Below are 115,343 nucleotides of genomic sequence, written 5' to 3'. Positions count from 1 at the left end.
CACACCTTACGTCAGCAACCAGAGCATAAATGTCCCTGAATGGCAACAGAAAGCTGGCGTGTTTTCGGTTTACGCTAATAATACCGCTTTCCTTAACCATGGATAATTAATGGCAGCCTATAACACACAAAAAGTATTGTCTGTACACCACTGGACAGACGCATATTTCACATTTACCTGCACACGGGACGAATCATTACGTTTTCAGAATGGTCAGTTTGTGATGATTGGTCTGATGGTAGACGGTAAACCCCTGATGAGAGCCTACAGTATTGCCAGTGCCAATTGGGAAGAAGAGCTGGCTTTTTTCAGTATTAAAGTACAGGATGGTCCGTTAACCAGCCGCTTGCAGCATCTGAAACCGGGTGACGAAGTACTGGTGAGTAAAAAGCCTACCGGTACCCTGATTGTCGGTGACCTTAACCCCGGCAAACATCTGTATCTGCTGTCTACCGGTACCGGTCTGGCACCATTTCTCAGCGTAACCAAAGACCCGGACATCTATGAACAGTTTGAAAAAATCATTCTGATTCACGGCGTGCGCTATAAAAAAGATCTGGCCTATTATGATCATTTCACCACAGAGTTACCCAATCATGAATATCTGGGTGAATTAGTACGTGAAAAACTGATTTACTATCCGGTGGTTTCCCGGGAAGATTTCATCCATCACGGACGCCTGACTGATTTAATGAAATCGGGTAAACTGTTTACCGACATTGGCTTGCCGCCGATTAATCCTGCTGACGACCGGGCGATGATTTGCGGCAGCCCCGAAATGCTCAGAGACAGCTGTGAAACACTTAACAGTTTTGGTTTGACTATTTCCCCGAAAATGGGGCAGCGTGGTGACTACGTTATCGAACGCGCTTTCGTTGACCAGTAAAACCTGAACGTATATTTCACAGGCAGCCATTGTCACACAATGTGCTGCCTGTTTTGTACCAGCCTGTAGCCAAACCGTTTATTATCCCAATTTTGCCGTACACAATTATCCATGCAACATTTAATCTCCCTGCTAATCATCCTGATTCCCTTGTTTATCGGATTTTGCATACCCACACCGGTACGGGTTGTAAACTGGCTGAATTACGGGCTGGCATGGCTGGTATATCTGATTTTATTTCTAATAGGATTATCACTGGCGCAAGAGCCCGATCTGGGCGCACAACTGGCTAATATCAGCTTAACTGTAGCGGTATTATTCATCTGCCTGATCGCAGCCAATCTACTGATATTTATCTGGTTTGACCGCCGTTATCCGTGGCGGCTGAACCGGCAGCAGCAAACAGGCCAGTCCGGCAGTACCAGTATTATGGGCAGTCTCAAGCAGGTTGGTTGTCTGCTTGCCGGGCTAATCGCCGGCAATTATCTCTCTTTTGACTGGCTGGGCAGCCCGCTGGCTGCTGTTAATAAAGCGCTGATAATTTTACTTTTACTGGTGGGCATGCAGTTGCGCAGCAGCGGCATTACCCTGCATCAGGTATTTCTCAATCGCCGCGGCGTTATCTGTGCCGGATTATTCACACTGGCCAGCCTGCTTGGCGGTTTGCTATTTGCCCTGATTATGCCTGATGTGTCTGTAAGTAAAGGGCTGGCACTTAGCAGCGGTTATGGCTGGTATTCACTTTCCAGCATTATCATGAGTCAGGCTTACGGGGCTGTCTGGGGCAGTATTGCCATGTTTAATGATCTGGCACGCGAATTCTTTGCGCTTATTTTTATTCCCGTACTGATGCGTCGTTATCCTACTACAGCCGTCAGCGTAGGTGGTGCAACCAGTCTGGATTTTACTTTGCCGGTAATACAGTCTTCCGGCGGCATTACTGCCGTACCGGTAGCAATCAGCTTTGGTTTTATTGTTAATATTACTTCGCCAGTATTGATGGTGTTTTTTTCATCACTACAGTTTTAAAAGATAATATTAATTATGACAATTATTCCCTAAATATCCTTCACAAAATCGGCATCCAAAAACATAACTATCTTTTTCATCTAATGTATCTTTACCCGTAAATGAGTGATTACAGTATTGGCATTTAGAAATACCTGATGCAAAAGCAAAGCAGTTTAAACAAAAATAATAATCTTTTTCTAATTCGACACAAGAACCTTCTTTTTCACAGTACCAACAAGTTACCCATTTTTGGTCTAAATTATCATAATCAGTAGCATATATAGTTTTTTGATTATTAGCTAAATAGGTATGAATATCATCAGCTACAATTTCATCATCACATTTCGTGCAAATTAGTGTGTTTAATTTTTGGGGTTCTAATTTTATTAAGAATGGAATTTTTAAGAGTATATCTGTTTTGCAATTATGACAATTATATTTGATTTGAAATTGCATTGTTTCACATACTTTACAGGTAAATTCTGTAATCAATTTATGGTATATATTTGTTTTAACTGATGATTTAAAGCTGCAAACATTACATTTTTCTTTAGTCTCATAACTTTTTAATTCATCCTGTAAGTTGTCATATTTAAGTTGCAGATATGGTTTATGCTCTAATAGCATTTTTGTAATAATCTTAAGTTTTCTATCGAAATCCTTAAAGAATTCTTTCCATTGATTTTGTAATAATTTATCTAAACAATAAAGAGCTTTATATCGGTTTATGATAATCCTATCTTTGTCCTCATTTTGAGTATCTTCTGAAAAAAAATGAATAATATTATTTCTAAGGTCTTTTAATTCTTCAAAAACTTTATGATTAATTAAATATAAACTATCTTTATCAAATTTTTAAAGAATTTTTTTAGCTTCGTCAGGATTAATAGAAGTAAATTCTTTGTTAATAAAATTTTCTATCGTTGCATTTTTTTGCTTTTTAAAAATTAGTTTCCAGTCAATTTTAATTATTCGAGCTTTGAGAAAAAGTTCAAAAGCAGAGCACAAGCAAATAATAGAAACCTTCAAATCATTTTCAAAATAATTGACTGATTTTTCTAAAAAATCTATTGCATTATGCACTAGTAATTTAAAATGCTCATTTACTACTTGTTGTTCCTCAGTGTTAAGTGATTCAGTTGTTTTGTCTGAATCAGTTTTAATTTGTTTAATATCCATTTAAATATAATTTCTTTTTTAAAATACCAACAATTTTATTAATATAACTTATATTGTAAAGAAAAATATTACATAACTTAATAAAAAATCCTCAAAATATCAGTTTTAATTAGTACCTGTATTTTTTGAGGTTGAAATAATCAATTTTAAAAAGATAAGCAGTGGTTATTAAAAATTTATGTGAGAGAAATCGAATGAAGTAAGAGAAATTTAATGTTAAAATTAAATTTTTTATGTAAAAATTAATTTGATTAGATATATTGTTTAAAAATATAATCTGATATATGGGTTTGTTTTAATTTAATCAAAGTTTAAACTCAGGGAGAATAAGATGGATGATAAATAAACATCAAGACAAAGATATATATAATTTTTTATAAAAATAAAATAAAAATATATATTGTCTGACCATAAAATGGTTCATTCACCATAATAATCATTTAATATTATTTGCATAAATTGTATGCCAAATAAAATGAATGTTTTAACGCTTGTCAGGGACAACTACGGATAGATATTGGATATTTATTGGTATTTATTTTTAAAAAAATATTATTATTAAAATAATATTTTTTATTAAGAATAAATTTTCATAATTTGTTGCTAAAACAAATGTAATAGAAAAAAAGGTGCACAAAATGTACCAATTTTATTAGAATTAAAATAATTTATTAATTAATAACCTTTGTGTGCAATAAAGACTTAAAGATTTGCTTAAAATCAAAACTTTATTGTATATAATTGTAGTTAAATGGAAAAAGACTAATATACTAGTGTATATATCTGGAAAGATAAATCTTGTATATCTTAATGTTTAATAGATTGATTATCAAAAAAAGGGTTATTAATGAAAAATTTCATCTGTTTTATTTTGTTTTGAATAACATTATGTTTTTTTATTGGCTTTAAATGCTATTAAGTGTAAATTAAAGACATAAAGTTTTAAAAATTAAGTTCTATCTCTGCTGCAAGCACAACAAATTGATCTTCTCTAAATTAGATAAAGAAAGAGAAACTTTATGTTTACGTGGTACCGAGCAGTATCAGGAAATGAAAGAAAAACCTTTTGGGCATGCTTTAGTGGCTGGGCACTCGATGCTCTGGAAACACAGATGTTTGGTTTGGTGATTCCGTCACTAATTGTATATTTTGCTATCAGTAGAGGGGAGGCCGGCTTATTCAGTAGTGCCACACTTGTCACTTCAGCACTGGGTGGCTGGTTTGCAGGAGCTCTTTCAGACCGGTACGGACGCGTTAAAACATTGCAAATTATGATTATATGGTTTGCAATTTTTACATTTCTGGCGGCATTTGTTACCGAATATCACTGGTTGCTGGTGCTGAAAGCTTTACAGGGATTTGGTATTGGCGGTGAATGGGCAGCCGGAGCTGTACTGATGGCAGAAACCATTTCCAGCCAGTATCGCGGCAAAGTGATGGCAACAGTACAAAGTGCATGGGCAGTGGGATGGGGACTGGCTGTTATACTATTTTCCATTGTATTCAGTCTGGCTCCGGAAACTTTCGCCTGGCGCATCATGTTTGCAGTTGGTTTATTGCCGGCATTACTGATTTTCTATGTACGCCGGCATGTACAGGAGCCGGTAAAACAAGCTAGCGTAGTTTCGAAAAACGAAAACAGCATGCCTATTAAAGAAGCATTGTTCGGTATCTTTTCTCCTTCACTGATTCGTATTACTTTACTAGGCGGTTTACTGGGTTTGGGCGCACATGGCGGTTATCATGCAATCATGTCATGGCTGCCTACGTATCTGAAAGAAGAACGCCACCTTTCTGTGCTCAATTCCAGTGCCTATCTGGCAGTAATCATCGTTGCCTTCTGGTGTGGCTGTATGGCCAGTTCAGTTTTACTCGATAAAATCGGCAGACGTTTTAATGTTGCCTGCTTTGCTATATGTTGTGTGATTACTGTACGTATTTATCTGTTTGTCCCCTTAACCAATACCCAGATGCTGTTTCTGGGTTTTCCGCTGGGATTCTTTGCTGCCGGCATCCCCTCCAGTCTTGGGGCATTATTTAATGAATTGTATCCGCAGAAATACAGAGGTGCAGGAGTAGGCTTCTGTTATAACTTCGGCCGTATTCTTTCCTCTGCATTTCCGTCTCTGGTCGGGCATATGAGCGCTTCAATGTCGCTGGGTTCAGCCATCGGTATAGATGCCAGCTGGGCTTATTCAATCGTGGTCATTAGCGTATTGCTGTTACCGGAAACCAAAGGGCGCGACTTAAGCGAAATTGATCAGGACGGTCAGATATCAGACAAATAGCAGATTGAGAAAGAGAAATAACATGAATCAGGAGTCAGTGGGTATTATAGACAGCCACGCCCATGTTTTTATGCTGGATTTACCGATGGTGTCCGGCCGCCGCTACACACCGGCACAAAATGCGCCGCTCGCTGATTATCTGGCACATCTGGATGCTCATGGCTGCACACATGGCGTATTGATTCAGCCCAGTTTTCTGGGTTATGACAATAGCTTTATGCTTCAGGCTATTGCACAGACTAAACCCCGTCTCAGAGGCGTTGCCTGTGTTGAGCCCTCTATCACAATGCCTGAACTTGCAGCACTGGATAAAGGCGGTATTGTCGGTATACGCCTGAATATTATTGATGGTGTCCAGCCGGATTTACAAACCGATTCATGGCAAAATCTGCTTGATAAAGTAAAAAAGCTTAACTGGCATGTAGAAGTACATTGCCGCAGTAACAAACTCAGTGACATGATTGCAACACTGCTCAAACAGGATGTGAAAGTGGTGATTGATCATTTCGGCCGGCCTTTGGATTGTCTGCCTGCCCGAGATTATGGTTTTCAGCAGTTACTCGAGTGGGGGCGTAGCGGAATGATATGGTGTAAACTGTCCGGAGCATACCGGATTAGTGCTGCCGCAGCAGAAGGTCACAAATTCTTTGCTTCTGCCATCCCTTTATTAGTAGAAAATCTGGGCAGCCACCGGCTGATGTGGGGCAGTGACTGGCCGCATACCCAATTTGAACAGCAGATTACCCCTGATTATCTGTCTGCACAGCTGAATATGCTGTTGCAGGATAAACAGCTGACACACAATATACTCTGGGATACACCGGCAAAGCTGTTCAGATTTATCTAAAAAATGCTATCCGTCCAACTGAAATCACTTAGGTAAGTAATCAACTCAGTATGCGGAGAAAATGACTTCGGCAGACAAAAAAATATAAAACTTATTTACCATATAAACTATATCTTTAAACATTAATCATTCATTGATATCTTTAATTGTGAAGTTATCATGGATTAAGAGAAACAGAATTTAAGCTTTATTGTCCGCTGTTGGCATGGAAGCTTTGGCTTTATCTGACTTGATATATAAAGTTAAAGCAATATCTGATTAACCAGGAAAACCGTATGAACAAACTGCTGCTTACCTCTGTCTTATTGTTTTGTATATCGGCAGGCGCTGCTGCCAAAGAATACAATTATGAAACCAGCGATGTGAATGATCTACCGCCGCAGTGCATTACATTAAAAGCTTTTGTATCCACAGCCAACAATCAGTATGACATGGCTTATAAAGGGCAGAAATCTTTATCTGCTGCCGATAATGTTGTTTCCACCGAAATCAGAGCAGCGTTTCTGAAAGGCACGCCGGAAGAATATCTGAATAATGGCATGCTGCAATATTATAATCTGATAAAAAGAAACGGTCTTGAAAAGGAAATTGCAGAGAACCGGATTTATAATCTGACCGGTTTTATGTCACGTGAGGATTTAATCAATATCGCTAAAAAAATCAAAAATCAGGCCTTAAGCGGTAAACTGGACAGTAAACAGTTCAGACTGAATGATGAAACAGTGATTAATGCCTGTCTTAAAAAGGCAGCCAAACCGCCGGCAGGCAGTGGTGCAGATTATTACAAAGCCATTGATTATTCTAAACGTACACCGAAAAAATAAATATTTAAACCGCCTGTATGGCGGTTTTTTTATTCAAATTTTATTTTTGCCAGCAGGTTTCAATATTTCAGATATTAATTCTTTATTCGTAAAAAAGATAAAAAATGTAGATAAGTACCTATCCGGAAAATTAATTAAATTTGAATGAATTAGAAATTTCAATGGCTTTTTTTATGTTTAACACCATTTGTAAATTTATGCTAGGTTTTTCGTATTCATATTCAATTTCAATGTCAATTAGTCTTTCTATTTTATTTTCATCAAAATTAAATTTTCTTACATTTTGCTCAATTTCATCTTCTGATGAATATAAATCATAAATATATGGTGATGTTCTTAACAATAAAAATTCTAATAATTCCAAATAATAATTAGAATTTTTATCATCTGAAGCACAATGTGAATCAATATTTTTTATTGTTTCATCAAGAAAATCACTAAAATTTTTATTACCCAAATTTTTATAAATATCCGGAAATTTTAATTTTAATATAATTAAAAAGATAAATATAATAAGTGTCCAATTTTTTAAACGAATATTAATTTTCGTTCTAATAACGACATTAAAAATATTACAAAGAGCTTCTTGTTCTCTTAAGCTTAATGTGTATTTGTGAACAATATCTACTAAAAATTCACTAGCCGGAACGTTTGTATCTTTTGTTTGAAAATACTTTCCAAGTGAAAATTTATTTATTAAATGAGTAATATATTTTCGATTTGATAGCGGAAGCTGATAATCAAAATCAATAAACCGGCGCAGATAGCCGTTAACATCCAGCCCTTGACCGTACACAGCCCTAATAGAATGACCGAGCTGAGTTTTATCCGTCGCCAGTACAAAAATAATATTATCGACATTAAACAAATGTTTGGCTTTTTCCAGCACCTCAATCGCAAAATCAGGGCGACAGCGATCCAGTTCATCAATAAAAATTACCAACGGCTTTTGTTTATCGCCGCCCGTATAACATTGTGCTAGCTTACTTAATTCTTCTTTAAATTTGCTTAAAGTTCTCCGAGATTCTTCGTATTTTTTAATCTGTTCTTTCACTAGGGATTCACCTAATGCACCTAAGGTTTTGGCTAGTTCATCAGCATTGGTTAAACCACCTGAAATAGCTTTAATACTTAGATTGGCAGCAGAAGGTGCAACAGCTTTAGCAAATTTGGCTGCATATTTATAGATAGGCGCAATGATTTTTTCGGCCTTAGTTTTATCCTGAACTTTTAATTTTTCTATAGATAAACTAATTTCCCCAATCAGCGCAATTAAGGCATCCTCAGTATAATCACTTTCCCATGCGTTAAAATAAATAGTAGTTATATTCCGTTTCTTCAGATACTGCTGCCACATTTTGATAAAGGTGGTTTTACCTTGTCCCCAGCCACCATCAATACATAGTACAATAGACTGTTCAAAGCTGGTAATAAATTGGGTTAGATTCTCGATATTCTCTTTTCTGCCCAGTGCATCGTTTTTAAACGGATTATTGGCATCAATTTCGATAGGCTGGCATTTGCCCAGGCTGAGTTTACCCATAAAACTTTTTCCCCTGTATAACAATATTCTGCCGGTACTCACCGGTTATTCTGGTTGGTGTAATCAATGATTTCATTATAATATTTCTGAATGGTTGTAATACAGAAATCAATCCGGAAAGGCGCATAAAAATATCCCCGTTAGCGGGTTTTACAACACAGCCAGACAGGGCGCAGTATGATTACACCAACCATCTATTGCCTGCTGTCGGCTAACGCAAAACCACCGGCCGGCAGGGCAGGCTCGGCATAATATGCATAATTGGCTGCTGTGGAATATTAACTTTCTGATTAAATAAGTGATTTGTTAGAAAACCACCATAAAAAGTAAAGTCTGGCAGAAGCCGGTATTTCAGCAAGCAGAAGTAATATAAAGCATTATGTTCAAACTTGCTTTTTACCTGTAATGGCCTTATTTATAAGCCAAAACCGCTGCCGGCGGTTTTGGCTGTTTCAGCCGTGATTTTTTGCTGAGTTGAATTTTATTTAGGTTACAAACTTATGGATGTTATTCAGTATCCGGGTAGTGTGTTTAAACTGCACCAGCCATTTCCCCCTGCCGGTGATCAGCCGGCTGCAATCAAAGGATTGCTGGAGGGGCTGGAAGACGGTTTGTCCGGCCAGACTCTGCTCGGCGTTACCGGCTCCGGTAAAACATTCACCATGGCCAATGTGATTGCGCAAAGCGGCCGGCCGGCGATTATCATGGCGCATAACAAAACGCTTGCCGCCCAGTTATATGCGGAAATGCGTGAGTTTTTTCCGGAAAACGCAGTCGAGTATTTTGTTTCCTATTATGATTACTATCAGCCGGAAGCCTATGTGCCCAGCCGTGACCTGTTTATTGAAAAAGATTCGGCCATTAATGAGCATATCGAGCAGATGCGTCTGAGTGCCACCAAAAGCCTGATGCAGCGTCAGGATGTAGTGATTGTGGCAACTGTATCGGCCATTTATGGTATTGGTGATCCTAATGAGTATCACCAGATGATTCTGCACCTGAAAGAAGGGCAGAAAATCGACCAGCGCGATATCATCGCGCGTCTGGTAGCTATGCAGTATGAGCGTGGTGATATCGACTTTGCCCGCGGTTCTTTCCGCGTGCGCGGTGATGTGATTGATATTTTCCCTGCGGAAAGCTCTGAGCTGGCTTTGCGTGTCAGTCTGTTTGACGACGAAGTAGACCGTATGCAGCTGTTCGACCCCATATCCGGCAGCCTGCAACAGCGTGTCGGGCGCTATACCGTATTCCCGTCCAGCCACTATGTTACCCCGCGCGAAACCGTATTGCGGGCATGCGAAAACATCAAACAGGAGCTGGGCGACCGGATTAAATGGTTTACCCATGAAGGACGACTGGTCGAAGCGCAGCGCATTGAACAGCGCACCCGCTTTGATCTGGAAATGCTCTATGAAATGGGTTTTTGCAAAGGTATTGAAAACTACTCACGCCACTTTTCCGGCAAACCGGAAGGAGAGCCGCCGCCTACATTAATGGATTATCTGCCCAAAAATGCACTGATGTTTATCGATGAGAGCCATGTGACCGTCAGCCAGATTGGCGGTATGTACAAGGGCGATGCTTCACGTAAGCAGAATCTGGTGGATTATGGCTTTCGCCTGCCGTCTGCGCGGGATAACCGGCCGTTAAAATTCAATGAATTTGAGCGGGTGATGCCGCAAACCATATTTGTGTCGGCTACACCGGCGAAATATGAAGAAGAACATGCCGGTCAGGTAGTCGAGCAGGTGGTGCGACCCACCGGTCTGGTGGATCCGGAAATCATTATCCGTCCTGTGGCCACACAGGTAGACGACTTACTCTCGGAAATCAATATCCGCCGCGAGCTGGGCGAGCGCGTGCTGGTCACCACGCTAACCAAACGCATGGCCGAACAGCTTACCGATTACTACGCCGAGCTGGGTGTAAAAGTGCGCTATCTGCACAGTGACATTGATACCGTCGAACGGGTAGAAATCATTCGTGACCTGCGTCTGGGATTGTTTGATGTACTGGTAGGCATTAACCTGCTGCGTGAAGGGCTGGATATTCCCGAAGTTTCACTGGTGGCAATTCTGGATGCGGATAAAGAAGGTTTTCTGCGCAGTCACCGCAGCCTGATTCAGACCATAGGTCGCGCTGCACGCAATGTTAACGGTAAAGCTATACTGTATGCCGATAAAATTACCGATTCCATGAAAGCCGCCATAGACGAAACCGAGCGCCGCCGTGCCCGCCAGATATCTTTTAATGCAGAACACGGTATCGTGCCTCAGCAAATTAAAAAACAGGTACGCGACCTGATAGATGGCGTTTACCACGATGAAAACGGCAGCAAAGGGCGAGGTCGCAGCAAACTCAAAGTCGGAGAAATCCATAACGAAGATGATGCTGTTAAAGAAATCGCCAAACTGGAAAAAGCCATGCAGGCTGCTGCACGTGATTTACAGTTTGAAGAGGCAGCACAGATTCGGGACAAAATCCGTGCGATTAAAGAAAATCTGTTATTTGGTGCCAGCGAAGCTTAATCACTGGCTTTTTCTGCGCCGGCTGCGGTAAAGTATCTAGTATCATGCCGGAGTAGTCAGAGATACTTAACACCAGACAGCATACTTGCATACGGCATTGTCAGGTACACTGAATAACACAAGCCGGCTCCTGTTAGCCGGCCGGTCAGAACGGGACAGCATCATGCAGCACAGGCAGATCCATACCCATCATCCATCAGCTTTGGCCAGACTGCCCGCAATTATGCTGCAAACGCTAAGCAGTGTAATCATCACCGCTTTATTCTGTACTATATTATTTTACTGGCGCGCCAATAGTGAACTGCCCTTGATGCAGATCAGCTTACTTAATTTCAATGATATCAAGCTTATTCTTGTACTTATCTGTGGCTGCATGCTTTTTGCGTTAGTCCCTTCACTATTGGCGGCCGTATTCTGCTCTTATTTTGTCTGGCGTCTGCCGCGCTTTCTGCTCAGCGCAGCCGCAGCCGCAGCCATTATTGCCTTTTCAGTCGCACTCCTGCAAAACTGGCTATTTAGCTGGCCGCTGGACTGGATACCGATACTGTTTAATGCACTGGCCGCCGCCATCAGTGCGCTGTGTGTAAGCCGTTTGCAACAATAGGCACAGAAAAAAATAGCCATAACCGCAGCGGTCATAGCCGGCATAGTTATAATACCCTTGTCATTGATTTGTAAAAATTTGTATAAAAATATATAAAAATTAATTTAAAACAATAAAGATATAATCATTTGCTGTTACTATAAAATAGCATTGTCATGCTAATAAAAAACAATTTTCTTAATAAACAATAAAATAGTTAATAAAAAGCCATAGAGTCTGGTACATACCGTATTTTGCTATTGCTGCCTGTTAGTAAAAGTGCTTAAATTAACCACTTGTTATTGTCAATGATTTAAGTCAAAAACAAGTAAATCACACCAATATTGATTACTCCGTGTGCGAACTTCCAGATAAACATTTAATCAGAGTAGCCTGAAGAGAAGAGAAAAGAGTTTGCGTTATGAAAAACACCAATAGCGATAGCTCAGCAGACGTAGTATTAATCGGCGCCGGCATAATGAGCGCGACACTGGGAACCTTTCTTAAGGGGTTACAGCCAGACTGGCAGATTAATATCTACGAACGTCTCGCTGGAGTGGCTACAGAAAGCTCAGATGCATGGAATAATGCCGGTACCGGTCATTCAGCCCTATGCGAACTCAACTACACCCCTGAGCTGAAAGACGGCACAATCGAAGTATCCAAAGCAATTAAAATTATCGAACAGTTTGAATTGTCCAAACAATTCTGGGCATCACTTGTCGATGCCGGCATGATTGCCAATCCCAGTGAATTTATCCGCAGTGTGCCGCATATGAGCCTTGTACGCGGTGAAACTGATGTTGCTTTTCTGCGTAAACGTTTTGCCGCCTTACAGCAATACCGCCTGTTTCAGGATATGGTTTATACCGAAGATAAAGAGCAGATTAGCCAGTGGGTGCCGCTCATGATGCAGGGGCGGGATAACAGTGAGCCAATAGCCGTTACCTGGTCGGATCTGGGTACCGATGTCAATTACGGCGCCTTAAGCCGCATCCTGATTAACAACCTCACCAGTCACGGCTGTCAACTGCATCTGCAACACGAAATTATCGACTTGAAACAGCAAGATGGCCGCTGGCACCTGAAAATCAAAGATTTAATTAATCAAACCTGCCAACAAGTATCTGCCCGCTTTGTATTTATTGGCGCAGGTGGCGGTTCCCTCAGACTGCTGCAGAAAAGCCAGATTGAAGCCAGCAAAGGCTACGGCGGCTTTCCCGTATCCGGTCAGTGGCTGGTATGTAAAAATCCCGAAATTGTCAGACAGCATAATGCCAAAGTATATGGCAAAGCATCAGTCGGCGCCCCGCCGATGAGTGTGCCGCATCTTGATAAACGGGTTATCGATGGCGAAGATGCATTGCTTTTTGGTCCTTTTGCCGGCTTTACCACCAAATTTCTCAAATGCGGTTCATTTAAAGATCTGTTCCAGACTCTGAATTTTGCCAATATTTGCCCCATGCTCACCGTCGGCGTACATAACTTCGCCCTTGAGCATTACCTGATACAGCAGGTACGATTAAGCTTTACCGACCGCATGCAGGAATTACGTACCTTTTATCCCGAAGCCCGCGATGAAGACTGGCATCTGGCCGTTGCCGGCAATCGCGTACAGGTAATCAAAAAAGATCCGCAAAAAGGTGGCGTGCTACAGTTTGGTACTGAGCTGGTAAAATCTACCGATGGTACACTGGCTGCCCTGTTAGGCGCATCTCCGGGTGCTTCTACTTCCGTATCCATTATGCTTGAATTACTCGAACACTGCTTTGCCGATAAAGTCAGCGGCGAATGGAAGCAAAAACTGCATGAATGGATACCGAGCTATGGTCAGAAACTGGAACAAAACCCCGAGCTGGTACAGCGTATTCGCGACTGGACAATTAAATCGCTTAACTTACATACTCCGCAACAACAAACCATAAACAACTGAACACACACATACTAAAAACCATTATTGCCATAAACTTCCTTACCAAATTCTTGCTGAATTTGGTTTTTTTTTGTGTTATTGCCGCAATTCAGAGCATACACGTACCGGTATACAGTGATAGTTTCGTCCGTAATTATTACTGTACTGGTTATACTGTAGTTACTTTCCAACACTATAATTTTAAAATCGCAACTAAAGCATAAAACTGAAAAAAAACACTTGCTGTACGGATTAAATTTATTTAGTATAAGTTAAAAGGAAATAACATAGACATACAAAAATATATAATTATAACTAACACTTATAACTATATAGTGCAGTAATAAGCGCCACTTCATTTTTCAAAAATGCGGTGGCGTTTTTTTTTGTATCAGCCCAGTCGCAACAGGTATGATTTATACCGCCGGATAAAATTTTTCCTGATAGCAGGGCAGAGCCTGCATTCACCGTCAATCCGGCATCTTCAAGCAATATTCCGTTTATAATAATACCGCTTAATCCAGCGGATATAGGACACTGTTTTTTTCCGTGTATCACTATCAGACACAGCAGAAATCTTATTTTCTGAACAATAGCCGCATCCGTGCTTATCGCTAAAACTTATATAGAAAATCCATACACCTAAAAATACCGCTATATCGATAACACAATAAACTCAAGATAAACAAACAAACTGATTATGCAAGAATTCCGTATAACTGCATCGACATCAGCTATCACATTGATACTAAAGCTTAAATATAGTCTGATATATTGATTTATATATCTTTACTGCGTATTGTAATCAGCAGAGGAATAAAGATCAGGCAAAGAAATACCATAAATAGAATTTGATAATTTAAAGCTTCCAGGATTACCAATCCCTCCGCCACCAAATTCTGCCTTTAGTCATATAAATACGCCGACAATGTCGGCGGATAAAGTTTTTTCAGATTATGATAATGAGTCATTTTTATGATTATTTCCCCATTGGCAAAGCATATCTAAAATAGGAACTAAAGATTTACCTCGTTCTAATAACCCATATTCCACTTTAGGTGGAATTTGCGGATATTCTTTTCTAAAAATTAATTTATCTTTTTCCATCTCTTTTAGGGTATTACTCAGTGTCTTAAAAGAAATATGATTAATGCTTCGTTTAAGTTCATTGAATCGCATTGAGGGTTGATTTTCGTTTAACCAATAAAGAATAACAATTTTATACTTACCTCGAATCATTGAGAGAGTGTAATTAAATCCACTATCCTCAAAATGATCTTCGGCACAATGATGATTTTCCATGTAGATACTTTCCATAAAGATAGTACATAACAGTAATTACCGTACTTCAAAAATAATCGTATTAATATTAGTATGACTTAATTATTGATAAAAATATAGAAGGAATATTTAACAATGAAACGCACTTTAGTGATTGTTGCTCATCCTCACTTAGCCTCTTCAAGTGTTAACCGATGCTGGGTTAATAGATTAAATCAGTATCATGAACAAGTAACCATACATGATTTATATTCTTACTATCCCTCTTATAAAATAGACTCTGGTTTCGAACAAAACTTAATTGAAAATCATCAAAATTTGGTAATTCAATTTCCGATATATTGGTTTAATTGTCCACCATTATTAAAACAATGGTTAGATGACGTTTTCACTTACGGATGGGCATTTGGTGCCTTAGGCGATAAATTAAAAAGTAAAAAAGTAGGTTTAGCTGTTTCGGCAGGTATAAAGAAAGCGGACTATTCTCAAACAGGACATTATAAATATACACTTGAGCAAATTCTCAGCCCCTTTGAATTAACAATAAATTACGTTAAGGCTGATTATCAGCCCGTTTTTGCAATTTATGGCGCAAATAATGAGCCAGACTATCCGGATAAAATTACACAAAAAGATATAGATAAAAGTGCAGATGATTATGTGAATTGGATGAAAAAATTAGGAATGCTAATTTAAAACAGATCATTAAAGTTTATCCAAGCTTATTACTAAATAAAATCTGCTGTGGACAAAAAATAAGAAATATACAGCATATTTCTTATTTTTCTAAAGTAATGGGTATTTAATGATTTTATTCTGAATAAAAAATGAAACGGTACAGACTCCTGAATATTTTTACAAAATCTGTAAATTTCAGGCTCAATGAGCTTTTCTTGCGAAACTTTAATACTAATTGAAACATCAGCAAACTAGCCGATAATGTCGGCATATTCTTCTATACTTGGAACGTGGCAAAATCAGTTGCGATTTCAGTATGGATAAAAATGCTCTTAGCCTCATTAACTAATTTAGCATTGTCATTGAGAGAATATCGAGGGCTTATATGCGTTATAATCAATCTTTTAACATTGGCTTGTTTAGCAATCGTGGCTGCATGAACAGTGGTAGAATGACCATGCTCAATTGCTTTTTGTCCTAATGCACTTTCATGCGTTGCTTCATGCACAAGTACGTCAACATCTTTAGCTAATTCAATTGAAGCATCACAAGGTACTGTATCACCTAAAATAGCCAGTTTTTTCCCTTGTTTAAAATCACCAAGATAATTACGACCATCAATGACACGGCCATCAGCTAGTGTTACTGTTTTACCTTCTTTTAAATAGGCATAATGTGGACCAGGATTAATATTATCTTGCTGTAATTTGTCGATATCTAAGACAGGTGATGAATCCTTTTCAATAACACGATAACCAAAACAAGGTACCCGATGCGCTAATAATTTGGCTTCAACCCGCAATTTAGTATCTTCAAATACCAAACCATCTTGATCAAGTTCAATAATGTTTAAAGGATAAGTTATCCAGGAATAACTAATATCAATCACAGTTTGAATAAATTGTTTGATACCTTTAGGGCCAATCAAAGTTAGTTCCGATTGATTTTGAGTTAATGAACGTGTAGTTAAAACACCCGGTAAACCAAACAGATGATCACCATGCAAATGTGTTATAAATATCATCTCTAATTTGGCTAAGCTGAATTTTGCTTTCTGCATTTGCATTTGAGTTGCCTCACCACAATCAAAAAGCCATAATCGCCCTCTTTCTTGTCGGAGATCGAGCATAATACTACTGACATTGCGCTCAGCGGTTGGTGAGCCTGAGCTTGTTCCTAAAAAAGTGAGTTTCATAACTATATCAATCTTTTATTGAATGTCTTATTACATACTAAGAATAACAATACATAACTTTATTTTGATGCAATAACAATAAGTAGAAAAAAATTTATAGCAGTTACAAACAATCAGACCAATAAAGATCAAGTTGTTTTGCTCGTTGAAAATTTAGTTCAGCTAAACATGTGTATTTTAACATATTTAGAGCATTACCAATTGCTCCACCCCCTAACGAATAAGCAAAGTCACACTGTAAATCACGATATTTAATAAATTCTTTATCAGATTTTTTAAGTTTATTTTTTGCAATTACCGATGTACACTTTTTCTTCATAATAATTTGAAAATACATTAAAAAATTTCTGCGGCGATCTATTTAACTCAGCCTGACTGATATAAAATTTTTTCTAAACATTTAATTAATTCTGCTTCTGAAGAGGAGTAATAAAATCTTCTTACAGCCATACCAATCACTATAAAAACCATAAAACGGTTGCAGCACACCATACGGAAAGAGATATGCAGTTAAAATAATACTTGCCTGAGAAATAGGGCTGCCAAAATCCACTGAAATATCGGGTAAAAAAGTGAAGCCACCCAATTATCTGCGGCTGAAATAAACCCAGTAAATCCGAGTAAGATAAGAACAAAATAAATTTTTTATAAAATTCATCATTAATTCAGCTTAATATTCTGAGTTATACATTTTGTTACATATTGAAAAAATTTTAACAATCAGGTCACTATTATAGTCCTGAATATTTTCATTTATATATCAAATGATTAACAGATACATTTTAATTATATATTAATGATTACAGAGAGCCGGCGCGTCTTTCAACGATCCTCATTAATTATTTATAATCAACTTTATCGAAATTATTTCAACAACCAATCCTAAAGAAGAAATATCAATTCCATCAATCTTAATAAATTGATTCATATACAAATTTTCAACATAAATCAAACCTTCATCAGCAAAAATTAAATATAATATTCAATCTGTTGAGAGTGAATTAGCATTGCTCAATATAATTAATCCATTGCTATACTGTTTGTTTAATTCAATAACAAACAGATTTAGTGCAGATAAAATACAGTAAGCGCATTTATCGGATGATAGTCCGCTATCTATTATTGATTAAATCTGTAAGCCACAGAAACTAATATTGTCTTTTGTATCTATAAAGTGAGCATTAAATGACTGGAAGAAAAATATTCACCGCAAACCGCCTTATCCGGCTAAGCTTATTACTGCTGTCGGCTACCGCTATTACCTCCTGCGGCGGCAGGTTTGAACCTTTTGTCGGCGTTACTTCCGGTAAAAACAAAGCCTATGCCGCGCCGGTCGAGGCGCTTGTATACAATTATGAAAATATCTCTGGTGGTTCAATTAATGGAGGCTGTATTCCTAAAACACCGGGTGTAGATGATTATGAGGTAGGTAAAAAACGTTATGGTGGTGGTTCTTGTGGCGCTGCCTATCTGCCGGCAAAATGGAAACCGGGTATGACCGCACGTATAAACTGGCGGGTTTTGCCTTATCCGGGTTGGCATGCCAGAGTATTAAATCTGCCTGGATTAAATTTTGACGAAAAAGAACGGGCAACAATTCAGCAATACAGTGAAAACTATTCAACCGTAATACCATTACCACCACCGCCAGCATTTGCTGGTGATGATTTTGGCAAGGTAAGAAATATCACAGTGCATTTTCTGGCATGTAATCAGATATTTATTGATTACGGTACCCGACAGGAAAATGCGCCGGAAGTGGTAACAAAACAGTTTGAACTATTTAGGAAAAGCCAGAAACTATGCACACCACGCCCGTCAATCAAATCCATGGCAGATTACCGGCGCAATAAGGCTAAGCTGGACGCAATCAAGCAGGAACGGGCAAATATTAAGCAGGTGATTCTGCCGGAGTACATTAAAGAACTGGAGCAGCAGGGCAAGCTGCCGGTTACTGGTAAATAGACTGGCGGTTTTTGCTGCTTAGTGCGCCGGTTGATTTGGCAACAGTGACAGCCATCGCCGGCGCTGCAACCGGCACTTTCACCACAACGGAATTAATCCCGCATAGCCATAAAAACAAATAAAAACCAGAATATCGCAATATTATGCTGTAAAAAATTAATATATACATAAATAATGTCTTAGTCCGGAAAATTAATTATATTCAGCATATTAATGTAAACAATATCCTGCGCCGGTAGTGGTAATTGTGTAAAATATTGATATGTAATAAAAGCTGGAAGCGATACCATCAATTAAAACCGGCATAAAGCAGAAAAAACAGACACGGCTGCTAATACAAAGTTAACACCGAATTTTGCATAAAAATACCGTATCAATTCAAGAATAGTGAGCATTAAATGACTGGAAGAAAAATATTCACCGCAAACCGTCTTATCCGGCTAAGTTTATTGCTGCTGTCGGCTACTGCCATCACCTCTTGTGGCGGAGGCTTCGAACCTTTTGTCGGCGTTACGTCCGGTAAAAACAAAGCTTATGCCGCGCCGGTCGAGGCACTTGTATACAATTATGAAAATATCTCTGGTGGTTCAATTAATGGAGGCTGTATTCCTAAAACACCCGGCGTAAATGATTATCAAGTTGGCAAAAAGCGTTACGGAGGTGGTTCAACCTGTGGAGCCGCCTATCTGCCGGCGAAATGGAAACCGGGTATGACTGCACGTATTAACTGGCGAGTTTTGCCATATCCAGCTTGGCATGCAAGAGTATTAGATTTACCTGGAGTTAACTTTGATCAGAACGAAAGTAGAATAATAGACGAATATGCTGAAAACTATTCAGCAGTAATCCCATTACCACCCCCACCACCATCTGCCGGTGATGATTTTGGCAAGGTGGCAAATATCACAGTGCATTTTCTGGCTTGTAATCAATTGTATATTACTTACGGTACAGTCGAGGAAGGCAGAAATACGCCAATGCATTACAAATTGTTTGCGAAAAGCCAGAAACTATGTACGCCACGTCCGTCAATTAAATCTATGGCAGATTACCGGCGCAATAAAGCCAAGCTGGATGCAATCAAGCAGGAACGGGCAAATATTAAGCAGGTAATCCTGCCGGAATATATTAAAGAACTGGAGCAGCAGGGTAAATTACCTACGCCGAGTAAATAAAATATCATTTAATTTTTCGCAGCCATACCGCAGCTTGCCGGTATGGCTGCGTTTTTTATATTGTGTTTTTATTTATAATTATGTAAACAAAACTACATAAAATGTATTAAATATGTTAAAATAAATGGTTACGGAAATGGTGCATTCAGATAGCGCTTATATCGGCATAAATGCACAGACCAGGGAGCAGCGTCGGCATCCGGGCAAACAGAATCAGCCTGCCTCACAATACGAAGTACTACCGGCCACCGGCACTCAGCTTATTTGTATTTCTTAGTTAAAGAGGGAAACCAGTTATGGCGAGTAACGACGATAATAAAAAACAGCCGAATGCACCTGCCGGTGCTCCGCAGCCGGGAGGGAGCGGTGGCGGTAAACCGGGTGCAGGTGATAAACCGGCTGCTGGCGCAGGAGCGGGCAAGCCGGGTGGCGGCAAAGCGCCGCTGCCAACGCCGAATAATCCGCACAATAAAGGAATCAGTATAGACAGCATCACTGCCGGCCACTCGCCAGAGCAGAATGATTTCGGAATTTATAAGGATGGTGACGCTGCCGATGCTGCCAATCATCCGCCTCCTGCCAACCCGAAAAAACCGCAGTCCGGGCAAAACCAGCCGAACAAGCCGCAGTCTGGGCAAAACCAGCAGAATAAGCCGCAGTCTGGACAAAACCAGCAGAATAAGCCGCAGTCTGGACAAAACCAGTCGAACAAGCCGCAGTCTGGACAAAACCAGTCGAACAAGCCGCAGTCCGGGCAAAACCAGCCGAATAAGCCGGCAGCTTCGCAGCAAGGTCAAAAACCGGGCGCTAAAACACCGGCAAATACAACAGCGAATGGTAACAAGCCCGACGACAAATTTCTGCCGCAAACCGGGCCGGGAGTACCCCCTCTGGACAAACCGCCGAGTATCGGAAAAAAGATCGGCGATAAGCTTAAGCCGTATTTGCCGACGATTAAGCCGATTGAATTTCAGTGGCCGGGCGTGCTTAAACCGGATGAGTTTCCCACTGCCGCCGGTGGCCGCCTGCCGGCTTCCATCAGCAGCATCCAGGAAAACCGCAAAGACAATAATTTTGTCGACCGCACTAAAGCCAAGCCGTGCCAGAAAGTGCTTAAAATCAACTTCTTTTTTGATGGCACCAATAATCATGAAAAAGCCGATAAAGTAGTTTCCGGTGCCACGCCACCAACCCCAGAGCAGCTCGATCCGCTTAAAGATGCCGCAGCTCAGCAGGCAAAGCTGATTAAGCCGTATACTTATCCGCGTACTTCCAATGCCGCGCGCCTGTTTCATGCCTGTATGGGTGCCGGCGGTACACCGGGAGAAAGTAACCGTGATAAGGAAATGATTAAATACGGCTGGTTTAAGCATTATATTCAGGGCGTCGGTACCCGCTTTGAGGAAATCGGCGATGATGATCCGGGCATGCTCGGCGAGGCCCTGGCTAAATTCGGCCAGGCGCGGATTAACTGGGGCTTAACCCGTATCTGCGATAGCTTAGGTATCAGTGAAATATTTAATATAAAAGAGCTGCCACTGGAAACCGCACAGAAAATGGTAAAAGGCATGGATTCGCGTGCCGGGCGCAAAAGCCAGCTCGACAGCTTTCTGGATACCTTGCAGCGCCCGGATTCCAAACCATTACCCGATGCAATTAAGCTGTATGTGGTCGGCTTTTCCCGCGGTGCCGCCGAGGCGCGCACCTTTATGAACTGGCTGCTCGACTACCTGCTCGACCGTGATGAAAATGCTGATGCACGCGAGCAGCTGGAAAAGCTGATGGCGGAGCAGGAGAAAGAGCGCATCAAACAGCGTAAAGACGACCGTGCTGCGGCAGAGGCTAAAGCCAAAGAGGAAGCCGAGGCGAAAAACAAAGACAAATCAGACGAGCAGGACAAGGATAAAGCCAAGCAGCCGGCTCCTACCGCCGCCGCGCCGGTAAACAGCAGCGCTACCAAAGCCGCCATGCAGCGGGTGCAGGCGCAGGCTGCTACCATGAGCGCCAGTGCTCCGAAAGGCAACAAACCGGCTAAGGCCGATGATAAGAAAGCAGAAAAACCCTATGAAGGCATTGAGCTGAAACTGCTCGGTATCCCGATTTATGTGGAGATGTGCGGCTTGTTTGATACCGTTGCTACTGTCGGTATGTCGCCGCTGGTGGCCATGGTTACCGGTCACTGTTCATGGGCGCACGGCACCATGTCGCTGCAGCGTGCCGGCAGCGCCGGTTTTATTAAAAACTGTTATCACTTTGTTTCGGCGCATGAGCAGCGTAAAAGCTTCTCGGTCGACAGTATCTGTGTCGACGGCGGCTATCCGAAAGGTAATTTTAAGGAATATATCTATCCCGGTGTGCATTCCGATATCGGCGGTGGCTATCCGCCCGGTGAGCAGTTTAAGAGTAATTATGGTATGGGGCATGTGCTCTCGCAGATTGCTCTGCATGATATGTATGCGCGCTGCTGGCAGCATGGTATGCCTTTGCAAGTATTGAGAAAGCATCCTGCCTTAAAAAAAGATATGCAGAAACATCCGCGTTTTCAGCTGAAAAACTATGAATTCATGGATGAAGATACTACTATTGAATATGATACTCAGCCAGAGATGGTTGAGCGCTTTAATGCGTGGCTGAAAACACTGGAAACCTCGAATATCAGCACCGCACTGCAAAAGCAAGTCCATCATTTTACTGCCTATCGGATTTTGCGCTGGGTACGCTCCGGTATCGCCGGTTATGCGCGTTTCCTTGGTTTACAGCTTTCGAAGGATGGCAGCGTCGGAGAAAAGGAAGACAAAGACACCAAAAACGGCCGTACGGATATTATCAATAAAGGGCGTAAAGAAGCCAACGAAGCCGGTAAAGGCAATTTCCCCGATAAGCCGGTTGCCGATAATGATGAAATGTGGAAACAGGCCGGTCTGGAAGATATTCCGAAAGAGAAACGGCAGGAATTTCTCGACGGCATTATCAATAAAAATTACGTACCCGGCAACGATGGCTGGGACTTGATTGAAGGCGCCAAGGATTTTAAAGCCGATTATCTGCATGAATTTCATCTGGAGAATATGCTTTCCGCCGGTTTCCTGCTTGATACCCTGTTTGCCGGCAGCATGTATATGCTGAATAACGACGACGAGGCTGCCGAATACAAAGACATCCATGATAATGGCGATGAGCTGTATTTCGGCGCGAAAGTTGCTGATCTTAAAACGCCTGCATCGGGTAATACCAATACCCTTCCGCTGCCGCCACTGGCGAAAAATATTGTTGCCTCAGGTCCGCCGGCAGGCGGTAGTGCACCGGCAGACGGTAAAGGGCAGAAAGGCGAGAATAAAACCAAAATGCCATGGGATTATTCAACGCAGGAAATCAGCGAGATGTTCAAGAATGCCGATAAAGGCGCACTGGTTACCGGTACTCTGCTCGATGTCCTGCGCCAGCGCTATCAGAAGAATCTCCACGGCCTCGAACTGGCTACAAGTTCGGTGATGGATATCTGGCAGCGGCTGCAGAAGGCAGATTTGAGCGAGAAAACGGCGATTATCAACCGGCTGAAAACCCATGCAGAAAAATATTCCGCCAATTATCCGCAGATGGTGCAGATTTTCGACGACCAGATTCATGATTCGCGTGCCTGGTTTATGCATGATTCGCTGCTGCAAAGCCGTGAACCGTTTACCAGCTATTTTGCCCACCGTCTGGTGTTCAGCGGCGGCTTTTCGAATAAGCCGCTGTCGCCGGTGCTGCTGGCCAATCGCGTGGTCGGGATAGCCGGGATTGCCCGCAGCGCCTATATGAGCGTGAAATACGGCAATCCGGCCTATATTCTGATTGGTCTGAATAATCCCGAGCTGTTTGTTACCGATGCAGACAGAGCCGCATGGAATCTGCTTACTCAGGACTATCAGGCACTGGCTATTGATCCGGATACCGGTAAAATTCTGCCGACTGCCGACAATCTGAAAAAGCTGCGTCAGTTCACCAAGGATTTGCAAACCGCCACCCAGCAGATTAAAGCCGAATATGACAAGCAGAAGCCGTGGACCGATAAGGAATTTCTCGATAAAACCCTCGGTCAGGTTATTCAGAACAGTGATGAAACCATCAAGAATCTGAATGAAATCCGCGAGCTGCTTACCGAGCAGCAAAAGGCGCTGGATAAGATGAAAGAGTCCAATGCGCAGCTGAAGCAGCAGGCTGAGCAGGTGAAACAAATGCTGGATAAGGTTACCGAAAATCAGAAACAGCTGGAAAATGCGGTGCAGCAGGCTAAAGCCGGCACACTGGATAAGCAGCAGTTGCAGGAAGCCCTTAAACAGGGGATGACCGTTTATTCCGATCCGGTAGCGGCGCTGCCGCAGGCGAGCCTGATGCAGCCGCCCGGTCTGGAAGACATCAGCAAAGACAGTCTGGCCGAGCATTTACGCCAGCAAATCAGCCAGTACCAGCAAAACAGCCGCATCAGCGCGCAAAACAGTACTGCCTTGCTGGAGAGCGGTGCACAGGATCCGCAAACCCTTGCGCAGGCTTTTTACAACAACAGCGGCGGCGATATTTACGATCAGGCGGTAGAGCAGATGGGTAAATCCGCGCTCAACCGGCTTGGTCTCGGCGATCTGGAAATCAACCAGTATCTGCCGGAAAATATTGCCAGCCGCAGCCAGCCGGAAATCGCCAGCCTGTTGCAGCAGCTGCAAAGCGGTAATATTCCGCCGCAGATGCAGGCGATTTCGCCGCAAAAAATCGAATTGATTAAAAAAGTACTGCAAAGCTGGCTGCTGTAGCTGTAAGCGGCACGCAGCGTTGTATTCACGCTGCCTTTGTTGCAACGCCATTGCCGCCATACCGGGGCAATGGCGTTTTATTCTGCTGCTCTGCCTGTATGTGAGTAAAGCGCATAGTCAGAATTTTTATCATCGCCGCTTAATTGCTTAAGCTGTTAACAAATATACTGCGCTATTGTGTATGATTGTGTAATATATTGATATATGGAATAAATACCGGAAGTAATACGATAGCTAACAATTGAATAAAGGGAAGGCAGAGATGCAGCGATGAAATCAATTATTAAATACACAATGCAGTAATCACAGTGTTTAACCCAAGAAGAGTGAGAATCAAATGCCTGCTAAAAAAATATTCAGTGTAAACCGTCTTATCCGGCTAAGTTTATTGCTGCTGTCGGCTACCGCTGTTACCTCCTGTGGCGGAGGCTTCGAACCGTTTGTCGGCGTTACTTCCGGTAAAAACAAAGCTTATGCCGCGCCAGTAGAAGCATTGGAATACAATTATGAAGATATGTCTGGTGGTTCAATTAATGGTGGTTGTATTCCCAAAACACCTGGGGTAAATGATTATCAGGTAGGAAAAAAGCGCTATGGGGGTGGTGCTACGTGTGGTGCTGCTTATCTGCCGGCGAAATGGAAACCGGGAATGACTGCACGTATTAACTGGCGGGTTTTACCTTACCCAACTTGGCAGCCAAAGGTATTAAATAAACCCGGATTGGTTTTAGATAGTAAAGAATCAGCTATTATAGATCAGTATGATGAAAATCATTCAGCCGTAATACCATTACCACCTCCGCCACCATCTGCCGGTGATGATTTTGGCAAGGTAAGGAATATCACAGTGCATTTTCTGGCCTGTAATCAATTGTATATTACTTACGGTACAGTAGAAGAAGGCAGAAATACGCCCATGCATTATAAACTTTTTGCTAAAAGCGAAAAATTATGTACGCCACGCCCTATAGTAAAAACCATGGCAGATTACCGACGTAACAAAGCCAAAATGGATGCAATTAAAAAAGAACGTGACAATATCCAGCAGGTAATCCTGCCGGAATATATAAAGGAACTGGAGCAGCAGGGTAAGCTGCCGGTTAGCAGTAAATAAGTTTTGCAGGCTTGCTATGGTCGCCGGCTGACAACTTACCGATGCAAGTAAGCTTGCGCCGGCAAGCCTGAACTGTTCTCTTTGCAAAAAAGCCGGCTGATTTAGCCATAGCCGGAATCTTTTGAAAATAACGCCATTGTTCCCATACGGGTACAGTGGCGTTTTATTATCCGCAGTGTAAATATCGGTTCGACTAATAAAAAACTTTCGTTTCTGCGCCAGATATTGGTAATATCATTGCATAAAAACTGACAGATGTAAGCAGTACCGGCAACAGGGTGATAACAAAACCGGAATAAAGCGGAAATCAGAGATGCAGCGATGAAATCAATTATTAAATACACAATGCAGTAATCACAGTGTTTAACCCAAAAAGAGTGAGAATCAAATGTCTGGTAAAAAAATATTCACCGTAAACCGCCTTATCCGGCTAAGTTTATTGCTGCTGTCGGCTACCGCCATCACCTCCTGCGGCGGCGGTTTTGAACCATTTGTCGGTGTTACCTCCGGTAAAAACAAATCTTATGCGGCGCCAGTAGAGGCACTTGTATACGTCTATGAAAATATTTCCGGTGGCTCAATCAATGGTGGCTGCATTCCGAATACTAATGGTGTTGACGATTATGAAGTTGGTAAAAAACGCTTTGGTGGAGGATCTACTTGTGGAGCAGCCTATCTGCCGGCGAAATGGAAGCCGGGCATGATGGCGCGTATTAACTGGCGGGTTTTACCTTATCCTGCTTGGCAACCTAAAATATTGAACAAACCAGGTTTAGTTATAGATCGTAATGAATCAGCTATTATCAGCCAGTACGATGAAAATCATTCAGCGGTAATACCATTACCACCCCCACCTCCATCTATGGGTGATGATTTTGGTAAGACAAGTAATATTACTGTCCATTTCCTAGCCTGTAACCAAATATATATTGATTATGGCACCAAAGATGATGATGCTCGTGATGCAGTCAAAAAGCAGTTTGCATTATTTGCGAAAAGCCAGAAACTGTGTACCCCCCGCCCGTCAATCAAATCTATGGCAGATTACCGGCGCAATAAAGCTAAGCTGGATGCAATTAAAAAAGAACGTGACAATATTCAGCAGGTGATTCTGCCCGAATATATTAAGGAACTGGAGCAGCAGGGCAAACTGCCGGTTAGCAGTAAATAAGTTTTGCAGGCTTGCTATGGTCGCCGGCTGACAACTTACCGGTGCAAGTAAGTTTGCGCCGGCAAGCCTGAACTGTTCTCTTTGCAAAAAAGCCGGCTGATTCAGCCTTAGCCGGAATCTCCTGAAAATAACGCCATTGTTCCCATACGGGTGCAGTGGCGTTTTATTATCCGCAGTACAAATACCGGTTCGACTAATAAAAAATTTCCGTTTCTGCGCCAGATATTGGTAATATCATTGCATAAAAACTGACAGATGTAAGCAGTACCGGCAACAGGGTGATAACAAAAACCGGAATAAAGCGGAAATCAGAGATGCAGCTACCAAATCAATTATTAAATACACAATGCAGTAATCACAGCGTTTAACCCAAAAAGAGTGAGAATCAAATGTCTGGTAAAAAAATATTCACCGTAAACCGCCTTATCAGGCTAAGTTTATTACTGCTGTCGGCTACCGCCATCACCTCCTGCGGCGGAGGCTTCGAACCTTTTGTCGGCGTTACTTCCGGCAAAAATAAATCTTATGCCGCGCCGGTGGAGGCACTGGAATATAACTTTGAAAATATGTCTGGCGGTTCGATTAATGGTGGCTGTATTCCCAAAACACCGGGCGTAGATGATTATGAGGTTGGTAAAAAACGCTACGGCGGTGGTGCTACATGTGGCGCTGCTTATCTGCCGGCGAAATGGAAACCAGGTATGATGGCGCGTATTAACTGGCGGGTTTTGCCTTACCCCGGCTGGAAAGCACGTATGTTAGATATGCCGGGAGTTAATTTCGATGAAAATGAAAAAGGCATAATGAGACAATATTATGAAAACTATTCAGCAGTAATACCATTACCGCCGCCTCCACCGTCTGCCGGAGATGATTTTGGCAAAGTAAGTAATATTACTGTTCATTTTCTAGCCTGTAATCAGTTATATATTGATTATGGCACCACAGATGATGATACACGCGAAGCAGTCAAGAAACAGTTCGCGCTGTTTGCGAAAAGCCAGAAACTATGTACGCCGCGCCCGTCGATTAAATCCATGGCAGATTACCGGCGTAATAAAGCCAAAATGGATGCAATCAAGCAGGAACGGGCAAATATTAAACAGGTAATCCTGCCGGAATATATAAAGGAACTGGAGCAGCAGGGCAAGCTGCCGGTTACTGGTAAATAGACATATCACGGGCTTTGAATATTATCTGTAGTAACTTTTAAAATAAAAATAGAGTGAGCATTAAATGTCAGGAAGAAAAATATTTACGGCAAGCCGCCTTATCCGACTGAGTTTATTGTTATTGTCGGTAACCGTTGTTACCTCCTGTGGCGGAGGCTTCGAACCCTTTGTCGGCGTTACTTCAGGTAAAAATAAATCCTATGCCGCGCCGGTAGAGGCACTGGAATATAACTATGAAAATATGTCTGGTGGTTCAATCAATGGCGGTTGTATTCCTAAGACACCGGGAGTAGATGATTATGAGGTAGGTAAAAAACGTTACGGAGGTGGTGCTACCTGTGGAGCAGCTTATCTGCCGGCGAAATGGAAACCGGGTATGACTGCGCGAATTCACTGGCGAGTGCTACCATATCCTAAATGGCATCCAAAAATGTTAAATTTGCCCGGCGTGAATTTTGACGAAAAAGAATCAGCCATTATTAGTCAGTATGATGAAAACCATTCAGCCGTAATACCTTTGCCTCCTCCTCCAGCGTTTGCAGGTGATGATTTTGGCAAAGTGCGAAATATTACCGTTCATTTTTTAGCCTGTAACCAGATATTCATTGATTATGGTACCCGACAGGAAAATGCACCGGAAGTGGTAAAAAAACAGTTTGAACTATATGCGAAAAGTGAGAAACTGTGTACACCACGCCCTTCAATCAAATCTATGGCGGATTACCGGCGCAATAAAGCTAAACTGGATGCAATTAAAAAAGAACGTGACAATATCCAGCAGGTAATCCTGCCCGAATATATTAAGGAGCTGGAGCAGCAGGGCAAGCTGCCGGTTAGCAGTAAATAAGTTTTGCAGGCTTGCTATGGTCGCCGGCTGACAACTTATCGGTGCAAGTAAGCTTGCGCCGGCAATTCTGAACTGTTGTCTTTGCAAAAAAGCCGGCTGATTCAGCCTTAGCCGGAATCTCCTGAAAATAACGCCATTGTTCCCATACGGGTACAGTGGCGTTTTATTATCCGCAGTACAAATACCGGTTCGACTAATAAAAAATTTCCGTTTCTGCGCCAGATATTGGTAATATCATTGCATAAAAACTGACAGATGTAAGCAGTACCAGCAACAGGGTGATAACAAAAACCGGAATAAAGCGGAAATCAGAGATGCAGCTACCAAATCAATTATTAAATACACAATGCAGTAATCACAGTGTTTAACCCAAGAAGAGTGAGAATCAAATGTCTGCTAAAAAAATATTCACCGCTAGCCGCTTTATCCGGCTATGTTTATTACTGCTGTCGGCTACCGCCATTACCTCCTGCGGCGGAGGTTTTGAACCTTTTGTCGGCGTTACTTCCGGTAAAAACAAATCCTATGCCGCGCCGGTAGAGGCATTGGAATACAACTATGAAAATGTACATGGTGGTTCAATTAATGGTGGTTGTATTCCAAACACAGCGGGCGTAGATGATTATGAGGTTGGTAAAAAACGCTTTGGTGGTGGTTCAACTTGCGGTGCCGCCTATCTGCCGGCGAAATGGAAACCGGGTATGACTGCGCGTATTAACTGGACAGTGTTACCTTATCCGGGTTGGCATGCAAAAGTTCTTAATGTGCCTGGATTAGAATTTGACCAAAATGAAAAAAATGCAATAGCACAATATCATGAAAGTCATTCAGCAGTAATACCACTTCCACCTCCACCACCATCTATGGGTGATGATTTTGGTAAGACAAGTAATATTACTGTCCATTTCCTAGCTTGTAACCAAATATATATTGATTATGGCACCAAAGATGATGATGCTCGTGAGGCAGTAAAGAAACAGTTTGAACTATTTAAGAAAAGCCAGAAACTGTGTACGCCACGCCCGTCAATCAAATCCATGGCAGATTACCGGCGCAATAAAGCCAAGATGGATGCAATTAAACAGGAGCGGGCAAATATTAAGCAGGTAATCCTGCCGGAATATATAAAGGAACTGGAGCAGCAGGGTAAGTTGCCGGTTACAGGTAAATAGATACATAACAGGCTTTGAATTTTATCTGTAGTGCTTTTTAAAACAAGAATAGAAGAGTGAGCATTAAATGTCTGGTAAAAAAATATTCACCGCTAGCCGCCTTATCCGGCTAAGCTTACTACTGCTGTCGGCTACCGCCATTACCTCCTGCGGCGGCGGTTTTGAACCTTTTGTCGGCGTTACTTCCGGCAAAAACAAATCCTATGCCGCGCCGGTTGAAGCACTGGAATACAATTATGAAAATATGTCTGGCGGTTCGATTAATGGTGGCTGTATTCCGGGAACCAACGGTGTTGATGATTATGAAGTTGGTAAAAAACGCTTTGGTGGCGGTTCTACCTGTGGTGCAGCTTATTTACCAGCAAAATGGAAACCGGGTATGACTGCACGTATATATTGGCGCGTTTTACCTTATCCTAGGTGGAATCCTAGAGGTTTAGATTTACCCGGTGTAAATGTTGATAAAAATGAAGCAGCTATTATAGCTCAGTATGATGAAAACCATTCAGCCGTAATACCATTACCCCCTCCACCACCATCTGCCGGTGATGATTTTGGCAAGGTGGCAAATATCACAGTGCATTTTCTGGCCTGTAATCAATTGTATATTACCTATGGAACAATAGAAGAAGGCAGAAATACGCCCATGCATTATAAACTTTTTGCTAAAAGCGAAAAATTATGTACGCCGCGCCCGACTATCAAATCCATGGCAGATTACCGGCGCAATAAAGCTAAGCTGGATGCAATTAAAAAAGAACGTGACAATATCCAGCAGGTAATCCTGCCGGAATATATAAAGGAATTGGAGCAGCAGGGCAAGCTGCCGGTTAGCAGTAAGTAAGTTTTGCAGGCTTTCTGTGGTTGCCGGCTGACAATTTACCGATGCAAGTAAGCTTGCACCGGCAAGCCTGAACTGTTGTTTTTGCAAAAAAGCCGGCTGATTTAGCCATGGCCGGAATCTGGAATTTTATTAAAATAACGCCACTGTTCCTCTATTGGGGCAGTGACGTTTTATTGTCCGCAGTGAATATGGCAAATATCGTTTGAATAATAACAAATCTCCAGTTCCGTGCTGGTTATTGATAATATATTTGCATAAAATGCTGATGGATGTATTTAATTATTTTTAATAAAGCAATAAAAATAAAGAGGAATACAGACCAGTGGAAAAATAAATTAACAGCTAAATCCTGAATATAAAGATAAAACGTTCAGCTGTTAATTTGCCGGATTGGTTAAATATGCTGATGGTTTTATTTGATATTATAAATTATTTTCTCTGTTATTATTCTCTCGCTAATAATACGGTATGTGACTATTAGAAATTTATCTGGTTAATGATGTTCTTGCCGGATTTTGTGCTCTTTGTTCCGGGACTGTGTGCTGCTATTGCGGATTTTGATGGGAGCAGGTGTATTTTTGATACCGGAATTCTGTAAAGTGTGTGTGTTGGTGATGCTGGCATGTTTTAATCTGATAATATTTCTGACCGATGCAAAGATAATTAAAGCAATACATATTAATACGGAGAATCTGGCGCTTGTTTGCAGTGAGCTTATGCGGTTTTTTCTTCTTACGGTTTTATCAGGGTTGAAATAGTAATGATACAGGCGCAAAAGCAGGGAAGGGGTTGCGGTGCGTGCAGATGTCTGTGTTTCCGGGCTGATTTTGCCTTTGCTTAGGGGCTGTTTATCACTGCCTGTTTGTTGCCGGTTTATTTTTTTAAATTTATTCTGCCGGTTGAATTTGTTTACTCGTACCATGATTAATCCTTTGATATCAGTTGCTTCCTGCCGGATATTCGTGCTCTTAATGCCTGAATATCTATTTACCGGTATTAAGACCTGCACTAAGGCTGGTAACTATGCAGGCTGTATGCCGGATTGTGTCTGGCACTAAACCGGAAGAAAGCATGTGTTGATAAAAATTTCGGGTTGTTGATTGTGCGGGTAAAGATGTGTGTATTTTTATTTGAATGAATTTTCAAATTTAATTCTGATAATTGTACATAAAAACTTTGTTTTGTAGTCTGATTATTATATGAAATAAATTAATGCAGATATTAATGTATGCATGGGTTTATGGCGGCTCAGTGATTTATTATGGCTTTTTGTAACTGGCTGATGTGATGCGGTTCGTTTCCGGAAGATGTTTTGCTGAAAATATGTTTACGGAATGAATTGTGTTGAAGGCGCAATGCCATTTTAACGGATGTGGTATTACAGCTTGTGTGTTGTATTCTGTGCTTTACGGCTGGCTGGATTTTTATGCTTTGAATATTAAGCATATTTTATTTGGTACGGGCAGTGTGCGTCTGACAGGTAGGTATTGTCGCTGTTGAGTCTGCCCGATGGCAGACAAAGGCAATTTGGGTTTTTCCGGTGATGGATGCTGAATTTAATTAATCGGTAAATTATTGTTTGTATTTCATCTGATTTGGTTTAGTATTTGCTTAATTATTACTAAACTGTTTAATTGATACGTTTTTGGTTAGTATAATTGTATATTGCTTATATAAATTGGGTATATAATTATTACCTTTTAGTTGGTGTTTTCAGACGTTTTTATTCTGCAAAACACATTTGCACATATTCAGAAGAACTATGCTTAATAAAGATCAGTTTGCCGATAATCATTTTATACGCTCTATTATTGAGGAAGACCTGCAAAGCGGGAAATGCCGGCAGGTAATTACGCGTTTCCCTCCCGAACCTAATGGTTATCTGCATATCGGCCATGCTAAATCGATTTGCCTGAATTTTGGTCTGGCTTATATTTATGATGGTTTGTGTAATCTGCGCTTTGATGATACGAATCCTGAGAAAGAATCGGATGAGTATGTGCGCTCGATTAAGGAAGATGTGCAGTGGCTGGGTTTCCAGTGGCATGAGGAACGTTTTGCTTCAGATTATTTTGAACGTTTGTATGAGTATGCGCTGGAGCTGATTAAAGCAGGTAAGGCGTATGTGGATGATCTGGATGCTGAGGAAATGCGTCAGTATCGCGGTACGTTAACGGAGCCGGGTAAAAACAGCCCGTATCGTGAGCGTACGATAGAAGAAAATCTGGATTTGTTTGCCCGTATGCGCAATGGGGAGTTTCCGGATGGCAGTAAAACGCTGCGGCTGAAAATTGATATGGCTGCGGGCAATATTAATCTGCGTGATCCGGTAATCTACCGTATCCGCCGCGTGCATCATCATCGCACTGGTGATAAATGGGTTATTTATCCGATGTATGATTATACGCATGCGATTTCGGATGCGATTGAAAATATTACCCATTCGCTGTGTACGCTGGAATTTGAATCACACCGGCCGCTGTATGACTGGGTGGTGGAGAATATTACGATTGCGCATCAGCCGCATCAGTATGAGTTTTCACGGCTGGAACTGCTGTATTCGATTACTTCCAAACGCAAGCTGAATCAGCTGGTAGTGCAAGACCATGTGTCCGGCTGGGACGACCCGCGTATGCCGACTATTTCCGGTATGCGCCGCCGCGGTTATACGCCGGAAGGGCTGCGTCTGTTTGCCAAACGGGTAGGTATTTCCAAGAGCGAAAATGTGGTGGATATGAGTGTTCTGGAAGGTGCTATTCGTGAAGATCTGGAAAGTGTGGCACCTCGGATGATTGCGGTGCTCAATCCGATTAAAGTTGAGCTGATTAATTTTGATGAGGCGATAACGCAAAGCCGTGAAGCACCGTTTCATCCGCATCATCCGGAAATGGGCGAGCGTCTGATACCGCTAACGAAAACGATTTATATTGAAGCAGACGATTTTGCGCTGGAGCCGCCTAAAGGCTGGCAGCGTTTAACGCTGGGCGGTGAAGTGCGCCTGCGTTACAGCTATGTGATTAAGTGTGAGGAAGTGGTGCAGGATGCGTCCGGACGGGTGGTGTCGCTGAAATGCTCGATAGACCATGACACGCTGGCTTCTAAGCCGCAGGGACGTAAGGTGAAAGGTGTTATTCACTGGCTGTCTACTGAATATGCTGTGCCGGCTAAGGTGCGGTTGTATGACCGGCTGTTTACTGTGGAACGTCCGGATGCGGTACGCGGTGATGATGGTCAGTATCGTGATTTTACTGAGTTTCTGAATCCGGCCTCGGTAACAGAAATTGATGCACTGGTGGAGCCTGTAGCAAATACGCTGGCACCGGAAACGCGCTATCAGTTTGAGCGTCTGGGCTACTTTGTGACTGACCGCTATGACCATACTGCGGAAAATCCGGTATTTAACCGTACTGTAACTTTGCGTGATACCTGGCAGGCACAGGTTGAGAAGAAATAATTGTGTCTGTATATGGAAAACCGGCTTTTTGAAGCCGGTTTTTTTATGCTGTAAATAATCTGTCCGGTTTATCCGGCAGCTTGCTAAAATGGGGCAGGTTGTGTTTTCTGGTCATTAGAGGCGATTAGATGCGAACAATTCCGGTACGTGCAGGTTATCTGGCCAATTTACCGATGCTGCTCAGTATGATGCTGGCGGCACTGTGGGTATGGTATACGGGCAATACGGCAGAAAGTACGGCACTGTTTCTGGGAATTATTGCCGGCGGGCTGGTGGATCTGGATGATGGATTTACCGGCCGTTTACGCAATCTGTTTTTTACGCTGATACATTTTTCTCTGGCTGCTACTGCGGTGCAGTGGACATTCGGGCATCCGCTGGCGTTTTCGCTGCTGATGGTGTGGGCGGCATTCAGTATGACGATGATGGGTGCTGTTGATGTGCGATACCGCACGATTGCTTTTGGTACGCTGCTGGTGATGCTGTATACGGTGCTGACTTATTCGCCGCTTTTACCCTGGTATACCAATCCGGTTATGCTGGTTTGCGGTACCAGTTTGTTCAGTCTGTGTACGCTGGTGCTGCATCTGCTGTTTCCTAACCGGCCGGTGCAGGACAATCTGGCTGGCTCTTTTGCCAGACTGGCCGATTATATGCTGGTAAAAGCTCAGTTTTTTGACCCGGATGAGGTGGATTTGCTTGCAGAAAGGGAACTTGAGCTGGCAATGAAAAATACGGCGGTGATTAATGGTTTTAATCAGTGCCGTACTGCTTTGTTTTATCGTCTGCGCCGGCAGCACCGGCAGCGTAGTATTGGTATGCTGCTGCAATATTATCTGACTGCACAGAATATCCATGAACGTATCAGTTCGCGCCATGTTGATTATGCGGCACTGGCGCATAAGCTGGCACATTCTGATTTAATTTACCGTATTCAGCGCTTGATTGTGTTGCAGGCTCAGGCTTGCCGGCAGATGGGTGAATGCCTGCAGGAAGATAAGCCGTATGCATTTAATCTGATGCTTCAGCGTGCCGGTGAAGGTGTACAGCAGGCTGTGGCACGTTATTGTGCAGAACATGGCAGTGATGAGGATTTACCGGGTTTGCAGCAGTTAACGGCTAATATTCTGGCGATTAATGAGCAGCTGTTGTGGCTGGAACAGGTAAAAAATAACAGTAAAGAACAAAACATCGGTGATTTGCAGATTGCCGGGCTGGATGTTGACCGGATACGCGATATTCTGCCGGCGTTAAAAGCACATTTTACTTTTCAGTCGAATGTGTTGCGCCATGCTGTGCGTCTGGCCATTCTGACTGCTGTTACCTGTGTGGTGGTTGAAAGTTTCCATCTGAAAATGGGTTACTGGATTTTGCTGACCGGGGTTATTGTCTGTCAGCCGAATTATTCGGCAACAACAGCCAGGCTGAAACAAAGAATTGTGGGTACGCTGCTTGGGGTAGTAGTGGGTTCGGCATTGCCTTATTTTGTGCCTGCGCTGTCTGGCAGGCTGATAATTGTGGTGGTTAGTACGGTGCTGTTTTTTGCATTCAGGGTTCGCCGCTACAGTTTCTCCACGTTTTTTATTACGGTTCAGGTGCTGGTGGGTTTTGCGATTATCGGTATGGATACGCAGTCAGCCATGCTGTCACGCTTTACGGATACGATTCTTGGCTCTGTGCTGGCATGGTGTGCGGTATCGTATTTGTGGCCAGACTGGCGTTATCTGACGCTGGGGCGGATTGCCGGACGCGCCTTAAGCAGTGATGGTGTCTATCTGCGACAGGTAGCGCAGCAGTTGCAGAACGGGCTAAGCGACGATGTTGTTTATCGCGCGGCGCGACGCAATGCACACGAGCTGGCGGTTACGCTGAGTAATACTGTAGCTGATATGTCGATGGAGCCAAAACGTTACGGGCAACATCTGGCTGAGGGTAAAACCTTGCTGCAACTGAATTATGTATTGTTAAGCTGTATTTCTGCACTGGGTGCGATTCGTGCTCAGGTGGATCGCCTGCGTCCACAGCTGACGCCGGAACAGGTGCAATACTGGATGACGATTGCCGGCAGTCTGGCAGAATTGATGGAGCAGAAACCCCATTCTGCACTTTTTCAAACTAAGTGGGAGGCATTGGCAGAGCAGTTAAATGTGAGCAGGCCGCTGCCGGATGATGATGTGGTTGAAAAGGTATTATGGCGGCAATTGCATCAGATTCATGTACAGCTGCCACTGTACAGGCAGGCTTTGCGGGCTGATGCCGGAGCAGGCAGGATAGCGGCTCGGTAATGCGGCAAACAGGCTGTGAAAGTGAATTAATAAACTATGAAAAATCGGGGTGGAATAAAATAATTGTAGCACAAGCGCTCTTTTATCGATTATGCTGTAGATAGTTTTCTTTAAAATTCAATTACAAAGCGTTTTTCAGACGCATGTTATAATTGAAATATCATTTAAATATTAATAATGAGAGGATTATCATGACAGCTGTTAATAAACAAAATGAGGCTTCTTCTCATGTTCCACCACTGATTCCTACTCAGAACGGAACGCTGGAATTACACGATATCACTATTGTTGACCAGAATAAGCTTAAAAAGGCCATTTCTGCCGCTGCACTGGGTAATGCCATGGAGTGGTTTGATTTTGGGGTATATGGTTTTGTGGCTTATGCGCTGGGACAGGTATTTTTTCCGTCTGCTTCGCCCAGTGTGCAGATAATCGCCGCATTGGGTACCTTCTCCGTACCATTTCTGGTGCGCCCGCTTGGTGGTGTATTTTTCGGGATACTTGGCGATCGCTTCGGCCGGCAGAAAGTATTGTCGACTACCATTATTATTATGGCACTCAGTACTTTTTGTATTGGTCTGATTCCATCGTATAACAGTATTGGTATGTGGGCACCTCTGCTATTGCTGTTGTGTAAGCTGGCTCAAGGGTTTTCTGTGGGCGGTGAATATACCGGAGCGGCTATTTTTGTCGCGGAATATTCACCCGACCGGCAGCGCGGTTTTCTGGGCAGTTTTCTGGATTTTGGTTCAATCTGCGGGTTTGTGCTTGGTGCAGGGCTGGTGGTATTGCTGGAAAATATTATGGGTTCGGCACATTTTCTCTCGTGGGGCTGGCGCATTCCGTTTTTTCTGGCTGCTCCTTTAGGTCTGCTGGGCTTGTATTTGCGCCATGCTGCGGAGGAAACTCCGGCTTTTCAGCAACATCTGGATATGATGGAAAAGGCCGAGCAGGAAGATGTTGGTAACCGGCCTCAGGTTTCGTTTAAGAAAATTGTGCAGCGTTTCTGGCCGACATTGCTGGTGAGTGTCGGGCTGGTGTTAACCACAAATATCACTTACTACATGCTGCTGACTTATATGCCCAGCTATCTGTCGCATAATCTGCATTATGGTGAAGATCGCGGTGTGCTGATTATTATTGCGATTATGATTGGTATGATGTTTATGCAGCCGATTATTGGTTTTGTCAGCGATAAAATCGGACGTAAGCCATTTGTGATTGGTGGCTCAATTGCATTGCTGATTCTGGCTATTCCGTGTTTTCAGCTGATTACCAGTGGCAAAGTAGGGCTGATTTTTCTCGGGCTGTTTATTCTGGCGCTGATTCTGAATTCTTTTACCGGTGTTATGGCTTCTACGCTGCCGGCACTGTTTCCTACCCGTATCCGTTACAGTGCTCTGGCCAGTGCATTTAATATTGCGATTATTATTGCCGGTTTAACGCCGACTATTGCCGCTGCGCTGGTGGATGCTACTAATGATTTGTTTATTCCGGCTTATTATCTGATGCTGGTGGGAATTATCGGTATTGTTACTGGTATCTGCCTGAAAGAAACGGCCAACCGCCCGCTGCGCGGTGTGTCTCCTTCAGCTTCGAATAAGCAGGAAGCGCGAGAGCTGCTGGTGCAGACTTATCAGCATATTGAGCAGAGTGTGGATGATATTGATGCAGAAATTGCCCGCTTACAGGAGCAGATAGGTGAGCTGGAAAAGCGTAAGCAGCAATATATTGATTTACATCCGAAGCTGGAGTGAATAATTAATTTAAATTAAATATAATTAAACCACTATGTTAACATTTGTTTGTTAAAAAAGTGGTTTTTTAATTTCAGGGGAGTGTTAAAAAATGAATAAATATTCAGATTTGCTTAAATCAATTAATACTGGGTTAGCTACATTTGGTATTTTATGCAATGTTATGGGATTTATGATTGTAATTATTTATTGCATTCACATCAGATTTTATCCAACTGGTTTAACTATAAATGATGCTTTGTTTTTTTGGTGGATTTTGTTGATATTTGGTTTTTTATATATAAGTATCATTACGATGATATATTACGCAAGTTTATTAGTGATTAAGGTATGTAAAAAACCTATAAATAAAATTTTGAAAAAATGTAATATGAATCAAATGTATTTTCCAAAGAGCTCAAAAGTATATACTGTATTTGCTATTGTAATGCAAATTTATTTAGTTATATTTGGTTTTCTGGATCGAGACTTAATTAATATAATTGTTTCGATAGAAATTGGCATGATTTTTGTATTAATTTTTAAATATTCTATGTATGAAAGAATTAATTTAGCAGAAAATAAAAATACAAGCGAAAAAGTAAAAGTATTTGTACCAAAATATTTTGAAAACCACAAAAAATTATTTTTAAATATTACAACTTGTATTGTTATTTTACCTTTGTCATTAATGTTGTTAGTATATTTATCAGATAATTTAACTTTTAGAATGGCAGGAATTAAATATAAAAATGTAACTATATATACTGATATTAGTTATGGTAAATTTTTACAGAACAGAATTAATACATTAAAAATAGAGAATAAAGAATTAAAATCAGTTAATATAAATTGTACAAATTTGTGCAACATAGATTCAGTAGATATTTTATTTACCAATATTGGTTCCAAAACTTTACTAGCTATCCCGTCAGATGATATTAATAAGCAAGGTTTACGTTTGGAGTTGCCAACTAAAGAAATTAAAAGTATTGAAGAAAAAAAACTAAGAATTTGAGAAAAGAATCATCAGATGTAAATTGATTAATCAGAAAAAGAAAAATCTTTTTGTACTGATAGTGATGCTTATCTATTATTTAATCAATATTGATAGTAGTTTTAACAGATATTTGATCGATGCGCTGAGGTTGAGGATGATGTTATTACTTTATATCAGGAATGCTTTTATATGGTTTTATCTACGATTTATATTTGATAATCCTGCCTGAATAATAGAGTTAATTCTCAGATATATACTTTTATGTATGAATCATTCAAATTATTTACCGGCTAAAAAGTATTTTAAGCCGGTAAATTCTAAGCAGATTTTATTTGCCATTCAGAGCTTTATCCAAATCCTGCTGCCGGGATTTTACGGCATCTTCCAGACCTTTTATGCGTTCCTGATAGCGCACGTAGTTGCGTTCATTTCCCATACGAATTTTTTTACCGTCTTCCAGTGCTTTTTTAGCATCGGCAAGGTTCTTACGGGCAGCAGAAATTGCGGCCTGATCGGGCTGGTTGCTGGCGGCTGAATCTGCATCTTTGGAATTGGTATCAGGAGTAGCTACGACAGGTTTGTAGGCAGAAGTGGTTGAGAAATTCCCGCCCAGATTGCTGACAGAATGGCAGTTTTTACCTTTCGGAACTTCGCTGTAACTGTGATTCCCCCGGCTGTCGGTGCATTCATATATCTGTGCCAGTGCAGAAGTGCTTATCAGAGTACACAATGTGGCAAGTATCAGGGATTTTCTCATGATTTATCCTTTATCTGGGTTTACATACGACCAAGTTCCCGCTGTATGGCCTGAATGTTCTGCTGCCGGTCAAGTACTGCGCTTTGCAGTTCGGTAATATTACCGCCTTTTCCGGTACGGCTGCGGTTCAGTGCCTGCTGTGCCTGAGCAAGAGCATTACGTTCATTGGTCAGCTCCTGCTGCAAAATGGCACGACGGGTATTGTCGCTGCCTTTAGGAACGATATTAACTGTGGGTTGCAGGCCGCTATAGGCTGTTGCTACCTTGGTTGCAGGCCGCGGGCGGCTGCGTATTGTGGCCGAAGCACTACTGTTTCGGTAGCTGGGGCGGCTGTCGCTGTAGCTACCGATAGCCGGTAAGTTGGCTACGGCACAATTTCCCTTTAGTTTTGAGGTATAGACAACTTCGCCGTTTTCAAGACAGGTATACACTTTTGCAACGGCACTCTGTCCTATAAACAGGCCACTGGTAAATATTAGTATGGGAATGATTTTTTTGTATGTCATTATTGAGCCTTATACTGCAATAATTCAAGTAGTCTGGTTAATGTTTTCGACTTCTTGCTGCCATTCAAGCCATTTTTCTTCAGTCTGAGCTAATTTTACTTTGAGCTCGGCCAATTGGGTAAGGGTTTGTTGTAATTTTGTCTGATTTTCGTCAAGATATGCTTCTTCACTGGCAAGAAATGCTTCATGTTGTTTGCGTTGCTGCTGCCAGTTTCCCATATCCCGTTCGGCTTTTTCGATATTTTTCAATAACGGTTTAATCAGACGGGCACGCTGCTGACGTTGTTGTGCTTCAATGCGTTTCTGCTCTTTGCGGTTGTGGTTATCACGCGAATCCTGCGGCTGTTCACCGTTATGCTGATCCTGAGTTAAACGCCACTGGCGGTAATTACTCAGGTCACCATCAAAGTGTTTCAGTTCGCCATCACTGAGATAAATTAAGGCATCAGTAGTGGATTCAAGCAGACTGCGGTCGTGAGAGACTACGATCAGTGCGCCTTTAAACGTCTGTAATGCTACAGTTAATGCATGGCGCATGTCCAGATCAAGATGGTTTGTCGGTTCGTCCAGTAGCAGCAGGTTTGGTTTTTGCCAGACTATCATTGCCAGTGCCAGACGGGCTTTTTCACCGCCGGAAAAGGGGGCGATTGGTTGTAAAGCCATATCTCCGATGAAGGCAAAGCTACCGAGGAAGTTGCGGATTTCCTGTTCGCGTACGGCAGGTGACAGCTGCTGGATATGCCAGACCGGACTTTGGTCTGCACGCAGTGTTTCGAGCTGATGCTGGGCGAAATAACCGATTTTGAGTTTTTCCGCACGGATAATCTGACCGCTTAGTGGTTTCAGGCTGTCGGAAATGGCTTTGATAAGAGTGGATTTACCGCTGCCGTTTACCCCGAGCAGACCGTAACGTGCTCCGGATTCAACTGAGAGGTCGATATCGTGCAGAACGGTTTTGTCACCATAGCCGAGGTTAATGTGTTCCAGTTTCAGCAACGGATTGGGCAGATGGTCAGGCTGCGCAAACTGAAACGAAAATTCACTGTCCAGATGTGCCGGGGCAATGCGTTCAAGCCGTGCCAGTGCTTTGATTCGGCTTTGTGCCTGTACTGCTTTGGTGGCTTTGGCTTTAAAGCGGTCGATAAAGGATTGCAGGTGCTGAATATGAGCCTGCTGTTTAAGATAGGCAGCCTGCTGCTGAGTCAGCCGCTGTGCACGTTCCTGCTGATAAAAATCATAGTTGCCGCCGTAGAGGATAAGCTGCTGTTGTGTCAGTTCAACTGTCTGAGTGGTGGTGGCATTCAGAAAATCACGGTCATGCGAAATGATTATCTGGGTGGTGTCCAGACCGGCCAGATGCTGTTCCAGCCACAATACTGTTTCCAGATCCAGGTGGTTGGTAGGTTCATCCAGCAGGAGTAAATCCGTACGGCACATCAGTGCCTGAGCCAGATTCAGGCGCATACGCCAGCCGCCACTGAATGATTTTACCGGTTGCTGCTGTTCCTGCTGTGAGAAACCAAGACCGTTGAGCAGTTTGGCTGCACGTGCCGGTGCACTGTATGCGCCGATTTCATCCAGCCTTGCATGATATTCTGCCTGTTTGAAGCCGTCGTCGTCATCTTCGGCCTGTTGCAGTAGCTGTTGCAGTTGCTGCAATTCGCTGTCGCCCTGCAAAACATAGTCCAGCGCAGGTATATCCAGTGCAGGTGTTTCCTGTTTGACAGTGGCCAGTTGCCAGTGTTTGGGTAAACGGATATCACCGCTGTCATGGCTGATTTTACCTTCAATCAGAGCGAACAGACTGGATTTGCCGGTACCGTTTTTACCAATCAGGCCGATACGCTGACCCGGATAGATGGTCAGGCTGGCATTATTCAAAAGTTGTTTATTACCACGTTGTAAACTAAGGTTTTTAATTTCAATCATATTAATCTGTGCGGTTAACCGTGCTGAGGGTGCACGGTATTACTGAACAATCTGGCTGAGCGGCCAGCGCGGCTTTACATTAAAACCGGCAGCAGGCTGTGCGTTGCTCAGGTGCATGGCACCGGCAAAAGCAATCATGGCGCCATTATCTGTGCAGTAGGCCATTGGCGGAAAGAATGTTTGTATTCCCGGCAAGTTGCTGAGGCTCTGGCGTAACTGCCAGTTTGCGCCGACACCGCCGGCAACAACCAGCTGCTGATAACCGGTTTGTTTTAATGCCTGTCTGGCTTTGCTGGTGAGTACATCTACTACGGCGTTCTGAAATTCGCGGCAAATATCATTGCGAATTTGCTCCGGAAGCTGTTCTTTACAGCCTGTTTCTGTGCGGATTTTGTTTACTGCGGTCAATACTGCGGTTTTTAAACCGGAAAAACTCATGTTTAAGTCGTGTGAATGCAGCATGGGGCGGGGAAAATGCAGGCTGCCCGGTTGTCCCAGTCTGGCCAGTTCTGACAGTCTGGCACCGCCGGGATAAGGCAGGCCAAGCAGTTTGGCGGTTTTATCAAAAGCTTCTCCGGCAGCGTCATCGATGCTTTCACCCAGAAGGGTATAGTCGCCAATCCCTTTTACGGCCATAAACTGGGTATGGCCGCCGGAAACCAGTAAGGCGACGAAGGGAAAGGCAGGTTTGTCTTCGCTCAGTAATGGTGAGAGCATGTGTCCTTCAAGGTGATGTACCGGAATAACCGGTTTGTTCAGGGCGAATGCCAGAGCATTGGCAAAGCTGGCACCGGCCAAAAGTGCACCGCCCAGACCCGGTCCCTGTGTGTAGGCAATAGCGTCGATATCACTGTATGTTTTATCTGCCTCTTGCAGACAGGCCTGAGTAAGCGGTGTCAGCCGGCGGATGTGATCGCGGCTGGCCAGTTCGGGCACGACACCGCCATATTCTGCATGCATGGCAATTTGTGTATGCAGTTGATGAGCCAGCAGACCGAGCGTGCTGTCGTACAGGGCGACGCCGGTTTCATCACAAGAAGATTCTATTCCCAGTACCAACATGTTTGTGTATTTGAAATATCAGCAATAAAGCCGGTTATTTTACCTGTTTTACACGCTTTCGTGACCAAACTGTCAGTATAAGAGGGCAAATGTTTTATAATTTGTAATAAATGACTGCGTGGTTCGCAAACCTCCCACGTCAGGCGGCCGGAAAGAGGGCTTTCCGGCTGGTTCTGAAATCAAAACTAAGGAATCTGGATAATGAAACAATATTCTAAGGCTCTGGTAATTTTTTCCGGCGGTCAGGACTCAACTACCTGTCTGTTGCAGGCTATTGCTGCTTACGGGCGTGAGAATGTGCAGACGATTACGTTTCAGTATGGTCAGCGTCATGCGATTGAGCTGGAAAAAGCACGCTGGATTGCACAGGATCTGGGCGTGGCACAGACAGTGATGGATTTGTCGCTGTTGCAAAGTATTACCCATAATGCGCTGATGGATAAACAGCAGACGATTGAGGCACCGGCTGAAGGGTTGCCCAATACTTTTGTCGACGGACGGAATGCGCTGTTTTTACTTTATGCGGCCATTTTTGCTAAGGGTCAGGGTATTCATGATGTTATTGCCGGTGTTTGTGAAACGGATTTTTCCGGCTATCCTGATTGCCGTAATGTGTTTGTCCAGTCTATGAATGTAATGCTGAATCTGGCTATGGATTATGAATTCAGGCTGATAACGCCGCTGATGTATCTGGATAAGGCGCAAACCTGGGCATTGGCGGATGAGCTGGGCTATCTGGACTATGTACGGAAACACACACATACCTGTTATGATGGTATAGAGGGCGGTTGTGGTAAATGCCCGAGCTGTGTGTTGCGCGAACGGGGATTACAGGCCTATCTGGCACAAAAAACAGGTGTTTAGTCTGGCTGTACAGCTGTTCTTAGCTTTGGATTAAAAAAATTTACGTGAATAAGCCTGTTTTGCATGGGATTTACATGGTACAAACGTGAGCAGACAGGAAAGGTACAGAAATGAGTGATAATCTGAAAACCAGTATTATTGAATTTCCGCTGGATTTCCCGATTAAGGTAATGGGTGCACAGCATCCGGAATTTGAGGCTAAAGTGCTGGAGGTGGTGCAGCAGCATGCACCGGATACAGCGGCAGAAAATATTAATACCCGTCCGAGCAGTAAGGGTAATTATATTAGTGCAACGGTGGTGGTTCGTGCTGAAAATCAGGAACAGCTGGATAATATTTATCGTGCTTTAAGCAGCCATCCGATGGTGAAAGTTGTACTATGAAAGTGGTGCAGCTGGGTTTACGCTCCTATCAGCCGGTTTTTGCGGCTATGCAGGAATTTACTGCACAGCGTACGGCTGATACTGAAGATGAATTATGGGTAGTTGAACATCTGCCGGTATTTACTCAGGGTATGGCTGGTAAACCCGAACATATTCTGGTGCATGATGATATTGAAGTAGTGCAGATTGACCGGGGCGGACAGGTTACCTATCACGGTCCGGGGCAGTTGGTGGTATATACGCTGATTGATTTCAAGCGCCGGCATATTACTGTACGCGAGCTGGTCAGCCGGCTGGAAAACAGTATTATTGCTACGCTGGCTGATTATGGAATTACAGCGGTAAATGATCCGAAACGTCCCGGTGTTTATGTGAACGGTCAAAAAATTGCTTCGCTTGGTCTGCGTATTAAACAAGGGGCGGTGTATCACGGGCTGGCACTGAATGTGAATATGGATCTGACTCCGTTTACACATATTAATCCGTGCGGTTATGCCGGTTTGCATATGACCCAGATAGCGGATTTTGTTAAGCCCTGTCCTGAGCTGGCCGATGTGGCTGAGCGTTTAACCGGCTACCTGACTTTAGAATTGAATGCACCGCCGCCTGAGCGGAAATCTATACAGAAAGTTGTACTATGAATCAAGATAACAGCCAAGGGGTAAAACATAAAGGTGCGGAAAAAACTGCGCGCATTCCGATTAAGGTTGTGCCGCTGGAAGAAAAACTGAAAAAGCCGGAATGGATACGGGCACGACTGCCAAGCAGCCAGAAGTTTTTTGAAATTAAAAGCATTGTGCGTGAGCAGAAGCTGCATACTGTATGTGAAGAAGCCAGCTGTCCGAATATTGGTGAATGTTTCAGCAAGGGTACGGCAACCTTTATGATTATGGGTGATATCTGCACCCGCCGCTGTCCGTTCTGTGATGTGGGGCATGGCCGTCCTAATCCGCTTGATCCGCAGGAACCAAAGCATCTGGCTGCTTCAGTGAAAGCAATGAATTTACGTTATGTGGTGATTACTTCGGTTGACCGTGATGATTTACGCGATGGCGGGGCACAGCATTTTGCCGACTGCATTACTGCCATTCGCGAGTCTAGCCCGCATACACAGATAGAAGTGCTGGTGCCTGATTTTCGCGGCCGTCTGGATACCGCGCTGGATATTCTGGCACAGACACCGCCGGATGTACTGAATCACAATCTGGAAACCGCACCGCGCCTGTATAAGCAGGCTCGCCCCGGAGCCGATTATCAGCATTCACTGAAACTGCTGAAACAGTACAAGGCATTAAGGCCGGAAGTGGCGACCAAATCCGGTCTGATGGTAGGGCTGGGAGAAAGTGATGAGGAAATTCTGGAAGTTATGCAGGATTTACGTGCTCATGATGTGGAAATGATTACTATCGGCCAGTATTTGCAGCCAAGTAACAGCCATTTGCCGGTATTGCGTTATGTTACGCCGCAGCAGTTTAAGGAGTTTGAAAAGCGTGCTTACGAGATGGGCTTTAAGCATGGTGCCATTGGTGCCATGGTACGCTCCAGTTATCATGCTGATGTTCAGGCTGAACATGCGGGTGTCGTTAATGAATAATATTTATCGGGGAGATGCTGGCATCTCCCTTTTTTATTTATTACAGCCGAAAAGTATAAAACATGATGTGCCTGTTTTTTTATATTTAAAGCCGGAAATAATTAAATCAGATAATTTTATATTGTTGAATTAGAATAATAATTGATTATTATTCTCAATTAAAATAATTTGCCAATAGCATAATTTGTGCTTTTGGCAATTTTTTTGGCCTTTTAGACAGTTATTATTAATTATCTCTAAATTGGTGAAAAATAGCAGATATTGTACTCAATTCCATTTTTATACGCAGTAAAACGGATTATCGTAGTGATTTAATCTAAATTTAAATGAAATCACAGAGTTTTTTTTGCGGTGCTGGAGAAAAAAGGTTTTGACGCTTATAGGTAAATTTTTGTATGTTTGTTACCTTGTCTAATTAATTTGTGCTTTGCAGTTAGTGCAGCAAATGAGGTTTCCCAATGTCCAGCTTATACGACCACTCTCTGGTAAAAGAAAACTGCGGTTTTGGATTGATTGCCAATATTGAAGGCGAAGCCAGCCACAAGGTGGTGCGTACCGCAATTCTTGGGCTGTCACGCATGCAGCATCGCGGTGCGATTTTATCGGATGGCAAAACAGGTGATGGTTGTGGCCTGTTACTGCAAATGCCGAAAAAATTCTTTCAGGCTGTTGCCGAAGAAGAAGGAATTACGCTGGCCAAAAATTTTGCCGTAGGGATGATTTTCTTTCCCCGTGATGAGGCTTTGCTAGAAGAATATAAAGCAATAATTGAGGAAGAACTGACGCGTGAAACGCTGAATATTTCATTCTGGCGGCCTGTTCCCACTAATCCGAAAATGCTTGGTTCCATTGCTCTGGCGGATATGCCTTATATTCAACAGGTGTTTGTTAATGCGCCTGCCGGCTGGCTGCCGCGTGATTTGGAACGGCGACTGTTTATGACTCGCCGGCGTGTTGAAAAACGGATTAATCATCGTGATTTTTATATTTGCAGCTTATCCAATCAGACGATGATTTATAAAGGGCTGTGTATGCCCAAGGATTTACCACGGTTTTATCCTGATCTGGCTGATTTGCGCATGCAAAGTGCTATTTGTCTGTTTCACCAGCGCTTTTCCACCAATACATTGCCACGCTGGCAGCTGGCTCAGCCATTCCGTTATCTGGCACACAATGGTGAAATTAATACTATTTCAGGGAATCGTGCCTGGGCGCGCGCACGCTCGTATAAATACCATACACCACTGATTCCCGATTTGCAGACTGCTGCGCCGTTTGTCAATGAAACCGGTTCGGATTCCAGCTCTCTGGACAATATGCTGGAGCTGTTTGTGAATGGCGGTATGGATTTGTTCCGGGCTATGCGTCTGCTGGTACCGCCGGCATGGCAGCACAATCCGGATATGGATGAGGATTTGCGTGCATTTTACGATTTTAATTCCATGCATATGGAACCATGGGACGGCCCGGCCGGTATTGTACTGAGTGACGGCCGCTATGCGGCCTGTACGCTGGACAGAAATGGTTTACGGCCGGCGCGCTATGTTATTACTCAGGATAAACTGATTACGATTGCTTCTGAAGTGGGTATCTGGGATTACGCACCGGATGAAGTACTGGAAAAAGGCCGTGTCGGACCGGGTGAGTTGCTGGTGATTGATACGCGTGAAGGCCGGCTGATGCATTCAGCGGATATCAATACTGAGCTGAAAACCCGGCATCCGTATAAAGAATGGCTGGATAAAAATGTATTATCGCTGATTCCGTTTGAAAAACTGCCGGATGAAGAGGCCGGTACTTCCAGTTTGTCAGCAGACCAGTTGCTGGTTTACCAGAAACTGTTCGGTTATGACATGGAAGAGCTGGAAAATGTAGTGCGGATACTGGGAGAAAACGGACAGGAACCGGTAGGATCAATGGGTGACGATACGCCATTTGCGGTGTTGTCACAACGACCGCGGGTACTGTACGACTATTTCCGTCAGTATTTTGCTCAGGTAACCAATCCGCCGATTGACCCCTTGCGCGAAAAACATGTGATGAGCCTGAATACTTGTATCGGGCGCGAAATGAGTGTGTTTTTTGAAGCTGAGGGAATGTCACATCGGGTGAATTTTAAATCGCCGGTATTGCTGTACTCTGATATGCAGCAGTTATTGCAGTTATCAGCTGAGCATTATCAGCATCATCATCTGGATGCTGTCTATAACCCGAATGAAACCAGTTTGCAGGAAGCGCTGGTACATTTATGCGATGAAGCTGTGGCTGCTGTCAGAAACGGTGCTGTTCTGCTGGTGATATCAGACCGCAATGTCAGCCGGAATGCTATTGCTATTCCTGCTGTTTTCAGTGTCGGTGCTATTCAGCAGCGTCTGGTCGAAACCAATTTGCGCTGTGATGCCAATATTATTGTTGAAACTGCCTCGGCACGTAATCCGCACCATTTTGCGGTACTGATTGGTCTGGGTGCCACGGCAGTGTATCCGTATCTGGCGTATGAAAGTCTGGCCAGGATGGTTAGCATTGGTGCAATTACCAAACCATTACGGCAGGTAATGCTGAATTTCCGCAATGGTATTAATAAGGGGCTGTATAAAATCATCTCCAAAATGGGCATATCAACGATTTCTTCCTATCGTTGTGCATGTTTGTTCGAAGCAGTGGGCTTTCATCACGAAGTGATGCAGTTATGCTTTAAGAATATGATTAACCGGATTGAAGGTGCAACATTTGCCCAGCTGGATGATGAGCTCAGATGGCTTCACAAGCGGGCATGGCAGAAAAGCCGCGGACTGGAAATCGGCGGTTATCTGAAATACAAGCCGCAGGGTGAGTATCATGCCTATAATCCTGAGGTGGTGAATACATTGCAGGCGGCCATAAATACCGGAGACTATAGCCGTTACCGTCGTTATGCAGATGCAGTTAACCACCGTCCGCCTGCTATGTTGCGAGATTTGCTGCGTCTGAAAACTGATAATGCAACGCCGGTTAAGCTGGAACAGGTAGAAGCCGCAGAAAATCTGTATAAGCGCTTTGACAGTGCGGCAATGTCTATCGGTGCACTGAGTCCGGAAGCGCATGAAGCGCTGGCTACTGCGATGAACCGTCTGGGTGGTTTCTCCAATTCAGGAGAAGGGGGCGAAGATCCGAACCGTTATGGTACTGAACGGGTATCACGGATTAAACAGGTGGCTTCCGGCCGTTTTGGTGTAACACCGGCTTATCTGATGAGTGCTGATGTTATTCAGATTAAAGTGGCACAGGGTGCCAAGCCGGGTGAAGGTGGTCAGTTACCCGGGGATAAAGTGACTCCGTACATTGCTCAGCTGCGCTTTGCCGTGCCCGGGTCTACGCTGATTTCGCCGCCACCGCATCATGATATTTATTCAATTGAAGATTTGGCACAGCTGATTTTTGACTTGAAACAGATTAATCCACGTGCGCTGATTTCAGTTAAGCTGGTGTCTTTACCGGGTGTGGGTACGATTGCTACCGGTGTGGCTAAGGCATATGCCGATCTGATTACTATTTCCGGCTATGACGGCGGTACCGGTGCCAGTCCGATAACCAGTGTGAAATATGCCGGCAGCCCGTGGGAACTGGGTCTGGCTGAAACTCAGCAGGCTCTGGTAGAAAATAATCTGCGCCATAAAGTGCGCTTACAGGTTGATGGTGGTCTGAAAACCGGGCTGGATATTGTGAAGGCAGCTATTCTGGGGGCTGAAAGTTTTGGTTTTGGTACCGGACCGATGATTGCACTGGGCTGCCGCTATCTGCGCATTTGCCATCTGAATAACTGCGCTACCGGTGTGGCGACACAGGATGATACTTTGCGCCATGAACATTTCCACGGCCTGCCTGAAAAAGCAATGAATTATTTCAAATTCATTGCACAGGATGTCCGCGAAATTATGGCGCAGCTCGGTGTAACTCAGTTAACGGATTTAATCGGCCGTACTGAGTTACTGGAAATTGTTTCCGGAATTACGCCTAAACAAGGTACGCTGGATTTGAGCAAGCTGCTGTATTCCCCGAAAGTACCGGATGGGAGCTCACGCTACTGTACCCAGACCAATCCTCCGTTTGATCCGGGACGCCTTAACCGTACCATCATGGAGGATATTGGAGATGCGATACAAAGCGGTGAGGATGTTGAATTAAATTATGATATTAATAATACCGACCGTTCAGTAGGTGCCTCATTATCCGGCCGGATTGCAGAAACTTACGGTAATCGCGGTCACGTGCCTCAGCGTTTTGATATTTATTTGACAGGAACAGCCGGACAAAGTTTTGGCGTATGGCTGGCCGGAACAGTGAATTTATATCTCACCGGGGATGCCAACGATTATGTGGGTAAAGGTATGTCCGGCGGCAAAATTGTGATTCATCCGCACGGCGGCACAGCTTTCCGCCCTGAAGACACGACAATTATCGGCAATACTTGTCTGTATGGTGCTACCGGTGGCAAGCTTTTTGCTTCCGGTAAGGCCGGAGAGCGTTTTGCCGTGCGCAATTCCGGCGCTACGGTGGTCGTAGAAGGCATTGGTGACAATGGCTGTGAATATATGACTGGTGGTGTGGTATGCGTACTCGGTAAAACCGGAATTAATTTTGGTGCCGGTATGACCGGTGGCTTTGCCTATGTACTGGATGTAGACGGCTGCTTTAAACAGCGGATTAATCCGGAGCTGGTGGAAGGACTAGATATCAGCGAATTAACTATGCATCAGGAAAATCTGCGCGGGTTAATTGCCGAGCATGTAGAGAATACCCACAGTCCGTTAGGGGAGCGCATTCTGGCAGAATGGGATAATTATGTCAGCCGTTTTGTGCTGGTTAAACCGAAAGCCAATGATGTTGATGCGTTACTGGGACATAAGCCGCGTACAGTTACAGAACTGCGTGCAGTGACCCAGTAAACCCGCCGGATAATGCAGAAATAATTAGAAATATTGCAAGGAACACCAGATGAGTCAACGCGAAAATGTTTATCAGTTTATTGATGTGCCGCGTGTGGATCCCCCGAAAGAACCGCTGACTGTACGTCGGCATGAGTTTGCGGAAATTTATCAGCCGTTTACTACTGCACAGGCTATTGCGCAGGCAGACCGCTGTCTGGCCTGTGGTAATCCGTACTGTCAGAATAAATGTCCTTTACACAATAATATTCCCAACTGGCTGCGACTGGCCAATGAAGGAAGAATTATCGAAGCAGTTGAACTGGCACACTCTACCAACAGTCTGCCGGAAGTCTGCGGACGGGTTTGCCCGCAAGACCGCTTGTGTGAAGGTGATTGCACACTGAATGCTGAATTCGGAGCGGTTACGATTGGAGCCATTGAAAAATACATTACTGAACAGGCTTTTGCACAGGGATGGCATCCTGATATCAGTAAGGTGGAAAAAGTAGGCAAAAAAGTGGCGGTAGTCGGTGCCGGTCCGGCCGGGCTGGGCTGTGCCGATGTACTGATTCGCAATGGTGTGGATGTTACGATCTACGAACGGGCGACAGAAATCGGCGGTTTACTGACTTTCGGTATTCCGGCTTTTAAACTTGAAAAAGAAGTGATGATGCGCCGCCGTCATGTACTGACTGATATGGGTATTGAGTTCAGACTGGGGGTAACAGTAGGTCAAGATGTTACCCTGCAAGAGCTGGAACAGCAGTATGATGCGGTATTTCTGGGTGTAGGTACTTATCAGGGGCTGCGTGCAGGTATTGAAAATGAAGATGCTGCTGGTGTTTATCTGGCATTACCTTATTTAATCGGCAATACCGAACATTTGCTGAATATTCCCAGTAAAGATTATGTTTCTATGGCTGATAAGCGCGTAGTGGTTCTTGGCGGTGGTGATACTGCCATGGATTGTGTGCGTACAGCTTTACGTCAGCAGGCAAAAGAGGTTATCTGCGCCTATCGCCGCGATGCCGCCAATATGCCCGGGTCAAAAAAAGAATTCAATAATGCGCGTGAAGAAGGTGTTCAGTTCAGATTCAATGTGCAGCCACAGGCTGTAGTGACTGATGCTGATGGCACAGTAAGCGGTATTCAGGTAGTAAAAACCATAATGGGCGCGCCGGATGAACGCGGGCGCCGGCGTGCTGAAATCGTTGCCGGCAGTGAAGAAGTTATTGCCTGCGATGCGGTGATTGTGGCGTTTGGTTTTGCTCCGCACAGTATGCCTTGGTTAAACAGTGTTGGTGTTACTGTGGATGAACGCGGCCGGATTCAGACCTGTGGTGAATATAAACAGCAAACAGCCAACCCCAGAATTTTTGCCGGTGGTGATATTACCCGTGGTTCTGATCTGGTGGTTACTGCTATTGCCGAGGGTCGTGATGCGGCACAAAGTATTATGGATTATCTTGAAGTTTAGAAACTTTGTTATCTGAATCAAACAGCCTGCTGCCATATTTCTGGCAGCAGGCTGTTTGTTTGTTCTGATACCGCATATTAGTGTTGTGCCAGTATCTGAACTGCCGCACGTTTACCCCAGTAGCAGGCTTCTTCAAAAATCGAATAACCGGATAAATCACTGTGTGCAAACTGTAAGCGACCTGTATAAGTACGCAGTGACTGTAAACCCTGATTGGACAGATAGCCCGGTTGCGGTACAGCCATGGCATGGCCACGTAAACTTAAACGCGCCTGCAACATACGCCGGCGTAGTTTAACTCCATAGATTTGCTCCAGTTCTGCGGCCGCACATTGATAAATTTCATCGGTTGAGGCAGACAGCATCCAGCGGCGCACATTAGCAGGGGTATCATGATTCAGCGCAGTATAGGCGGTAAATGAGGTATAGGTCGGTGGACCCTGCCGGATTTGCTGGTGGGTTGCCACCACATAACCCAGTCCTTTCCCCTGATAGAGGATATTATCCCAGGCGAGTTTGCTGCCCTTGCGTTCTGCCGGAAAACCACGCAGCAGAAAATTTGCCACAATCCATGGTGCATATTGCGGCATATGAATATCCGGTTTGAATCCGTACTGCTGAATATCTTTAACTACATGGGCTGCAATATAAAGTGGCATGGCACATACAGCATGCTGAGCTTCAAGCCAGTAATATTGTTGCCGCTCTGTACAGATAAGCAGGCGAACACCCTGATTATGCTCCTCAATTGAAACAGCAAAGGCATTGATGCTATATGGCTGAGTGCGTGGCAAACTAATATCTGCCAGACCGGTTGCCGGATGCAGGCGGCAGAATGTGCGTATCCGTTGCGACAGTTCATTCAAACCATCAGGCCATGTCATTATTGTGCCATGCTCATTTTGCTGATTACCGCGCGCACAAAAATAGTGCAAACCTGCCCAGGCACTAATTTGTCTGATACCTTGTCCGTAATCATCACGGCAGCAATAGTCCAGATACCATAAAAATGTCGGCGAACGATAGTTTTGCTGCTCAAGCCAGTCAGCAAATGTTATTTTTTCCAGACGGCGCCATTGTCTATCCATGCTGGCTAAATCAAGCGGAATAATGAATAAACGCTTACCATCTGTACCACGTTGACTACTGAGCCTGTGTATAAACTGAAAAAAGCGTTTACTGTCGGCATCTGTATGCGGCAGTAAATCGTTCTGCCATTGCTGCTGATAAAACAGACGCTCATTGGGTACTTGAAGTAAAGCCCGCTCATCATAGACACCATGCTGATAGAGCTGTAAATCACTAAGTAGTTCGCGAATATGTTCTGATTCAGGCGAAGGCAGGGGCAGATAATGGGCTCCGGTCGGATAGTTTACGCCAAACTGCTGTTCGCCGCGGTTATTGCCATTGCGTTCAGCCCCGTCAAGTAAAATATAATCCTGCATGCCTTGTCTGGATAATTGCCACGCCGCAGCCAGAGCTGCCGCCCCGCTGCCGACAATCACAGTATTCACGCTGAATCCGGGTATCTCTGCCGGGACATTTATACGGGCATCACGAATAGCATGGCCGGTTGCCTTACCGGGAAAATCTATACTGACTGGCGGCTGCCCGGGTCTGAAATAGCGCCATGCCTCATAGCCGGTTAAACCTACCATACTGGCACCGAGCACATGGCTGAGAAAACGGCGACGACTGATTTTCATTTCTGCTATTCCTTTAGCGCATGACAGCGCGCCAGTCAGCTTCAAAATACTCTACCAGCTTTTGTGTATTCAGATGATTGGGTTCAACAGAGCGGCGTTGCATATCTTTCGGAAAAATAAACATTTCTCTTGTACTATCGGCATCCAGATAGCGTGTTGGTACCTGATAATGATCAGGAATCAGAAATTCACCGCTCTGATTTGCCATTACATAACCCCATTCACCGAATGACGGAACATAAACATGGTAAGGCAGAGTCTTTAAGCCGGCTGTTTCCAGCGTGTTCACAATACACCAGAACGCATTCGGGGCGAAATAAGGTGAAGTGGACTGCACTACGATATTGCCCTGCGGATTTAAATGCTGTGCAACCATCCGGTACATCGGAACTGAATACAGCTTGCCCAGAGAGAAATTAGACGGGTCGGGAAAATCAATAATGATTGCATCAAATTTCTGCTGATTGTGTTCCAGCCACTGTGCCGCATCCGCATTGATAATATGCATTTTCGGATTATTCAGTGAATTCTGGTTAAGCTGGCGCAAATGAGTAGAGTTACGGAATACTTTAGTCATGCTGGCATCCAGATCGACCAGAGTAACCTGCTTAACCTGAGGGTATTTCAGTACTTCACGAGCAGCCAGTCCGTCACCGCCGCCCAGTATCAGAACACTGGCAGTCTGAGGATTCTGTTCCATTACCGGCAAGACCAGTGCTTCGTGATAACGGGCTTCATCCATTGAAGAAAATTGTAAATTGCCGTTGATAAATAAACGGGTATCATTATGCCATTTTGTAATGACCAGACGCTGATAAGGAGAGGCTGTGCTGTATACGACCGGATCGCCGAAATAATGCTGTTCTGCCTTATCAGTAATTTTATTGGCATAGCAGAAAAGAAGAATCAGAATAAGCAGAACCACATTACCGCGCAGATACAGGCTGCGGTAGCGGCGTAAGTTTTTTTTAAATAACCGCGCAGTTAATAATGCAACAACCGTATTCAGAATACCGAACAGCAGAGCACTTCTGGCCATACCGAGTTTGGGTGCCAGAATCAAAGGAAAGAGCAGGGAAACAGCCAGGGCACCCAGATAATCAAAAGTCAGCACCCGGCTAACGACTTCTTTAAATTCAACTTCCCGTAAATTGAGTACCCGCATGACCAGCGGCAGTTCCATTCCGGTAACAATACCGATGGTCAGTACCATTCCGTACAGTATCGAACGAAAAGGTGTCTCAGAGAAGCCAAACAGAACAAACAGCAGCAGCGCAGAAATACCGCCAACGATGCCCACCAGAATTTCGATATCAATAAAACGGCTTAATGCATCTTTGTCCTTAATATAGCGTGTCATATGTGCACCGATACCCATCGCAAACATGTACACGCCGATAATTGAAGAAAACTGAAGTATCGAATCACCAAGCAGATAACTGGCCAGAGCAGCAATAATCAGTTCATATGCCAGACCGCAGCTGGCTACCACAAATACCGATACAATTAAAGCAGGATTCACCGTTTATCCTTTTATTCATTTTGTCTGCTTCAGGCACAGGCTGCTGTGAGGCATCCTGTCTGACTAAACTGTATATACTGATAAGGCAATAGTTATATTCAGATGTTAAATTTATGCATATTAAAGTAAATTCAATACTATACAAAATAATTATTATACGGTATGTTTAACATCAGAAATAATCGGGATAATAAATAATGACAATTCCTTTATTGCAATATCTCCAATATTTAAAATACTTTGCGGTGGCACTATCCATGCTAATCGCATTTGCTTTGTTATATATGCGTATTACTCCTGTAGCTGAGCTGAAATTAATTAAACAGGGGAATATTGCCTGTGCTGTTTCGCTGAGCGGCTCAATGATTGGTTTTTGCATCACTCTGACTTCCAGTATGCTGCAATCAGTTAATCTGGTCAGTTTTATTATCTGGGGCATAGCAGCCATGATTATTCAGATTCTGGTGTATTTGATTGCTACCCTGCTGATACCTAAAGCTAATCAGGAACTGGCAAATAATAATATTGCAGTCGGAATTCTGTTTTTTGGTTTGTCTGTGGCTATCGGTATTCTTAATGCTGCAGCATTAAGTTAATAATTAACTCTAATTTAAACTGGATACGAACAATGGTAATGAATTCAATTTTTGGCAGTAATGGTCTGGGTGGCTTCATTAAGAAACAATTTATTGACGTTATCCAGTGGGAAAATCCTGACCCGGATGTGTTAATGTGGCGGTTTCCCTTACAAGATCAGGAAATTCAGAATGGTGCCGCTCTGGTGGTGCGTGAGGCACAGTCTGCTCTTTTTGTGGATGAAGGTCAGATCGCAGATCAGTTTGGTACAGGAACATTTACCCTTAATACCCAGAATCTGCCTTTACTCACCAATCTGAAAAACTGGAGTAAATTATTTCAGTCTCCATTTAAATCGGATGTGTATTTTTTCAATCTGCGTCAGCAATTATCCAGACGCTGGGGGACTGCACAGCCGGTTACCATTCGCGACAGTGATTTTGGCGCCATCGCTGTACGCTCGTTTGGCATGTACACTTTTCGCATTGCCCAGCCGGCAGTTTTCTTTCGTGAAGTAAGCGGTGTCTGTGAAGAATACCGAACTGAAACACTGGAAGAGCAGTTGCGTAATCTGGTCATTACTCAGATGGCCACTGCTTTTGGCAATTCTTCTATTCCTTTTCTGGATATGGCTGCTAACCAGCTAATGCTGTCACAGCAAATGATCACATTACTGAAACCGGCTTTTGCAGAGCTCGGACTGGAGCTGGAAAAGTTTACTGTGGAAAGTATTACTCTGCCGGAAAATCTGCAAAAGCGTCTGGATGAGCGTATCGGCATGGGTATTGTCGGGGATATAGCACGTTATACCCAGTATCAGACTGCACAGGCCATTCCGCTGGCAGCAGAGAATGAAGGTGGTATTGCCGGAATTGGTGCCGGACTGGCTGCCGGTATGAATATAGCCACTGTGATGACTTCCGGTCTGACCGGAACGGTGGCTGCACAGACTGCACCGGCCGGTAGTACTGAAAACGGAACTTCAGATTTAACTGCCCGGCTCGCGCAACTGAAAACATTGCTGGAGCAAAACCTGATTAGTCAGAATGATTATGATACTGCCAAGGCTGAGATTATCAAAAAAATCACCGGTTAATTCGCAGTATGAATAGTTCATCCTCTTATCTTCTGCACACAAGCTGTCCCAGCTGCGGGGCTGAAATCGGAATCCGTTCAGCCACCGCAGTCACTGCGGTTTGCGGCTATTGTCATTCTGTTTTATTAGTTAATCAGAATAAACTGCTTCAGTCAGGGCGCCATTCTGCAGTATTGAATGATTTATCTCCGCTGCAAATCGGTACTACCGGTAAGTGGCAGGGTAAGTCATTTATTCTGATCGGGCGTATACAAGTACATTATGAAGCAGGTTTATGGAATGAGTGGCATGCACTGTTAGAAGATGGCAGCAGTGCATGGCTGTCTGAAACTAATGACCGTTTTGCTTTTACCCGTTTGCAGCCGGCATCTGCCGGTGAGGAAAAATTACCCGAATTCAGTAGTCTGAAAGTCGGTAAAACATTTTTTAAGTATCAGTCACGTTGGTATGCTGTAGCTGATATTCACAAAACCAGCCGGGGTCAGTATGTGGCTGAAGGTGAGTTACCTGTATCGCTGCCAAATTCTGAAACAGCACTGGTAGCTGATTGCCGTAATGGTTTGTCATTTATTACGCTGGATTACTCATCCGGTCAGCAACAGCCTGAAGTATTTGCAGGTCGGGGAGTGACCCTGAAATCACTGAAACTGCAAAACACTCGCAGAAAAGAACAGATACGCAGCCAGGCCGGTTATGTAAAAGGCAGTACTAAAAGAGGTAAATGCCCGAGTTGCGGCGGTGAAATTCTCTGGGTAAGCGGGGTAACCGATTACGTACTATGCCAGTATTGCCACGGTCAGATGGATATGAGTGAAGACGCGGCATTACAGAAAAACATCAGTGAGAAGCGTGAATGGTATGAGCGTCAGTTAACCATTAAAATTGGCAGTAAAGCACGTATCAACAATGAAGACTGGTGGGTACTGGGTGCAATGATACTGGTGGAATTGCCAGTACAGATAGCTTTTCCGGATGTACCTTTGTATGTTCAGGTTATGCGTGAAGAGACAGAGGAAGAAGACAGTCTTGGCTGGACTGAATATCTGCTTTACTCACCCAGAAAAGGCTTTTTATGGCTGCTGGAGCTGGAAAATAATCAATGGGCAATGTCTTCAACACTGGACGATTGGCCTATTTTAAACGGACCATTACAACCGCTCGATTTAAAAAGAGAAGATATTCCGTTTTTATATGATTATGCTGCCCATGTAATGTATGCTGCCGGTGCATTTTACTGGCAGGTTGCTCCGGGCGACAGAATGTATTATATCGATTATGGTTGCAAGGCGCATAAACTGTCTACAACGCTCACGGACAACGAACAATCATGGTCTGTGGTCAGCACCATCCCTGCTTCTCTGGTGGCTGCATGGTTTCAAAATGATAAAAATATCAGTATTAAAGCAAAACCCCTTGAGCGGGATAAAGCTGTTGAAATTGTGCGTGAACATCAAGGCATTAAAGCAAAAGATTTTAATGCCGACAATATCAGAAAATGGTCCCGGCAAACCTTTATAAATTCTCTGTTTAATATTTATAACCCTAATTTCTGGATAGCTTTATTTGTTGTTTTAAATTTACCGGTAATTTTTATAATATTGGTCGGCGGACCGGCTGATTATGACTATGGAATTGATGCGGTGCTAGTGTTTATATTTGCTTTTAGTTTACTGTCGACTGTGCCCAAATTAAAAACTCGTCAATTAAATAAAACCAGGAAATACAATATTTATATTGCTGCAATACTATTAATTGCATTTACATGGATAGATTATGCCGCGCATGAAACAGATACAAACTCTTCGGGCGGGCATTATTATAGTAGCAGCGGGCGATGGCACAAATAAAACAGCTTAGTCATAGTGTAGGGCAGCACTGTTTACTGGATGTTTATCAAACAAACGGTAACTGGTTGCAGGATGCTGTTGCCATCGAAGAATTATTGCGTCAGGCTGCGCAGGCAGCACAGGCGCATATTCTTACCAGTTATTTTCATACTTTCGGCGGCAACGGTGGTGTTACGGGTGTATTGTTATTGGCTGAATCACATATCAGTATCCATACATGGCCTGAATATCACTATGCTGCCATTGATATATTTATGTGCGGACAGTTACTGACTGAAGCTGCTGTGGCAAAATTACAAAAATTATTACCGGATGCACAGATGCAGATTCGCTGGTTAGCACGCGAATATTTGCCAAAAGTATAAAATTTTTTCTGAACTGAAATCAGGGTAACAATAATCAAAACATACTTTTCAATTTCAGAAACGATGCCTGCAGAAATTCCGAGCATATTGAATAAATATTTGCTGTAAAAAAGAATAAAGATTACTTTTATTTGTAAGTCCTGATTACTTCTGTGCACCATGTGCAAAAACTATACAGAGCAGAATAATCAATTGTACATATACAAAAAATCAGACCAATACCTGCGAATTGGTCTGATTAAGAAGTGTAGCTTATCTGAGACTGAGTACCGGAATATCAGCCGTAATTACTTCCAGTAACGCCACCATGGAATGGTATTGTGATCCTGCCATGGTTTCTGTAAATACGGGCTGTTCGGGAAATTCTGTGCCAGTACACGTTTGGTGTCATCACTGAGTTTCTGCTCGCCCAGATTTGCATATGCTGAAACCATTATTGCCAGAGCTTCTTCAACATTTGGCGTATTCTGAAATTGAGAAATTACAGTCTGTGCCCGTCCTACCGCAGCAAGCCATGCACCGCGCTTCATATAATAGCGTGCCACGGAGAGTTCATTACCACCCAGTGCATCCAGCAGTTTCTGCATTTTGGCACGGGCGTCGTCAGCATATTTGCTCTGTGGAAAATACTGTACGAGCAGAGCAAAAGTAGCATAAGCTTCACGGTTTGCTTTAGGATCGCGGTCAGACCAGTCCTGTTTTGCCAGTTTGCTGACAAATGATTTGTCTTCATTGAGCTGAATCAGCGCTTTCAAATATAGCGCATAATCCATATTCGGATGTTGCGGATAAAGACGCTGGAACTGTTCAATAGCAGCCAGTGCCTTATCGTTCTCATCATCCTTATAATAAGCATAAGCCGTATCCAGCTGAGCCTGTTCGGCATAAGAACCATAAGGAAAACGTGCCTGCAGAATTTCGTATAATTTCTCTGCATGAGTATAATTACGGTGCATCAGCTCATCATGTGCTTCATTGTACAGACGCTGAACTGACCAGTCCTGGGTAATCTGGGAATCTTTATCTACCGTACTTGTGCTGGCACAGGCACTCAGTAACAGGCCTAAGGCCACCGCCAAAAACAAATTTTTCATGAAAGACACTTCTTTGTTAGAGAATGATGACGATTATAACGATGATTTGCCATTTACGGCAGATGATAGTACACAAAGTTATAAAAATTGGACAGTACCTAATGAACTGGCCGGCCTGCGTCTGGATGCCGCACTGGCAAAACTGGCACCGGAATTTTCCCGCAGCCGGCTGACTGCGTGGATAAAAGACGGACATGTCACAGTCAATGGCAGCGTAGTCCCGCCCAAGTATAAACTGATTGGCGGCGAAGCCATACAGGCAGCCATCCAGCAGGATAAAAGTCAGCTGGCTTTCATACCGCAGGCTATGTCACTGGATATTATATATGAAGATGATAGTGTACTGGTACTGAATAAACCGGCCGGGCTGGTTGTACATCCTGCAGCAGGAAACTGGCAGGGCACATTACTCAATGGTCTGCTCGCGTATTGCCCGGCACTGACACAAGTACCACGAGCCGGTATCGTGCACCGTCTGGATAAAGATACCAGCGGATTAATGGTTGTTGCCAAAACCATAGTCGCACAAACTCATCTGGTTCGTCAGTTACAGGCACGGACAGTCAAACGTACCTATCGTGCTGTTGCTGACGGGGTAGTGCCGTTTGACGGTAAAATTGAAACACTGATCGGACGTGATCCGCATAATCGTACCCGTATGGCTGTTGTCCCTTTTGGCGGCAAAGAGGCCATTACGCATGTTAAAGTACTCGAACGTTATGCCGATTTCAGCTATATCGAATGTCAGCTGGAAACCGGCCGTACTCATCAGATTCGCGTGCATATGAAAGCTGCCGGACATCCGCTTGCCGGAGATGCTCTTTATGGTAATCCGCGCCATCACGCCACAACAGAAGTCAGAGACGCTATTAAAATGCTGGCACGTCAGGCACTGCATGCCTACCGGCTGAGTTTTATTCATCCGCAAACTCAGGAGAATATGCAATTTGAAGCTCCGTTACCGGCTGATATTTATCATTTACTGTCTGTACTGCGTTTACAGGCTGGCATGGACTCTTCCATTAAAACCGAAGATCAATGGCAGCAGCGGCTGAGTGCGGAAGCAGCAGAAGATGATGACTGGGACGACGATGATTATGATGTGGATGTTATTTATGTACGCGAATAGGACAGAGGAATGAATCAATGGGACATGAATCAGGCACTCGGTCTGAATCAGAATAAAAATGTCTTTTTTAATGCACAATGGCCGGCACCAGCCAGTGTGCATACCCTGTTTACAACACGTCAGGGCGGTGTGAGCCAGCCACCGTTCAATTCATTGAATGTCGGAGCACATGTCGGTGATAACGCAGATGCCGTGCAGCATAATCGTGCATTAGTACAACAACAGGTAGCAAAACCTCTGGCTTATCTGAATCAGGTGCACAGCGCAGATGTTATTAATGCTGTGTCTGCGTTAACTGCGTTGCAGTCAGGTACACCGGCCAATGCTGATGCAAGCTTTTGTCACCGCGGCGAATCGGCAGCCTGTGCGATTATGACAGCCGATTGTTTGCCGGTATTATTGTGTGACCGTGCCGGAACTGTTGTTGCTGCTGCACATGCCGGCTGGCGCGGACTGGCAAACGGAGTATTGCAGAATACTGTAGAGGCTATGCAGGTTAACCCTCTGGAAATATTAGCTTACCTTGGTCCTGCAATCGGGCCGGAAGCTTTTGAAGTAGGCGCTGAGGTATGGGAGGTGTTTTGTCTGAAACAGCCAAAGGCACAGACTGCATTTACAGATATTGGTAATAAGCACTATCTGGCTGATATTTATGCTCTGGCACGGCTGGCTCTTGCAGATGCCGGCGTGCATCAGGTATATGGTGGAACGGAATGTACTGTATTGCAGCGTGAGCGTTATTTTTCTTATCGTCGTGACGGGAAAACCGGACGTATGCTCAGTGCAATCTGGCTCGAATAAAACCGCAATGGATTAAATTGTTTACAAATCGAATTCATTTTTTAGCCAGAGCATCAATGTTTTTTAGGAAAGAATCAACTTAAAAATAAATTGTTGATGCTTCCGGCGAAAAACTTAATCTGATCATGCATGCTAATAAAGTGGTAAGTATCTAATAATAAATGCTAAATAATGTTGTAGGTATATACTTTGTTAAATTAACTATAAAAAACTGATTTAGAAGTTGATAATTATCGTGATATAATTCAAATAGTTATAACAAGCAATAAATATATAAAATAATTTTTTCTTAACCAGCATTATAAACAGGGGATAAAACATGGGTAATTTCTTAAAAAAACTTTTTGGCAGCAAAGAAAAAAATACTGATCAGCATACAACAGAGCTTTCCGAGCCAGAGCTTACCATTGCACGCGCAAATAACGAGATACAATTACGCACGCAGATAGCAATAGATACTTGGGGTCTTGATACTGCTGAATGGAGTGCAGACCTTGATACCGGTACGATTACTTTTGTCAGTCATGAAAAAAAACTGATGGTAACTGCCCCAGTACAAATAGTTGGTACATACAATACTGAAGACAATACCTGGTTATGGGGATGGGGTCATCCGTCTGTCAGTGAATCGCTCAGTGTAGCTGCACAAAAAGTACGAGATTTTGGTACAGAATATCATCTGGAAGCACTCACCACTCGCAAACTTGAGATTTCTATGGAAGATGCATGGGGATTTGCTGCACTTGCGTGTTACCTCAGCGGTGGTGAAGGCTGCTATACCGGTTCGGCAGACACAACGAAAATATTCATGGTCTATGGTACGGTAACAATAAGTAATAAAGACTAACTAGCAAACTATTATCGGAGTAATCAGTAAGATTAGATGTGCATTGCTTTGTGGATATGACATTGAAATTTACATAAATAAGCGCTTTAACAGAGGAGCACGGCTTTTATGTGCTGATAGGTATACACTAATATCTGCAAATACATTAATTTAAAATCCAAATAATAATTAACACTTAATTTAAATTTTAAATTACATTTAACCATTTACTCTTAATATTTTTAATCATTAACTATTAGTTATTTATGGCATTTAATATTGTATAATCAAATACTTTAAAATTTACCAAATATATTGAAATTAAATTGATTCAAATGACATTAACAATTAACAAAAAATCTTATTGTTTATTGTTATATATTTACATATAATGTCAAGTTTATAAGATTTTCAACAGATATATGAAATTTTCAATATCTGACTGGCATGCTGTTAGTCCTTTTCATCATACGCCGGAAGACTGGCAAAAATGGGTTGCTCAGCGCAGAAATGTAGGTGGTTTACCGGTTAAAGATGTGGATTTATCTTTTTTGCCGGCAATGAAAAGACGCCGCTTAAGCTCTGCTGCTCGTTTGATGTTTGCTGCGTCATGGCCGCTGCTGCAAGAGGATGCTTCCTGTCCGGTAGTTTTTGTTTCTCATGATGGTGAGATCAACCGCAGTTTTCAATTGTGGAAAAGCCTGATACAGCAAGAAGAGTTATCACCCACTTCGTTTGCCTTATCAGTACATAATGCCATTATCGGACAATGGTCGCTGATGCGGGGTGATATGAGCGAAAGTATTGCGCTGACTGCCAGATACAATGGTTTGGAAATCGGAGTTACTGAGGCTGTAGGTCTGCTGGAAGAGGGGGCATCACAGGTTTTGGTAGTTGTAGTAGAAGAACCTCTGGCTGAGGAATATAACGTAGCTGCTGTACGTGCTCCGTTTCCGCTGGCACTGGGGTTAATTATTACCAGAGGTGAACAGGTAAGCCTGACTTATTCAACAGCAGATACTGGCAACGAATTATTATCTGGTGAACTGAATTATTACAGTAGTGCACTGGAATGGATTACACAGCAGATTACAGCGCAACCGGTGCGTCATCAATCTGCGGAGCAAGGTATCTGGCAGTGGCAAATTGGTTAACGGATTGGTGTAACTGGCTGTGGCGCTGGTGTGCAACAGCAATGGGTTTTGTAATTTTTGGTGTATTCGGGCTGCTGTTTAAAATAATTCTGTGGCCTTATACCTTACCTGCTGCAAGAAAAAATGCAGATAGCCAGATAAAAGCGCGACGGCTGGTTGCATCTGTCTGGGCGGCATTTATCCGTTATCTGAGTATCACAGGAGTTATTGCTGTCCGCTATCATGGTTTTGAACGTTTGGGTCGCCCCGGGCAACTGATTCTGGTGAATCATCCTTCATTACTGGATGTTGTGTTTATGCTGGCCAAGGTGCCGGTGCTCAACTGTATTGTTAAGAAGGATTTGTTGCATAATCCGGTAATGAAAAACTCGATACTTGCCTGTGGATTTTTACCGAATGATGAATCCTTACAGGTTATTGAGGATGCGGATGCAATACTGCGCAGCGGGCAGAGTATGCTGATTTTTCCTGAAGGCACACGTACCGGATGGGATAATAAAATTTGTTTTAATCGTGGTGCTGTGTCTATCGGATTACGCAGTGCCAGCGTAATTACTCCGGTCGTGATTGTCATGAATCCGCCGGCACTGAAAAAAAACCAACCCTGGTATCAGATACCAAAACAGAAAATTCATTATGATTTTTATGTTGGTGATGATATCGATCCACAGCAGTGGTTACAACGCAAACCTTTGCCAATTGCGGCAAGACAACTTAACCAGCAGTTGCAGGAATATTTCCAGCAGGAATGCAGTAGAAGAAAGTAGTAAATGAGCGATTTAGTTATTCAGATTAAAGAATTAATTATTGACAGTTTAGGGCTGGAAGATATCACAACAGATGATATAGGTGATGATATGGCCTTATTCGGGGATGATGGTCTAGGACTTGATTCAGTAGATGCTCTGGAGTTAGGTCTGGCCATTCAGAAAAAATTTGGTTTGCAAATGGAAAGTGACAGCAGCCAGCTGCGCGAGTATTTTTTTAGTGTTAATACATTAGCAAATTACATCCAAAGCAAACGTTAAAGATAACCTGTTTTTATTTTAAAAGGGAAACCTGTGTATGACTGAACAGGAAATTTATGCCATTCTGGCAAATGCACTGGAAAATCTGTTTGAAATTGCTCCAGAGCGAATCAAGCCGGAAGCCGATTTATTTGCAGATTTAGAAATTGACAGTATTGATGCTATTGATCTGATTGATTATATCAAGCGCCAGACTGGACACAAATTACAGGCAGAGGATTTTCGCAATGTGCGTACGGTAGCTGATGTGATTCAGGCAGTCATGAACAAGGCCAAACAGGCCGAGAATGCCTAAATTATATCCGGTAATTAATACTGTACTCGTTCTGGTCAGTATCCTTTACCCGTTTATCTGGTATTTTGGTCAAAAATACACCGGTGTTATTCCGGTTGCAGTATTAATGGCGCTGATCTGGCTGTTACGGGCATTACTTAATCGTCAGCCATTACAAAAGCTGTTGTCATGTGCAGTAATGTTACTGTTTATCGTTTTAGCATGGCTGCATTCAGCTAAAGCCATGTACTGGTATCCGGTAATGGTAAGTGCGCTGCTTTTGCTGGTATTTGGTGCAAGTCTGTATAGCCGGCAGTCTTTAATTGAGCGTCTTGCCCGCTTACAGCGTCCTGATCTGCCTGCTTCAGGTGTACGCTATACCAGACGTATTACTCAGATATGGTGCGGTTTTTTTTGTGTGAATATCATAATTACCGCTGGTTTGATTACCGGTGAATACTGGCACGCATGGACTGTATATACAGGGCTGATTTCTTATCTGCTGATGGGAATACTGTTTGGCGGAGAGTTTCTGTATCGGCGGTTAATATTAAAAATATAAATATGATGACGTCAGAGCAATTCTGGGCAGAGCGGGCCCGAAGTCAGGCTTTATTTACTACTGGTCAGAGCAGCATGAGCTGGCAGCAGGCCATGGCACAAATAACGGCATTAAGCCAGTATTTGTCTGATCATTCTGTCAAACGTGCCGGTCTGTATTTTGATGATAGTGCTCATTTTGCTATCGCTTTACTGGCATGTGTGCAGGCCGGTACAGATGTTTATCTGCCGGCTAATCTTTCTGATGAAAATGCTCAGTGGCTGGAGCAGACTGTAGATATTTATCTGTCTGATGAAATTAATAATCAACTAAATATTCCGTCATTACCGGCATCTGCATGGATTTCACAGAGTTACAGTGAGTCTGACAGAAAGCCGATAAATAATATCGCGGTATTTTTGCAAACATCAGGTTCTACCGGTAAAGCCAAACTGATTAAAAAAGACTGGAACGTACTGTGTCTTGAGGCACAGATTCTGGCAGCGGTATTACCGGATTCAGTTATCAAAGACCGGCCGGTTGTGCTGGGCAGTGTCAGTGTACAGCATATGTATGGGCTGAGCTTTCTTATTATGCTCAGCATGTATCTGGGATTGCCGCTTTATCGCCAGCGCCTTATTTTTCCGGAGTTATTGCTGGTAACTAGTCAGGCTTTTAAAAAAGTGATCTGGATCAGCAGTCCGACTTTACTGCATACATTCCGGCAAACTCATGATATCTCTCTGGCTAAAGGGCATGTGAGTGCTGTTATTTCTGCCGGCGGAATACTGGCACAAACCAATAAAGATTTTTTGCATGAGCATATCTGCTCTGAAGTAATTGAAATTTATGGCAGTACTGAAACTGGCGCAGTAGCCAGTCGAATCAAACAGCCATACTGGCAGTTTTTTCCTGATATTAGTTATAGCGTTAGTCAGAATGGTTTATCTGTTCAGTCGCAGCGCTGTACTACTGAGCAATTACTGGCTGATGCAGTGGTGGAGCATGAGAATGGTTTTGATTTGTTAGGCAGGATAGACCGGATTATCAAACTGGCAGATAAACGTATTTCCCTTATGCAACTGGAAAATCAGCTTATGCAGCATGAATGGGTTGCTGATATTCATATTCTAAAGCATCCTGAGGGTACTCATCTTGCGGCATGGGTGGCTTTGACCGATGCCGGCATTCAGGAATGGTGCAAACAGGGACGCAAAGTTATTATTCATCAGTTAAAAAACTATCTGGCTAAAAGTCAGGAAAAAATTGCCTTGCCGCGCCATTGGCGGTTTACAACAATGTTGCCGCGCAATACACAAAGTAAACTGAATCCGGAGGATGTACAACAGGCCATTTTACAGCCAGTTATCAATCCTGTTGTTCTGGATCAAAAAATGATTTCTGCAGATGAATACTGGTTACGTATTCAGGTCCCTCTGGATCTGGAGTATTTCAAAGGTCATTTCGATGTATTTCATCTGGTACCGGGCGTTATTCAGATTAAATGGATAATAGAACTGCTACAACAATGTTCGTGGCTGGTTCAGGCACCGTTACAAATGGAAAATCTGAAATTTCAACATTTTCTTCGGCCGGCTGATGTTGTTGAACTGGTATTTAAGCGTGATTGTGTCCGCAGAAAAATTTCCTTTCAATGCACAATGCAGGATAAAAAAATTACTTCCGGCCGGTTGGTGATACCTGATAGTGAAAGTGATGCATCATGAAAGTGCTGGCATTGATTCCGCATTATAACCATTTGCATACAGTAGGTAAGGTAGCTCAGTCGATGCTGGGCTACGGGATAGATTGTCTGATTGTAGATGACGGTTCTGATGAAACAATTCGTACGCAATTACGTGAATTATTACAACCCGGTATTGAAATAATTTATCGTGCCAGTAACGGTGGCAAAGGTGCAGCGGTTAAGGATGGCATAAAGTATGCTGCCGTACATGGCTATACACATATTTTGCAGGTAGATGCTGATGCACAGCATTGTCTGGAAGATACGCAAAAACTGATAACTGCCGCTGAAGCACAGCCTCATGCAGTTATTTGCGGGCGACCGGTTTACAATGACGATACACCAAAAGCACGTCTTTATGGACGTAAAATTACTAATTTCTGGTTGGCAGTAAATACGTTATCAATGGATATTCAAGATGGAATGTGCGGATTCCGTATTTATCCGCTGGTTCCTACCTTTGATGTGATCAGAGAAAAAAAAATCGGTAATTACATGGATTTTGATGCTGAGCTTCTGGTGCACCTGCATCGGCGGGGCTGTGTCTTTATCTGGATTGATACCCCGATTACTTATGCTTCCGATGGTATTTCCCATTTTCGGGTCTGGAAGGATAATGTTCTGATTTCCAGAATGCATGCACGTTTATTTTTCAATATGTTATTGAATTTACCGGATATTTTACGAAATCGCCGGAAAAGGAAGCTCCATGGCTAATTCAATCCGCCACTGGGCTAATCAGCAGGAACGGGGAAGTAGCTTTGCCTTGCTTCTGACCCGTTATCTGGTTAAATATTGTCCTGTACTGCTTTTGTCACCGATAGTTTGTATAGTAGTGGCATATTTTTATCTGACCGCGTCATCAGCACGCCGAAATGTTGCCTGTTATCAGCATTTATTAGCAGAAAACCATACAGAGCTGTCCCGGATTCTGTCCGTAAAAGGATCTGTATTCTGGCAATTTTATGCTTTTGCTCAGGCTATAGTCGACCGCTTCGCGGTCTGGCAGGGGCGCATCAGATATGAAGATCTGATTATTCATGATCCAGATAATCTTACTCAGTATATTGATCAACCTGTTGCAGGTACTACGGGTCAGATATTTGTCTGTTCACATTTAGGAAATACAGAAATCTGCCGTGCATTAGTCAAAAAACATAAAAGTCTTATACTGAATGTGCTGATTCATAGCAGCCATGCAGTGAAATTTAATCAGGCTTTAAAAGACGCCGGTGCTTCACGGATTCGTTTAATTCAGGTGACATCTCTGGATACAAAGGTAATGATGGAGCTGAATGAAAGAGTGCAGCGTGGTGAGTGGCTGGCTATTGCTGCTGACCGTGTACCGGTAAGAGGAGAGAAAATTGTAGCCATCCCATTTCTCGGGCAGACAGCAAACTGGCCGCAGGGACCATGGTTATTAGCCGGATTATTAAAAGTACCAGTCAATACCTTGTTCTGCTTTAAACAGCAGGGTAAGTATCATTTACATATTCAGCGTTTTGCAGCAAATGTGAACTGGAAACGGCAAAAAAGGGAGCATTGTATTAAACAATATGTTCAGCAATATGCTCAATTGTTAGGTACTTATTGCTGTAAAGCACCAAGACAATGGTTTAATTTTTTTGATTTTTGGAATCAGAATGACAGAGCAATATAAGCAGTTACGGCACAGTGTGATTATTGAAGTACCTTTCTTTGATGTCGACTCAATGGATATTGTCTGGCACGGACATTATGTCAAATATCTGGAAGTAGCACGCTGTGCTTTTTTAAGTGCTATAGGTTATGATTACAACGTCATGAAAACCAACGGTTATGGCTGGCCGATTGTGCAACTGAATCTCAAGTATGTACGACCGGCTGTTTTCGGACAGAAAATCCGCGTTGAAGTTGTATTAAAAGAATATGAAAGCTGTTTGAAGTTTGATTATGTCATTAGTGACATTATCAGCGGCAAAAAGCTTACCAAGGCATCAAGTATGCAGGTTGCTGTGTGTATGCAGACACGGGAAACTCAGTTTCAGACGCCTGAAAGCTGGTTACAGGCAGTGCGAAATGCCATGCAAAATGGTTTGAAAGGGGAAGATTAATATGTTGAGAAAAATTTTATTTATTTGCTGGTGTTGCCTGTTTAGTGGATTGTTATGGGCTTTTGATTTAACTGAGCTACAAAATCAATTGCAACGGCCGCAAAATATAAAAGGTGATTTCACGCAGCAGCGTTTTTTGCGCGGTACCAATAAACCCATTATTGCACAGGGACAGTTTGTACTGGTACCAAAAGCCGGCTTATTATGGCAGATGAAAAAACCTTTTGCAGATACCATGAGGGTGCGTAAATCAGGTATTGATCAGCTAAACGCCAATAATAAATGGATTGCCAGCAAACAATCAGCCAGTGCGCAAAAAAATCAGGTAAAGCTTTTTCTGGATCTGCTTGCCGGGCAAACCAATAGCATACAAAGCCAGTTTACTATGCAGTTGCAAGGTACTGCTCAAAACTGGAAATTACAATTACAGCCGAAAAGTGTATTGATGAAACAAATTTTCACCAGAATTGATATTCAGGGTGATGAGTCGGTGAAAAAAATTGTACTGTCTGAAGTGCAGGGCGATCGTACAGAAATTACATTTTCCGCTTTGAAAATTAATACAGCCCTGAACAGGTTTGAGCAAAATGCCGTTTTACCGTAAACGCGTCTGGGCTGGTCTTTATTTACTGCTGATATTTTTTGTGGCGGCAGCGTTATTTTATAGCTTTCTGCAACAGAATCGTCTGGATACTGATTTAACCAGCCTGTTGCCTGATGACGGGCAGAATACACAGGCACAGCAAATGGCTAAAATGCGCATGAATCAGCGCATGAACCGTGATATTGTGGTTTTAGTGGGCAGTAAATCGCCTGACAAGGCGGTTGAGGCGGCACAGATGATTCAGCAAAAATGGCAGGATAGTCATATATTCCAGTCTGTTACAGGTAAACTTGAGCCAGATATTGCCGCTTTGCAGGCCAGTATGCAACGACTGAGCCTGGCTGTCGTTTCAGAACAAAGCTGGCGCAATATTATCAATCAGCCTGAAGAAGCTTTTGCCAGACAGGCGCAAACACTCGTTAATCCGTTTGCTGAGCGTAGCATATTGCCTGTTGATCAGGACTGGCTCGGACTGGGTAACATCATTATGCATCAGGCCAGTCAGGACGGACCTGTTTATTATAATTTTCAGACGGGCTGGCTGAATATAGATGATGGTGATACTACATGGGTTTTACTACGGGCGCGTTTACCGGAAAAAGCCGGACTGATTAATGTACCAGATGGTCTTCTTAAAGTAATTCATGATACTCAGGCATCTCAGGATGTGCAGGTACTGATGGCTGGTGGTGCTATTTTTGCCGCAGAAAATAAAGCCACCGGAGAGAAAGAAAGCCAGTATATGAGTATACTGGGTATGGGCTTAACTTTTCTGCTGCTGTTGTTGCTTTTCCGCAGTCTGCGTATTTTATATTTATTACTTCCTCTGGCAGTAGGCATCTTATTTGGTCTGGCAGCTACCGTAATGCTCTTCGGACATATCCATATTCTCACTCTGGTAGTGGGAACCAGTTTGATGGGTGTATTGCTGGATTTTCCTTTGCACTGGCTGGCCAGTGGCGTGATTCAGCAGCAATGGAATCGCTGGCAGGCTTTACATATTGCAGCTAAAGCCTTTTTATTAAGTTTGATTATTACTTTACTGGGTTATGCGGCTTTACTGATTACACCTTTGCCGATATTGCAGCAGACGGCGATATTTTCTGCTGCTGCGCTGATTAGTGCATTTTTATTCAGCTTACTTTGTTTACCTGCATTTTTTTCTACTACTCAGGCATATATCTATCCTCAGGCTTTGAGTGCCATGTTGTCTTTCGGTAAATTTATCGTCCGCAAGAGGCAGATTATGGTACAGAAAAAATGGCCGGTATTACTGATTCTGCTGCTTATTGGCGGAGGCTTATTGCGGCTGAACACTCAGGATGATATCCGCCAGTGGGCCAATCTGTCACCACAATGGATGGCACAGGCACAAAAAATCGGTTTACTTACTCAGACGATGCCGTCCGGACAGTATTTTGTATTACAGGCAGATAATGATGATGAATTGTTACTGAAAAGTCGTACTCTGGGCAAATCATTACAGGATTTGGTTATACAAAAACAATTATCTGGTTTTCAGTCTCTTGATCAGTGGGTTATGCCGCTTAGCATCCAAAAGCAGCGCCAGCAGGATGTAAGTCGTCTGTCAAGCAATACAGATAACTGGCGTGATTTAGTTAATTTGGGCATAGATGATCACAGTATCCGGGATTATCTGACTGGTTTACAAAAACTACCTTTGCAAACAATTTCCCAAAGTCTTGATAATGAACTGGGAACCGCATGGCAGGATTTGTATCTGGGCAAAATGAGTAACGGAAAAGTTGCGGCTATTGTCAGTTTGTCAGGAGTAAGTCAGGTTACTGCTTTACAGAAGCTGGCCGATAAAAATAACGGTATTTATTTTGTTAATAATTTACAGGCATTAAATCAGTTATTTACACATACGCGAAATCAGGCAATTGCTTTGAAGATAGCTTCTTATCTGGTGGCCATCGTATTGCTGGCTTATACTTTTGGCTGGCGTAAAGGACTTTTAATGCTGGCTGTACCTGTTCTGTCTTCATTAGCCTGTCTGGCTGTATTTGCTTATGCAGGCTGGCCATTGTCTTTATTTGCTATTTTTGGTCTGTTTCTGGTAACGGCAATAGGTATGGATTATGCAATCTATGTTTCCGTCAAACAGATGGCAGTAGCCGAACGTCTGGCCGGTGTATTGCTGGCTGCGACAACAACAATGATTTCGTTTGCTATTCTTGGTTTCAGCGCAACTCCGGCTATTGCCAGTTTTGGTCGCAGTGTTGCTCTTGGGGTATTTTTTAGCATGATACTGGCTCTGGCCTTGTTGCCCGGAGCCGATAACAGGGGGAGGTGTAATGAGTCAGTTTGATGTAGTAATAATTGGTGCAGGTCCGTCCGGAGCTATTGCCGGTGCTTTATTAAATAAAAAAGGTTATCGGGTTTGTGTACTTGAAAAACAAGTTTTTCCCCGGTTTGTGATTGGTGAAAGCCTGTTACCTCATTGCATGGAATTTATTGCAGAGGCCGGAATGCTGGAAGCAGTAAATGCAGGTGTTGACGATGGTTTCCAGTTTAAAAATGGTGCGGCATTTAGCTGGGGTAATCGCTATACCACTATAGATTTTACCGATAAATTTTCACCGGGTCCGGGTACTACCTTTCAGGTAATGCGGGGGCGTTTTGATCATATTCTTATAAGTGAAGCGCAGAAACAGGGCGTAGAAGTTCGTTTTGAGCATAGTGTTAACGGGATTGAGTTTGAGGATGCTGCTGCTGTTCTGTCAGTAACGGATACACAGGGAATGCCTTATCAGATTCGGACGCAATTTGTGCTGGATGCCAGCGGATACGGACGGGTATTGGCAAAATTGCTTGATCTGGAACAGCCGTCTTTCTTGCCTGAACGCATGGCTTATTTTACTCATATTGATGATAATGTTACAGATCCGGTATTTGACCGTAACAAAATTCTGATATGTACCCATCCTGATTTACGTGATGTGTGGTTCTGGTTTATTCCGTTCAGTAACAATCGTACCTCTATTGGTGTGGTCGGCTTGCCGGAATGTCTGAACAATCATGGAGCAGAGGGAGCGGAGGCTATTTTACAAAAATTTGTCAGTGAAGTGCCAATGCTCAAACGCATTCTGGTCAATGCACAATGGCACAACGATGTACCATTCCGGACCTTACGCAATTATTCTGCTAACGTTAAAAGTCTGTATGGAAAACGCTTTGCTTTATTAGGAAATGCTTCAGAATTTCTTGATCCGGTTTTTTCATCCGGCGTAACGATTGCCATGCATTCGGCCAAACTGGCTACAGATGTGTTGCACCGGCAGTTTTCCGGAGAAACAGTAAACTGGCAGCAGGATTTTGCTGATAAATTACAGATAGGTATTAACACCTTTAAGACTTATGTCAATGGCTGGTATAGCACAGCTTTTCAGGATGTTATATATGCTGAAAAAATTAATCCTGAAATCAGACGCATGATAAGCTCTATTCTTGCCGGCTATGCATGGGATGAAACCAACCCTTATGTTATCAATTCAGAACGTCGTCTGGCTGTTCTGGCAGAAATTTGTGGTCAAGCCAAAATATGTTAAAGAATTTTGTTATTTGGCTGATGATGTTGTTTTGTCTGAGCGCCTGTCAAAGTTTACCTGTGATTGATTCGTTACCGGTATTGAAGCAAACGCTCACTTTGCAGGTTACAGATAAAGATGGCAGTAACAGTCTGCTGTTAATTGAACCGTTGTCGGAGCAGCAATGGCGGTTTGTACAGGTTGATGGTTTAGGTGCGCCGATATCCAGACAGATTCTGCAACAGGGAAAATGGCATAATGACGGTTTTTTACCTCCTAATCCCAAAGCACGTCAGCTATTTACTGCTGCCTATGTTTATCTTGGTCATCAGTATCACTGGTCTGTACCTGCTGAACTGAATGATGTAAGAGTTTCTTCTGGTACAGATGGTATGGCTGCAGAAATAGAATGGCATAAACAGCATTGGAAAATCCGGGAGGTGACTGATGAATAAACCGGTTTTTCTAAGTCGTCCTGCTATGGTCAGTGCTCTCGGCTATGGTGTGCATGAGCATATAAGTGCTTTGCTGGGTGAAGCAGACAGCTATCTTACCCGTAGCGATTTCTGGGTAAACGGTAAATCATATTTATTCGGATCAGTCGAGACAGCATTAAGACCTTTTCCGGCCGGATTGAATCCGGATTTCTGTAGTCGTAATAATCAGTTGCTCTGGCACGCACTTTCACAGATTGAAGAAGACATTCAGGCTGCCATAACTGAATATGGGAACGATCGGGTAGCAGTTGTACTCGGTACATCGACAACTGGAAGTGATGATAACAGGGCCGCTATTGAGTATGGTTTTACGCGGCAGGACTGGGCAAACAGTGGTTATAATCAGACCTTGCAGTTAATGTCTTCACCGGCAGATTTTGTGGCTGAGATGTATCAGCTGCGTAATGTCCGCTATGGTATATCAACTGCCTGTACTTCAGGAGCACGAGCACTCATAAGTGCGGCACGGTTATTGCGTACTGGTATGTGCGACGCTGTAATTTGTGGCGGAGTAGATACTCTTTCAGCGCTGACTATTAATGGTTTTCATGCATTACAGGTATTATCTTCCGGGCAATGTCAGCCATTTACCGCCATGCGTGATGGTATCAATATTGGTGAAGCAGCAGCTGTATTTGTAATGACCCGGAATCCGTCCAGAGGTCTGCCTCTATTAGGATATGGTTCAAGCAGTGATGCCTATCATATGTCCAGTCCGCGACCTGATGCAGAAGGAGCCAGAAAAGTAATTCAGCAGGCTTTACATAAAGCACAGTTGCCGGCCAGTGCTATTGGCTGGGTTAATCTGCATGGTACTGGCACTACTCAGAATGATGCTATGGAAGCGCTGGCTATTCATAACGAATTGGGTGAGGAAGTATCCTGTGCTTCAACTAAAGCACTTACTGGTCATACACTTGGGGCAGCAGGTGCACTCGAAGCAGCTTTCTTATGGACAGTAATCAGTCGCCAAATTAATCCTGATGGTAAATTACCCCCGCATCGGGCAAAAACAAATCTTGATCCCGAATTAGCATTCATTCATCTGACACAATTTCAGGAAGCATTCAATGCTGATAGTCCGCGCATAGCATTAAGTACTTCATTTGCTTTTGGTGGTAATAATACCGCACTGATTATGGGGAGCAATAATGCAAACCCCGATTTATGATGTGGCTTCCCTGCTGCCGCATAGTGGCAAAATGGTGTTACTGGATGAAATTGTAAATTACAATGAACATAGCTTAACAGCCTATGCATACGTAAAACCAAATCAGATCCTGGTAAAGGGAGAATGTCTTCATTCATGGGCAGCAATGGAAATCATGGCGCAGGGCGTAGCGGCATGGGCCGGAGCATTAGCTCATGACGCCGGTGAACCGGTGCGACTGGGTTTTTTACTGGGAACAAGAAAGCTTCAACTTTATTTTTCAGCATTACCAGTACCCGTTATTTTGCAGATTAAAATTCATGCTTCTTTACAGGATACAAACGGCTTTGGCGTTTTTGACAGCCAGTTATGGTTGTGTGATGAAGCCAGAAATCCGAATCAGTTGCTGGCGGAAGCAGCACTTAATGTATACAGTCCTACTGAAAATGATCTAATACATGATGAATAATGATAAAACTATTCTGGTTACCGGTTCCGCACGCGGAATCGGCAGAGCAATTGCACTGACGCTGGCTCAGGCTGGCTGGGATATTGTACTGCATTGTCGCAGCCGGCGTGCTGATGCTGAAAAAGTAGCTGCTGAAATAGCGGCATTTGGCTCTCACAGCCGCATACTGACTTTTGATATCAGTGACCGGCAAGCCTGTCAGGAAGTTTTACTAAATGATATAGAACAGTATGGTGCTTATTATGGTGTGGTACTGAATGCTGGTATTACTCGTGATAACGCTTTTCCGGCACTAAGTAACGATGACTGGGATCAGGTGCTGGATACCAATCTGGATGGTTTTTTCAATGTACTGCATCCGCTGATGATGCCCATGATACGCCGGCGGAAAGCCGGGCGTATTGTTTGCGTTGCTTCTGTTTCCGGAGTAATAGGTAATCGGGGGCAGGTAAATTACAGTGCATCCAAAGCCGGTATGATTGGGGCAGCCAAGGCACTGGCAGTTGAGCTGGCCAGACGCAAAATTACTGTTAATTGCGTAGCGCCCGGGCTGATCGAAACAGAAATGATTGATGAACATGTACCTGTTGCTGAGATTCTGAAGGCTATACCTATGAATCGTATGGGACGGGCAGAGGAAGTAGCCCATGCAGTAGCTTTTCTGGTATCAGAACAGGCTGCTTACATTACCCGGCAGGTGCTGGCTGTAAACGGAGGTTTATGTTGAGACGTGTTGTGATTACAGGCATGAGCGGTGTCAGCGCGCTGGGAAATGACTGGTCTACAGTTAAAAGCGGTTTGCTGGCTTATAAAAATAAAGTAGTCCGTATGGAAAGCTGGGATCGGTATCAGGATTTAAATACCAGACTGGCTGCGCCGGTGACAGACTATTCTCCTCCTGCACACTGGACGCGCAAACAACTGCGCAGTATGGGAAAAGTAGCCCAGATGTGTACACAGGCTGCTGAAAATGCACTGGCAGATGCAGGACTGCTCGGAGATGAGTCTATTAAGGACGGGCGGATGGGCGTAGCGTGTGGTTCGTCTACAGGTAGTCCACAGGATATTCGCGACATCAGCGAACTTGTTCTTAATGGCAGCTCTGCAAATTTTAATGCCAATACCTACGTACGTATAATGCCGCATACTACGGCTGCTAATCTGTCAATTTTCTTTGGTCTAACCGGAAGGGTGATTCCTACATCCAGTGCCTGTGCTTCAGGTAATCAGGCAATTGGTTATGCTTATGAAGCAATTAAATCTGGCAAAATTGATATGATGCTGGCCGGAGGTGGTGAGGAATTATGTGTTTCTGAAGCTTTCGTGTTTGATTCGTTATATGCAACAAGTTTGCGTAATGAGACTCCGGAGCTATCACCAAGTCCTTATGATGCTGATCGTGATGGTCTGGTTATTGGTGAAGGTGCAGGTATTCTGGTGCTGGAAGAGTACGAAATGGCTAAAGCACGCGGAGCCAGAATTTATGCTGAAGTTGTGGGATTTGCCTGTACTAGTGATGGCTCGCACATCACCCGACCGGAACGTACGACAATGCGCCGTTGTATGCAGATGGCACTTGAAGATGCGCATCTGCCGGCTGCTGAGGTTGGTTATATTAATGGTCACGGTACAGCAACTGAACAGGGAGATATTGCGGAAACTCTTGCTACGGCGGATGTATTCGGATACGTGCCGATCAGTTCGCAAAAAAGTTATCTTGGACATACTCTTGGCGCCTGCGGTGCACTGGAATCATGGTTTTCAATTCACATGATGAATGAAGGCTGGTTTGCACCAACTTTGAATCTTAATCAGATTGATAGCCGGTGCGGTGAGCTGGATTATGTTGTCAACGAAGCCCGCAAAATTGATACAGAGTTTGTTATGAATAATAATTTTGCTTTCGGAGGGGTAAATTCATCTCTGATATTTAAACGGATGAGCTAACGGGCCATTGATGCCAGTTAAATTTGTAGTTATGCCAGCGACCAAATCCATAAGTACAATTTAACGGGGATGCAGAGCAGACAGCAGGATAGACTACACTGATATGCCAGCAATTATCAACAATACAGCTGTATGCCTGAACCGGATTATCCAATGCCGGAATATAAATTCCATCATATCCATCAGGTATTAAATTATATTGGTGCATATCAGATAACTGACCGTGTCTGACTTTAATCAATGCTTCTTTAAGTGTCCATAACTGGTAGAAAGAGCAAGATAGATTCTGCTGTTCAGATAGCCATTTCTGTTCGTTATCTGTACAGCAGAGCTTTGCCAGTGATATAAAATCACGTTCCTGTGCATACTCCATATCAATACCCGGAATATGCTGTATTGAAGAACAGGCGATTAAACCGGCATAACCTTTCTTATGTGTTAGAGAAAGCCGTTTATAGAAAGCTGAAAGCTGCTGTTTCAAAAACCGGCTGCTTTGCCAGTCGGTATGCTGAGCTAAATGCGGATTTTTCTGTAAACGCTGTTTGTCTGCCTGATCCAGTTTCAGGTTACTATATTGTCCGGAGACTTCGGATGATGCAAGCAAAATCAGACAATCTTGATTCATCATGTAGTACACTTCATTAATTAAAAGGAGTAAGGAATGAAAAAGTTTTCTAAAGTAATAACGCTGGCAGCATTGCTGGCTTGTGTGTCTGCTGCTTATGCACGTGATGATAAATTGCTTTTGTCTATTCAGGATGCAATTAATGCACCGGAAGCTGCACAGGTATTGAATCCGAAAATAAAAGTTTATTTTGCTCAGAGTTCCGGACGGGTAGTGCGTGCCGGTCTGGTTAGCAACCGTAAAACCAATAGTGTCGGCAAAACAGATGAAGAAGCCTGCCGTTGGGCATTTCTATCTGCTGTAAAACAGCTACAGGAACAGGCCGTTGCTCATAATGCCAGTAAAGTAACCAATATTGTCAGCTATTATAAGAAAAACAGTATGGCTAGTACAAAAGAATATGAATGTCATGCCGGCGGAGTGGTTGCAGGTGTTGCTCTGAAAGGGGATCTGGCAAATTAAAATCACAGCTGTTTGCCATACAACCGCCATTTGTCTGAATAAAAGATAAACCGGCGGTTTTTTATCACAAGTATAAACTCAAAAATAATTATCTCTCTTTTGTCTAAAATGTCTAAATAAAATTAATTCTATTAAGAAAAATAGAAATTTAACTTGCTTTAATGTCTAATTTTACGTATATTAGCTTAACGGAATATATTGTAGCACAATAAAATGAGTAAATTGGACAAAAGGTCAGTTATGCAATTGAATATAGACCGCTTAATTGCCTATTTTGGTGGCGTCAATGCTTTGGCAGAAGCACTCAAACAACATTATCCGGATAATGCTGCTTCTACAGCTGCTATTTATAAATGGCGTAAGCGTGGTTCATTACCATTAAATCAGTTACAAAAAATTATTCTAATGGCTGAGAAACAAAATAAGCCGCTGGATATCAATGCATTTATGCAACACAATAACACTACCTTGGAGAGACCAAGAATGACCAGTACCAATAATCGAGTCATTATATTTGACACCACTCTGCGCGATGGAGAACAGTCGCCGGGTGCAGCCATGACCAAAGAAGAAAAAATCCGCATCGCACGCCAGTTGGAGAAGTTAGGTGTAGATGTCATTGAGGCAGGATTTGCTGCTGCCAGTCCGGGTGATTTCGATGCTATTCACAGTATTGCCGAAATTATTCAGAATGCCACGGTATGTTCACTGTCACGGGCTAATGAACGAGATATACGTAAGGCCGGCGAAGCCATTGCACCGGCAAAGCGCAAACGCATTCATACTTTTATTGCTACCAGCCCGTTGCATATGGAACATAAACTGCGCATGAAACCGCAACAGGTTAAAGAAACCGCAGTTAAAGCAGTAAAAATTGCACGTGAATATACTGATGATGTGGAATTTTCCTGCGAAGATGCATTGCGCAGTGATATCAATTTTCTTGCCGAGATTTGTCAGGCAGTTATTGAAGCAGGTGCTACTACCATCAATATTCCGGATACAGTGGGTTATGCCATTCCTTTTCAGACTGAAGCATTTTTCCGTGAATTGATTCAGAAAACACCCGGCAGTGATAAGGTTATCTGGTCGGCACACTGTCATAATGATCTCGGGCTGGCCGTAGGAAACTCACTGGCCGCAGTAAGTGGTGGTGCACGACAGGTAGAGTGTACTATTAATGGTCTGGGTGAACGGGCAGGTAATGCCAGTCTGGAAGAAGTAGTCATGGCACTGAAGACCCGTCACGACATTTTTGGTCTGGAAACCAATATTGATACCACACAAATTGTTCCTACCTCAAAAATGGTTTCTACAGTTACCGGTTATCCTGTCCAGCCAAATAAAGCCATTGTAGGCGCAAATGCTTTCGCCCATGAGTCCGGTATTCATCAAGATGGAGTGCTGAAATGCCGCGAAACTTATGAAATTATGTCTGCTGAATCAGTTGGCTGGAGTACAAACCGGCTTACACTGGGTAAACTTTCCGGTCGTAATGCTTTCCGGACTAAATTACAGGAGCTGGGTATCGAGCTGGATAGTGAAGAAGCACTGAATGCAGCCTTTGCCCGCTTTAAAGAGCTTGCAGATAAAAAACGTGAAATTTTCGATGAAGACCTGCATGCGCTGGTTTCAGATGAACTGGTTAGCCGCGCACCGGATCGTTACAAATATGTATCTCTGAGTATTCACAGTGAAACCGGAGAAGAGCCGGTGGCAGAAATTGTTTTTAATCTGGACGGAAACGAAAAACGGGCCAGCGGTCATGGTTCAGGACCGATAGATGCGGTATTCAAAGCCATTGAGTCTAAAGTTAACAGTTCTGCCGATTTACAGCTTTATTCGGTAAATGCGATTACTGCTGGCCCTGAAAGTCAAGGTGAAGTAACCGTGCGTTTATCACGCGAAGGCTATATAGTTAATGGCCAGGGAGCTGATACCGATATTCTCGTCGCCAGTGCCAAAGCTTATTTGTCTGCTTTGAATAAGCTGGATAGTCAGCCGCGGATTAAAGCTCAGGGGGTGATTTAATCAGTGTAAAGCAAGTTAAAAGACTTAAAAATTAAATATTTTAAAATGCCTGCTTCTGTTACGGTATAAGTAATCAGAACAGGCATTTTTATATAAGGATTTACGATTTAACTGTACAAACTGTTTTATTTAAGTTTATTATGTTTTTATAACATTTGTTTAATAAATTTAAGTTTAAATAAGTATTTTGAAAGCTAATTTTTTAACTCAAATTTAATCAGATTATGAAATACATAAAACATTTTTTATGGTCAAGTGCCATATTTACTATTCCTATAACAAATGCTTTTGCGAATGTGGATGAAAATAGTACCACCTATAAAACTGGCTCCATCTTAGGAAGAATATTTTTAATTATTTTTCTAAGTCTGATCATTTATAAAATTTATCAATATTACAAAGATAGATAAATCTATCTAAGATATATAATAAAGTCATATAAAATTAATTCATCATTCCAATAATTTACAGAGAGAAACTATGCACTTAACCAGTCGTGAACAGGAAAAACTGATGCTGTTTCTGGCAGGAGAACTTGCGGCCAAACGCCGGGCGCGGGGAGTAAAACTAAACTATCCGGAAGCGATAGCTTATATCAGCAGCCAGCTACAAGAAGCTGCACGGGACGGTATGAGCGTGGCCGAACTTATGCAGTACGGAGCAACACTGCTCACTACTGCTGATGTTATGGAAGGTGTTGCCGATATGGTAGATGAAGTCCAGATTGAAGCTACTTTTCCGGACGGGACAAAGCTGGTTACCGTACACCAGCCTATCCGCTGAAATAAACGTCAGTTATTCTGAGATTAGCTGCAGGCGAATTATTATTAAACAGCAAATAATATCTGCTCAAAACAAATTCAGGAGAAACAGCATGATTCCGGGAGAATATATTCTGGCCGCAGATGACATCATGGCCAATCAGAACCGCCGTACAATGACCATTGTTGTCATCAATCGTGGTGACCGCCCGATACAAGTGGGTTCTCACTATCATTTTTATGAAACCAATCCGGCACTTGATTTTGATCGGGAGCAGACACGCGGCATGCGTCTAAATGTTCCTTCCGGTAACGCAGTCCGGTTTGAACCCGGAGAATCGAAAACGGTAGAACTGACGGAATTTGGCGGGCACAAAAAAATATTTGGTTTTCATAATGCCATAAATGGCAGCGTAAACAGTGAATAATTTATCTGACTGAGCAATAACAGATTGATGTATATATTCTGATTAATAGCAAAAATAACTTACCGAAAAATCGATACAAATTATTTAGACAGAGAAACCAGCTATGAGCCTGAAAATTTCCCGCCAGCAATATGTTGCTACTTACGGACCAACAGTAGGCGATAAAATACGTTTGGGTGATACCGAATTATTTGCAGAAGTAGAGCGTGATTTGCTTACATATGGTGACGAAGGAAAATTCGGTGGTGGTAAATCCATCCGGGACGGAATGGCACAGTCTGCTACAGCAACGCGCAGTAATGAAAATGTGCTTGATATGGTTATCACCAATGTACTGATAATCGACTATTGGGGCATTGTAAAAGCTGATATTGGTATTCGTGACGGCAAAATTGTTGCTGTAGGTCAGTCAGGTAATCCGGATACAATGGATGGAGTGCACCCCAGGATGATTATTGGTGCTGCTACCGAAGTGCATAATGGCGCCAACCTGATCGCGACCGCAGGCGGGATTGATACCCATATTCACTTTATTTCTCCGCAACAGATTACTCATGCCATCGAATCGGGTATTACTACTATGATTGGCGGTGGTACCGGTCCGGCCGATGGTACCAATGCCACCACAGTCACACCGGGCGCATGGCATATTCAGAAAATGTTACAGGCTGCTGAACAAGCGCCGGTTAACCTTGGTTTTTTCGGCAAAGGTAACTGTGGCACTCTGGAGCCGCTGCGTGAACAGATAAATGCCGGAGCACTGGGGTTAAAAATCCATGAAGACTGGGGTGCTACAGCCGCTGTCATCGATGCATCATTACGGGTGGCCGATGAGATGGATGTGCAGGTGGCAATTCATACTGATACGCTGAATGAAGGCGGTTTTCTTGAAGATACCATGCGGGCAATTAATGGCCGTGTAATCCATACCTTTCATACCGAAGGCGCAGGCGGCGGACATGCTCCGGATATTATCAGGGCTGCGATGTATCCGAATGTATTACCGGCTTCCACCAATCCTACCCGTCCGTTTACAGTTAATACCATAGACGAACATCTGGATATGCTGATGGTGTGTCATCATCTGGATAAAAGTGTAGCTGAAGATGTGGCGTTTGCTGATTCACGTATTCGTCCCGAAACCATTGCTGCCGAAGATATTTTGCATGATATGGGTGTATTTTCGATTATGAGTTCAGATTCGCAGGCTATGGGCAGAGTGGCAGAAGTCATTCTGCGAACATGGCAAACTGCCGATAAAATGAAACAGCAGCGCGGACGTCTGGCCGAAGAAACAGGTGCGAATGACAATTTCCGTATTAAGCGGTATCTGGCGAAATACACCATTAATCCGGCTATTGCTCAGGGTATTAGTGATTATGTCGGCTCAATTGAAGCAGGTAAAATTGCCGATTTGGTTCTGTGGAAACCGGCATTTTTTGGAGTTAAGCCGGAAATTATTATCAAGGGCGGCAGCATCAGTTATGCACGTATGGGTGATCCGAATGCCTCCATTCCGACACCGCAGCCAGTTATTTACCGGCCGATGTTTGGTGCGCTGGGGCGTGCTGTTCAGGATACTGCCGTGTTATTTGTCTCTCAGGCAGGCGTGGATAATGATATTCGCAAAAAATACGGTTTATATAAACAGACTCTGCCAGTGCATAATTGCCGTGCAATCGGTAAAAAAGACCTGATTCACAATAATGCTATGCCGGAAATCAGTGTAAATCCGGAAACTTATGAAGTACGGGTGAATGGCGAGCATATTACCTGTAAACCAGTAAATAAAGTGGCTTTGGCACAGCGATATTTTCTGTTTTAATATGCAATAATATTTTTTATAAAACCACAAATGAATCTAATTATCCAAACCATTATCGGTAATCTACAAATACTTAAACAGGAAAAGCAGATTACTACTCAGATGCTGGATACTGTCTGCCTGCAATGGTTTGAAGCAGACCGGCGCATTATCCGTACTACAACTGCCAGCGGGCGCGAAATTGCTTTTCGCCTGCTGAAAGAGGGGCAGCGACTGCATCATGATGATGTGGTTTATCTGGATAAACAGCTGGTCATTGCAGTGCAAATCGAGCCAAGTGAAGTCATGGTACTTGCTCCGCAAACTTTGCCGGAAATGGCACGTGCCTGCTATGAAATCGGCAATAAACACACACCATTGTTTCTGGATGGTAATGAATTACTGTTGCCGTTTGATAAACCTTTATTTGAGTGGCTGCAGGCTGCCGGATTTGCACCGACACGTCAGCAACGAAGATTAAGTGAACAGTTGCGGGCTAATTCAGCGCCGGGTATCGGTGCAGGACACAGCCATAGCCATAGCCATGATATAACCGGTCATCACCATCATTAATGAATTGCACTATATGTCCGGCTTAGACCGAAAAATTGATATTGAAACACTGACACGTGCAGGATTATTGCTGCAACTGGCCGACCCGACGCTGCCAATCGGTAGTTTTAACCATTCCGGAGGGCTGGAGACTTTTGTTCAGCAGGGCATTATTTATGATGCTGTTACACTGAAAGCATTTGCTGAAACACAGCTAAAGCAAAATTGGTTACATAATGATGGTGCTTATATGTCTCTGGCTTATACTGCTGCTACTGAACATAATCTGAATGCCTTGATATCTCTGGACAGGCAGATAGGGGCGACAAAAATTGCACGTGAATTACGGGAAAGCAGTTATAAGCTCGGCATACGTCTGCTGAAAATTTTTGCACCACATACCAGCGCAGCAATAGTGGCTTCCTATCAGGCTGCGTTAACAGCACAGCAGGTACGCGGGTTTTACCCGCTGGTATTTGGATTACTTGCTGCGTCCCTGCAACTGGATAAAGCGGCAGCATTGCAGGCATTTTATTACAATGCCGTAATAGGTTTAATTACCAACGGGGTTAAGCTGATACCGCTGAGCCAGATGGCCGGACAGGAAATGTTAATTGAATTGCATGCAGTAATAGCTCATATCGTTATTGCAAGTATGCAACCGCAACAACAGCAACTTGGCGCTACAACACTGGCAACGGACATTCGGGCAATGCAGCACGAGCGTTTGTATAGCCGTTTGTATATGAGTTAATGTCTCAACACTGGAGGAAAACATGAAAAAAATATTTGCTTTGTTATTATTAACCCCGGCATTTGCTTTTGCTCATCCCGGACACCTTACCGAAGGCTGGATGGCAGGTGTTCAGCATCCGCTCAGTGGTTGGGATCATCTGCTGGCTATGGTAGCAGTGGGTTTATGGGCGGCAACTTTTCAGGGTAAAGCACGCTGGCTGATTCCTGTTACTTTTGTCAGTGTGATGACTGCCGGATTTGTGATGGGGGCGCAGGATATCCGAATACCAATGCTGGAGCAGGGGATTGCCGCTTCTGTACTGGTATTGGGGCTGGCTGCTGCCTGGCTGAAAAAAGTACCGGCAGGTGCTGCTATGCTGCTGGTTGGTCTGTTTGCTTTGTTTCATGGTATCGCACATGGTGCCGAAATGGGCTCACATGGTGCATTCAGTTATGCCTGTGGCTTTATTATTGCAACGGCGGTTTTGCATGCCATCGGATTTGCACTGGGTACTGTAATGAGTAAACATCAGTGGGTATTACGTTTTACCGGCAGCGTGATTGGTCTGATTGGTTTCGGTATGCTGTTTGCAGGCTGATAACAATACCCGGATAAAATCAGTTCAGACAGAAATGGCTTCTGAACTGATTGTTTAATAAACAAGCTGTTCTGTCTGAATAGAAGCAGCTGAGTTAGTCGTGAAATACTGTATCAATCCGAATAAACGGAATCGATGCAGAAGGAACACCATGCGTGAATACATTAAAATCGGCGTTGCCGGTCCGGTAGGTTCCGGTAAAACTGCACTGATTGAAAAACTTACCCGTCATATGGCTCAGGAATATAGTATTGCGGTGATTACCAATGATATCTATACGCAGGAAGATGCTGAATTTCTGACCAAAAACAGCCTGTTGCCACCAGAACGAATTATGGGCGTAGAAACCGGTGGTTGTCCGCATACTGCCATTCGTGAAGATGCCAGTATGAATCTGGAAGCAGTAGATGAAATGACAGCACGCTTTCCAGATATTCAGATAGTATTTATCGAAAGTGGCGGTGATAATCTTTCTGCTACTTTCAGCCCTGATCTGGCTGATGTTACGCTGTTTGTTATTGATGTGGCGCAGGGAGAAAAAATTCCGCGCAAAGGCGGACCGGGTATTACCCGTTCTGATTTGCTGGTTATTAACAAAACTGATTTAGCGCCGTATGTGGGTGCCAGCCTTGAAGTGATGCAGCATGATGCACAGCGTATGCGTAAAGGGCAGCCATTTGTATTTACCAATCTGATGGCAGAGGAAGGTATTAACACTGTAATCAAATGGATTAAAAAATACGCCTTACTTGAGAACACAGACGAACCAGCCGGTCTGATACGTTAATGCACAGCCGTTTACATCTATCTACTCAGCTAAACCGGCACGGACAGACCACCTTTGCCAGTTGCTTTTATACACCACCGCTTAAAATTCTGCCTTTACCGCAAATGATATCACCGGTATGGTCGCAGGCTTTGCCGGCGATACAAATGAGTTCATCACCGGGATTACTGGCAGGGGATAGTATTGGAATTGATATAGAGCTGGCGGAACAAACCCAATTGTATTTGTTTACCCAGGCATTTACCCGGGTGCAATCCATGCCGGCTGCTACGGAAGCACAGCAGCATACCCGTATCTGCTTGCATGAACACAGCCGGTTATGCTATCTGCCTCATCCATTGGTATTGCATCGTGATGCAGCTTTAACACAAACCATGCACATTACTCTGGCAGATAACTGTCAGCTCATTCTAGGTGAAATCATAGCCTGCGGTCGCGTGCTTAATCAGGAAAGCTGGGATTTTCGTTATCTGTCTTCACGCATTAATATTGATTACCGGCAGCAGACATTGCTTAATGACAATATATACTGGCAGCCGCATCAGCAGCCATTGAATGTACTGGGACAGATGGAGCAATATACCCATCAGGCTTGTCTTTACTATGTCAATACCGCTGCCAGCAAAAACGAAATCCAGCAACTGGTTAACGAAATCTATTCTGCACTACATCCAGACTGGCCGTTAAAAAATAATCAATATCTGTGGGGGATTACTCAGGCGGCTGATTATGCTTTATGTATGCGTGCATTAGGGTTGAGCGCAGAAACATTACAGCAGATATTAGAACAAACAGCACATTATTTAAGTTAATACAATCTTATATTTATCCGGATAGTGATTAAAATGAACTAATGCTATTGTTAATTTTTTAATAATTTTTGTATAAATATTTTTTATTTTTGGATAATATAGTTAATAGAGAAATTTATTTTAGTAAATTGTGTATAACTCTGTATCTGAATCAGTAATTATTAAAAATAATCGTTTTATTTAGTTTTATTCAGAGCTGTCATTAATTTTTATGATTCTGATATAGACATAATAGTTATCATAATTAAATGTGGACAGGATGCGGTCTATGGCTTACTACACCGAAATTTTTACTCCGGAAACATATCAGGCTTTTACTCAATCAGATCGAACGATTGATGGTTTTTATGAACGACATAAAGAGGTTGCGAAACGGGTTAAAGCCGGAGATATTTTAGTTTGTTATGTTACCCGCATCTCTCGCTGGTGTGGTTTACTTGAAATACTTGATAACGAGCCGTTTAGGGCTATTAAACCTGATTTTGTAGAAACAGACGATCAGCATGTTTTGTGTTTTCATGTACGACCAAAAGTATGGTTATCCTTGCCTGATTCAATCCCAATTCGTGACGATAAAATCTGGCAGCATCTTTCTTTTACTCAGTCATATCCTAAAAATAGTAGTATCTGGACCGGTATTCTGCGAAACAGTTTAAATAAACTTAATGATAAAGACGGAGAGTTATTGGCAGAGATGCTATCGATGCAGGCTAATAATCCTTTTCCTTATCCTTTAGATGAAAAAGAGTTGAAAAACTTAAAAAAACATACTGTGAATCGTGTAGATAAGGTCGTTCAAGTTTCTGTGCCTGAAAATGATGAATCTATAGATGATAATGAAGGCAGTCAAAATAATGATGTTCGTGAATCAATTAAAATGCAGGCATTACTGGCTCAGATAGGAGCTTGTATGGGACATCGAATTTGGTTACCTAAGGCAGATCGCAGCAGAGTCTTAAAAGAATGGAACAAAGGTACCAAAGCTTTATTGGATAGATTACCGCTTAATTATGATGAAGCGACAATAAGTACGATTGAGCAAATAGATGTTATTTGGTTAAAAGGGCGTTCAATTGTTCGGGCGTTCGAAGTAGAGCATACGACTTCAGTTTATTCGGGTTTATTAAGAATGGCCGATTTACTTGCACTGCAACCGAATATGAATATTAAATTACATATTGTTGCACCTGATTACCGACAGGAAAAAGTTTTTCAGGAAATACTCAGACCGGTTTTTTCTCTTTTAGAGAAAGCCCCTTTATCTGAAATTTGTAGTTATATTTCTTATAGTAAACTGAAAGAACTCAGTAAACAAAAGCATTTAGACAGAATGAATGATGGGGTATTGGATGATTATGATGAGCAAGCAGAATTGTAATTTTGATTTATTTTTCAAAATTTAAATTGATGATTTTTATAATTAAAATATAGTAAAAATTTATTATTAGTAATGTTAAGATATTTATGATAAAAGTATATTAATAATAGCTGCTTACAATTAAACCATCATAAGCCGGTGCACAATTTTTGGGGCAGCGTCGTTTTAGTGCCCGGTATTCCTGATGATGAGTCATATGAATAAAGTAAGTTTGTCTGGCATTGATACGCTTAGCATAAGTAAAAGCTTGTTCAGTACTCAGATGACTTGGATATGGGGTATCCATCAAGCAATCGAGAAAGAGATAATCTAGCCCGTTTAAGTACAGAAATATAGATTCATCTATATGGTTAAGATCGGTAAACCAGGCGATATTGCCGATACGAAAGGCACTGGTTGTCCAACTACCATGCGGTACACCGAAGTGCCATACAGGTACACCTTCAATAGTCAGAACGCTATTTTTACCTTGATTCAATGGCAGTTCATATGCACGTAATACCGGCCGGTTCCAATGGTTATTCTGTTCCAGAAAGGCATAATCGAAACGGTTCTGAATATTAGACAAGGTATCATGATGTCCGTAAATAGGAATTGCTGCACGTTGTCTGTAGCAGAATGCACGCAAATCATCAATGCCGTTGAGGTGGTCTGCATGCGGATGAGTATAAAGCACCCCATCGATACGCTGCAGTTCATGTTGTAAGACCTGATGGTAAAAATCAGTACCAGTATCAATTTGCCAGTATTGTTCACCAATCTGTACATGTGCACTGCAACGGGTACGCCGGTTTTTGGGATCTGTGCTGGTACATGTAGGACAGTCACACCCAATAACCGGTGTACCGGATGAGCTGCCGCAGCCAAGTACAGTAACGGTAATCTGTGTCATGGCTAATTGCGGATTGGTGGAATTTTATTAAAAAGCCGATAGGTATTAGCCGTTGTAGCTTCTTCTATGTTGGTAATGCTGTCTCCGCGCAGTTGTGCTACAAATTCGGCAGTATAACGCACGTAAGCCGGTTCATTTTGTTTACCGCGTTTAGGCACAGGTGCCAGATAGGGAGCATCAGTTTCCACCAGTATCCGGTCTAACGGAACATAGCGACAGGCTTCCTGTATCTGTATGGCATTTTTAAAGGTTACAATTCCGGAAAAGGAAATATAAAAACCTAAATCCAGTACAGCTTTGGCAAATGCAGTATCTTCTGTAAAACAGTGAATCACACCTTGTTGTGCTTGATTTTCATGCAATAAGCGCAATGTATCGCTGGCAGCTTCCCGGGTATGGATAATCAGAGGCAAGCCGGTCTGATTAGATGCCTGAATATGCGTACTGAAACGTTGATGCTGCCATGCCAGATCTCCGCTACACCAATGATAATCGAGTCCGGTTTCTCCGATACCCACTACTTTTGGATGTCGGGCAGCGGCAACCAATTCATCCACACTCATTTCTGCTGAATTCTGATCTTCAGGATGAACACCAACGCTGGCAAACAGATTAGTATGCTGTTCGGCCAGCGCCAGTACCTCAGCAGCGCTGGTACGGTCTACGCTAATAGCAATAGCCTGACCTATGTCTGCCTGAGCCATATTTTCCAGTATTTGCGGTAATCTGACAGCCAGATCAGGCATATTTAAATGGCAGTGTGAATCGATAAGCATGATTACAAAGTATAGGTAGGGCGTTCGCTTAACAGTATTCCGGGCAAAATATCTTCAATTGACTGCTTTACTGCAATGCTATCTTCATCTTTACCAAATGCCAGCCCGATTCCCTGTGGCTGCCCGGTGGAAGTGGTAGCAGTGTTGATCCATACTACTGTGGTACGCAAATATTTGGCTTCGTTGAATTCTGGCAAGTTAACGACCAGTAATACTTCTTCACCCATATTAAATGTATCAGTGGTAGGGGCAAACAGACCGCCATGCTGCAGAAAAGCCATGTAACTGCGATACAGTTCCGGTTTGTCGGGTATCGTTAAATTGAGCATTTTGCCCGGCAGATTAACAGGAGCTTCAGCCATAGATTTCCTTTAAGATTTTGTGTTTTTTTGCTGCCAAATATTCAGATATTCAATTAATAAATCTTCCAGCTGCATTTTAACATTGAGTGTATGTTTACCGTAAGGGGTAAGTTTGTTTACTTTATCAATTAAGGCAAACAACGATAATGTATCTGCTTGCCGGCTAATCTCATTTAATGCTTTACTCCATACAGGATAATACATGGGTTGCATATTTTGCTGGGCTAGTGACAGATCAAGTAACCATTTAGCCAGCCAGTCGAGAAAAGTAGCCAATGCCAGTTTGTGTTTATCAAAAGTAGCGGCATAATCCAATAAAGCAATCAGACGCGGCTTAACCAGCAAGGCGATTAATTCGTTACGCAGCCGGGTATGGCTGTCGTTTTCATTAAACAAGGGAGCTCCGCCGTGAAAGGCTAGCAGTTCAGCTGCATTATCTCCGTGTTGCTGCTGTGCATAAGCCAGTGCTTGTGCTGGCGCAGGTATGGTTAATACCACTTGCCGGCAGCGGCTTTTAATTGTTGGTAACAGACGGTCTTTCTGATGGCTTACCAGAATAAATACCATACCTGGCGGCGGTTCTTCCAGAATTTTCAGCAGAGCGTTGGCTGCTTGCAGATTCATATTTTCTGCCGGATAAATCAGAGCTACACGCTTGCCGCCACGATGAGCACTCAGATGAGCAAAATCCAGAACGTTACGTATAGTTTCCACCTTAATCAGTGGCTGTTTACGCTCTCCGCCTTCGCCATCTGTTTCTTCGGGGGTAACCAGCAGAAAATCGGGATGGCTGTGCTGACTGTATAAATGACAGGATGTACACTCACCACATGGCTGATGATTAGTACCCGGAGACTCGCACAACAATGCTTGTGCCAGATATTCAGCAAATTCCCGTTTACCAATTCCCGGATGACCATAAAGCAGCCATGCATGCGGTTGTTGCTGCCAGTGCCGGGCTATCTGTTGCCAGACTGGTTCAAGCCATGGATAAATCATGAATCTAATCCAAACAACTGTGCTAACCCTTGGTTAATTTGCTGTGCCACATCCTGAAGATTCAAACTGCTATCAATAATGGAATAGCGTTGGGGTGTGGCCGCAGCTCGTTCCAGGTAAACAGCGCGAGTATGCTCAAAAAACACAGCATCCAGTTGTTCAAAACGGTCAGGATGGCTATTCTGGCTGAGACGTTGCTGTGCAACTGTAAGAGGTACATCCAGTAATAAAGTTAAATCGGGCTGAAAACCTTGCTGCACCCAGTTTTCCAGAATAGTGATATCTGTCAGCGGTAAACCACGACCACCTCCCTGATAGGCGAATGTAGCATCGGTAAAACGATCACTGACTACATGTATGCCTTTTTCCAGTGCCGGTTTAATAACCTCATCCAGATGCTGCTGGCGTGCAGCAAATATCATCAGAGTTTCAGTACGGGCATTAGCATGAGTAGCCGGGTTTAATAATAATTCGCGTAATGCCTCACCAATGGGCGTACCGCCGGGTTCACGGGTAAAGAGTACCGGCAGCTGATGTTTTTCAAACCAGTTACGTATGGTATTGAGGTTGGTTGATTTACCGGCACCGTCAATTCCATCCAGAGTAATAAATTTTGCTTTCATCTATAGTTAACCCGGTTAATGCTTTTTCAGAATATATTGGCGGACAGCAGCATTGTGTTCATTCAGATTGTGGCTGAACTGGCTGCGTCCTGTACCATCATTTCGCGCTACAAAGTAAAGATAATTGTTACTGGCCGGATGTGCCGCTGCTTCGAGTGCTGCTTTACCCGGCAACGCAATAGGAGTAGGCGGCAGACCGGAACGAGTATAAGTATTGTATGGTGTATCACGGCGCAAATCCGCTTTTCCAATCTTGCCTTTATAACGGGAACCCATACCATAAATGACAGTAGGATCTGTTTGTAATCTCATATGCTGATTCAGCCGGTTAACAAATACAGCTGCCACATTGTTTCTGTCTTCAGCATGGCCGGTTTCTTTTTCGATCAGGCTGGCCATAATTAGTAAATCATAGACAGACTGATAGGGTAAATCACTGCGACGCTCTTCCCATGCAGCCTGTAAATGTCGCTGCATCGTATTAAATGCCTGCTGATAAAGAGATAAATCACTACTGTCTGAACTAATATCATAAGTAGCCGGAAAAAACAGCCCCTCCGCCTGAGTGTAATTACTTTCAGCATTTAGCTGCTGTAGCAATTTGTTGTCAGGCCAGTCTTTCGTAATATGCTCAATATCCGGTGTGTTATCAATTAACCTGCGCATTTGCGCAAATGTACTGCCTTCAATAATCTGCACCGTAATACTGTCTGGTTTACCGTTGCGCAGCCTTTGTAAAATCTGCCAGCTGGAAGCTGAATGGGGAATGCGATAATTACCCCGATTGATTTTATCTCCCATACCCAGCATATAAGCAGTACCGACAAAAACCCAGCGGCTATAAATCACATCATTAGCAGATAAATTACGACTTACTCCGCTAATGCCGTAGCCAGCCGGTACTTTTAACCGATAGCCTGTATTGCTTTTAGGCAGGAATAAAAGTGTTACCCACACCAGCGCAAATACCAGTAAGCCTGTTAATATTAAAAGTATAGTCTGTCTTTTTTTGCGCTGCATAAACGCTTTCCTGTTTGAGAACAAAAAATCTGGGTTAGCATGTAAGTATAAATTTAATTATCAGATGCGACTACTTTATCAATCCATGTTTATTATGGGATAAGTGTTATATTTAAAATCATACCGGTTGAAAACCATATTTTCTCTTATTCTCAGCAAAGATTGAATCAGGGCTTGCAAAATTCGGTAGTTCAGGTAAAATGCGCAACCTGTTCAGCAGTAACTCGCTGCACACAGTGGGGGGTATAGCTCAGTTGGTAGAGCGCTTGCATGGCATGCAAGAGGTCAGCGGTTCGATCCCGCTTACCTCCACCAATTAACATATTGATTAGTAAATATAATGAGACGCCCGCCAGCGTCTATTTTTTTATTTACAAAATCTTTGCGCGGGTCATGCTGCTTTTTTTCTTACGATTGTGAGAGATTTTTTCTGTTGCGGGTCTGTTTCGAGCACTTTATTTGCCATTTCAATCATGCACTCAAGTGCGGGCGCTGAATAATGTGTCGTAACACTTGTATCTGATTTGTGCCCTAATAAATCCTTTCTATTCTCTTCATCTACTCCGGCCACCCTGAGTCTATGGCCAAAAGTATGTTTTAAATCATGAACGCGCAGACTTTTAAAGCCTTTATTAGGTGGCATTCCTGTTATGCGTTCATACTCTTTCGCTGCCCGTGTCCGGGCATTTTTCCATGCACTGTTTAACATCCTGCCTACTGCATGGTTTTCATGTGGAAACACAAAAACTGGGTGTAAGCCACGTTGTGAATCAATTACTTGCTTAGCAATTTTATTAAGTACAACTATCCTGTCATCAGTATTTTTTACACCTCCCCTTTCAGTACGACCACCAAAATCAGCCGGAATAACAAAAATGCTGGTATTAAGCTCAGGGACTTTAACTTCCCATTGCCAATTGAGCTGGCACACTTCCTGTTCTCGTGTTCCTGTATTAACTTTGAAGAGTGCCATTTTGTGTAAACGTCCGCTTAATTCCTTAAAAAAGATATTTTGCTCAAGCCAAGATAACGGATAAGGCGGCCGCCGTTGCTTTTTTTCTTCCAGTTTTGTGATTTTTGGCGCGGTTTCTATCCACGTTAACCCATTTTCATCACGCCATAAACGAGCTGCACGGTTTAAAATGGTTATCACGTAATTTAGTGCAATATTAATTGTCCTGTTTTTTACTCCATTCTTTGCCTGTTTATTAAATCCGATTTTTTTTCGATGCTGTATAAAAGGTTCTAATGTTCCATCGTGTATCTGTGTTAATGGTAAATCTCCTATAAATTTATCTAAATATTCAAGCTGCAAGGCTATTAAATCAATGCTCGGCATATCTTCGCACTCAAGAAGATATTTTGTTGCTGCTTGCCTCCATGTATATTCCGGACGCTGTTTAAAATCTTTGATTCTGTCAATTTCTGCCATAATCTGGATCAGGACAGCTTCCGCTTCTTTCTTCTGACTTGTGTGAGTACTTCGGCGAATTGTTCTGCCTCTGTATTGTTTATGGATGTGCCAGATACCGTTCCGGAGAGTGAGTCCTGACAGTCCTTTTGCGACCATTTGTAATTTCCTTTCCTGCTTAGTCGCTTGCCACCGGTGGTATTTTTAATTTTTTTTTGGGTATTAGCAAGGTGATCAACCTTTTTGTCGTCAATGTATTTATCTATATCTTGCTTGTCATAAACTGCCCCGTTCTCAAATAACCAGTTTTGAGCTGGTAAATAAGGCGCTATATTTTTTCTAAAGTGAGTAACACTACAGCCACAATAAGCAGCCGCCTGAGCAATTTTCATTAATCGTGGTTGCATTTTTCATCCTTTAAATAAAAAAACCAGCTATTGCTGGGACGTGTTCATTAATAATGCTTAATTAAAAAGCCGCTTTAAGCGGCTAGGGTATTTTCTTGACTGCTTTTACGTATTACTTGCACGATTTAGGTTCTTGGAGGTGTTACACCACTTTGTCCCATATATTTACCAGCTCTATCTTTGTAAGAAGTAGCGCACTCTTCATCACTTTCAAAGAAAAGTACCTGGGCCACGCCTTCATTAGCATAAATCTTTGCCGGTAGCGGTGTAGTGTTGGAAAACTCCAGAGTTACATAGCCTTCCCATTCTGGTTCAAATGGCGTGACATTAACGATAATACCGCAACGTGCATAAGTGGATTTACCCAGACACACAGTAAGGACATTGCGCGGGATACGGAAATATTCCACAGTACGTGCCAAAGCAAACGAATTAGGCGGAATAATGCAAAAGTCGTCTTCAACAGTTACAAAATTACGCGTATCAAAATTTTTTGGGTCAACAATGGTATTGTTGATATTAGTAAAAACTTTGAATTCACGTGCGCAGCGAATATCGTAGCCATAGCTGGAAGTACCATAGGAAATGATTTTTTCACCATTTAACTGTTTAATCTGATTAGGTTCAAACGGTTCAATCATGCCGTGTTCTTCACTCATACGGCGTATCCATTTGTCTGATTTAATACTCATTTAATTTCCTTTAAATTATAAAGCTAGCATATGCTGGCTGTTTTCATTTCGTATTTTGGTTTGTAATTTGATGATTCTGTCTGTTTGAATATCTTTGTTTTCTTCATTCAACTCGCAGCCAATCCAGTTCCTTTTTAACCCAGAAGCAACGCCTGCCGTGGTACCACTACCCATGAAAGGATCTAAAACGATGTCCCCCTCATTACTTCCCGCAGAAATAGGTGCAATGATTAAATCTGGAGGGAATGCAGCATTATGCTTAATATGTGCAGTTTGATTAGGTAGCGTCCACACGCTCCTTTTGTTTCGTTTTTGATCCTTGAGGTATACAGTTGGCTCTTTGATGGCTTCATGATTAAAAAAGTATTTTCTTTTCTTGGAAAAGAGAAAAATGTATTCGTGTGATCTGGTGCATCTGTCTTTTATTGGTTCAGGCATAACATTTTTCTTGTTCCAGATAATATCTTGACGCAAATACCAGCCTCTATTCCGTAAAGCGAAAGCTACTAACCACGGTACACCAATCAAATCTTTAGGCTTTAAATTTCCAGATAATTGAGTTTTCTTAAGCTTTCCTGATACATTGCCTTTATTTGTAGCCTGCATTCCAGTAGGATAAGCCCGATTATTGCTATATCGTCCTTTGCCACTTCCTGCATAGCTATCGCCTAAATTCAGCCACAAGGTACCATTATCGGCTAGTAAATCCCATACAATATCAAATACGCTAACAAGCTTTTGTACATACTCTTCCACGGTATCTTCTATACCGATTTGACCAGGTAAACCATAGTCGCGCAGCCCAAAGTAGGGCGGTGAGGTAACGCACATTTGTATTTTGCCTGCATACTCGGGTAAAAGAGATTTTAGGCATTGCTCGGCATCACCAAATAGGCAAGTATTGATCATATTAATCTCTCTAAATGAAAAGCCAGCTATTGCTGGCTTGGATTAGCGATAACGTTGCCGCTGTTTGGTTTAGGCAGCCGGATTAGATTCTTTTTTAAATTCATACTCTATTGTTTCACCAATAAACAATACGTACAGTTTTTCAAGCGTGCTTAATCCTCTGTGTAATTCTTTATAACCATAATCCGGGGTCATCCCTAAAAGCTGCACGGCCGCTGCATGGGCAGGATAGGCAAGGCAGTTAATTTCTTCGTTTTCTTTCTCTTGAATTGCTCTAAACCGTCGTTTAATGGTATCCATATCAACGTTATCGAAATTCTGATACAGGTTAAAATACTCTTGGTATATGGTTTTAGTCGCCTGAGCACGGGCGCCGGCTTGAGAGACAATTAAAACAAATATCAGGATAGCGGATACTGAGCCAATAAACACAACGTTAGATGTGCCGGTTATTGCGATAATAGCCAAAACCATCAGAATAAATAATATTAGCTTATCAAGCCGTGAATAAAATTTATTCATGAATTTTTCAAAATAATATGAATAAACAATATCGAATTTTAATTCCTGCTCATTTTGTTTGCGTGTTTCGATAGTATCCATTTGTCTTTACTCCATATAAAAAAGCCAGCTAAGGTGCTGGCTATGTCTTATCTGTATTATTTAAAACGGGATATCATCCTCAATATCATCTATTGGTGCGGGTATTGGTGTTTGTTGAGGTGGTTGCCGGCGTGATGCTGGTGGTGGTGGGTTCGATGTAGGCGGTGCAGCGTTATTATTGCCAGAATCAGAACCATCATTACGATTGCCCAGCATTTTAATTTCATTGCCGATAATATTGTATGCCATGCGTTCGATACCATCTTTATCGGTATATTTACGGCTCTGAATTTTTCCCTCAATAAACACTTGGCTACCTTTTCTCAGGTACTGGTTAGCTATTTCTCCCAGTTTGCCGTACAGGGATACGTTATGCCACTCTGTACGTGTCTGGCGTTCTCCATTACGGTCACGCCACTGTTCATCAGTAGCTAGCGAGAAATTCGTTATAGCGTCGCCATTGGGCATATATCGTGTTTCAGGGTCGCGCCCAAGGCGACCAACCAGAATTACCTTGTTAACTGACATTTATGCCTCCATAACAATATCCAGCTCATCAATTTGTTCATCAAGTTTATGCAAAAATTTTTGCACTTCTTCTTCAATCTCTTTAATTCGTTCATCATCACGATTGATGCGCACCATCTGAAAAGATAAATGTTCCGGAACCCTGTCATCATATGAAACAAAATCACACCATTTCCGGCCTGTACAAGCCATTTGCCAGAGCATTTGTAATAAATATTCTGGTTTAGGTTTTTTAGTACGTAAAAATTCCAAATGTGTTGCAGTGTTAGGACATTTGATTTCAATAAGCCTGTCTTCTCCAACTAAACCATCAGGTGAAGCACCAGACATATTGATAGTAGGGTGATTAATAAATCCTGTTTCTTCAACTAACTCACCAGTTTCCAGCATATATCTTGCACGTGCTTTAGGTTCAATGTCATTACCTCTTTGCATAGCTGCAGTTTTAAAGCTCTCTTCTCTGTTACCTGTTAGGCGTTCACATATTAATTGAGCCATATAGTTTTTACGTGTAGCACTGTAACCGGATTTGGTTTTACTTAGAACATCATAAATCCGACTGGCTGTTACTTTACCAAGGCGAGCTTCAAACCATTCATCAGTTCGTTGTTCCATCATTAACCTCCATTGCATCCGCCTCAATTGTTCGATCAGCAATTTCTTTTGCAATATCTGAAAGACGAAGCATTTCATCACTGCCTATGATATTTCGTGATGCTTTATCTAATGATTTAAAGTGATTACGGAGTAAATCGATATCACCTTTTTGTGCAATAATTTCTGCCTCTTTAATCAATTTATCCCGATCCGGATTATCTATATCGCCTTTGAAAGGGTTTAACTCATCAGGTTTAACTCCTTCTTTAGCATCCTTGATTCTTTCTGCTTCGTCTTCATCATAAATACCGGCAAAACCGAAAGCCAAACGTGCAGCCTGAATCATCGCTTTATGCCGTAACATTCTTTTTGGGTGTGATTTCCAAGGCTGTGTATTGCGTTTACACTCGTCCATGAATTCTGTGACAGAAACAGGGTGTGTACGATCTTTACGGTAAATGCGGCATGTACAGCTTTCTGTATCTTGTTCAAAATCCATCCCGTCAAATTGTGGGTTAGCATTAATAATACGAGCCCATCCATCAACACCTACAACCGGAGTAATGCCACCGTTGCTTGGGAATGCATAGATTTCAGAAGTCCACGGATTTAATTTATATTGATTAGCAACAATCAGTAATGCAGCCATTTGTTCATCAGTTACAGCACCTTTAAAGGCTGTTTTTTTCAACGTTTCAATCAAGCCTTGTCCGTCTGCTAAATCAAGCGATTTAGCTAAATTATTTGCTAATGCAATTAATTGTGTACTCATTTTAAAGCTCCATAAATTAAAGCCCATTTAATCAATGGGCTTTAGGACTGGTTAAAATTTCTGATAATTTATTCTGTGATTAGCTAGCTATTAGCAGGGCAGGAATGTCAACAATCATCACCTAAAATCATTCAAGCTCTGCATCACCTTTCATGCGTTCGCTATCACTCATACGCGCATATGTATCCGCTAACCGTTTTAATTCCATATCTGCCTGGTATTCTTTCTGCTACATCTGTCTGGCCGTATAACTGCGCTGCATCTCTAATTGCTCCTTATCAGACAAAGCAAGGGACACTGAAAGAGAAGCAGACATTAAAAAAACTGCAATAAATGCAGTTATAGAATTTTTAATCATGTACAACTCCCTCGTTATTGCTGTTACATGGGTTAAATTATTGATTAGGGATATCCTTAAATCGGAAGTATTTCATTTTTGGTCTGCTTATTTTTTCATTGATAATGACTTCGCCTTTTTTGTTTCTTGCTCTGTCTAATTTAGCAGTGTATAAACATCTAACTTCCGGGTACGATTTTGCTAAGTCAATAAACTCTAAGCACTGTTTTTCAGATGAATAATCTGGAGATATCTGATACGCTCCTGTATCTTTCTTAAACGCCCGCATTGCTGTTTCATCTGATATTTTGTATTTGCAACATCTATACTTTCTGGTTCTTTCTTTTTGTAATGATTTTCCATATACAGCAAACATATATCACCTCTATAGCTAATAAAAAACCAGCTATTAGCTGGCTTGTGTTGCTTACTTTATTACTTATTCATATGCTGCGATAACTAAATCAATCGTCATCACTATCTGTATAAATTGTTAGCTTTTGTTCTACTGCTTTTGCTTTTGCAAATATGCTATCTATAGATTTAGCTAGCTCTTCTCTTTCAAAACTACTTTCTGAAGCATTTCTTTTCTCAATTAAAGGGGAAACCTTGTCCTCATAATCGCCTAAAGTTTCCATTACCTTAAAACAATTCGTCAGGATCAGCATTTAAACAGCCTACTCTATATAAAGTCCTATAATAATATTCAACAGTTAGATTATCTGGTCTTATATTTGGGATTACAGTGACTTTTTTAGATTTTAATTCATATACAAATTTTTTTTTACCAGCATAACCTCCAGAATTCATTTCACCGCAAACATATATCTTTTTATTATAGGTGTTTACAACCTTTTTAACTTTATAAAACTTGGCTGAATCAGGGGTCATCAATGAATCTCTAACCGCCTCTTTTGCGTCCGCGATAGGTTTAAAATGCTTGAAGTAAGCTACCGTACCGGCAATCAGCGCAATTGCAGCGACTACAGCAGCCAAAATCAGATACAGTTTTTTATTGCTCTGCTTTGTCTTTGCTGGTGCTAATGGCTCTGCTTCTTCTGCTTTTTCCGGTTCGGGTTCTGGTTCCGGTTTTGGTTCAGGCGGAGGGGCTAAAAGTTCCGGATATTCAGCAAATAGCTGCGCATTGTATTTTTTGCGCGCCTCAATATCTAAAAGATTTAGTTTGCATAGTTTTAAATTCTCTAAAGTAATTGTTTGTTGCTGAGCTGCTTGCTTCATTGCCTTGGCAATGTCTGATTGTGATGCTGTCGGCTTTATATTTAAAAGTGCATATAAATTTTTAAAGTCCATTATTTTCTCCCTTGATTTATATATCAAAATGTTAGCACAGCACACAATAAAGGTTAAATAATGTTATACATGTCTACTAATCCACACAAGCACACTTTGTTTAAATGTGCTTGGATTGATTAGCTTGGTTGCAAAATTAAAGCCAGCGTTTTGGCCGGCTTTTGATTTAATTAGCATGCGTTAAAATATAATCAGTTACTATTTTTTCTGCTTCTAATGAAAGATGGCTTAATAGCTGTCTTACTGTCATATCTTTATGGCAGCCCAATACAAGCGCCTTAACTATTTCATTTATAAGCTTGTCCGCTTCATCAGAATATTCTGTGCCATACAATTCACCAAAAGCTTCCGCTGCAATATCTATCAGTTCATCGTCTTCAAGCTTTTCCAGTATTTCTTGTTTCTTTTCTTCGGCTGCGTCACTTGCTCTTTGCGAATCTTCTTCATACTGCATCATTTCCCGGTATCCGGATGGATCAGGGTTGTAAACGTAAACTTGTAACATTTTCTTACTCCTTTGATTTTTATAAGCTCAAAAACTAAAACGCACTCAATTTACTAATTGAATGCGTTGCGATTTTGGGGCTTGGTTTAGTGGGCAGGTGGTTAAGCACTCACTGCCATTGTGCGAGTGCTAGAATTGAATTCCCCAAAACAATCTAGCACGGAGAATATTTATGAATGAAGAATTCTCAGAGATAAGAAAAGATTTGTTATCTACATTAGCTAAATATCGTTTAGACGCTTTGCCATTAGATGAATACAAAAGGCTTAGAGAAAAGTACGGTTATGATAACTTAATCAGTGCTGTTACATATTTCATTGGAGAGGGAATGATTCCATCAAATGCTCGTGATAGCGATTGTAGTGGACCATTTCTAATTCCACCAAATCTTCGACTTACTTCTAAGGGTTTTAATTATGCTACAAATGATCCTATAGGCAATGAAATCAACTCAATTACAGTTAAATTACACTCCAATACTCTCCAACAGCTTGAATCCATTATTAATGCTTCAAATCTTACAGAAGAAAATAAGAAAACACTTTTAATGAAATTAAAAGAAAATGGTGGGGAGTATTTTATAACTAAGTGTATAGATTTCGGATTTTCAAATGTCACAATTGCAAGTCAAATGTTTCTTGAATATCTAAAAAACATGTAATTGAAACTTTACCTAATAAGCCAGCCTTAATAAGCTGGCTTTATTTTATCCTGTAATTGTAATCTCTACGGGTTCCCAACGTTCACTATCATGACAAGATGTCCAAGTAGAGGAAATTTCACCTGGTTTTACTAGAATAGTCAAACAACGATCAACAACTACTCCATGTCTTTCAGAAAAAAACAAAACAATATATCCATTTTCACGGTGTTTGCGGGCTACAGGATATGTAGTTCCATCGTTTGAGAGTCTGACAAATTCCAACATAACTAACTCCTTTCAAATATATCTAAGTGATAGCGGCGTTTAAATTGACTGCTACAAGTTTAAAAACTAAAGCGCACTTACCATTGATAAATGCGCTGAGATTTTTAAACTCATTAAAAGATCAATAAACAATACATTTTGCTATCAACTTATGAAGCGTGGCGACCTAGCCTGTATTTCCTTTTGCTTCCTTTCCCCAGTTCTTTTTCATACTGAGGTCATCGGTGTCTGTGTTTGTTTGATAGGTTTAGTATATTTTAAATTGACATTTAAATCAATTTAAAATTGATATTATGGTCGATTTAATATTTATGTATTTGATTTAAATGAATATTTATTTGATAAATCGTTGAATTTAATTATTGGATTTAGTTTTGTCTCTTTAATACTAAATGTCACAACTAAAGTTGTGGCTTCAATTTAGGTATTGTTGTTGTTAAATTTTATGTGAAGCTGTTTCAAGAAATTTTGAGAACATCAAAAAATATACTCAAGTATTTCTATAAAAAAATTAGAATGCTGTTTATTTAGAATTCTTGATCTTCTGCAACGATCTGATACACATATTGTTTAAACATTCATCTAATTTCTAATTAGCTATTCATATTAATAATATTAGTGTTTCGCTATATATAAATTAAGCGTATCGCACATTTATTTTTGTTAGCAAATTGCTAATAATTATTTATGAAAGTTTAATTATGAAAACCATTGAAGAAACGTACAGAGAGAGATTATTAATGCTTTCCAAGGAGTACGGTGGTCAAACAGGATTAAGTAAGCGCATTGATAAATCTCCTGCGCAAATTAGCCAGTGGATTAATGGTTCTGCAGACTCAAAAACTGGTAAAGCACGTTCAATGAAATCGGACACAGCCCGTGAAATTGAAATTGCTTTGAAACTTCCTCGAGGGTGGTTTGACCAACCAGTTGAATCTGCTCATACAACACCTCAAAAAGGTTATATCCAATTAACTTTACTCGATGTTAAAGCGGAAGCTGGAAATGGTTTTGATAACAATGATTATCCTAAATCAGTAAAGCTAATTGAGGTTTCAGAAAAATGGGCTAAGAATAAACTTGGCCATAATCTCGAATCAATTTCAGTTATTACTGCTTCGGGAGATTCAATGCAGCCAACATTTAATAGTGGTGATTGGCTATTTGTAGATCAAGCAATAAATTTCTATGAAGATGATGGGGTTTACGTCTATATGTCTACAGAAGGTTTAAAGGTAAAAAGGTTACAAAAGCTTGTAAATGGGGAGTTACTTATTATCAGCGATAACCCAAAGTACGCTAGTGAAACGCTGAAGAGTCATGAAATAGACTCAATAAAAATATGCGGAAAAGTTGTTACTAGACTAAAAATTAAAAACATCTAGATATTAAGAATAAAGTGCAGTTGCACCTGTTATTCCAAAATATAAGATTACAGGCAACACCGCATTACCGCATTTGTTCATGACTTGTAGAGTACTGCCAAATATAAGCGACTGTAAATCATTATCCAAAAGGCATTAATGCTTTAAACTACGAATCAGCTGCACAGTTCTCCAAAAGGCTGGTTAATTATTCATGAAAAGCTTTTTAATGTATTACCTATTGATTTTAAATATATTTAATTATTAACATTTTACATATATATGGAGATAAAATGTCGTATTTTTTTGATACAGTAGTAAATATTGAAGGTAATAAGAAACTGAGAACACCACAAATTGAAGCCTATATAAAAATAAAGGAATTTTTTAGTGATGAAAAAATAAAGAGGCATTAGTTGTTTTACCTACAGGTACCGGTAAAAGTGGATTAATTTCAATTGCCCCTTTTGGAGTGGCTCGTGAAAGGGTTTTAATAATTACCCCAGGTCTAGTTACAAAAAATAGTATAAAAAAGACACAAGACCCCTTAGATAATAATTTCTGGATTAACTATGATGTTATTTTTAAGGGAGAAGATATCCCAATTGTTAATGAATATTCTGCTGAATTGTCAGACGAGCATTTATACAGTAGTCATATTATTATTACTAATATACAAAAAATTGTTTCTACCCATAACAATAGAAGTTTAATAAATAGAGTACCAAATAATTTTTTTGACTTAATTATCATAGATGAAGCTCATCATGCTCCAGCCCAAAGCTGGCAAACAATCATTACTCAATTCCCCAATGCCAAAATCTTACATGTTACAGGGACACCGTATAGAGGTGATGGTAAAGAAATTCCGGGCAAAAAAATTCATGAGACACTGCTATCCGAAGCTATGCGTTATAAATATGTTAAATGGCTTCGAAAAGAAACTATTACTGCCAAGGAATTATATTTCAAAATACCTGAACAACCAGATAAAAAATTAACGAAAGAAGAAGTACTCAAATTCGATGATAAAGAATGGATTGAAAAAAGTATCGCTTTATCCAAAGAATGCTCGTTAGATGTTATAGAGCATAGTATTAAACAACTTAAAGAAATTAAAAGATTATCTCCCCAAATTCCCCATAAAATTTTAGCAGTTGGTTGTAGCATAGCACATGCTAAAGATCTACTTAATTGGTATAAGGAGAAAGGTATAAATTCTGTTATTGTACATAGTAAAATGGAACAACAAGAACTTGCTAAAGCTTTTATGGAAATTGAAGAGCATAAATGTGATGCTGTTATTTCTGTTAATATGTTAATGGAAGGTTATGACCATAAATATCTCTCAATTCTAGCAATATTTAGGCCATATCGAAGTCTTAACGCGTTTGCCCAAGTCGTTGGAAGAATTTTGCGAGTTATTCCAGAATCCGAAAATTTCGAAATTGATAATAATGGCATAGTAATTTTTCATGAAGAAATTGGTCTTAATAAAATGTGGGATTTTTATCATAAAGAGGTTGAAATAGCTCGACGCCCATGCAATAGAGAATATAATTTTACTGAAAGAGATTATATTGAAAGAGATGCTATACTAGCTTTTGTAGAAAGCAATAATGTTTATCCAACCGAGTCAGAATCATACCTTGATGATATTGATTTTAACAAGCTTTTTGAAGAAAAGAGAGCAGAAATTCTCAATCAAGCGGAGCAGGCAATAAAAGAATTAAAACAAACTCATCCAAATTATTCTGAACAAACATTAGAAATTATTAGAAAACAAATTATTAAAGAAAAAACGGAAAAGGAATCAAAAGAAAACATTGATCCTTTGCTATTATCAAAACGACCAGATCAAGCAAGGAAAATATTGAGAGAGAGTTTAAAAAATCGTACTCAAGATATGGTTGCCGAAATACTCTTTAGTAAAAATTTAGAAGAAAAGGGTTCTGAGTTATATTCACAATTTAAACATATTATCCGCAATATACAGACAACTGATACTAATGATGCTATATTAGTTAAATTTATTAATTCAAAATTGTACAGAAAATATGGAGCAGTTAAAGATCGTGATAATCAAACTCTTTTAAAATCAATCGATGATCTAATGGAATTAGGTAAAGAAATTGAAAGGATGATTAAATGAACAACTATACTCATATAATAAAAAAAATTAATAAAATAATCGCTTTTTGTATGGTTAAAGGAGTTCAACCTGAAGAATTAATTACAGCAATATTTGAAAAAGAATACACAAAGATTGAAACTTACAAAGAAGATAATTTGTTTTTTTTGGTTTTAACTTTTTCAGATACTTATGAAAACGATACATCTAATATTACAATGAAATATGCCTATAATAGAAAAAAAGAATTAATGTCTATTTCCCAGAAAATAAATTCATCAAATTATAAAGAACAATGGAATCGTAAAAAAATACTTGAGGCAATGATTAATGAATTAATTATTCATCTACCCAAAGATAACCGAGTAATCGAGCAATTAAAAACGTTGATTCCAGATGATTACAAGCCTGTTTTCTCCTCTTATCTGAAAATTGCTTGCTAATTACCACTCTATTTTCTTTTTAAAAAATAACCACCTTAATTATGGTTATTTTTATCTTTGCCCAATGTTATATCGCATATGAAGTTATATTCAAACTTCGTAATTAGTTTAAAAAACCGCTTTCAATAGCGGTTTATTTATTAGTGATCGTTGTATAACTTTGTCCTACGAGGTAGAAGAGTATCAAATTTCACGCATATTGAATGGCAATACTCTGCTAATTCATGAACAAAAAGCAATTAACTATATAATTGCTGAAGTAGTCTAAGTTAGATCCGTTTTATTATCTCTTAACTTCATTAGTTAAAGTGGATTCTCTTATAAACCCGTTTTTGGTATAACAAGGGCAACAACTCTTTATTCTTAATATCTAGATGTTTTTAATTCTAAGTGTAGCAACAACTTTCCCACAGATATTAAGCGAATTTATTTCTTCATCTTTGAAAATATCTATAGGATAATTTTTATTGTCGCTTATAACTCTTAGCTCCCCATTAATTGATAATTCTAGCCGTTTTACTTTTAATCCCGAAAACGAAGATACAACATAAATTCCTTCAGAAGTATAGTAATTTACTTTTTCATCTACAAACAACAAATCTCCATCTTCGAAAGTTGGTGACATTGAATCTCCAATTACCGTAATTATGGAAATGGAATTTAAGTTATTACCAATATTTTTTCTTGCCCAATTTTCAGATACTGATATCAAATTAATTGATTCAGGATATTCACTATTGATTACACCTGTACCAGCAGCTGCTTTCACATCTAGAAGTTTCAGCTGAATAAACCCCTCTTTAACTTTTGTTTCTTTATCAGATAATTGTTTAGGTTCAATGTACGGTAATGGATAGGCACATAAATCAGAAATCTTAATCATTATCTCAAACGAAGGTGCATTCTTGTTTTTTTCCCATGCTGAAACAGTTCCTTTACCGCCAACATCCAAGGCAAATGCTAATTTTTCTTGACTCAAGTTCGCTTTTAATCGTGCTTCTTTAACCCAACTACCAATGTTATATCGCATAAAAAACCATCCCAAAATTTTGTAAAAGAGTATATCTAAAATAGATTTTTGTCGTACATTTAAGATTGACTTAAATGTGAATTTAAAATAGACTTATTGTATTTGTAACAGGATTCGTTCTATGAATAAACATATACAAATGGCTGTTAAGAAACTCGGAAGTCAAGCTGAGCTTGCTCGAAGATTGAATGTTTCCAAAGGTACAGTGAATAGCTGGGTTAAAGGGTTAAATAATGTACCGCCCAGAAAAGCAGAAGCAATAGAAAAAATAACAGGCATTTCAGCTGTTTTGTTAGTTTTCCCTAACCGCCAAATAAATGATGAGTTTAAATGATGATCAAAAATTGCAATTCTCAAACAGATCAGATTCTGAATTACTTGCAAGCAGGTAATGTTTTGACCCCCTTAGAAGCCATGCGCAAATTTAATTGCCTGAGACTAGGTGCGCGTATCTACGATTTACGACAGAAAGGCTATGTCATTAATTCATTAATCATAAAAGATGACATATCAGGGAAACGATACGCCCGTTATTCACTGGTTAGTTTAAATTAAGGTGAAATATGAGTATTAAATTAATGTCCAAGGCATGGGAACTGGATTTATCGCAAGGTGAAAAGCTGGTTTTATTAGCCTTGTGCGACCATGCGAATGATGATGGCGTTTGCTATCCAAGTCAGGCATTTCTGGCAAGCAAATGCAGCATGAGTTACCGCTCTGTAATTAATCAAATTAAGCGGCTTGAAAGCTGCGGTATTTTAACGTCTGAACGCAGGCAAAAAGCCGGTAGCAGACAAAGTAACTCATACACAATCAATTTGAATAATTATAAAAGCCAATGTGAAAATTCTGCACATGCAGAATCTGCACATGCAAATTCTGCACCTACCAATGTGCAAAATACGACAGAGTTATGTGCAAATTCTGCACATTCCTTTAAAGAAGAACCATCAATTAACCATCAATTAGAACCATCAGATATTGGTGACGGGGTTACACCCGCGTCACAGGCAGGGTTGCCACAAAAGAAAACAGCGCAGAAAAAATCACAGGCTAAGCCAGATAACGTCGCTTGCTGGGAAGCTTACGTGGAAGCCTATAAAAATCGTTATGGATGCGAACCTCTTCCAAATGCCAAAACATGGGGACAGGTTGCAATATTCGTTCGATATGTCGGGAAAGATATTGCACTGGCATTGGCTAAATATTTTCTATCCCACAATGATAGTTGGTTTGTGAAGCGCAGACATGATTTTGGCTGCTTGCTTAACTCCTATCAGCAGGTGTTGACAGACATGCAGCGCGGGGAACAGATGACGCAAACAAAGGCACGCCAAGCTGATCAGACACAAAGCAATTATGAATCTGCTAACGGTGCAATGGCAATCCTGAAAGCAAAAGGGTTAGCGTGATGAATACAAATAAAGAAATCAATCCGGCTGAAAAAATCATACAAGCGATAACGGTTACCGCTGAATTAACCGGTACGCAGCTATCAGCTAATGCAGCGGCAGTTATGGCTGAAGACTTGCTGGCTTACCCACTGGATAAAGTTTTAATTGCATTCGAGCGTTGCCGTCGTGAGCTGAAAGGGCGATTAACACTAGCAGCAATACTGGAACGCGTAGATGATGGCTGGCAATCCGCAGAAGAAGCATTTAACACTTTGGTTGCAGGCTGGGAGAACGAACACCTGTCTATCCTAACAACTCACACAGCTATGCATGCAGCAGAAAGCGCATCAGCACTATTCAACGCAGGAGACAAATACCGTACAGGGCTTGCGTTCAAAACCGCATATGAGCGCATCGTTAGTGAGAAGAAGGCAAAAAGTATACAGCCAGACTGGTACGTTAGCGCAGGGCTTGATAAAGAACAGTTAGCGCAACTAGTCACAGAAGCTGCGGCAACTGGAAAAATTACAAACGATTATGCCTTGGCTTTACTGCCGGCAGGCGAAGAGCGTATGAATATTGAAGCCGGAAATCTTCTAACCGATAAACAAAAAGAAGAGGGCAAAGCCCGGTTGGGAAATCTGCTTAATTTGATAGCGCAAAAATGCGCGCTGAATTAACAGGGGATCATATCGTGGGTAATTTAAAAATAGCTTTCTTGGCGTGGGTATTTATATGGGTGGACACGCTAAAGGCAATATTTAAGCCTATCTGGGATGGAATCATAAACTTTAAAGGATTTATAGAAGACAACGGTGTATTTGCTCCTGTTATCTTGATATTTATCCTGTTTTTCCCGTTTTTGGCAATTCCAATTATTTGGTGCGGAATGAAGAAAAATAAAAATAAAAATAAAAATAAAAAGGCTATGAAAGCATTCATTCTGGCTGTTGAGAAGCGTAGAGGTAAAAAATGAAAATTAAATATATCAAAGAGGCCGCGCATGTGTGGTTGCTTTCTATGACTGAGGGTAACAAGAGATGAATGCAGATCTATTTGGAATGTCTGAAAAAATCGAGCACTTCATATCTATCGGAGATTATCAGGGTGCTCAATGGATAGCATTAGTGCAGGCTGCATATTTAAAAGGCATAAAGGCGGCATTTAATGAATTTAAAGGTATCGTTACCAATGATACAGATATTGAAGAATTTAAAAAAAGGATCGCCGAACTCACTGATTTTCTCGCCGAAGTCGATATTAAATTTGCCGTTACTCAGAAGTATTTAAATGAAATTGAGGCGGTGCTTGAGGGAGAGAATCCAAGGCAGGTGGTTATATGAGTACCTGTATAGCATGCCGTCACTGGATACTGAGAGAAAAAAATAATAAAGGCGAATATGTCCCACACGAAATGGCAGCGCGCGGATTTGGCTATTGTGCTCATGATGAAAAATGGCACTACTTCCCCGGTCGCAGAGAATGTGCAAACAATAAATTTGAGCCTATAGCCGAAGATCTGAGAATAAAGCGCGAAGAGTGGGAAGCCCGAAATAATAAGCGGAGTAAGTATGTCAGGAGGCAGCATGGATAAGCAGGCGGATGATTATGTTGAATCCCCTTATGAACAATATCACGCATGCAGAGCCTTATGGGGAATGGTCATTATTCAGGCATTGTAGGACGCTACTGAAGCTATAGGCGATTCCAGAGATCTGGATAGGGCGGTTGAGCAGGAAATGGGTTATTTCAGGAGTAGAGGTTTTCAAGAAGTCTGCGCTCTAGCAGAAATCTATATAAGCCCAGATAACATTGAAGCAAAACTGCGCGGCTTAAGAAACTGGAAAAATAAATACTGGAGAAAAGATGTCAAAAAATTTTTACGCACTTGGAAGATTAAAAACCGGACAAAAAAACAAAACAGAACAGGCATATGAGCTGGAAGTATTAAAGCCGGCCATGCAGGACGGATCAATAAGCTGGTACCGGTTTGAAGGCGTAAAACTCAGGCTGGCAGATAACACCTTTTACACACCGGATTATTGTGTGATGCGCAGTGATGGCACGATGGAAATGCACGAAGTAAAAGGCTTCTGGCAGGATGATGCAAGGGTAAAAATCAAAGTAGCCGCTGATATGTACCCGCTTAAATTTATTGCGGTAAAACGCCAAGCCAAGAAGAACGGCGGTGGCTGGAGCATTGAGGAATTTTAATCATGGAATTTGTAGCAGTTAAGGCAGTTGATAACAGCTTGCGACCAGTTTCAGTAATTGATGCCGATAGGCTCAAAGGAATTAAAGTAGGGCAAGCGGTAAAGATACAAGTAACAAGACAAAAAGACCGCAGCCTGCCCCATCACCGTTTATTCTTTGGCGGCTTACTGCCTTTTGCTTTTGATTACTGGCAACCGGCAGGCGGAGTTATCAGCCCTAAAGAACGGGATGTGGTGATATGGATAGCTAAGAGACTGGATAAGTTCGCCGGTAATAAAGGCGTTATTGTTACAGCCGCAGAGGAAGCACTTAACTTACTGGCTAAAAAGCGCGCCGAAAAACTACCCGTTATAGACAAAGACATTGATTCATTTCGTCGCTGGCTAACTATTGAAGCCGGATATTTTAATTATCGCGTAACACCGGCTGGCGTAGTGAGAGAACCTAAATCAATCAGTTTTGCCAGTATGGATCAGAACGAGTTTAACGCCTTCTATCAAGCCTGCTTCACCGTTTGTTGGAACATGATTTTATGTAACCGCTTCTCCAGTGAAGATGAGGCGCAGCAGGCTATTGATCAGCTTTTATCTTTAGGGAATTAATCATGAGCAAAATCACCCGATCAGCACGAGGGCAGCAATGTCAGGTACGCATGCCCGGTATTTGTAATGGTAATCCTGAAACAGTGGTTTTCGCTCATTACAGGCTGGCAGGCAGTTGCGGTACCGGAATTAAACCCAGTGATCTATTAGGCGCATACGCATGCAGTGCCTGCCATGATGAGGCGGATAGAAGAACAACAATACTGGATGTAGAAACCGCGCACCTGTACCACGCAGAGGGCGTACTAAGGACGCAACTGCTATTGAATGCAAATAATCTGATACAAATAAACTGAGGTAGAAAAATGGAATTTGAAAGAGTTGAATTTACACACACCGGCTGGTTTTTGTTTTGCCCTATATACATCAATCCAAATTTTGAAAATTCGGAAATACACCATAGATATTACCTTTCATGGCTGCTGGATATTGCTATCGTAATATTTAACAGCCTGATCGTACCTCTGTATGCATTAAAGGCTCAGTATTCAAAGCAGCCTGTATGGGTTAATCCTATATGCGGAATAAAAGAATTAAAAAAGCCAGTAACGTTTTTCGTAGAGAAAGATGCAGATGCAAGTTAAGCCGGCCATGGAGAAAACATGTATACATCAATAGATCACATGCTGTGTGAAGTGTTTTTCATAAAAAATACGCTAATCATGGGTAAAAGTAATTCAGCACGCATTGAGGAATGGATTAAATCCAGAGGCGTAGTCGACAGAAGTAAATCAGGGCTAAGCCAGCATGATATGCATGCAAACAGCTCCATGCTATTAACCCGTGTAGAACGTATTTTAAATGATATTGAATGGACGCTGATTAATGCAGAATACGGCTATAACCTGTCTGGCATAATTGATTTAACAAACTATGTAATAGCCAGAGATTCATATATCCAGCCGTTAGAGTGCGATACCTTGCTGGAATACCTTTTTACCAAGAATAAAACCTATATACAGCTACAGGATAAATTCGACTGGGGAGCGCAGAGGCTGAACAGGAAGTTATCCCATGTTAAAACCATCATTAACAAGCTGCATTGTGACTGTATAGATAAGCTGGAAGTCGGAATGAGTGATATTTTAGTTAAATTAGGTAAAAATTTGGAATATTCAAGCTTTTAGCATTGAAAAAGCGGGAGTGAAAATTTATAATTATGCTATGTTTCGGATAAGACGTTAGATAAAGATATATAAACCTTATTCGCGCGATTCAATATACATATTAACCAGCCAAAAAGGCTGGTTTTTGTTATGTTCAGCAGTCCAGTTGTTCAGGATTAATCCCTAGTGCAGTAGCCAGCTTATTTCTTGTGGTTTTGCGTGGGTTGTTTGATGTTTCTAGCTGGGAGTATGCTGCCTGAGATATCCTTAACTTTCTGGCGCATTCTTCCTGAGTAAGCTGTAAGTATTCACGCCATGCACGGGCTGGTGTAGAGCCATTATCAAAAATAAGGCTTACTACCTCACTGGGAATAGCATTTTGAAGATTTATGCCGGATATCATTTAGCTATGCCGGCGTTTTGATTGGCACTATTAATTCTCTCAAGTGCGGCTTTGGCAAGAAAGTTAGAACGGGTATCGTGGGTTTGTGATACGTAGGTATCAACCTTGTTCAAAAGGTATTTAGGCCAGCTAACATTAAATCGTTCTGGTTTAAGGGTTAGGTGATCAATATTCACCTCGATACCAAACCATTGTGCACCTGCATACTCAGGGGTATCAATGAGAGTGGCAAGGTCGGGCTGATTTGTTTCAGGTTCTATGCCTTCTTCAAGTAAACCCTCGATATGAAATAAGATGGCTTGTTTAGATTCTTCAATAGCCTTTTCTAAAGTATCACCATATGAAAAGCAGCCGGGTAAAGAGGGCACTGTTACACCGTAACCGGTGTTTTCATCTTTGTGTATAGCAATGTAGAGAAACATATGCACCTTTCTGAGTTAATAGCAATCGGTGTTATTTAAGACCGGCTTGTTTAAATTGATTATGGCTTTCTTTAATGGTTTGACACAGAGAAGTAATAAGATTTTGCTATTTTAGGCAAATAAATACGGGTAAATGGTCAAAGTTATTGAAACTAAATGAAATTTTAAATTGAATGCTTATAATAACCTTAATGATTGATTTTAGGGTAGAATGCAATATTAAAGTTATATGACAATACTTTCCACTAAAAAAAACATTGATCTTATGAAAACAAATGTCAAAAGAATGTTGTCTCATTTTTATAAGAATGTGACGGTCAATGATGTCTTAAAAGAAGCAGTGATGAACAGTATTCAGGCTAATGCGACTGATATCCGTATTAACTTAGAATATGAATACAATCAAAGTATTGATAATGAGAGTTCTAATCTGGGTAATCTTTATAAAATCATCGTGAGTGATAACGGTGAAGGGTTAAACAGTAAAAATCTTAATGCATTTTTTGAAGTAGGTACTGAAAATAAAATAAATCTAGGAGGGAAAGGTCTTGGTCGTTTCTCATTTCTGAAAATAGCACGTTCTGTCAATATTGAAAGTGTATCAGATGCAGGTAA

General features: G+C 42.1%; 120 protein-coding genes, 1 tRNA gene and 1 pseudogene (1 of these 122 cut by a window edge). 83 read left to right on the top strand and 39 right to left on the bottom strand.

The genetic code is table 11. From position 1 onward, the window contains the following. The first annotated feature begins 109 nt into the window (after window positions 1-109). On the top strand, window positions 110-886 hold the full coding sequence (locus tag H3U82_RS07445; RefSeq protein ID WP_025329998.1) for a ferredoxin--NADP reductase: 777 nt from the start codon (window positions 110-112) through the stop codon (window positions 884-886). A 111-nt stretch (window positions 887-997) separates the two neighbouring features. After that, entirely contained in the window at window positions 998-1,915 is a 918-nt protein-coding gene (locus tag H3U82_RS07440) for a lysine exporter LysO family protein (RefSeq protein ID WP_100125082.1), read from the top strand. A 9-nt stretch (window positions 1,916-1,924) separates the two neighbouring features. On the opposite strand, the gene H3U82_RS07435 is transcribed toward H3U82_RS07440, so the two are convergent. Next, complete coding sequence (locus tag H3U82_RS07435) at window positions 1,925-2,524, bottom strand: hypothetical protein (RefSeq protein ID WP_100125083.1); 600 nt, start codon at window positions 2,522-2,524, stop codon at window positions 1,925-1,927. 228 nt (window positions 2,525-2,752) lie between these two features. Next, window positions 2,753-3,076 carry a hypothetical protein gene (locus tag H3U82_RS07430; RefSeq protein WP_198209885.1) on the bottom strand — a complete coding sequence of 108 codons (324 nt, stop codon included), beginning with the start codon at window positions 3,074-3,076 and terminating at the stop codon, window positions 2,753-2,755. A 1,019-nt stretch (window positions 3,077-4,095) separates the two neighbouring features. On the opposite strand from H3U82_RS07430, the gene H3U82_RS07425 reads away from it, so the two are divergent. The 3 genes from H3U82_RS07425 to H3U82_RS07415 all read left to right on the top strand — a co-directional run bounded on the left by H3U82_RS07425 (window position 4,096) and on the right by H3U82_RS07415 (window position 7,035). Beyond that, window positions 4,096-5,364 carry an MFS transporter gene (locus H3U82_RS07425; protein WP_078474769.1) on the top strand — a complete coding sequence of 423 codons (1,269 nt, stop codon included), beginning with the start codon at window positions 4,096-4,098 and terminating at the stop codon, window positions 5,362-5,364. 22 nt (window positions 5,365-5,386) lie between these two features. Next, window positions 5,387-6,211 (top strand): amidohydrolase, encoded by an 825-nt coding sequence (locus tag H3U82_RS07420; RefSeq protein ID WP_198209882.1) that lies wholly within the window; start codon window positions 5,387-5,389, stop codon window positions 6,209-6,211. A 275-nt stretch (window positions 6,212-6,486) separates the two neighbouring features. Beyond that, window positions 6,487-7,035: a hypothetical protein gene (locus H3U82_RS07415; RefSeq protein ID WP_084563732.1), complete on the top strand. Its 549-nt coding sequence runs from the start codon at window positions 6,487-6,489 to the stop codon at window positions 7,033-7,035. 130 nt (window positions 7,036-7,165) lie between these two features. Here the strand turns inward: H3U82_RS07415 and H3U82_RS07410 are convergent, their stop codons facing one another. After that, window positions 7,166-8,578, bottom strand: coding sequence for a P-loop NTPase fold protein (locus H3U82_RS07410; protein WP_198209880.1), 1,413 nt, complete (start codon window positions 8,576-8,578; stop codon window positions 7,166-7,168). A 500-nt stretch (window positions 8,579-9,078) separates the two neighbouring features. On the opposite strand from H3U82_RS07410, the gene uvrB reads away from it, so the two are divergent. The 3 genes from uvrB (at window position 9,079) to mqo (ending at window position 13,622) form a co-directional block, all read left to right on the top strand. Further along, entirely contained in the window at window positions 9,079-11,106 is a 2,028-nt protein-coding gene (uvrB, locus tag H3U82_RS07405) for an excinuclease ABC subunit UvrB (protein WP_025330007.1), read from the top strand. Between the two features lie 163 nt (window positions 11,107-11,269). Continuing rightward, complete coding sequence (locus H3U82_RS07400) at window positions 11,270-11,710, top strand: hypothetical protein (protein WP_144363174.1); 441 nt, start codon at window positions 11,270-11,272, stop codon at window positions 11,708-11,710. A 400-nt stretch (window positions 11,711-12,110) separates the two neighbouring features. Next, a complete protein-coding gene (mqo, locus tag H3U82_RS07395; protein WP_084550029.1) occupies window positions 12,111-13,622 on the top strand; it encodes a malate dehydrogenase (quinone) in 1,512 nt (503 codons plus the stop codon). Between the two features lie 933 nt (window positions 13,623-14,555). Here the strand turns inward: mqo and H3U82_RS07390 are convergent. After that, window positions 14,556-14,903 carry a helix-turn-helix domain-containing protein gene (locus H3U82_RS07390; protein ID WP_025330010.1) on the bottom strand — a complete coding sequence of 116 codons (348 nt, stop codon included), beginning with the start codon at window positions 14,901-14,903 and terminating at the stop codon, window positions 14,556-14,558. 114 nt (window positions 14,904-15,017) lie between these two features. Between H3U82_RS07390 and H3U82_RS07385 the strand changes: the two genes are divergently transcribed. After that, window positions 15,018-15,578, top strand: coding sequence for an NAD(P)H-dependent oxidoreductase (locus H3U82_RS07385; protein WP_198209878.1), 561 nt, complete (start codon window positions 15,018-15,020; stop codon window positions 15,576-15,578). A 259-nt stretch (window positions 15,579-15,837) separates the two neighbouring features. Here H3U82_RS07385 and rnz read toward each other — a convergent pair whose 3' ends face one another. The 3 genes from rnz to H3U82_RS10975 form a co-directional block, all read right to left on the bottom strand. Continuing rightward, window positions 15,838-16,755 carry a ribonuclease Z gene (rnz, locus tag H3U82_RS07380; protein WP_025330012.1) on the bottom strand — a complete coding sequence of 306 codons (918 nt, stop codon included), beginning with the start codon at window positions 16,753-16,755 and terminating at the stop codon, window positions 15,838-15,840. Window positions 16,756-16,858: 103 nt separating this feature from the next. Then, window positions 16,859-17,092: a lysozyme inhibitor LprI family protein gene (locus H3U82_RS07375; protein ID WP_198209876.1), complete on the bottom strand. Its 234-nt coding sequence runs from the start codon at window positions 17,090-17,092 to the stop codon at window positions 16,859-16,861. 63 nt (window positions 17,093-17,155) lie between these two features. After that, window positions 17,156-17,341, bottom strand: coding sequence for an MFS transporter (locus H3U82_RS10975; RefSeq protein ID WP_198209874.1), 186 nt, complete (start codon window positions 17,339-17,341; stop codon window positions 17,156-17,158). A 599-nt stretch (window positions 17,342-17,940) separates the two neighbouring features. Here H3U82_RS10975 and H3U82_RS07365 point away from each other — a divergent pair. The 10 genes from H3U82_RS07365 (at window position 17,941) to H3U82_RS07320 (ending at window position 31,002) form a co-directional block, all read left to right on the top strand. Beyond that, a complete protein-coding gene (locus tag H3U82_RS07365) occupies window positions 17,941-18,720 on the top strand; it encodes a DUF3304 domain-containing protein (RefSeq protein ID WP_198209871.1) in 780 nt (259 codons plus the stop codon). 398 nt (window positions 18,721-19,118) lie between these two features. Beyond that, on the top strand, window positions 19,119-19,895 hold the full coding sequence (locus H3U82_RS07360; protein ID WP_198209869.1) for a DUF3304 domain-containing protein: 777 nt from the start codon (window positions 19,119-19,121) through the stop codon (window positions 19,893-19,895). A gap of 136 nt (window positions 19,896-20,031) precedes the next feature. After that, entirely contained in the window at window positions 20,032-20,172 is a 141-nt protein-coding gene (locus tag H3U82_RS07355) for a hypothetical protein (protein WP_157785007.1), read from the top strand. Between the two features lie 19 nt (window positions 20,173-20,191). Next, on the top strand, window positions 20,192-24,682 hold the full coding sequence (locus H3U82_RS07350; protein WP_198209866.1) for a phospholipase effector Tle1 domain-containing protein: 4,491 nt from the start codon (window positions 20,192-20,194) through the stop codon (window positions 24,680-24,682). Between the two features lie 337 nt (window positions 24,683-25,019). Next, window positions 25,020-25,796 carry a DUF3304 domain-containing protein gene (locus H3U82_RS07345; RefSeq protein WP_198209864.1) on the top strand — a complete coding sequence of 259 codons (777 nt, stop codon included), beginning with the start codon at window positions 25,020-25,022 and terminating at the stop codon, window positions 25,794-25,796. Window positions 25,797-26,184: 388 nt separating this feature from the next. Then, entirely contained in the window at window positions 26,185-26,967 is a 783-nt protein-coding gene (locus H3U82_RS07340; protein ID WP_198209862.1) for a DUF3304 domain-containing protein, read from the top strand. A 389-nt stretch (window positions 26,968-27,356) separates the two neighbouring features. After that, window positions 27,357-28,139, top strand: coding sequence for a DUF3304 domain-containing protein (locus H3U82_RS07335; RefSeq protein ID WP_198209860.1), 783 nt, complete (start codon window positions 27,357-27,359; stop codon window positions 28,137-28,139). A 64-nt stretch (window positions 28,140-28,203) separates the two neighbouring features. Beyond that, window positions 28,204-28,986 carry a DUF3304 domain-containing protein gene (locus H3U82_RS07330; protein ID WP_198209857.1) on the top strand — a complete coding sequence of 261 codons (783 nt, stop codon included), beginning with the start codon at window positions 28,204-28,206 and terminating at the stop codon, window positions 28,984-28,986. Window positions 28,987-29,375: 389 nt separating this feature from the next. Beyond that, entirely contained in the window at window positions 29,376-30,158 is a 783-nt protein-coding gene (locus H3U82_RS07325; RefSeq protein WP_198209855.1) for a DUF3304 domain-containing protein, read from the top strand. 67 nt (window positions 30,159-30,225) lie between these two features. Next, a complete protein-coding gene (locus H3U82_RS07320) occupies window positions 30,226-31,002 on the top strand; it encodes a DUF3304 domain-containing protein (protein ID WP_198209852.1) in 777 nt (258 codons plus the stop codon). 493 nt (window positions 31,003-31,495) lie between these two features. On the opposite strand, the gene H3U82_RS07315 is transcribed toward H3U82_RS07320, so the two are convergent. Beyond that, the gene (locus tag H3U82_RS07315) at window positions 31,496-31,924 is read right to left on the bottom strand and encodes a hypothetical protein (RefSeq protein ID WP_198209850.1); all 429 of its coding nucleotides are present in this window, start codon (window positions 31,922-31,924) and stop codon (window positions 31,496-31,498) included. Between the two features lie 840 nt (window positions 31,925-32,764). Between H3U82_RS07315 and H3U82_RS07310 the strand changes: the two genes are divergently transcribed. The 4 genes from H3U82_RS07310 to H3U82_RS07295 all read left to right on the top strand — a co-directional run bounded on the left by H3U82_RS07310 (window position 32,765) and on the right by H3U82_RS07295 (window position 39,495). Continuing rightward, entirely contained in the window at window positions 32,765-34,456 is a 1,692-nt protein-coding gene (locus H3U82_RS07310) for a glutamine--tRNA ligase/YqeY domain fusion protein (RefSeq protein WP_198209848.1), read from the top strand. Between the two features lie 128 nt (window positions 34,457-34,584). Further along, entirely contained in the window at window positions 34,585-36,741 is a 2,157-nt protein-coding gene (gene yccS, locus H3U82_RS07305) for a YccS family putative transporter (RefSeq protein ID WP_198209846.1), read from the top strand. Between the two features lie 191 nt (window positions 36,742-36,932). After that, the gene (gene proP / locus H3U82_RS07300) at window positions 36,933-38,498 is read left to right on the top strand and encodes a glycine betaine/L-proline transporter ProP (RefSeq protein ID WP_100125106.1); all 1,566 of its coding nucleotides are present in this window, start codon (window positions 36,933-36,935) and stop codon (window positions 38,496-38,498) included. 91 nt (window positions 38,499-38,589) lie between these two features. Next, the gene (locus H3U82_RS07295) at window positions 38,590-39,495 is read left to right on the top strand and encodes a hypothetical protein (RefSeq protein WP_198209844.1); all 906 of its coding nucleotides are present in this window, start codon (window positions 38,590-38,592) and stop codon (window positions 39,493-39,495) included. Window positions 39,496-39,805: 310 nt separating this feature from the next. On the opposite strand, the gene H3U82_RS07290 is transcribed toward H3U82_RS07295, so the two are convergent. The 4 genes from H3U82_RS07290 to tsaD are packed head-to-tail and all read right to left on the bottom strand — an operon-like array spanning window position 39,806 to window position 43,731. Further along, a complete protein-coding gene (locus H3U82_RS07290) occupies window positions 39,806-40,234 on the bottom strand; it encodes a DUF4124 domain-containing protein (RefSeq protein WP_025330033.1) in 429 nt (142 codons plus the stop codon). A 20-nt stretch (window positions 40,235-40,254) separates the two neighbouring features. Continuing rightward, entirely contained in the window at window positions 40,255-40,740 is a 486-nt protein-coding gene (locus H3U82_RS07285) for a hypothetical protein (protein WP_025330034.1), read from the bottom strand. Between the two features lie 24 nt (window positions 40,741-40,764). Beyond that, window positions 40,765-42,669 carry an ATP-binding cassette domain-containing protein gene (locus H3U82_RS07280; protein ID WP_198209841.1) on the bottom strand — a complete coding sequence of 635 codons (1,905 nt, stop codon included), beginning with the start codon at window positions 42,667-42,669 and terminating at the stop codon, window positions 40,765-40,767. A gap of 39 nt (window positions 42,670-42,708) precedes the next feature. Continuing rightward, window positions 42,709-43,731, bottom strand: a complete 1,023-nt coding sequence (gene tsaD / locus H3U82_RS07275; protein ID WP_198209839.1) for a tRNA (adenosine(37)-N6)-threonylcarbamoyltransferase complex transferase subunit TsaD — start codon at window positions 43,729-43,731, stop codon at window positions 42,709-42,711. Between the two features lie 201 nt (window positions 43,732-43,932). Here tsaD and queC point away from each other — a divergent pair, with 201 nt between their 5' ends. The 6 genes from queC to H3U82_RS07245 all read left to right on the top strand — a co-directional run bounded on the left by queC (window position 43,933) and on the right by H3U82_RS07245 (window position 52,956). After that, a complete protein-coding gene (gene queC / locus H3U82_RS07270) occupies window positions 43,933-44,595 on the top strand; it encodes a 7-cyano-7-deazaguanine synthase QueC (protein WP_198209836.1) in 663 nt (220 codons plus the stop codon). Window positions 44,596-44,705: 110 nt separating this feature from the next. Then, window positions 44,706-44,978, top strand: coding sequence for a YbeD family protein (locus tag H3U82_RS07265; protein WP_025330038.1), 273 nt, complete (start codon window positions 44,706-44,708; stop codon window positions 44,976-44,978). Continuing rightward, window positions 44,975-45,619: a lipoyl(octanoyl) transferase LipB gene (gene lipB / locus H3U82_RS07260; protein WP_198209827.1), complete on the top strand. Its 645-nt coding sequence runs from the start codon at window positions 44,975-44,977 to the stop codon at window positions 45,617-45,619. The genes H3U82_RS07265 and lipB overlap by 4 nt, the downstream gene beginning before the upstream one ends. After that, window positions 45,616-46,572, top strand: a complete 957-nt coding sequence (lipA, locus tag H3U82_RS07255) for a lipoyl synthase (RefSeq protein WP_025330040.1) — start codon at window positions 45,616-45,618, stop codon at window positions 46,570-46,572. Before lipB ends, lipA begins: the two co-directional genes overlap by 4 nt. A 458-nt stretch (window positions 46,573-47,030) precedes the next feature. Then, window positions 47,031-51,497: a glutamate synthase large subunit gene (gene gltB / locus H3U82_RS07250; protein WP_198209824.1), complete on the top strand. Its 4,467-nt coding sequence runs from the start codon at window positions 47,031-47,033 to the stop codon at window positions 51,495-51,497. A gap of 49 nt (window positions 51,498-51,546) precedes the next feature. Beyond that, window positions 51,547-52,956, top strand: coding sequence for an FAD-dependent oxidoreductase (locus tag H3U82_RS07245; protein WP_198209822.1), 1,410 nt, complete (start codon window positions 51,547-51,549; stop codon window positions 52,954-52,956). A 77-nt stretch (window positions 52,957-53,033) separates the two neighbouring features. Here the strand turns inward: H3U82_RS07245 and H3U82_RS07240 are convergent, their stop codons facing one another. Together H3U82_RS07240 and H3U82_RS07235 are read right to left on the bottom strand one after the other, a co-directional pair. Further along, on the bottom strand, window positions 53,034-54,662 hold the full coding sequence (locus tag H3U82_RS07240) for an FAD-dependent oxidoreductase (protein ID WP_198209820.1): 1,629 nt from the start codon (window positions 54,660-54,662) through the stop codon (window positions 53,034-53,036). A 13-nt stretch (window positions 54,663-54,675) separates the two neighbouring features. Continuing rightward, the gene (locus H3U82_RS07235) at window positions 54,676-56,184 is read right to left on the bottom strand and encodes a polyamine aminopropyltransferase (RefSeq protein ID WP_084585861.1); all 1,509 of its coding nucleotides are present in this window, start codon (window positions 56,182-56,184) and stop codon (window positions 54,676-54,678) included. Between the two features lie 197 nt (window positions 56,185-56,381). Here H3U82_RS07235 and H3U82_RS07230 point away from each other — a divergent pair, with 197 nt between their 5' ends. Genes H3U82_RS07230 through speD form a run of 4 tightly spaced genes read left to right on the top strand, consistent with a single transcriptional unit; the run spans window position 56,382 to window position 60,068 of the window. Further along, window positions 56,382-56,780, top strand: a complete 399-nt coding sequence (locus H3U82_RS07230; RefSeq protein WP_110413902.1) for a DUF350 domain-containing protein — start codon at window positions 56,382-56,384, stop codon at window positions 56,778-56,780. Window positions 56,781-56,812: 32 nt separating this feature from the next. After that, window positions 56,813-57,856: an SPFH domain-containing protein gene (locus tag H3U82_RS07225; RefSeq protein WP_370520361.1), complete on the top strand. Its 1,044-nt coding sequence runs from the start codon at window positions 56,813-56,815 to the stop codon at window positions 57,854-57,856. An 8-nt stretch (window positions 57,857-57,864) separates the two neighbouring features. Further along, entirely contained in the window at window positions 57,865-59,703 is a 1,839-nt protein-coding gene (locus H3U82_RS07220) for a DUF4178 domain-containing protein (RefSeq protein WP_198209818.1), read from the top strand. Beyond that, on the top strand, window positions 59,691-60,068 hold the full coding sequence (gene speD, locus H3U82_RS07215; RefSeq protein ID WP_084551310.1) for an adenosylmethionine decarboxylase: 378 nt from the start codon (window positions 59,691-59,693) through the stop codon (window positions 60,066-60,068). The genes H3U82_RS07220 and speD overlap by 13 nt, the downstream gene beginning before the upstream one ends. A gap of 287 nt (window positions 60,069-60,355) precedes the next feature. Here the strand turns inward: speD and H3U82_RS07210 are convergent, their stop codons facing one another. After that, window positions 60,356-61,162 (bottom strand): outer membrane protein assembly factor BamD, encoded by an 807-nt coding sequence (locus tag H3U82_RS07210; RefSeq protein WP_038648650.1) that lies wholly within the window; start codon window positions 61,160-61,162, stop codon window positions 60,356-60,358. On the opposite strand from H3U82_RS07210, the gene rluD reads away from it, so the two are divergent. The 20 genes from rluD to H3U82_RS07110 all read left to right on the top strand — a co-directional run bounded on the left by rluD (window position 61,161) and on the right by H3U82_RS07110 (window position 78,973). Further along, the gene (gene rluD / locus H3U82_RS07205) at window positions 61,161-62,291 is read left to right on the top strand and encodes a 23S rRNA pseudouridine(1911/1915/1917) synthase RluD (protein WP_198209816.1); all 1,131 of its coding nucleotides are present in this window, start codon (window positions 61,161-61,163) and stop codon (window positions 62,289-62,291) included. The genes H3U82_RS07210 and rluD overlap by 2 nt on opposite strands. 9 nt (window positions 62,292-62,300) lie before the next feature. Then, window positions 62,301-63,092, top strand: a complete 792-nt coding sequence (gene pgeF, locus H3U82_RS07200; protein WP_084553286.1) for a peptidoglycan editing factor PgeF — start codon at window positions 62,301-62,303, stop codon at window positions 63,090-63,092. A gap of 319 nt (window positions 63,093-63,411) precedes the next feature. Continuing rightward, a complete protein-coding gene (locus tag H3U82_RS07195; protein WP_198209814.1) occupies window positions 63,412-63,939 on the top strand; it encodes a DUF6882 domain-containing protein in 528 nt (175 codons plus the stop codon). Window positions 63,940-64,340: 401 nt separating this feature from the next. Then, the gene (locus H3U82_RS07190; RefSeq protein ID WP_037392580.1) at window positions 64,341-65,072 is read left to right on the top strand and encodes a beta-ketoacyl synthase chain length factor; all 732 of its coding nucleotides are present in this window, start codon (window positions 64,341-64,343) and stop codon (window positions 65,070-65,072) included. 41 nt (window positions 65,073-65,113) lie between these two features. Further along, entirely contained in the window at window positions 65,114-65,839 is a 726-nt protein-coding gene (locus H3U82_RS07185; protein WP_232332616.1) for a 1-acyl-sn-glycerol-3-phosphate acyltransferase, read from the top strand. Between the two features lie 3 nt (window positions 65,840-65,842). Beyond that, window positions 65,843-66,100: a phosphopantetheine-binding protein gene (locus H3U82_RS07180; RefSeq protein WP_037392583.1), complete on the top strand. Its 258-nt coding sequence runs from the start codon at window positions 65,843-65,845 to the stop codon at window positions 66,098-66,100. Window positions 66,101-66,137: 37 nt separating this feature from the next. Further along, window positions 66,138-66,395, top strand: a complete 258-nt coding sequence (locus H3U82_RS07175; protein WP_025330056.1) for an acyl carrier protein — start codon at window positions 66,138-66,140, stop codon at window positions 66,393-66,395. After that, on the top strand, window positions 66,388-66,936 hold the full coding sequence (locus tag H3U82_RS07170) for a membrane protein (RefSeq protein WP_041879327.1): 549 nt from the start codon (window positions 66,388-66,390) through the stop codon (window positions 66,934-66,936). The genes H3U82_RS07175 and H3U82_RS07170 overlap by 8 nt, the downstream gene beginning before the upstream one ends. A gap of 2 nt (window positions 66,937-66,938) precedes the next feature. Then, a complete protein-coding gene (locus H3U82_RS07165; protein ID WP_198209812.1) occupies window positions 66,939-68,642 on the top strand; it encodes an AMP-binding protein in 1,704 nt (567 codons plus the stop codon). Beyond that, entirely contained in the window at window positions 68,639-69,379 is a 741-nt protein-coding gene (locus H3U82_RS07160; RefSeq protein WP_198207596.1) for a glycosyltransferase family 2 protein, read from the top strand. Before H3U82_RS07165 ends, H3U82_RS07160 begins: the two co-directional genes overlap by 4 nt. Continuing rightward, window positions 69,372-70,322 carry a glycosyl transferase family 2 gene (locus H3U82_RS07155; RefSeq protein WP_198209811.1) on the top strand — a complete coding sequence of 317 codons (951 nt, stop codon included), beginning with the start codon at window positions 69,372-69,374 and terminating at the stop codon, window positions 70,320-70,322. Before H3U82_RS07160 ends, H3U82_RS07155 begins: the two co-directional genes overlap by 8 nt. Then, on the top strand, window positions 70,306-70,755 hold the full coding sequence (locus H3U82_RS07150) for a thioesterase family protein (RefSeq protein ID WP_084551338.1): 450 nt from the start codon (window positions 70,306-70,308) through the stop codon (window positions 70,753-70,755). The genes H3U82_RS07155 and H3U82_RS07150 overlap by 17 nt, the downstream gene beginning before the upstream one ends. A gap of 1 nt (window position 70,756) precedes the next feature. Further along, window positions 70,757-71,359, top strand: coding sequence for an outer membrane lipoprotein carrier protein LolA (locus tag H3U82_RS07145; RefSeq protein ID WP_078474300.1), 603 nt, complete (start codon window positions 70,757-70,759; stop codon window positions 71,357-71,359). Further along, window positions 71,343-73,691, top strand: coding sequence for an MMPL family transporter (locus H3U82_RS07140; protein WP_198209810.1), 2,349 nt, complete (start codon window positions 71,343-71,345; stop codon window positions 73,689-73,691). Before H3U82_RS07145 ends, H3U82_RS07140 begins: the two co-directional genes overlap by 17 nt. Continuing rightward, window positions 73,678-74,931 carry an NAD(P)/FAD-dependent oxidoreductase gene (locus H3U82_RS07135; protein WP_078474302.1) on the top strand — a complete coding sequence of 418 codons (1,254 nt, stop codon included), beginning with the start codon at window positions 73,678-73,680 and terminating at the stop codon, window positions 74,929-74,931. Before H3U82_RS07140 ends, H3U82_RS07135 begins: the two co-directional genes overlap by 14 nt. Beyond that, window positions 74,925-75,365 carry a hypothetical protein gene (locus H3U82_RS07130; RefSeq protein WP_025330065.1) on the top strand — a complete coding sequence of 147 codons (441 nt, stop codon included), beginning with the start codon at window positions 74,925-74,927 and terminating at the stop codon, window positions 75,363-75,365. Before H3U82_RS07135 ends, H3U82_RS07130 begins: the two co-directional genes overlap by 7 nt. After that, on the top strand, window positions 75,358-76,578 hold the full coding sequence (locus tag H3U82_RS07125) for a beta-ketoacyl-ACP synthase (RefSeq protein ID WP_198209809.1): 1,221 nt from the start codon (window positions 75,358-75,360) through the stop codon (window positions 76,576-76,578). The genes H3U82_RS07130 and H3U82_RS07125 overlap by 8 nt, the downstream gene beginning before the upstream one ends. Continuing rightward, a complete protein-coding gene (locus H3U82_RS07120; protein ID WP_078474304.1) occupies window positions 76,559-77,026 on the top strand; it encodes a hypothetical protein in 468 nt (155 codons plus the stop codon). Before H3U82_RS07125 ends, H3U82_RS07120 begins: the two co-directional genes overlap by 20 nt. Then, complete coding sequence (fabG, locus tag H3U82_RS07115; RefSeq protein WP_370524566.1) at window positions 77,019-77,753, top strand: 3-oxoacyl-ACP reductase FabG; 735 nt, start codon at window positions 77,019-77,021, stop codon at window positions 77,751-77,753. The genes H3U82_RS07120 and fabG overlap by 8 nt, the downstream gene beginning before the upstream one ends. Continuing rightward, on the top strand, window positions 77,747-78,973 hold the full coding sequence (locus H3U82_RS07110) for a beta-ketoacyl-ACP synthase (protein ID WP_084553267.1): 1,227 nt from the start codon (window positions 77,747-77,749) through the stop codon (window positions 78,971-78,973). The genes fabG and H3U82_RS07110 overlap by 7 nt, the downstream gene beginning before the upstream one ends. Here the strand turns inward: H3U82_RS07110 and H3U82_RS07105 are convergent. Next, on the bottom strand, window positions 78,957-79,601 hold the full coding sequence (locus H3U82_RS07105) for a 4'-phosphopantetheinyl transferase superfamily protein (RefSeq protein ID WP_084553265.1): 645 nt from the start codon (window positions 79,599-79,601) through the stop codon (window positions 78,957-78,959). The two genes, H3U82_RS07110 and H3U82_RS07105, sit on opposite strands and share 17 nt — an antisense overlap. A 33-nt stretch (window positions 79,602-79,634) precedes the next feature. On the opposite strand from H3U82_RS07105, the gene H3U82_RS07100 reads away from it, so the two are divergent. The 11 genes from H3U82_RS07100 (at window position 79,635) to H3U82_RS07050 (ending at window position 89,947) form a co-directional block, all read left to right on the top strand. Next, entirely contained in the window at window positions 79,635-80,060 is a 426-nt protein-coding gene (locus H3U82_RS07100; RefSeq protein WP_025330071.1) for a hypothetical protein, read from the top strand. A gap of 240 nt (window positions 80,061-80,300) precedes the next feature. Beyond that, entirely contained in the window at window positions 80,301-82,091 is a 1,791-nt protein-coding gene (locus H3U82_RS07095) for a 2-isopropylmalate synthase (protein ID WP_198209807.1), read from the top strand. A 480-nt stretch (window positions 82,092-82,571) separates the two neighbouring features. Beyond that, on the top strand, window positions 82,572-82,874 hold the full coding sequence (ureA, locus tag H3U82_RS07090) for an urease subunit gamma (RefSeq protein ID WP_025330073.1): 303 nt from the start codon (window positions 82,572-82,574) through the stop codon (window positions 82,872-82,874). A gap of 91 nt (window positions 82,875-82,965) precedes the next feature. After that, window positions 82,966-83,280 (top strand): urease subunit beta, encoded by a 315-nt coding sequence (gene ureB / locus H3U82_RS07085; RefSeq protein ID WP_100125125.1) that lies wholly within the window; start codon window positions 82,966-82,968, stop codon window positions 83,278-83,280. A 103-nt stretch (window positions 83,281-83,383) separates the two neighbouring features. Next, window positions 83,384-85,105, top strand: coding sequence for an urease subunit alpha (gene ureC, locus H3U82_RS07080; RefSeq protein WP_198209806.1), 1,722 nt, complete (start codon window positions 83,384-83,386; stop codon window positions 85,103-85,105). 30 nt (window positions 85,106-85,135) lie between these two features. Then, complete coding sequence (gene ureE, locus H3U82_RS07075) at window positions 85,136-85,657, top strand: urease accessory protein UreE (RefSeq protein ID WP_198209803.1); 522 nt, start codon at window positions 85,136-85,138, stop codon at window positions 85,655-85,657. Between the two features lie 13 nt (window positions 85,658-85,670). Next, on the top strand, window positions 85,671-86,390 hold the full coding sequence (locus H3U82_RS07070) for an urease accessory protein UreF (protein ID WP_198207580.1): 720 nt from the start codon (window positions 85,671-85,673) through the stop codon (window positions 86,388-86,390). Window positions 86,391-86,412: 22 nt separating this feature from the next. Beyond that, window positions 86,413-86,970, top strand: a complete 558-nt coding sequence (locus H3U82_RS07065) for a HupE/UreJ family protein (RefSeq protein WP_198209801.1) — start codon at window positions 86,413-86,415, stop codon at window positions 86,968-86,970. Between the two features lie 151 nt (window positions 86,971-87,121). After that, window positions 87,122-87,757, top strand: coding sequence for an urease accessory protein UreG (ureG, locus tag H3U82_RS07060; RefSeq protein WP_041879290.1), 636 nt, complete (start codon window positions 87,122-87,124; stop codon window positions 87,755-87,757). Continuing rightward, window positions 87,757-88,569 (top strand): urease accessory protein UreD, encoded by an 813-nt coding sequence (locus H3U82_RS07055; RefSeq protein WP_198209799.1) that lies wholly within the window; start codon window positions 87,757-87,759, stop codon window positions 88,567-88,569. The genes ureG and H3U82_RS07055 overlap by 1 nt, the downstream gene beginning before the upstream one ends. 268 nt (window positions 88,570-88,837) lie before the next feature. Further along, on the top strand, window positions 88,838-89,947 hold the full coding sequence (locus H3U82_RS07050; protein ID WP_198209797.1) for a hypothetical protein: 1,110 nt from the start codon (window positions 88,838-88,840) through the stop codon (window positions 89,945-89,947). A 100-nt stretch (window positions 89,948-90,047) separates the two neighbouring features. Here the strand turns inward: H3U82_RS07050 and H3U82_RS07045 are convergent, their stop codons facing one another. From H3U82_RS07045 to mltG, 6 genes are read right to left on the bottom strand one after another with little or no spacing between them, the layout of a single operon-like run. Then, a complete protein-coding gene (locus H3U82_RS07045; RefSeq protein WP_198209796.1) occupies window positions 90,048-90,839 on the bottom strand; it encodes an MBL fold metallo-hydrolase in 792 nt (263 codons plus the stop codon). 2 nt (window positions 90,840-90,841) lie between these two features. Then, window positions 90,842-91,618, bottom strand: a complete 777-nt coding sequence (locus tag H3U82_RS07040; protein ID WP_198210016.1) for a TatD family hydrolase — start codon at window positions 91,616-91,618, stop codon at window positions 90,842-90,844. Next, on the bottom strand, window positions 91,618-91,977 hold the full coding sequence (locus tag H3U82_RS07035; protein WP_025330085.1) for a PilZ domain-containing protein: 360 nt from the start codon (window positions 91,975-91,977) through the stop codon (window positions 91,618-91,620). The genes H3U82_RS07040 and H3U82_RS07035 overlap by 1 nt, the downstream gene beginning before the upstream one ends. A 9-nt stretch (window positions 91,978-91,986) precedes the next feature. Then, the gene (gene holB / locus H3U82_RS07030; RefSeq protein ID WP_198209795.1) at window positions 91,987-92,976 is read right to left on the bottom strand and encodes a DNA polymerase III subunit delta'; all 990 of its coding nucleotides are present in this window, start codon (window positions 92,974-92,976) and stop codon (window positions 91,987-91,989) included. Continuing rightward, a complete protein-coding gene (tmk, locus tag H3U82_RS07025; protein WP_198209794.1) occupies window positions 92,973-93,599 on the bottom strand; it encodes a dTMP kinase in 627 nt (208 codons plus the stop codon). The genes holB and tmk overlap by 4 nt, the downstream gene beginning before the upstream one ends. Before the next feature lie 15 nt (window positions 93,600-93,614). Continuing rightward, on the bottom strand, window positions 93,615-94,619 hold the full coding sequence (mltG, locus tag H3U82_RS07020) for an endolytic transglycosylase MltG (protein WP_198209793.1): 1,005 nt from the start codon (window positions 94,617-94,619) through the stop codon (window positions 93,615-93,617). A 239-nt stretch (window positions 94,620-94,858) separates the two neighbouring features. Between mltG and H3U82_RS07015 the strand changes: the two genes are divergently transcribed. Beyond that, a tRNA-Ala gene (locus H3U82_RS07015) sits at window positions 94,859-94,934 on the top strand. 76 nt (window positions 94,935-95,010) lie between these two features. Here H3U82_RS07015 and H3U82_RS07010 read toward each other — a convergent pair. The 13 genes from H3U82_RS07010 to H3U82_RS06960 form a co-directional block, all read right to left on the bottom strand. Next, on the bottom strand, window positions 95,011-96,051 hold the full coding sequence (locus H3U82_RS07010; protein ID WP_232336121.1) for a tyrosine-type recombinase/integrase: 1,041 nt from the start codon (window positions 96,049-96,051) through the stop codon (window positions 95,011-95,013). Window positions 96,052-96,059: 8 nt separating this feature from the next. Then, entirely contained in the window at window positions 96,060-96,437 is a 378-nt protein-coding gene (locus tag H3U82_RS10880; RefSeq protein WP_232336120.1) for a hypothetical protein, read from the bottom strand. A gap of 125 nt (window positions 96,438-96,562) precedes the next feature. Then, entirely contained in the window at window positions 96,563-97,129 is a 567-nt protein-coding gene (gene dcd / locus H3U82_RS07005; RefSeq protein WP_078474250.1) for a dCTP deaminase, read from the bottom strand. A 15-nt stretch (window positions 97,130-97,144) separates the two neighbouring features. Next, window positions 97,145-98,038 carry a site-specific DNA-methyltransferase gene (locus H3U82_RS07000; RefSeq protein WP_198209791.1) on the bottom strand — a complete coding sequence of 298 codons (894 nt, stop codon included), beginning with the start codon at window positions 98,036-98,038 and terminating at the stop codon, window positions 97,145-97,147. A 69-nt stretch (window positions 98,039-98,107) separates the two neighbouring features. Continuing rightward, on the bottom strand, window positions 98,108-98,641 hold the full coding sequence (locus tag H3U82_RS06995; RefSeq protein ID WP_078474252.1) for a hypothetical protein: 534 nt from the start codon (window positions 98,639-98,641) through the stop codon (window positions 98,108-98,110). Between the two features lie 60 nt (window positions 98,642-98,701). After that, on the bottom strand, window positions 98,702-99,169 hold the full coding sequence (locus H3U82_RS06990) for a single-stranded DNA-binding protein (RefSeq protein ID WP_078474253.1): 468 nt from the start codon (window positions 99,167-99,169) through the stop codon (window positions 98,702-98,704). Continuing rightward, window positions 99,170-99,784 carry a lambda exonuclease family protein gene (locus tag H3U82_RS06985; RefSeq protein ID WP_198210014.1) on the bottom strand — a complete coding sequence of 205 codons (615 nt, stop codon included), beginning with the start codon at window positions 99,782-99,784 and terminating at the stop codon, window positions 99,170-99,172. Next, a complete protein-coding gene (bet, locus tag H3U82_RS06980; protein WP_198209789.1) occupies window positions 99,768-100,538 on the bottom strand; it encodes a phage recombination protein Bet in 771 nt (256 codons plus the stop codon). The genes H3U82_RS06985 and bet overlap by 17 nt, the downstream gene beginning before the upstream one ends. A 229-nt stretch (window positions 100,539-100,767) precedes the next feature. Next, a complete protein-coding gene (locus H3U82_RS10930) occupies window positions 100,768-100,896 on the bottom strand; it encodes a hypothetical protein (protein WP_255518452.1) in 129 nt (42 codons plus the stop codon). 37 nt (window positions 100,897-100,933) lie between these two features. Continuing rightward, window positions 100,934-101,251, bottom strand: coding sequence for a hypothetical protein (locus H3U82_RS06975; protein WP_198209787.1), 318 nt, complete (start codon window positions 101,249-101,251; stop codon window positions 100,934-100,936). A gap of 88 nt (window positions 101,252-101,339) precedes the next feature. Beyond that, window positions 101,340-101,513, bottom strand: coding sequence for a hypothetical protein (locus tag H3U82_RS06970; protein ID WP_198209785.1), 174 nt, complete (start codon window positions 101,511-101,513; stop codon window positions 101,340-101,342). A gap of 4 nt (window positions 101,514-101,517) precedes the next feature. After that, a complete protein-coding gene (locus H3U82_RS06965; RefSeq protein WP_078474698.1) occupies window positions 101,518-102,186 on the bottom strand; it encodes a hypothetical protein in 669 nt (222 codons plus the stop codon). A gap of 166 nt (window positions 102,187-102,352) precedes the next feature. Next, window positions 102,353-102,691 (bottom strand): hypothetical protein, encoded by a 339-nt coding sequence (locus tag H3U82_RS06960; RefSeq protein WP_078474697.1) that lies wholly within the window; start codon window positions 102,689-102,691, stop codon window positions 102,353-102,355. A gap of 172 nt (window positions 102,692-102,863) precedes the next feature. Between H3U82_RS06960 and H3U82_RS06955 the strand changes: the two genes are divergently transcribed. After that, the gene (locus tag H3U82_RS06955; RefSeq protein WP_198209783.1) at window positions 102,864-103,352 is read left to right on the top strand and encodes a hypothetical protein; all 489 of its coding nucleotides are present in this window, start codon (window positions 102,864-102,866) and stop codon (window positions 103,350-103,352) included. Window positions 103,353-103,397: 45 nt separating this feature from the next. Here H3U82_RS06955 and H3U82_RS06950 read toward each other — a convergent pair whose 3' ends face one another. Then, window positions 103,398-103,619, bottom strand: coding sequence for a hypothetical protein (locus H3U82_RS06950; RefSeq protein ID WP_144235824.1), 222 nt, complete (start codon window positions 103,617-103,619; stop codon window positions 103,398-103,400). 701 nt (window positions 103,620-104,320) lie between these two features. Between H3U82_RS06950 and H3U82_RS06945 the strand changes: the two genes are divergently transcribed. The 4 genes and pseudogenes from H3U82_RS06945 (at window position 104,321) to H3U82_RS06935 (ending at window position 107,557) form a co-directional block, all read left to right on the top strand. After that, window positions 104,321-105,004, top strand: coding sequence for a S24 family peptidase (locus H3U82_RS06945; RefSeq protein ID WP_078474695.1), 684 nt, complete (start codon window positions 104,321-104,323; stop codon window positions 105,002-105,004). A 391-nt stretch (window positions 105,005-105,395) separates the two neighbouring features. Further along, a pseudogene (locus H3U82_RS10875) lies at window positions 105,396-105,896 on the top strand (DEAD/DEAH box helicase); the annotation flags it as partial. Then, a complete protein-coding gene (locus tag H3U82_RS06940; protein WP_232336140.1) occupies window positions 105,891-107,135 on the top strand; it encodes a DEAD/DEAH box helicase in 1,245 nt (414 codons plus the stop codon). The pseudogene H3U82_RS10875 and the gene H3U82_RS06940, both read left to right, overlap by 6 nt. Further along, a complete protein-coding gene (locus tag H3U82_RS06935; RefSeq protein ID WP_198209778.1) occupies window positions 107,132-107,557 on the top strand; it encodes a hypothetical protein in 426 nt (141 codons plus the stop codon). Before H3U82_RS06940 ends, H3U82_RS06935 begins: the two co-directional genes overlap by 4 nt. Before the next feature lie 370 nt (window positions 107,558-107,927). Here the strand turns inward: H3U82_RS06935 and H3U82_RS06930 are convergent, their stop codons facing one another. After that, a complete protein-coding gene (locus H3U82_RS06930; protein ID WP_078474692.1) occupies window positions 107,928-108,587 on the bottom strand; it encodes a LexA family transcriptional regulator in 660 nt (219 codons plus the stop codon). 121 nt (window positions 108,588-108,708) lie between these two features. Between H3U82_RS06930 and H3U82_RS06925 the strand changes: the two genes are divergently transcribed. From H3U82_RS06925 to H3U82_RS06870, 12 genes are all read left to right on the top strand, one after another. Continuing rightward, window positions 108,709-108,921, top strand: a complete 213-nt coding sequence (locus H3U82_RS06925) for a Cro/CI family transcriptional regulator (RefSeq protein WP_078474691.1) — start codon at window positions 108,709-108,711, stop codon at window positions 108,919-108,921. Then, complete coding sequence (locus H3U82_RS06920) at window positions 108,918-109,142, top strand: helix-turn-helix domain-containing protein (RefSeq protein ID WP_078474690.1); 225 nt, start codon at window positions 108,918-108,920, stop codon at window positions 109,140-109,142. Before H3U82_RS06925 ends, H3U82_RS06920 begins: the two co-directional genes overlap by 4 nt. 8 nt (window positions 109,143-109,150) lie before the next feature. Further along, on the top strand, window positions 109,151-109,999 hold the full coding sequence (locus tag H3U82_RS06915; protein WP_198209776.1) for a helix-turn-helix domain-containing protein: 849 nt from the start codon (window positions 109,151-109,153) through the stop codon (window positions 109,997-109,999). Then, window positions 109,999-110,661, top strand: a complete 663-nt coding sequence (locus H3U82_RS06910; RefSeq protein ID WP_198209775.1) for a hypothetical protein — start codon at window positions 109,999-110,001, stop codon at window positions 110,659-110,661. Before H3U82_RS06915 ends, H3U82_RS06910 begins: the two co-directional genes overlap by 1 nt. Continuing rightward, on the top strand, window positions 110,646-110,957 hold the full coding sequence (locus tag H3U82_RS06905) for a hypothetical protein (RefSeq protein WP_198209774.1): 312 nt from the start codon (window positions 110,646-110,648) through the stop codon (window positions 110,955-110,957). Before H3U82_RS06910 ends, H3U82_RS06905 begins: the two co-directional genes overlap by 16 nt. Window positions 110,958-111,021: 64 nt before the next feature. Continuing rightward, window positions 111,022-111,324: a hypothetical protein gene (locus H3U82_RS06900; RefSeq protein ID WP_198209773.1), complete on the top strand. Its 303-nt coding sequence runs from the start codon at window positions 111,022-111,024 to the stop codon at window positions 111,322-111,324. After that, window positions 111,321-111,575: a hypothetical protein gene (locus H3U82_RS06895; RefSeq protein ID WP_078474684.1), complete on the top strand. Its 255-nt coding sequence runs from the start codon at window positions 111,321-111,323 to the stop codon at window positions 111,573-111,575. Before H3U82_RS06900 ends, H3U82_RS06895 begins: the two co-directional genes overlap by 4 nt. Window positions 111,576-111,847: 272 nt before the next feature. Next, the gene (locus H3U82_RS06890; RefSeq protein ID WP_078474682.1) at window positions 111,848-112,195 is read left to right on the top strand and encodes a DUF1064 domain-containing protein; all 348 of its coding nucleotides are present in this window, start codon (window positions 111,848-111,850) and stop codon (window positions 112,193-112,195) included. Window positions 112,196-112,197: 2 nt separating this feature from the next. Then, complete coding sequence (locus H3U82_RS06885) at window positions 112,198-112,797, top strand: DUF1367 family protein (RefSeq protein ID WP_198209772.1); 600 nt, start codon at window positions 112,198-112,200, stop codon at window positions 112,795-112,797. Between the two features lie 2 nt (window positions 112,798-112,799). After that, window positions 112,800-113,093 (top strand): DUF1364 domain-containing protein, encoded by a 294-nt coding sequence (locus H3U82_RS06880; RefSeq protein ID WP_078474679.1) that lies wholly within the window; start codon window positions 112,800-112,802, stop codon window positions 113,091-113,093. Between the two features lie 9 nt (window positions 113,094-113,102). After that, complete coding sequence (locus H3U82_RS06875; protein WP_078474678.1) at window positions 113,103-113,381, top strand: hypothetical protein; 279 nt, start codon at window positions 113,103-113,105, stop codon at window positions 113,379-113,381. Between the two features lie 18 nt (window positions 113,382-113,399). Beyond that, window positions 113,400-113,924 (top strand): hypothetical protein, encoded by a 525-nt coding sequence (locus H3U82_RS06870; RefSeq protein WP_144235823.1) that lies wholly within the window; start codon window positions 113,400-113,402, stop codon window positions 113,922-113,924. A gap of 133 nt (window positions 113,925-114,057) precedes the next feature. Here the strand turns inward: H3U82_RS06870 and H3U82_RS06865 are convergent, their stop codons facing one another. Together H3U82_RS06865 and H3U82_RS06860 are read right to left on the bottom strand one after the other, a co-directional pair. Then, entirely contained in the window at window positions 114,058-114,306 is a 249-nt protein-coding gene (locus H3U82_RS06865) for a helix-turn-helix domain-containing protein (RefSeq protein WP_078474676.1), read from the bottom strand. Continuing rightward, the gene (locus H3U82_RS06860) at window positions 114,303-114,728 is read right to left on the bottom strand and encodes a type II toxin-antitoxin system HicB family antitoxin (RefSeq protein WP_078474675.1); all 426 of its coding nucleotides are present in this window, start codon (window positions 114,726-114,728) and stop codon (window positions 114,303-114,305) included. The genes H3U82_RS06865 and H3U82_RS06860 overlap by 4 nt, the downstream gene beginning before the upstream one ends. 265 nt (window positions 114,729-114,993) lie before the next feature. Between H3U82_RS06860 and H3U82_RS06855 the strand changes: the two genes are divergently transcribed. After that, window positions 114,994-115,343 carry the 5' portion of an ATP-binding protein gene (locus H3U82_RS06855; protein ID WP_171991485.1) on the top strand. It continues 1,504 nt past the right edge of the window, so 350 of the gene's 1,854 nt are visible here — the first part of the coding sequence; its start codon is at window positions 114,994-114,996; its stop codon lies off the right edge, out of view.

This window comes from Snodgrassella sp. W8132, assembly GCF_016100865.1.
GTDB lineage: Bacteria > Pseudomonadota > Gammaproteobacteria > Burkholderiales > Neisseriaceae > Snodgrassella > Snodgrassella alvi.
This window is presented reverse-complemented; position numbering and strand designations above follow the sequence as displayed.

Bases quoted from the DNA above. Each gene is read 5' to 3' on its own strand.
- H3U82_RS06905 (WP_198209774.1), top strand. From the start codon at position 110,646: ATGCGCGCTGAATTAACAGGGGATCATATCGTGGGTAATTTAAAAATA.
- H3U82_RS07050 (WP_198209797.1), top strand. From the start codon at position 88,838: ATGGCTTACTACACCGAAATTTTTACTCCGGAAACATATCAGGCTTTT.
- H3U82_RS07360 (WP_198209869.1), top strand. From the start codon at position 19,119: ATGACTGGAAGAAAAATATTCACCGCAAACCGTCTTATCCGGCTAAGT.
- H3U82_RS07295 (WP_198209844.1), top strand. From the start codon at position 38,590: ATGAATAAATATTCAGATTTGCTTAAATCAATTAATACTGGGTTAGCT.
- H3U82_RS06955 (WP_198209783.1), top strand. From the start codon at position 102,864: ATGAATGAAGAATTCTCAGAGATAAGAAAAGATTTGTTATCTACATTA.
- H3U82_RS07440 (WP_100125082.1), top strand. From the start codon at position 998: ATGCAACATTTAATCTCCCTGCTAATCATCCTGATTCCCTTGTTTATC.
- tsaD (WP_198209839.1), bottom strand. From the start codon at position 43,731: ATGTTGGTACTGGGAATAGAATCTTCTTGTGATGAAACCGGCGTCGCC.
- H3U82_RS07355 (WP_157785007.1), top strand. From the start codon at position 20,032: ATGGTGCATTCAGATAGCGCTTATATCGGCATAAATGCACAGACCAGG.
- H3U82_RS06865 (WP_078474676.1), bottom strand. From the start codon at position 114,306: ATGATATCCGGCATAAATCTTCAAAATGCTATTCCCAGTGAGGTAGTA.
- H3U82_RS06895 (WP_078474684.1), top strand. From the start codon at position 111,321: ATGAGTACCTGTATAGCATGCCGTCACTGGATACTGAGAGAAAAAAAT.
- H3U82_RS06995 (WP_078474252.1), bottom strand. From the start codon at position 98,641: ATGGATACTATCGAAACACGCAAACAAAATGAGCAGGAATTAAAATTC.
- H3U82_RS07145 (WP_078474300.1), top strand. From the start codon at position 70,757: ATGTTGAGAAAAATTTTATTTATTTGCTGGTGTTGCCTGTTTAGTGGA.
- H3U82_RS07385 (WP_198209878.1), top strand. From the start codon at position 15,018: ATGAAACGCACTTTAGTGATTGTTGCTCATCCTCACTTAGCCTCTTCA.
- dcd (WP_078474250.1), bottom strand. From the start codon at position 97,129: ATGAGTATTAAATCAGACAAATGGATACGCCGTATGAGTGAAGAACAC.
- H3U82_RS07350 (WP_198209866.1), top strand. From the start codon at position 20,192: ATGGCGAGTAACGACGATAATAAAAAACAGCCGAATGCACCTGCCGGT.
- H3U82_RS06970 (WP_198209785.1), bottom strand. From the start codon at position 101,513: ATGGAAACTTTAGGCGATTATGAGGACAAGGTTTCCCCTTTAATTGAG.
- H3U82_RS07000 (WP_198209791.1), bottom strand. From the start codon at position 98,038: ATGATCAATACTTGCCTATTTGGTGATGCCGAGCAATGCCTAAAATCT.
- H3U82_RS06915 (WP_198209776.1), top strand. From the start codon at position 109,151: ATGAGTATTAAATTAATGTCCAAGGCATGGGAACTGGATTTATCGCAA.
- H3U82_RS06965 (WP_078474698.1), bottom strand. From the start codon at position 102,186: ATGGACTTTAAAAATTTATATGCACTTTTAAATATAAAGCCGACAGCA.
- H3U82_RS07165 (WP_198209812.1), top strand. From the start codon at position 66,939: ATGATGACGTCAGAGCAATTCTGGGCAGAGCGGGCCCGAAGTCAGGCT.
- H3U82_RS07185 (WP_232332616.1), top strand. From the start codon at position 65,114: ATGGGTTTTGTAATTTTTGGTGTATTCGGGCTGCTGTTTAAAATAATT.
- H3U82_RS07310 (WP_198209848.1), top strand. From the start codon at position 32,765: ATGCTTAATAAAGATCAGTTTGCCGATAATCATTTTATACGCTCTATT.
- H3U82_RS07335 (WP_198209860.1), top strand. From the start codon at position 27,357: ATGTCTGGTAAAAAAATATTCACCGTAAACCGCCTTATCAGGCTAAGT.
- H3U82_RS07315 (WP_198209850.1), bottom strand. From the start codon at position 31,924: ATGGTACGAGTAAACAAATTCAACCGGCAGAATAAATTTAAAAAAATA.
- H3U82_RS10880 (WP_232336120.1), bottom strand. From the start codon at position 96,437: ATGCAACCACGATTAATGAAAATTGCTCAGGCGGCTGCTTATTGTGGC.
- H3U82_RS07375 (WP_198209876.1), bottom strand. From the start codon at position 17,092: ATGTATTTTCAAATTATTATGAAGAAAAAGTGTACATCGGTAATTGCA.
- H3U82_RS07175 (WP_025330056.1), top strand. From the start codon at position 66,138: ATGACTGAACAGGAAATTTATGCCATTCTGGCAAATGCACTGGAAAAT.
- H3U82_RS07280 (WP_198209841.1), bottom strand. From the start codon at position 42,669: ATGATTGAAATTAAAAACCTTAGTTTACAACGTGGTAATAAACAACTT.
- H3U82_RS07400 (WP_144363174.1), top strand. From the start codon at position 11,270: ATGCAGCACAGGCAGATCCATACCCATCATCCATCAGCTTTGGCCAGA.
- H3U82_RS07160 (WP_198207596.1), top strand. From the start codon at position 68,639: ATGAAAGTGCTGGCATTGATTCCGCATTATAACCATTTGCATACAGTA.
- H3U82_RS07265 (WP_025330038.1), top strand. From the start codon at position 44,706: ATGAGTGATAATCTGAAAACCAGTATTATTGAATTTCCGCTGGATTTC.
- H3U82_RS07225 (WP_370520361.1), top strand. From the start codon at position 56,813: ATGGTAATGAATTCAATTTTTGGCAGTAATGGTCTGGGTGGCTTCATT.
- H3U82_RS07430 (WP_198209885.1), bottom strand. From the start codon at position 3,076: ATGGATATTAAACAAATTAAAACTGATTCAGACAAAACAACTGAATCA.
- H3U82_RS07010 (WP_232336121.1), bottom strand. From the start codon at position 96,051: ATGGCAGAAATTGACAGAATCAAAGATTTTAAACAGCGTCCGGAATAT.
- H3U82_RS07130 (WP_025330065.1), top strand. From the start codon at position 74,925: ATGTTAAAGAATTTTGTTATTTGGCTGATGATGTTGTTTTGTCTGAGC.
- H3U82_RS06930 (WP_078474692.1), bottom strand. From the start codon at position 108,587: ATGCGATATAACATTGGTAGTTGGGTTAAAGAAGCACGATTAAAAGCG.
- holB (WP_198209795.1), bottom strand. From the start codon at position 92,976: ATGATTTATCCATGGCTTGAACCAGTCTGGCAACAGATAGCCCGGCAC.
- H3U82_RS07045 (WP_198209796.1), bottom strand. From the start codon at position 90,839: ATGACACAGATTACCGTTACTGTACTTGGCTGCGGCAGCTCATCCGGT.
- H3U82_RS07365 (WP_198209871.1), top strand. From the start codon at position 17,941: ATGACTGGAAGAAAAATATTCACCGCAAACCGCCTTATCCGGCTAAGC.
- H3U82_RS07055 (WP_198209799.1), top strand. From the start codon at position 87,757: ATGCACAGCCGTTTACATCTATCTACTCAGCTAAACCGGCACGGACAG.
- H3U82_RS07125 (WP_198209809.1), top strand. From the start codon at position 75,358: ATGAATAAACCGGTTTTTCTAAGTCGTCCTGCTATGGTCAGTGCTCTC.
- H3U82_RS07290 (WP_025330033.1), bottom strand. From the start codon at position 40,234: ATGAGAAAATCCCTGATACTTGCCACATTGTGTACTCTGATAAGCACT.
- fabG (WP_370524566.1), top strand. From the start codon at position 77,019: ATGAATAATGATAAAACTATTCTGGTTACCGGTTCCGCACGCGGAATC.
- H3U82_RS07410 (WP_198209880.1), bottom strand. From the start codon at position 8,578: ATGGGTAAACTCAGCCTGGGCAAATGCCAGCCTATCGAAATTGATGCC.
- H3U82_RS07140 (WP_198209810.1), top strand. From the start codon at position 71,343: ATGCCGTTTTACCGTAAACGCGTCTGGGCTGGTCTTTATTTACTGCTG.
- H3U82_RS06920 (WP_078474690.1), top strand. From the start codon at position 108,918: ATGATGATCAAAAATTGCAATTCTCAAACAGATCAGATTCTGAATTAC.
- queC (WP_198209836.1), top strand. From the start codon at position 43,933: ATGAAACAATATTCTAAGGCTCTGGTAATTTTTTCCGGCGGTCAGGAC.
- H3U82_RS07245 (WP_198209822.1), top strand. From the start codon at position 51,547: ATGAGTCAACGCGAAAATGTTTATCAGTTTATTGATGTGCCGCGTGTG.
- H3U82_RS07195 (WP_198209814.1), top strand. From the start codon at position 63,412: ATGGGTAATTTCTTAAAAAAACTTTTTGGCAGCAAAGAAAAAAATACT.
- ureC (WP_198209806.1), top strand. From the start codon at position 83,384: ATGAGCCTGAAAATTTCCCGCCAGCAATATGTTGCTACTTACGGACCA.
- H3U82_RS06940 (WP_232336140.1), top strand. From the start codon at position 105,891: ATGCGTTATAAATATGTTAAATGGCTTCGAAAAGAAACTATTACTGCC.
- H3U82_RS07100 (WP_025330071.1), top strand. From the start codon at position 79,635: ATGAAAAAGTTTTCTAAAGTAATAACGCTGGCAGCATTGCTGGCTTGT.
- H3U82_RS06950 (WP_144235824.1), bottom strand. From the start codon at position 103,619: ATGTTGGAATTTGTCAGACTCTCAAACGATGGAACTACATATCCTGTA.
- H3U82_RS06960 (WP_078474697.1), bottom strand. From the start codon at position 102,691: ATGTTACAAGTTTACGTTTACAACCCTGATCCATCCGGATACCGGGAA.
- H3U82_RS07120 (WP_078474304.1), top strand. From the start codon at position 76,559: ATGCAAACCCCGATTTATGATGTGGCTTCCCTGCTGCCGCATAGTGGC.
- bet (WP_198209789.1), bottom strand. From the start codon at position 100,538: ATGAGTACACAATTAATTGCATTAGCAAATAATTTAGCTAAATCGCTT.
- pgeF (WP_084553286.1), top strand. From the start codon at position 62,301: ATGAATCAATGGGACATGAATCAGGCACTCGGTCTGAATCAGAATAAA.
- H3U82_RS07340 (WP_198209862.1), top strand. From the start codon at position 26,185: ATGTCTGGTAAAAAAATATTCACCGTAAACCGCCTTATCCGGCTAAGT.
- H3U82_RS07170 (WP_041879327.1), top strand. From the start codon at position 66,388: ATGCCTAAATTATATCCGGTAATTAATACTGTACTCGTTCTGGTCAGT.
- uvrB (WP_025330007.1), top strand. From the start codon at position 9,079: ATGGATGTTATTCAGTATCCGGGTAGTGTGTTTAAACTGCACCAGCCA.
- lipA (WP_025330040.1), top strand. From the start codon at position 45,616: ATGAATCAAGATAACAGCCAAGGGGTAAAACATAAAGGTGCGGAAAAA.
- gltB (WP_198209824.1), top strand. From the start codon at position 47,031: ATGTCCAGCTTATACGACCACTCTCTGGTAAAAGAAAACTGCGGTTTT.
- H3U82_RS07285 (WP_025330034.1), bottom strand. From the start codon at position 40,740: ATGACATACAAAAAAATCATTCCCATACTAATATTTACCAGTGGCCTG.
- H3U82_RS07190 (WP_037392580.1), top strand. From the start codon at position 64,341: ATGAAATTTTCAATATCTGACTGGCATGCTGTTAGTCCTTTTCATCAT.
- H3U82_RS06875 (WP_078474678.1), top strand. From the start codon at position 113,103: ATGGAATTTGAAAGAGTTGAATTTACACACACCGGCTGGTTTTTGTTT.
- H3U82_RS07095 (WP_198209807.1), top strand. From the start codon at position 80,301: ATGCAATTGAATATAGACCGCTTAATTGCCTATTTTGGTGGCGTCAAT.
- H3U82_RS07330 (WP_198209857.1), top strand. From the start codon at position 28,204: ATGTCAGGAAGAAAAATATTTACGGCAAGCCGCCTTATCCGACTGAGT.
- H3U82_RS07435 (WP_100125083.1), bottom strand. From the start codon at position 2,524: ATGCTATTAGAGCATAAACCATATCTGCAACTTAAATATGACAACTTA.
- lipB (WP_198209827.1), top strand. From the start codon at position 44,975: ATGAAAGTGGTGCAGCTGGGTTTACGCTCCTATCAGCCGGTTTTTGCG.
- H3U82_RS06975 (WP_198209787.1), bottom strand. From the start codon at position 101,251: ATGTTTGCTGTATATGGAAAATCATTACAAAAAGAAAGAACCAGAAAG.
- H3U82_RS07105 (WP_084553265.1), bottom strand. From the start codon at position 79,601: ATGATGAATCAAGATTGTCTGATTTTGCTTGCATCATCCGAAGTCTCC.
- H3U82_RS06880 (WP_078474679.1), top strand. From the start codon at position 112,800: ATGAGCAAAATCACCCGATCAGCACGAGGGCAGCAATGTCAGGTACGC.
- H3U82_RS06885 (WP_198209772.1), top strand. From the start codon at position 112,198: ATGGAATTTGTAGCAGTTAAGGCAGTTGATAACAGCTTGCGACCAGTT.
- H3U82_RS07210 (WP_038648650.1), bottom strand. From the start codon at position 61,162: ATGAAAAATTTGTTTTTGGCGGTGGCCTTAGGCCTGTTACTGAGTGCC.
- ureA (WP_025330073.1), top strand. From the start codon at position 82,572: ATGCACTTAACCAGTCGTGAACAGGAAAAACTGATGCTGTTTCTGGCA.
- proP (WP_100125106.1), top strand. From the start codon at position 36,933: ATGACAGCTGTTAATAAACAAAATGAGGCTTCTTCTCATGTTCCACCA.
- H3U82_RS07240 (WP_198209820.1), bottom strand. From the start codon at position 54,662: ATGAAAATCAGTCGTCGCCGTTTTCTCAGCCATGTGCTCGGTGCCAGT.
- H3U82_RS07345 (WP_198209864.1), top strand. From the start codon at position 25,020: ATGCCTGCTAAAAAAATATTCAGTGTAAACCGTCTTATCCGGCTAAGT.
- H3U82_RS07150 (WP_084551338.1), top strand. From the start codon at position 70,306: ATGACAGAGCAATATAAGCAGTTACGGCACAGTGTGATTATTGAAGTA.
- H3U82_RS10930 (WP_255518452.1), bottom strand. From the start codon at position 100,896: ATGATTAAAAATTCTATAACTGCATTTATTGCAGTTTTTTTAATGTCT.
- H3U82_RS07035 (WP_025330085.1), bottom strand. From the start codon at position 91,977: ATGGCTGAAGCTCCTGTTAATCTGCCGGGCAAAATGCTCAATTTAACG.
- tmk (WP_198209794.1), bottom strand. From the start codon at position 93,599: ATGAAAGCAAAATTTATTACTCTGGATGGAATTGACGGTGCCGGTAAA.
- H3U82_RS07420 (WP_198209882.1), top strand. From the start codon at position 5,387: ATGAATCAGGAGTCAGTGGGTATTATAGACAGCCACGCCCATGTTTTT.
- H3U82_RS07230 (WP_110413902.1), top strand. From the start codon at position 56,382: ATGACAATTCCTTTATTGCAATATCTCCAATATTTAAAATACTTTGCG.
- H3U82_RS07135 (WP_078474302.1), top strand. From the start codon at position 73,678: ATGAGTCAGTTTGATGTAGTAATAATTGGTGCAGGTCCGTCCGGAGCT.
- H3U82_RS07425 (WP_078474769.1), top strand. From the start codon at position 4,096: ATGTTTACGTGGTACCGAGCAGTATCAGGAAATGAAAGAAAAACCTTT.
- H3U82_RS07320 (WP_198209852.1), top strand. From the start codon at position 30,226: ATGTCTGGTAAAAAAATATTCACCGCTAGCCGCCTTATCCGGCTAAGC.
- H3U82_RS06860 (WP_078474675.1), bottom strand. From the start codon at position 114,728: ATGTTTCTCTACATTGCTATACACAAAGATGAAAACACCGGTTACGGT.
- H3U82_RS07180 (WP_037392583.1), top strand. From the start codon at position 65,843: ATGAGCGATTTAGTTATTCAGATTAAAGAATTAATTATTGACAGTTTA.
- H3U82_RS07070 (WP_198207580.1), top strand. From the start codon at position 85,671: ATGTCCGGCTTAGACCGAAAAATTGATATTGAAACACTGACACGTGCA.
- H3U82_RS07065 (WP_198209801.1), top strand. From the start codon at position 86,413: ATGAAAAAAATATTTGCTTTGTTATTATTAACCCCGGCATTTGCTTTT.
- H3U82_RS06935 (WP_198209778.1), top strand. From the start codon at position 107,132: ATGAACAACTATACTCATATAATAAAAAAAATTAATAAAATAATCGCT.
- H3U82_RS07110 (WP_084553267.1), top strand. From the start codon at position 77,747: ATGTTGAGACGTGTTGTGATTACAGGCATGAGCGGTGTCAGCGCGCTG.
- H3U82_RS07325 (WP_198209855.1), top strand. From the start codon at position 29,376: ATGTCTGCTAAAAAAATATTCACCGCTAGCCGCTTTATCCGGCTATGT.
- yccS (WP_198209846.1), top strand. From the start codon at position 34,585: ATGCGAACAATTCCGGTACGTGCAGGTTATCTGGCCAATTTACCGATG.
- H3U82_RS07155 (WP_198209811.1), top strand. From the start codon at position 69,372: ATGGCTAATTCAATCCGCCACTGGGCTAATCAGCAGGAACGGGGAAGT.
- mltG (WP_198209793.1), bottom strand. From the start codon at position 94,619: ATGCAGCGCAAAAAAAGACAGACTATACTTTTAATATTAACAGGCTTA.
- ureG (WP_041879290.1), top strand. From the start codon at position 87,122: ATGCGTGAATACATTAAAATCGGCGTTGCCGGTCCGGTAGGTTCCGGT.
- ureE (WP_198209803.1), top strand. From the start codon at position 85,136: ATGAATCTAATTATCCAAACCATTATCGGTAATCTACAAATACTTAAA.
- speD (WP_084551310.1), top strand. From the start codon at position 59,691: ATGGCACAAATAAAACAGCTTAGTCATAGTGTAGGGCAGCACTGTTTA.
- H3U82_RS06985 (WP_198210014.1), bottom strand. From the start codon at position 99,784: ATGGAACAACGAACTGATGAATGGTTTGAAGCTCGCCTTGGTAAAGTA.
- rluD (WP_198209816.1), top strand. From the start codon at position 61,161: ATGAAAGACACTTCTTTGTTAGAGAATGATGACGATTATAACGATGAT.
- mqo (WP_084550029.1), top strand. From the start codon at position 12,111: ATGAAAAACACCAATAGCGATAGCTCAGCAGACGTAGTATTAATCGGC.
- H3U82_RS06870 (WP_144235823.1), top strand. From the start codon at position 113,400: ATGTATACATCAATAGATCACATGCTGTGTGAAGTGTTTTTCATAAAA.
- rnz (WP_025330012.1), bottom strand. From the start codon at position 16,755: ATGAAACTCACTTTTTTAGGAACAAGCTCAGGCTCACCAACCGCTGAG.
- H3U82_RS06900 (WP_198209773.1), top strand. From the start codon at position 111,022: ATGAATGCAGATCTATTTGGAATGTCTGAAAAAATCGAGCACTTCATA.
- H3U82_RS07415 (WP_084563732.1), top strand. From the start codon at position 6,487: ATGAACAAACTGCTGCTTACCTCTGTCTTATTGTTTTGTATATCGGCA.
- H3U82_RS06945 (WP_078474695.1), top strand. From the start codon at position 104,321: ATGAAAACCATTGAAGAAACGTACAGAGAGAGATTATTAATGCTTTCC.
- H3U82_RS07390 (WP_025330010.1), bottom strand. From the start codon at position 14,903: ATGGAAAATCATCATTGTGCCGAAGATCATTTTGAGGATAGTGGATTT.
- H3U82_RS06910 (WP_198209775.1), top strand. From the start codon at position 109,999: ATGAATACAAATAAAGAAATCAATCCGGCTGAAAAAATCATACAAGCG.
- H3U82_RS06925 (WP_078474691.1), top strand. From the start codon at position 108,709: ATGAATAAACATATACAAATGGCTGTTAAGAAACTCGGAAGTCAAGCT.
- ureB (WP_100125125.1), top strand. From the start codon at position 82,966: ATGATTCCGGGAGAATATATTCTGGCCGCAGATGACATCATGGCCAAT.
- H3U82_RS07445 (WP_025329998.1), top strand. From the start codon at position 110: ATGGCAGCCTATAACACACAAAAAGTATTGTCTGTACACCACTGGACA.
- H3U82_RS06890 (WP_078474682.1), top strand. From the start codon at position 111,848: ATGTCAAAAAATTTTTACGCACTTGGAAGATTAAAAACCGGACAAAAA.
- H3U82_RS07220 (WP_198209818.1), top strand. From the start codon at position 57,865: ATGAATAGTTCATCCTCTTATCTTCTGCACACAAGCTGTCCCAGCTGC.
- H3U82_RS06990 (WP_078474253.1), bottom strand. From the start codon at position 99,169: ATGTCAGTTAACAAGGTAATTCTGGTTGGTCGCCTTGGGCGCGACCCT.